Genomic DNA, 115,343 nt, shown 5'->3' with positions numbered 1-115,343 from the left:
GGCGTCAGGCGATTAAAGGCGGATGTCGGGTCGCCTCCCTGTTCTGCCAGCAGGCTGGTCAGGATGCGGCCAATAGCCAGCTTCAGATCGGGCAATGCAGGTGAGGGGGATTGCGACAGCCGGGATTCTGCAAACAGCCCGCTTTCCGCAATCCATTGTCGTACTTGTTGTACTGATGTATTTTGCGAGCCGGCACCTGGAGTCAGGTTGTTGCTGACGGGGAGTCGTGACAGAAGTGATTCGAGAGCCTGACGGGCTGCCGCCGGTAACGGTTGCAGGCTGCGGGAGCCAGGAAGCTGGCCGGGCGCAAGCTCAGCAGCCGTGCCCTGGTTCAGGGCGGTAATCAACCTGGCCAGGCCACTGTCCAGGCTCTGTTGCCAGGGCATGCGCTGGGCAAGGGCATTGCTGATGGCTGTGTGCGGCGTGTCTGCCAGTTTACCCATCAGTTGCAGTTCATTGCCTGAACGCATCAGCTTTACCCAATCCCCGGGGCTGAGCTTTGTAGAGCCTATGTCAGCGTTTACCTGAATAGCCCGGCCACGGATATCCAGGAGCAGCTCAGAGCTATTCTGACCCTGGCGATTAGTGACCTCAGCCACCCGGGCCAACAGCGTTTCCCGGTTCGCCAGCGGAATCTGATCCAGTTGTTGCCGGGCGGATAAAGCCGTGGTTTCCTGGCCGGACGTACCGGTGGGAGCGGGCCTTGGGGCAACCGATGCCTGAGGTGTAGGAGGGGGTTGGTTGTTCGGTAGTTTCATCGCGCTGATTTGATGCCGGACAAGAGTAATCTGTGAACGCTTTCGTTATAATGTCGCGCGCCGGCAACTCTTGTTGTGAATACACCCGATGCATATTGTGCATCGTCCTGAATACGGGGCCCTGATGTCCGAGCCGTTACTACAGGCTGTCAATCTGCACTGTGAGCGTGACACGCGAACACTTTTTCGCCAGTTATCTTTCTCCATATTGCCCGGTACGGTGACTCGTGTCGAGGGCCCGAACGGCTCAGGAAAAACAACCCTGTTGAGAATGCTGGCGGGTTTGAACGATGCCTGGGCCGGCGAGTTGAGGTGGTGCGGTGCTCCGATCGCGAGCCAACGGGAAGAGTTTCTGCGCAACATGCTGTATCTGGGGCATCGCCCGGGCATCAAGCCTTTGCTGACGCCACTGGAAAACCTGCGGGCCCTGATGGCCGGGCGTCGGCCATCGCCGGACGCTGTTCTGCGACAGGCATTGCAGGGCACCGGGCTGGCAGGCTTTGAAGATGTACCCTGTCGCAATCTCTCGGCCGGTCAGCAGCGCCGGGTAGCACTGGCGCGGCTGCTGATTGCCGATGAACCCCTGTGGTTGCTGGACGAAGTCTTTACCGCTATTGATGCCGAGGGTGTGAAAGCCCTTGAGGCGCTGTTGCAACAGCGGGCAGCTGAGGGCGGGGCTGTTATGGTGACAACCCATCATGACCTGGCTTTGCCTGACATGCACAGGCTGACACTGGGTGCGGGGGAGGCGAGCGATGAACGCTGAAACCCGTCCGACGGTGCGCCTGGTCAGAAGCAGCGTGGGGGCACTGGCGGCGATGAAAGGTGTTTTTGCGCGGGATATGAAAGTGGCTTTCAGGCAGCGCCAGGATCTGCTGAACCCGCTGTTGTTTTTTATTATGGTTGTTACCCTGTTCCCGCTGGGTGTCAGCCCCGAAGTTTCATTTTTGCAGGAAGCGGGCGCCGGTATACTCTGGGTGGCGGCGTTGCTCTCTGTATTGCTGTCGCTTGACCATCTGTTCCGCCACGACTTTGATGACGGAACACTTGAGCAGCTTGTACTTCAGCCGCAGCCGCTGTTTTTGCTGATTCTTGCAAAAACCATGGCGCACTGGATGCTGACCGGGCTGCCTCTGGTGCTGCTGACACCCATTCTTGGTGTCATGGTGCATCTCGACGGGAACTCTATTGCTGTTTTATGTCTAACGTTGCTGATTGGTACGCCGGTTCTGAGTTTTATCGGCGCAATCGGTGCTGCGTTAACCCTGGGATTGCGGTCGGCAGGCGTGCTCTTGTCATTGCTGATCATTCCGCTGTACATTCCGGTGCTGATTTTTGGCACCGGCACTGTTGCGGCCGCAGCAGAGGGGGCGCCGGTCGGGGCCTATCTGGCGCTGATGGGGGCATTTCTGGTTCTGGCGGCGACATTGGCACCGTTTGCAGCAGCGGCGGCTTTACGTATCAGTCTGTCAAACGGGTAAAACTGGATGAATGTTAGGGCGGTAACCATCTGATGTGGCGTATTTTTCACAAACTGGGTTCTCCCAAGTGGTTTTTCGGGATAGCGGCCCGGTTCATGCCCTGGTTGCTGGCAGGGGGCCTGCTGCTGTTAATGGCCGGTATTATCTGGGGCCTGGCGTTTGCGCCTGAGGACTACCTGCAGGGTAATAGCTACCGGATCATATTTATTCATGTACCCTCGGCGTTCATGGCCCAGTCGGTCTACATCATGATGGCCTGCGCGGCGGTGGTCACCCTGGTCTGGCGAATGAAGCTGGCTGATGTGTTCGTAAAAGCCGTTGCGCCGGTCGGGTTGGTGCTGACGTTCCTGGCACTGTTTACCGGGGCTGTCTGGGGTAAGCCAACCTGGGGCACCTGGTGGATCTGGGATGCAAGGCTGACGTCCATGCTGATTCTGCTGTTTCTGTATGGAGGCGTGATTGCCCTGGACCGGGCGATTAACGATGAAAAATCCGCTGCCCGTGCGGTTGCCGTTCTGGTGCTGGTGGGGGTAGTGAATATCCCCATTATCAAATACTCTGTTGAGTGGTGGAATACACTGCATCAGCCCGCGACATTCAAACTGACCGAAAAACCGTCCATGCCAGCGGAAATGTGGGTACCTCTGCTCTTGTCTGTACTGGGGCTGTATCTGATTTTTGGCTGGCTGGCCTGCGTACGCATGCAGGCTGAAATTCTTGTCCGGGAAAGGCGCACCCGCTGGGTGAAAACATTTGTAACGACTGGAAAGGTCTGATCCATGGCATTTGACTCCTTCTCTGCCTTTATCGCAATGGATGGCCACGGCCCCTACGTCTGGGCCTGTTATGGCGTTTTTTTCGTCGCTATGGTGGCCCTGATGGCCGGCTCGGTGCGAAGCAGGAACGCGATTATTGCCTCCTGTCGCCGTGGGTATGAAACCCAGGCAGACAAGAGCAGGGTGGCGTCACCAACGCCCTCCGCAACATTCACACGTGTAAATATTCCTCAAGACTGACAGGTATGTAAATGCACCCTATCCGTAAGAAGCGGCTGACCATTGTTCTGTTTTTGCTGGCGGGACTTTCCGTTGCTGTGGCGCTGACAACCTATGCGCTGCGACAGAATATCAACCTGTTTTACGATCCGAGCCAGATTGCTGCCGGCGAGGCACCAACGGATGCGCGCATCCGTGCGGGCGGCATGGTGGAAGAGGGCAGTGTAATCAGGGACCCGGACAGCCTGAAGGTCGAGTTCAAGGTAACCGACTACAGTGCGTCAGTGCCGGTTGAGTATATGGGTATTCTGCCGGACCTGTTTGCGGAAGGGCAGGGTATTGTTGCCATGGGCAGGCTGGGCACCGATGGTCGCTTCGTCGCGGATCAGGTTCTGGCCAAGCACGATGAGAACTATATGCCTCCGGAGGTTTCCGGTGCTCTGGAGAAGGCATCGAAAGCACAGACTGAAGCTGCGGCCGAGACTGCAACCTACTAAACACCCGACAACCAGCCTGATCCCAGGAGAGTTTTGATGTATCCCGAACTTGGACAGCTTGCACTTATACTCGCGCTGTTGCTGGCAGTACTTCTGACGGTTGTGCCTCTTGCCGGCTCGCTCACTGGCCGGGAAAGTCTTCAGGCGTTTGCGCGGCCTCTGACCACCGGAATGTTTGTGTTTGTAGCACTGGCATTTGCGGTGCTGACCCACGCGTTTATGACGGATGATTTTTCCGTGGCATATGTGGCCAACAACAGCAACAGCATGTTGCCCTGGTACTATAAGTTCAGTGCTGTGTGGGGGGGCCACGAAGGGTCGCTGCTGTTGTGGATACTGATGCTGACTGGCTGGACCATGGCTGTCGCTATTTTCAGTCGCCGTCTGCCCTCGGTGATGATTTCCCAGGTTCTGTCCGTTCTTGGCATGATCAGCGTTGGCTTCATGCTGTTTATTGTAGTGACATCCAACCCGTTCGACCGCCTGCTGCCCAATGTGCCCGCTGATGGCGCCGATCTGAACCCGCTGCTGCAGGACTTCGGCCTGATTGTTCATCCCCCTATGCTCTATATGGGGTATGTCGGTTTTGCCGTGGCGTTTGCCTTTGCCATCGCGGCGCTCATCAATGGGCGGCTGGATGCAGCCTGGGCCAGGTGGTCACGGCCCTGGACAACCGTCGCCTGGGCGTTTCTCTCCGGTGGCATTGCTCTGGGAAGCTGGTGGGCTTATTACGAGCTTGGCTGGGGCGGCTGGTGGTTCTGGGATCCGGTCGAGAACGCTTCCCTGTTGCCCTGGCTCTCGGGCACGGCTCTGATGCATTCGCTGGCTGTGACTGAAAAGCGCGGTGTTTTCAAAAGCTGGACGGTGCTGCTGGCCATCATCACGTTTGCCCTCAGCCTGCTGGGTACCTTCCTGGTGCGCTCCGGTGTACTGACATCGGTGCATGCGTTTGCGTCCGACCCGGACCGGGGCACCTTCCTCCTGGTGTTGCTGGCGCTTACCGTACTGGGCAGCCTTATGCTCTATGCCTTCCGCGCACCTGTGGTGCACGTGCGTTCCCGTTACGGGTCGCTGTCCCGGGAAATATTCCTGCTACTGAATAACGTATTGCTGGTTTCGGCAACGCTGCTGGTTGCTGTGGGAACCCTGTACCCGCTGATTCTCGACTTTTTCCAGCTGGGCAAGATTTCCATCGGCGAGCCGTTCTTCAACCTTACGTTTAGCCCCCTTGCGATAGCGGCCGGGCTGCTGTTGGGTGTGGGCACCTTCTCCCGCTGGAAGAAAACCGATGCCGGTTGGCTGGGGCGCAAGATTCTGTGGCCTTTGGCTGTGAGCATGCTGATCAGCACAGCCGCCATCGTAGCCTATGGTGGCTTCAAGCCCTGGGCATTCCTGGGCCTGTTTACGGCGTGCTGGATTGCGATGACAACTTTCTGGGATCTTTGGGACAAGTCCGGCTCCAGAAAGGGGCGGGTGCATGGCCTTAAGCGTCAGTCCCGCAGTTACTATGGCATGGTGCTGGGCCACCTCGGTGTGGCTATCACCATGGCGGGTGCTACGGTTGTCTCCAACTATGGTATCGAGCGCGATGTGCGTATGGTGCCCGGAGATACAGCACAGGTAGAGGATTATCAGTTCCGCTTCGTCGGTATCGGTGAACGTCGCGGACAGAACTTCACGGCCCAGTACGGGACCTTTGAAGTGAGCCATGAAGGCAAGTTTGTTGCCGAGCTGCATCCGGAGAAGCGTCAGTACGCAGTGGGAATGAGCGTAATGACAGAAGCGGATATAGATGCGGGTCTGTTCCGGGACATTTTTGTTGCCGTAGGTGAGCGCATTTCCGATGACGCCTGGGCTATCCGGCTTCAGTACAAGCCACTGATTCGCTGGCTCTGGCTCGGGGCCGTATTCATGGCCGTCGGTGGTTTCCTGGCCGTATCCGACCGCCGATACCGGATACGCGACCCTAAAACCAGTCGCAGCACTTCCTCGGCAGGCGCCGCCACAGGCAAAACAGACGCCCAGCCTGCGACAGGAGCTGCATCATGAAGAGGTTCCTGCTGTTCCTGCCTTTGCTGGTGGCGGTCACTGTGGGGTATTTCCTCTATGCAGGCATCGGAAAAGACCCCACAAAACTCGACTCTGCGCTGGTCGGGAAGCCGGTACCGGAATTTGAGCTCAAGGACCTTCAGTCCCCGGATACTGTGCGGAACGAGAGTCTCTTCCGGAAGGAAATCACACTGCTGAACGTCTGGGGTACCTGGTGCCCTGCCTGTCGTGATGAGCACGATGACCTGATGTGGCTGGCCCGGGACAAGAATGTTGCCATTATAGGACTGAACTACAAGGATAACCGGGACGATGCATTAAAGTGGCTGAACCAGCTCGGCGATCCGTACCAAACGGTGATCTACGACCCGAAAGGCACGCTGGGTTTTGATCTGGGTGTGTACGGCGCGCCGGAAACCTTTGTGATCGACGCCTCGGGAGTGGTTCGCTACCGCCACGTTGGCGTGGTTAACAAAGAGGTATGGGAACAGGTGTTGTTACCCGTGATTAATGACGCGCAGGAGAGCAGCTGATGTTGCGTATTGTGTGCTTTGTTCTGGCTATGGTGGCATCGGGCATGGCATTTGCGGAGGTTTCAGATGTTTACGATTTTGAAACCCGCACTGAGGAGCGGCGTTATCAGGATCTGATTTCGGAGCTGCGCTGCCCGAAATGTCAGAACCAGAACATTGCGGACTCGAACTCGCCGATTTCCAAGGACATGAGGGGTGCGGTTTATCAGATGATGCAGGACGGCGCCAGCAATGATGAAATTGTCAACTCACTGGTGAACCGTTTCGGGGAGTTTGTGAAATACAAACCGGACCTGGATAAGCGTACCTTTATTCTCTGGGCAACCCCTGTCATTGCCGTGTTCGGCGGCCTGATTGTGGTGGCGGGTATTGTGCTCCGCTCCCGCCGCTCCGGTAATTCAACGGAGGCTCTGAGCGCCGAAGAGCAGGCCCGGATTGACAGGATACTGGCCGAGCGGGAACGCAACGACAACGCCTGATTTGCACATCTATACATTCCTGAACCTGTAACGAGATTTTCATGACCCAATCTTTCTGGATTGCCGCAACGGTATTGATCATTCTTGCCCTGGCGTTTGTACTTTATCCGTTATTTTTTCATCGGCGTGAAGCTGTAAAACAGACAGACCTGAGAAACCAGAACCTGATGGCTTACCGCACACGCATGGCCGAACTGGAGCGAGAGCGTCAGTTGGGCACTATCGATGATGAAGCCTATCAGCAACTGTATGACGAACTTGCCGGTGCCATGCTCGATGATGTGCCGGAAGACCATACCCCCGAAAAGAAAGTCCCGGGGCGTAAAGCCGCAATGGCCGTCGCCCTGATATCTGTACTGGTTGTACCAGCCGCTGCGGTGTATCTGTACGATGAGTGGGGCGCCCTGGACGGTGTGGAGGCTTTGGCGACCATGCAGGAACTGGGCGATTCAGATGAGGCCAGAGTGGCTCAGATGAACAAGCTGACCGAGCAACTGCGTTCAAGGCTGGAGGCCAGCCCCGACAACCCCGACGGCTGGGCGATGCTGGGCCAGACCTATATGCGCCTCGAGCGCCACGAGGATGCAGCCTGGGCCTTCCGCAAACTGGCTGACAGTGTTGAGTCTGACGACCAGTCGCGGGCCGTGGCTCTGGGCTTGTCAGCGCAAGCATTGTTTTTCCAGAACCAGGGCGCCATGACCCGTGCGGTCACCCAGGCCATAGAGGATGCCAGGGCCCTGAACCCGGACGAGGTGAATTCTCTCGGGCTATTGGGCATTCACGCCTTCAGCCAGGAGAACTATCGCAAAGCCATCGAATACTGGGAGCGTATTCAGGAGGTGGCACCGGATCATCCGCAACTGACATCGATACAGGGGGGCATTAAAGAGGCCTATTCCCGTCTTGGTGAGCAGCCGCCGGAACCGGCTTCCCCGGCCCCGGACGCTAATGCAGAAGGTGTTACGGTTCGGGTAACACTTGATGATGCTTTCAGCGAGGATATTCCGGAAGATACAACCCTGTTCCTGTTTGCCCGTGCCGCTAACACCCAGAGCGGCCCGCCCCTGGCCGTTGTCAGGCTGACAGCCGGGGCTCTGCCGGTTGAGATGCGTCTGGATAATCGTCATGCCATGTCACCCCAGGCGGTTATTTCCAGCGCGGATGAAGTGGTTGTAACGGCCCGTCTGACGCGTTCCGGTAACATCAATGCCCAGCCAGGCGACTGGCAGGGCAGTACGGATACGCCGGTACCCGTCTCGGAAGAAGCAGGCGCACCGGTTGCCGTGGTGATTGACCAGCAGCTGACCGGTGGCTGATCCGATGCTCAGCACCGCTTTACCCCGTCACTGAAAGTTTGTCGGGGTAGAGCGGTGGCAAACCCTCCCGGGTGCGGGGATTATCCTCTTTACCCCGAAACGTTTTCAGTGCACTGACCAGACGTTTCCCATTCCATTGTTCACGCTTCTGTGCGCTGCCCGAGTGGGTGCGGCCAAACAAGTGTGCCTGCAGCTTGTCGAGTTCGGCCTCCAGGGCTGGCTCGGGGAGCGCCCGGAAAACCTCTGTAGCCGCGCGGAAGTTGTGACCAGGCCAGCGCAGGCAGGCCCATGTGACAAAGAGCCCGGGTGTCGCGGCCTTGCCGTTGCCTGCAGCTGTCAGCAACTGGTCAAATGCCTTGTGTTCATTCTGGCTTTCTGTGGCAACTGCGTCAGCTGGAGCTTCTGTACCCTTTCTGCCTGTGCGCCACCAGGCAAGCAGGGTCAGCGCCCACGCACCTGCCAGGGCGAGGCTGATCCATTGCCAGGTGCGGTTGTCGCTTGCTTTCTGTGTCTGCGTTGATGCTTCCGGACGGACAATTTCCGGTGGCGGGGTTTTGCTGTCTTCCGCGGTTTCAGCAGGTGTTTCAACTCCCTCGGCGGGCGCAACTGTGAGGGTTTTTGCGGGAATTACGGCGACTTTTTCGCTGTCAGATTCGGTATCCCACCAGGGAATGCGAATGGCGGGAAGTGTCAGCTCACCCGGCTCTACCGGAACCAGAGCCCGCGTGTGCGTCAGGGTTGAGGTAATACCGTCAGGGCCGATACTGGTGTCCCGTTTGGGTTGCTCAGGGTATATGCGCAGGCCGTCAGGGACAGCCTCCGGCAAGGGCGGTAGTGTCTCCGCCGGCAGCCCGCTGGCCTGCAGACTCAGGGTGCGGGTCAGGCTGTGGCCGGCTTGCAGGTCGAGGTTGTCGGGAATGCCTGTTTCCGCCAGGGACAGGCCGGTGGTGGGTAACCAGGTTGAGCCGCTGAACTCCGCCGGAATGTCCTTGACCGGCACCTCAAACAGGGTGGCACTGTCTCGCAGGAATTTCAGGGAGCCGTCCGCGTTTCTGGCCTGGCCTTCAAAACGGATGGCAGGCAGGTTCAATGGTCGGGGCTTTTGTGGGTACACGGCATAGCGCCGCTCTACAACCCGGTAACGTACACCGTCCCGATTCCGCGTGAACTCTCGCTGTTTCCCCAGGGGTTCAATGACGGCATCCGGATGTTGCGGCTCAGACAGCTCGCCCCGTATCAGGTTGCCCTGGAAGAATAGCCTGACGGTCAGTATCAGTTGCTCCTGAACATAAACCTCTGCTTTATCGGCTGTCAGTTCAATAAAACTGTCCCGGCTGCTGCCGGTATTTCCGGGCGGAGTGCCCTCCATGACGCTGACAGTGAGCGGCTGGGAGCGGGCGTCCTGAAAACTCAGAGCGGGAATGGTCAGTTCCCCGGTAGACCTGGGGGCAAGCTGATAGGTCCAGGTGACTTCCGCCACCATGTCGCCGTTGACTGTACGGATGTTGTAACGCTGGTTGCGGGCCAGTATCTCAAAGTCGGGCTGCACCTGCTCAATGTCCGGTGAGGGCAGGCTGGATATATCAAAGTCGAACAGATTACTCAGGCTGATATCCACCCCGGTGCTGCCGGTGACCGTGAGAGTCAGCACGTCGCCTTCGTACAGTTGCGTCTTATCAGCCTCGGCCGTAAGTTCTCCGGCGTGGACCGACTGCCAGCCCAGCATTGATACCATCAGCCAGAGTACTGGAATGATGAGCCGTTTTACCATGGTGTATCCCCCTCATCTGCTGGTGTCTGGCGCTCCTGATACTGCTGCAGGAATTTTCTCTGTAGCAGTCCGCCGGGGTTATCCGGCACCCGGCGCAAGGACTGCTCCTGGCTCTGGGTCAGCGGTGTTTCCATGCCCTGAGCGTTTGCTCCGCTGTCCTCCCCGGAGGTTTCTTCTGATGTCTCTGGCTCTGACGGCTTTTGTTCCTGAGTGGCGTCCTGTTCCTGACCGGAATCCGGCGCCTGCCCGGCGTTCTGGTCTTGTGTCGAATCACCATGCTCTCCACTGTCGGGTGTTTCTGACCCTTGATCCGGCTTTTGGGATGTGTCCTGATCCTGGCTCTGGCTCTGGCTCTGGCTCTGGCTCTGGCTCTGGCTCTGGCTCTGGCTCTGGCTCTGGTCCGAATCCTGATTTTGATCGTTGCTCTGCTCCTGTTGTTCCAGCAGATCTTCCACAATTTTCCGGTTGATCCGGGCATCCTCCAGATCCGGGTTGCTTTCCAGTGCCTGATTGTAAGCCTCGATGGCTTCCTCCAGCTTTCCTGCTTTTGCCAGCGCATTGCCACGATTGTAAGCCGCCAATGGGGTGTCGGAGCCTGACAGTATTCTGGCGGCTTCGTCATAGCGCCCGGCTTTGTACAGTGCGGACCCTCGCCACTCGGGTATTTCAAGCCGGTCGGCAGCTGCGTCCGGGTCTTTGCGGATCAGTTCTGCCGCCCTCTGGTCTTCCCGAAGCCACAGACTATCCCAGTCCATAGCCGCAGCTGGTTGAGGCACAGCCGGAAGCAGTGTGAGGGCCAGTGTGGTGAGGGCGCCCCGGCGCCAGCCCAGAAGGAGCAGTGGCGCTGCCAGCCAGAGTAACCAGTAGCCATCATCTTTCCAGCGGTTGATGGTGAGCTCGCTGTCTGTGTCCTGCCATTCGTCAGAGTTCCCGGGGTTCAGATTCAGGGCCGCAATATCGCTGTCATCCAGCGTCATCTCATGGCTGCTACCGCCGTTATTACGGGCAACTTCTGCCAGCGTGTCCGGTCTGGCCCGGGTGATCACAATCGTGTCGTTATCGCGGATAAAGCCACGCCGGGGCAGGGGAATAGGGCCGCCGTCCCGGGTGCCGACGGCAAGGGTGCTGAGGGAAATGCCGGTGCCGGACAGAGAGGTATGAATAGCCTCCTGGTAGCGATCCGATACATCATCGGCCAGCAGCAGAATTCGCCCCTGCCCCGGTGCTCCCTGTTCCAGGAGTGTGCGGGCCCTGCTGACGGCCAGGTCGGCACGGTTACCCTGAGCCGGCATAATGGCAGGATCCAGCACGTCGAGCATTCCGGTCAGGGTGTTGCTGTCATCGGTCAGGGGCGTGACAACATGCGCATCGCCGGAATACACCACAAGCCCGGTGAGGCTGCCTTCACGAACCGCAAGAATGTCGCGGATTTTACGTTTTGCCCGGGTCAGGCGGTCTGGCTCCACATCGGTAGCCAGCATGGATAAAGACAGATCGAGTGCAATCACCAGGCTGTCACCGGGTTTTTTCAGAGGTGTCGGGGCTTCACGCCAGGCCGGGCCGGCAAGGGCCAGGGAAAGAATAACCACGGCGCTGAGGGCCGGCCCCAGTCGGGCGCCGGTTTTTTGTCCGGCGCCGCCGAAGCGGCGGGTTACCGGTGCCAGGAAGGTTTGGGGAATGAGCCGGCTCCAGCCGCTGTCGCCGGAGCTTTTGTGCTTCAATGCCAGGTAAAGCAGGGGCACAGCCAGTAATAGCAGCAACCACAGGGGCCGCAGGAAGTGAAAGTCAGCCATGGTTCACGCTCCTGTCGGATTGTTGCCGGGCTTGTGCCCGTTTGCCGGGGTTACCAGAACTGTGTCGGAACAGGAAAACGCCAAGCCATACAAGCACAGCCATGCCTGCCGGCCAGAAAAACAGGTCGGTTACGGGACGGTAGAATTTACCCTCCAGCTCTATGGGTTCAAGCTGGTTGATGGTCTCGTAGATCTGTTCCAGTTCGGGAAGACTGCGGGCGCGAAAATATTCACCACCGGATTGTTGGGCCATGCGTGTCAGCAAATCCTCATCCAGGTCCCGGGACGGGTTTACCCGGCGTGAGCCAAGCAGGCCCCGCTGAATCATGGAGTCGGCGCCAATGCCGACGGTGTAAAGGCGAACCCCTGCCGCAGTAGCAATTTCCGTGGCTTTGTCCGGGGAGATATTGCCGGCGGTGTTGGCTCCGTCTGTCAGCAGCACGACCACCCGTTGCTGTTGGGGACGATTGCGCAGGCGTTTTGTGGCAAGACCCACCGCATCACCAATTGCGGTTGCGCGCCCGGCCATGCCAATGCCGGACTCCTGAAGCAGGGTTTCCAGAGTGGCAAGGTCAAAGGTCAGGGGTGCCTGCACATAAGGTTCGGTGCCAAACAGTATGAGGCCCAGCCTGTCACCTTCCCGGTGGGCAATGAAATCATTCAGCACCTGTTTGACGGCCTGTAAACGATTGATGCTGCGGCCCTGCAGGACCATGTCCTGCTCCTGCATACTGGGTGAAATATCCACTACGAGCATAAGATCGCGCCCGGTAACCGGCATCTGCACCTGTTCACCCACATACTGGGGGCGTGTCAGCGCCAGTACCAGTAAGGCCCAGGCCAGAAACAGCAGCACTGTCTGCCAGCGTGGCACGGTGTTGCCCTGGCGGGTGACACCGGGCAGATCTGAAAGCCAGTGACCAACGGGCAGAACCGGGGCATCGACGGCGTGCGCAGCCGGTTTTTTCCACTGTAAAACCAGTGGCACCGGAATCAGTAGCAGCAACCAGGGATAGGTCAGGCTCAGCATTTCTGCGCCTCCAGCCAGGCACGTGCAAACGCCAGGGCCTGTGCGGTGTCGGCTGCGGGTTTGGGTTGCCAGGTGCTGGTAACCAGAGCGTCTGCAACAGGTCTCTGGCTGTTGCTGTCCTCCGGTAAATGCCGCAACAGAAACGTTACCCATTCTTCGCCGGTGCGGGCCTCAGGGTGCTCGTTCGGATAACGCGCCCGGGCGGTGCGCTTGAGCAGTTCGTTCAGTTGCTTGAACCAGTGTGGGTCCTGCGATGCCGTGCGCTCAAGCGTCGCCAACTCGGCTCTGGCCAGCCGCAGCCAGCGATTCTTCCGCCGCTGGCGATACGCCAGCCATGCCAGCAGCAGAATTATGATCAGGAGTATAGCGGCAAGTATCCACCAGCCAGGAGCGGGCGGCCAGAAGCCGCCGGTCTCTGGCAGGTGGATATCCCGCAGTTGACTGAGAGGATCGTCAGGCATCATCCGATCCGCCCTCCGGGCCCGAGTATCAATTTCAGACTGTTGGCGGGTGTGTCCCGGGTTGACACTGTGGTGGCCTGTACGCCGGATAAACGGAAGTAATCCGCCAGTCTGGCTTCATGACGGTTGATTTTCTCCGCCCAGGCCTTTTGAAAGCTGTGACTGGACGCATCAAACCAGACAGGGCCTTCGGGACCGGCGACTGCAAACCGGCCGCTGTGTGGCAGCTCTTGTTCCAGCGGATCCACTACCCGCAGTGCGTTCACGCTGTTATGGCGCGCCAGAGCGCCGAGCAAGCCGGGGGTGTTGTCTGTAATATTCAGAAAGTCGCTGATAACAAATATCTGACTGCCGGTGTGGGCAACCCGGCGCGCTTCCCCAAGGGCGGAGTCCAGCGTTGTGTCGGTGGCGGTATTGTCCAGAGACGTGCGCTGCTGAGAGGCAAGGGTGTCCAGCAGTCGGAGAACGGATTTCTTGCGGCGCGCCGGGCGCTGAACGCTCAGCGTGCTGCCATTAAATACAATGCCGCCCACCTGGTCGCCTCCCGCCAGCGCGAGCCATGCAAGGATAGCGGCAAGCTGGGCGCAGCGTACCTGTTTAAAAGCGCCTGTGCTGGCAAAGAACAGAGTGGGCCCCAGGTCGCATAGCAACAGTACCGGACGCTCTCTTTCTTCCTCGTAAAGCTTGGTGTGGGGCGCCTGGCGTCTGGCGGTTACACGCCAGTCGATGCTGCGGATGTCATCTCCTGGCTGGTACCGGCGAACCTCCGCAAATGCCATACCACGACCGCGCTGGGCCGAGTGTCGTAATCCGGACTGCCGGGCGCGCGCCGGACGTGCGGAGGGCAGTTTCAGTGCCCGGGCATCCGCCTGCAGGCGAATGAGTTCCTGCAGGTTGATGCGGGTTATAGCGTTACTGGCGGTTACATCCATAGCCGGCGCCTCAGGCACTCACGGGCACACGATCAATCAGGCGTTGTATGACGGTATCGGCGGTGACACCTTCCGCTTCGGCCTCAAACGTCAGCAGGATTCTGTGCCGGAGCACATCGAAGGCAACGGCACGGGCATCGTCTGGCGTTACATAATCCCGGCCTTCCAGCCAGGCAATAGCACGGGCGCAGCGGTCAAGGGCAATGGTGCCACGGGGGCTGGCACCAAAGGCCACCCAGCGTGCCAGCTCCGGGTCGAGAGTGCCCGGGTCCCGAGTTGCCAGTACCAGAGCCAGAAGGTATTGTTCCACCGGCTCAGCCATGTAGATGTCTGCCGCCTCAGCCCGGGCGTCGAAAACCTGGTCGGCCGTCAGACGAACGTCAGCGGCTGGCGGGCCCTGGCGGTAATCATTTCTGGCCAGGTGAAGAATGGCCTGCTCCGCCTGTGCCGATGGGTAGTCGATGACCACGTGCATCAGGAAACGGTCCAGTTGAGCTTCCGGCAGCGGGTAAGTACCCTCCTGCTCAATGGGGTTCTGGGTGGCCATCACCATGAACAGGGGATCGAGCGGGAAGGTGCGCATGCCCACGCTCACCTGGCGCTCGCCCATGGCCTCAAGCAGGGCTGACTGTACTTTTGCCGGTGCCCGGTTGATTTCATCTGCCAGCACCAGGTTGTGAAAAATCGGCCCGCGCTGAAATTCGAATAAACCGGTTTCAGCCCGGTAAATTTCGCTGCCGGTAACATCTGAAGGCAGCAGATCCGGAGTGAACTGGATACGGTGAAAATCACCCGACAGGTGGTCTGACAATGCTTTTATGGCCGTGGTTTTGGCCAGTCCGGGCGCACCTTCAACCAGCAGGTGGCCATCGGCAAGGAGTGTAATAAGGAGGCGGTCAACCAGCTTTTCCTGACCGATTATCCGTTGGGCCAACCGGGTTCTCAGTTCACCAAAAGAACTCTGTAACGACATTTGGAATAATGACTCTTGTAACTAGGTAGTTGCCGCAGTTTTGGTGTCAGGCCAGCAAAAATCAAGGGCTTGACTATGCTATTGTGACAATACCCTGATTACGTTTACTTCACATTAACTGAGGTTGCCCATGAACGCGCTGACAGTCTCCAGTAAGGAACATTTTTTTGAAATTCTGGCTGAAGAGTTTGCCAGCAGAATGGATCCGGATGAGGCCCGGAAAATCAGCGAATTTGTACGGCAGCACTATGCGCATTCACCTCTGGAAGAGCTTCTGAGCCGTCGCATGTCAGACACCTATGGTCTGGTACTGGCAGCCTGGCAGTTTCTGCAGCGGCGCGATGCCGAGGAATCCCCGGTTGCAGTGTTTAATCCGGATCTGGAAAGCGATGGATGGCAATCCACGCATACCATCGCCTTTATTCTGCATCCGAACATACCGTTTCTGATTGATTCTCTGCGTATTGCGGTTATCCAGCAGGATATAGATACGCACTCTGTACAGCATTCCATCCTGCAAGCGGAACGGGATAACGCCGGCAACCTGGAAAAACTGCTGCCTTGCCATGGTGATGGAACAGCGTCTGCCTATGAAGCGTTCATCGTGATGGAAATTGACAGGCACAGCAATCCGGAGGAGCTGGAAAACCTGGAAGACATCCTGCAGAGCGTCCTGCATGAGGTGCGTACCGCGGTTTCAGACTATCCGGTGATCACCGACAGAGTCCGGCACATCGTTAAACAGCTGGATAGCCCTGTTACCGGGATCAGCAGCGAGCAAAAGGATGAAGCACAGGCTTTTCTGGACTGGTTGTTGCGGGATCACTTCACCTTCCTCGGGTACGATGAATACGATTTTGTGAAGGGCAAGTCGGGCACGGAAGTGCACCGTGTTGAGGGGTCTGAGCTGGGTATCCTGCGGATCAATAATGAGCGGCCAGGCCGGGTTCAGCTGGATGAGCTGCCCCAGCGCACACGTCATGAGATGACCCGGGCCGATGATATCTTTATCTTTGCCAAGTCTGCCCAGCGCTCAAGAGTGCATCGCCCGGCGTATCCCGATTATATTGCAGTGAAGAAATTCAACGAAAAGGGCGAGGTGGTCGGGGAGCGCCGCTTTCTCGGCCTGTATGCCTCCCGTGCCTATAACGAGCGGCCGGATGAGATTCCTCTGGTCAAGCGAAAGTTTGATTATGTGATGGAGCGCTCCGGGTTTCTGCGGGCAGACTACGCCGGCAAGGAGCTGGAACAGATCCTGACGTTGTACCCCCGGGACGAGCTGTTCGAGATTGCCGAGGATGAGCTTCTTGAAGTGGCAAAAAACATCCTCTACGTGCAGGAGCGGCGTCGCATCGGGCTGTTCATGCGCGAAGACGTTTACGCCCAGTTTGTCACCTGCCTTGCGTTCTTCCCCAGGGATATCTACAACACCGAGCTTCGTCAGAAGGTAGAGCAGGTGCTGCTTGAACAGCTGGAGGCTGAGGGCATCGAGTTTGTAACCCACTTGTCAGAGTCTGTGCTGGCGCGGGTACAGTTCACCGTTCGTGTCCCCCGTGTTGAAAACCGCGAACTGCCGGTTGCGGAAATCCGGGAGCGGGTTGTAGAAATTGCCCAGTCCTGGCGTACAGGGCTGACCGAGGCTCTGTATGAAACCTACGGCGAAGAGAAGGGCAATGAGCTGGACCGGCAGTGGGCGGCTGGCTTCCCGGCCAGCTACACAGAAATGTTCACGCCGCGCCGGGCGGCGGTTGATCTGGAGCGTATTTCGGAAGCGTCGACCCAGAAGGGTCTGACGATGAGCTTTTACCGGGCGCAGGAAGAAGATGAAAGTACACTTCATTTCAAACTGTTCCATTCGGAGCAACCGCTGCCGCTCTCAGACATAATGCCGGTTTTCGACAATCTCGGGTTCCGGGTGCTGGGGGAGCATCCGTTTGAAGTAACGGACCGTCATAAGAACACCGTCTGGATTCACGATTTCACGCTTTATACAGAAGCTGGCGATGCCGTGGATATTCATCGCATCCGTCCTATTTTTGAGGAGTTGTTCCAACGGGTCTGGTGGGGTGAGGCTGAAAATGACGCCTTCAACCGGCTGCTTGTTTCTTCGTACATGGGATGGCAGGAAATTGCGTTGCTGCGCATGTATGCCAGATACATGCGCCAGATGAGCTTTTCCAACAGCCAGGAGTTCATTTCCAGCACCCTGATCAATCATGTAGAGATCACCCGGCTTTTGCTGCAGTACTTCGAGGCCAGGTTCGATCCTGATCTTTACAGTAATGAACGTCAGTACCAGGAGACTCAGGAGCAACTGGAAGCCGACCTCGCTACAGCTCTGGAAGGGGTAGAGAATGGCAGTGAGGACAGGGTTCTGCGCCTGTATCTGGATCTGATCCGGGCAACATTGCGCACCAACTATTATCAGCTTGACGAGGCGGAAGCGCCGAAACCTTATATCAGTGTAAAGTTTGATCCTTCCGGTATACCGGGTCTGCCACTGCCGTTGCCCGCTTATGAAATCTTTGTGTATTCACCCCGTGTAGAAGGCGTTCATCTGCGGGGTGGCAAGGTGGCCCGGGGTGGGTTGCGCTGGTCAGATCGCTACGAGGATTACCGCACCGAAGTTCTGGGTCTGGTCAAGGCGCAGCAAGTCAAGAATGCGGTGATTGTGCCAGAGGGCGCAAAAGGAGGCTTTGTCGCCAAGCAGTTGCCGGATGCGTCCGATCGTGAGGCCTTTCAGGCGGAAGGGGTTGCCGCCTATAAAACGTTCATTTGCGGCCTGCTTGATATCACAGACAACCTGGTGGATGCAGAGATTCAGCCTCCGGAGCGGGTGGTGCGCCATGACTCAGATGACCATTACATGGTTGTGGCAGCGGATAAGGGGACAGCCACATTCTCTGATATAGCCAATGGCCTGGCGGCTGACTATGACTTCTGGATGGGCGATGCGTTTGCCTCTGGAGGCAGCAACGGTTACGACCACAAGAAGATGGGTATTACCGCAAGGGGCGCCTGGGTTTCGGTTGAACGTCACTTCCGGGAGCTGGGGATTAACCCGGCCAACGACGAATTCACCGCGGTCGGTATCGGCGATATGGGCGGGGACGTGTTCGGAAACGGCATGCTGAACTCGGATAAGACCCGCCTGGTGGCAGCCTTTAACCATATACACATTTTTGTGGATCCGGCGCCGGATGCCGCCAGCAGCTACGAAGAGCGCAAGCGGCTGTTTCAGGGGCCCCGCTCGGCCTGGACAGACTATGACTCCTCACTGATCTCCAAAGGCGGTGGCGTGTTCAGTCGTCATGCAAAGACGATCAACGTCAGCCCGGAAATGAAAGAACTGCTGGATATCGATTCCGACCAGGTGACTCCCAGTGAGCTGATCGGGCATATTCTGAAAGCCCGGGTTGATCTGCTTTGGGTAGGCGGGATCGGAACCTACATAAAAGGCAGTAGCGAATCCCACAGTGATGTCGGGGACAAGGCCAACGACAGTGTCCGGGTTAATGGCTCCGAGCTGCGCTGCAGAATCGTGGGCGAGGGTGGCAACCTGGGGATGACCCAGCAGGGCCGGATCAACTACGCTCTGGCAGGTGGCCGGCTGAATGCGGACTTCATTGATAACTCCGGCGGTGTCGACTGTTCGGACCACGAAGTTAACATGAAGATTCTGCTCAACCGCGCCGTGGCCATGGGAGATCTTACCCAGAAACAGCGCAACGTCATGCTGGAAGACATGACCGATGATGTGGCGGCACTGGTCCTGAAGAATAACTATCGCCAGACCCAGGCTATCAGTATTGCCAGCGAAGAGGCGGTTCCGCGTCTTGAAGAGTATCGCCGGCTGATTAATACCTTTGAAAACGAGGGTAAACTGAACCGGGAACTGGAGTTTTTGCCAGACGATGAAGCCCTGTCCGAGCGCAAGGTTCAGGGTAAGGGTCTGACCCGGCCAGAGCTGTCGATTCTGCTCGCCTATGTGAAAGGCGATCTGAAGAAAACACTCATAGACAGCAGTCTGCCGGACAACCCTGTGCTGGCCGGTGAGATGTACAAGATTTTCCCCAAAGATCTGACAGAATCCTTCCCCGAGGAGCTGGAAGCGCACCAGTTACGGCGGGAGATTATAGCCACACAGGTTGCCAACGACATGGTTAACCATATGGGCATTACCTTTCTTGAGCGGGTTAAGCACTCCACCGGCGCAGATGCCGCAACCATCGCACTGGCATGGCTTATTACCCGGGATCTGTTCAGCATCGACCGCTGGTGGAACAAGATTGAGGCCCTGGACTATCAGGTGCCCGCACAGCTGCAGCTGGATCTTATGCAGGAGCTGATGCGACTGATGCGCCGCTCTGTACGCTGGTTGTTACGTAACCGCCGCGCCGAGCTGAGCATCGGGAGTCACAAGGAGCGCTTTGCCGATGGTGTGCAGGCCATCATGTCGAGTCTGCCGGAATATCTGGGAGAGCAGGCGCTTGCAGACTGGGAACAGCGCCAGGAAGATCTGGTTGACGCTGGCCTGCCAACAGAGCTGGCGTCTGTGTTAGCCGGCGCCGGCTATTTGTACTCGTCGCTGGGTATCATTGAGGCTCAGGAAGACACCGGTATGCCATTGAAGACGGTCGCCAACCTTTATTACGAACTGGGTGACCGGCTGGATCTGAACTGGTTCTCCGGCGCGATTCTGAGGCTTACGCCTGGCTCCCATTGGCAGTCTCTGGCACGGGAGAGTTTCCGTGAAGACCTCGACTGGCAGCAACGGGCTCTGACGACGGGGGTGCTCAACCTCGCAGGCAAGCCGGAAGAGGTATCTGACTGTGTCGACAGCTGGCTGGAGCGGTATGAGCCTCTGGTGGAGCGCTGGAACAGTATGCTTCTTGAGATCAAAGGGGTCAGAGAGCCTGAGTACGCCATGTTCTCCGTTGCTTTGCGTGAGCTTCTGGATCTGGCGCAGGCAACGCTGCACCAGTCCCGGAGCGATGACTGACCGGCATCAGAGAGCCGGTCTCAACTAATCAGAAATCGAGAACAGGAGCTGTTTAATGGGTCAACTGGACCACCTGCTGGAAAAGAACCGGGCCTGGGCTGAAAGCATCAAGGCCGAGAATCCGGGTTTTTTCCAGAGCCTGTCGAATCAGCAGGCACCGGAATATCTGTGGATTGGCTGCGCTGATAGCCGGGTGCCTGCCAACCAGATCGTTGACCTGATGCCGGGCGAGCTTTTTGTGCACCGGAACGTCGCGAATGTGGTGGTCCATACTGACTTTAACTGCCTCTCTGTACTGCAATTTGCTATAGAAGTGCTGAAGGTAAAGCACATTCTTGTCGTAGGGCATTATGGCTGTGGTGGAGTGAAGGCAGCCTTGCGTAATGAGGGGGCCGGGTTGATCAGTAACTGGCTCAGGCACGTACAGGATGTGCGTGACCGCCATCAGTCGCTGATGGATGCCAGTACGACGGAGCTTGACCAGATAGACCGCTTGTGCGAGCTCAATGTGATTGAGCAGGTAGGGCATGTGTGTCAGAACACGATTGTTCAGGAAGCCTGGAAACGAGGTCAGCGACTTAACGTGCACGGCTTCGTTTACGATGTGGCAGACGGTATTCTCCGGGATATGGGGTTGTCGGTTTCCGGTGCCGGGTGCTGGGAGCAGGTCCGGCAAAACAGTCTGGATGAGCTGGCTCTGCGCCCGGTGCGCTCGGGTCGTCAAAACGTAATTTAAGCGGTTTACTTCCCATGCAGAACTTACCGAACTCGCACCAGGCGCTGCTTAGAAATCAGCGTCTTCTAACCGGCCGGCTGGCGTTACTGGGCGTTGGCTCTTCGCATCTGCTGCGCGAACTCTCCGGCAAGGGTCTTGCGATGAGTGAACACCTGGGCGTGTTTAACGCGCTAGAGCGTCATGACAGCTGGCAGGCCTGTTTTGGCTATGACGACACAGCGCCGGCTCAAGGCCAGTACGATACCGTTGTGGTGTTTTTACCAAAAGCCCGGGCCGAGCTGGACATGCGTTTGGCCCTGGCGCACTCACTGGCAGCCGATGGTGCCCAGCTGCTACTGATAGGGGAGAAAAAAGAAGGCATCGCTGGCGCGGTTAAGCAACTTAAGGCGGTTTTTCCACAGGCCGCCAAGGTCGATAGCGCCCGCCATTGCCAGGTCTGGTGTGCAGAAGCAGTTGCGCCGGGACCTGCTTTCCGGGTTCAGGACTGGCTGAGTTGGAACCGGGTGGAGTGCAATGAGGTTGCTATCACAGTTGCCGGACTGCCCGGGATATTCAGTCAGGGCGATCTGGACAAAGGCACACGGGTTCTGCTGGAAACACTGGCGGAACACCCGGTACGTAGCGACCGGGTGCTTGATTTTGCCTGCGGAGCCGGCATTGTCGGAGCCTGGGTTCAGGCTTTGCACGCAGCGGAATCAATCCCGGTTCCGGCAGTGGATGGAGTGGACGTTCAGTCACAGGCTGTTATCTGTGCAAGGCAGACCTACGAGTATAATAATGCTACCGGTAGCATCTTTGCCTCTGATGGTCTCGCCAGCGTTGACGGCCATTGGCCTGCAATCATCAGCAACCCTCCCTTTCATTCAGGTGTTAAAACCGACACCTCCATGACGGAGCAGTTTCTTCGGGACGTCAGACAGCATTTGCAGCCGGGTGGTGAGCTGCGTCTGGTGGCAAACAGCTTCCTGCCATATGAGCCTCTGATAAAGCAGTTTATCGGGCGTGTCGAGCGACTTCGCGACGATGGCCGGTTTACGGTTTACCGCGCTTTCCGGGATTAGTGTCATGTCGAATGTAACAACGGCGGTGCTGGAGCTTTCTTCGGGCAGCCTGACACTGAGCCGGCCCGGCACCAGCGACGCGAGTCTTCGCGCATGGAGTGCCGCCGATGAGCTGCTGTTGAAAGAAGCCTTCGCCCACCTGGACGCTGTGCCTGATGCGCGGGTTCTGGTGGTGGATGATCAGTATGGGGCACTAACCCTTGGGCTCTCAGCCTGGTGTCCGGATGTTGTAGCCGATAGTGCACAACTGCGCGCCGCACTGACGCTGAATGCGGAACTGAATCCTGGTTCGTCAGCGCCCGGACACGTGTACAGCTGGGGGCAGCCACCGCCTGGCCAGTATGACCTGATTCTGCTGCGTATTCCTCGCGAAGCTGATTATCTTGCCTGGCTGCTGCGCTGGATCAACGATGCGCTCACACCTGGGGGTAGGTTACTGGCGGCCGGCATGATCAAGCATCTGCCGGATCGAAGTGTGGATGTGTTCAACGCCGCGGTGGACGTCCGGAACGTAAGTCGGGCCTTAAAGAAAGCACGCCTGATAACCTGCGGCCGCGGTGATGCAACACTGGATGATTGGTCGGGCGTCTGGAAGGGATACGAGCTGGATGGGAGTGGCATTCGGGTTATCGCAATGCCGGCCGTGTTCGCCCGGGAAAAACTGGACCAGGGTACCCGGCTGATGCTGCCGCACCTGCAAGCTGCGCTTCAGGCGTGCGGCCCCGACGCCCGGGTGCTGGATCTGGCCTGTGGCAACGGTGTTCTGGGCCTGAGTGCCCTGATGGCAAAGCCGGAACTTGAAATAACCTTCAGTGATGTGTCCAGCCAGGCGGTGCTGAGCGCCCGCCATAACACGGCAGCCGCATTCCCCAGTGCCAGGGCGCTGTTTGTGCATGCAGATGGTGTTGCCAGTGATCTTGAGCCGTTTGACCTGATTCTGCTGAATCCTCCGTTCCATGAGGGCGGTGTGGTGGGGGATCATATCGCCCTGCGGTTGTTTGAACAGGCATCCCGAAGCCTGTCAGCACGGGGGCGTATGCTGATGGTTGGAAACCGGCACCTGGGCTACCATAAAAGCCTGCGGCGCTTTTTCCCGCATATTCGACAGCTAGACGCCAACCCCAGGTTTGTGGTTTTTGAAGCCTGGCGCCATTGAATCCCGGAGGTTTATGACCCTTCCGGGGCAGGGCGGTCGTAACCCAGGCGGGCCAGGGTGTCCACAATGGTCTGAGTCTGGCTATCGATTTCTATATTTACCTTCATGCCTTCTTCGATGGTACCAAACGTGGTGGCGCGCAGGGTTTCGGGAATCAGGTGGACATTGAACCGGTTACCTTCAACTTCGCCAATGGTCAGGCTGGCGCCATTAATGGCAATAAAGCCTTTTGGAAAAATATAGCGAACCCAGGGCTCCGGTACTTCAAACCAGAGAGTGACGTTGTTTTCCGGCCGCAGAATCTCCGTCACACTTGCCGTTGTGTGCACGTGCCCTGAGAGCAGGTGACCACCAATTTCATCGCCAATCCGTGCGGCCCGCTCAAAGTTAACAGCCTGCCCTGGTTTGAGGTCGCCGAGCGTTGTCAGCGTAAGGGTTTCCTGCATGGCATCGAAGTACAGGGTGTTGCCGCTCTGCCGGGTGACCGTCAGGCAGGTACCGTTAATCGCAACAGAAGCACCGATAGTAACGCCTTCGGCAGTGTTATCCGGTAAGCGGATCGCGAAGGTGCTTAATCCGGTTACAGCGGCAATATCTTCAACAACGGCAATACCCTGAACAATACCTGTGAACATAAACAGACCTCATGGGAGAAGCAAAGAGCGGCACAGACGCGAAGGATAACGGGCGGGATGGCTGTTGCCAAGTTTGTAGACAGGAGCACACTTACAGATGTGCGTGTTCAAGATATAGCCGCCAGTGTCGATACCCTTAATAGCAGGCCTGGCCTGACAAACGCTCTTGAACCCAGTGGATCCCATACTATGGCTGAGAATCAGGTTGTTAAAGAGGCGTCAACAGAAACGCCTCAAGGTGCCGTGTTGCGACCTGGTCGTGCCGCTGATCCAGGCCCTGTGCCTGAAGAGCAGGTGGTGCCTGAGCCGGATTCCAGTGAACCCGCGCAGGATCAGGAAGAAAACAGTGAGCACACGGAGGACACGGCGCTGTCCCGGGCCAGAGTCAGGCAGCGCGCGCTCAGACTGATGTTGCGCCAGTGTGATCGCGTGGTGCTAATGGACTTCGATTTGCTGGCTATGAACAACTGGCCGGATAATTTCAGCCTTGCAAAAGCACGCCGGAACCGGGATCTGTGGCTTTTCAGTGCACTGTTAGCGGCCGCTTTATTTCTCAGCGGTCTGACGGGCTTTGTGCCAGCCTGGATTGCGGGCGGTGGCTTTGGCGCGTTCGTGATCATTGTGCTGCTCGGTATTCCGACCATCCGGCGCGTTTACACATCTGAACCCTCGTATCTGGATTTGCTTCTCAAACGCCAACGGATGCTGCGTGATGCCAGAAAACACGTGGAGCACCTTGAAGGTAAGGAGGGCCTGATCTGGCAATGTGCCCGAATGGCAGATTTTAACCCCGCATTGAGGCACGCGCGGTTCAGTGACTTTCTGCAACTGTCTGAGCAAGGGGTATTGGCCTCTGCTTTATACAGGCGGGAGCATATCAGGTTATACCTGATTTACCTGCTTGAAGCTGAGAAAGCCTATGACCGTGTACAGGCGGCCTTCTTTGAAGGTAATCAGGAAGCAATAGACCAGGGATGGCAAACGGTCGTGGCAGAACCAGAGCGCAAAGCTTGACATAAATGTGCTTCAAACGTATGTTTCAAACAGACGTTTGTCAGAGGCACTGAAAACAAAATGGCCCAGTTGAACACAGTTGACCGGATTCTTGATGCTGCAGAAGAGCTGTTTGCTGAACGTGGGTTTTCAGAAACCTCGCTGCGTATGATTACCAGTAAGGCCAGGGTCAATCTGGCTGCCGTCAACTATCATTTCGGGTCCAAGAATGCGCTGATACACGCGGTCTTTGCCCGCTTTTTAACACCTTTTTCCGCAACTCTCCAGCACGCATTTGATGAGCTTGAAGCCCGGTGTGAAGTTGATCCCCCAACCCTGAATCAGATCCTGTGGGCATTGACTGAAAGTGCCGTGCGTATGCCCCAGCGTAATGAGCGGGGAATCTCCATCTTTATGCGCCTGCTCGGGCTTGCCTATACCCAGTCACAGGGGCATCTGCGAAAGTTTCTGGAACAGGAATACAGCGAGCCGTTTAGCCGGTTTATGAGCTTGTTAAAAGATGCCACGCCGCAACTCTCGGCCGTAGACCGTTACTGGCGTATTCAGTTTATGCTGGGCGCCACGGCCTTCACAATGTCCAGCAGCGAGGCTCTGCAGGATATTCTGCGCAATAAACTTGGGGTTGAAACCACCGTCCAGGAAATTGCGGCACGCCTTGTTCCTTTCCTGGCCGCAGGCATGCAGGCGCCTGACACGTTTCAGATCCCTTCCGCTCCTGACAATAGTCCGGTTGCCTGAGCTGTCCCTGCTCGGTTAGGCTTGCTCCTGAATCTATTGGGAGTCGAACATGTTGTGAGCCAGCACAGTCTTAATGCCAGTTCCATTGATATCTGCCTGAACAGCCAGACCCTTACCCTGCTTGATGAGAAAGGGCGGAGTATCGCCGGTTATCCCGTTTCCACGGGTTTGAATGGCGCCGGTGAGCAAAATGGCAGTGGTTGCACTCCCAGGGGGGCGCATTATCTGCGCGCCATGGTCGGTGCCGGCTTGCCCGCCAACACCGTGTTTCGCGCCCGTCGACCTACCGGAGAGATCTACACTCCGGAGCTTGCAGCCAGTCACCCGGGGCGTGACTGGATTCTCAGCCGCATTCTCTGGCTCTGCGGGCTGGAGCCTGGTAAGAACCGGGGTGGAAATGTAGATACCTTCCGTCGTTTTATCTATATACATGGCACTCCAGATACAGAGCCCATGGGGCAAGCGCGATCCCATGGCTGTATTCGCATGCGCAATGACGATGTGATTGAGCTGTTTGGCGCAGCCCGCACCGGTATGCCGGTCACCATTCGCTGAACCCCGTTTAACAAAAGTGAGTAGAGGATTCCGATGATCGGAGAAATGATGGTCACCCTGAATGGCTGGATCAAAAGCTTTGGTGTGCTTACGGAAGGCTGGCGGGCAGGCATTATCGTATTTGTATTGGTGCTGGGCACGGCTGCCACTGCGTATATTGCCAGCCACGTGATCGCGGCTTTAGAACGGAAATTCGCTAAAACCCAGAATCTCTGGGACGACACAGCACTGCATGCAGCGCGCGCCCCGCTGGTGGCGTTTATCTGGATGCAGGGCGTGTACTGGGCTGCGGAGGTGGCTCACCATTATTCTTCCGCCGAGATATTCCAGGCAAATGGAGTGCTCATGCGGATCGGCTTCATCATTGTCCTGGTCTGGGCGCTGATCCGGCTGATAAAACGGGGTGAGAATATTCTTGTCTCCCCAGTAAAAATGCAAAAGCCCATGGATTACACCACCGTAAACGCGATAAGCAAGCTGTTGCGTGCGGTGGTTATTGTGACCGCGGTGCTCATTGGGATGCAGTCACTGGGGTTCAGTATATCCGGGGTAATGGCTTTTGGGGGTGTTGGGGGGATTGCCGTTGGTTTCGCCGCCAAAGACCTGCTGGCGAACTTTTTCGGGGGCTTTATTATTCACCTGGACCGGCCGTTCAAGGTAGGCGACTGGGTACGTTCGCCGGATCGCAACATTGAAGGAACGGTGGAGCACATAGGCTGGCGGCTTACGACTATCCGGACGTTTGATAAACGCCCCCTCTATGTTCCCAACGCGGCCTTTACAACCATCGCAGTCGAGAACCCCTCACGAATGACGAATCGGCGAATCTCTGAGACCATCGGGATTCGTTATGCTGATGTCAGCCAGATGGCGGAGATTGTTGCAGACATCCGTACCATGCTGGAACAGCATGATGATATTGATAGTAAACAAACGTTGATTGTTAACTTTCTCGCTTTCAGTCAATCCTCACTGGAGATTATGATTTATGCCTTCACCAAAACCACCCAATGGGTTCGGTACCATGAGGTGAAGCAGGATGTGCTTCTGAAAATCAGTGATGTTATTGAAGGTCATGGTGGTCAGGTAGCTTTCCCGACGCAGACCATACATTTTGGTGACGAAAGCTGGCTGGCTGAGCATGAGAAGGAGTCTGTTGACGCGGAACCGGAGAATGAGGAAGGAGCAAACAAAGAAACAGCCGATACAAAACGCGCCTTCCGCAGCAGGAATAGTGGCAGGAAGCATGAACGCAGCTGTCGCCAGGATACCCGGGCGGGTGACGTTGGTGAACAATCCCTGGAAGGGGAAGATGGAGAAGGAGAGGGAGATTGAGCACAGAAACTGACAATCGTGTGGTTGGGATTATCGGGGGCACAGGTCTGACAAGCCTTGCAGAGTTAGAGGTGGTCGGCCGACAAGCCGCAGCCACCCCCTATGGGGTGCCTTCATCAGCACTGACCCGCGGATCGCTGCAAGGCCAGTCTGTTGTTTTTTTATCGCGACACGGGAATCCGCACCGGATACCACCCCATGAGGTTAACTACCGGGCGAATATCAAGGCCCTGTACGATGCCGGAGTGCGCACGGTTGTCGGGGTGAACGCGGTTGGCGGGATACATTCAGATATGGAGCCGGCCTGTGTCGTCATCCCCGACCAGATTATTGATTACACCTGGGGTCGGTCAGGGACTTTTTTTGAGGGCGATCTGGAAGACGTCACTCACATCGATTTTACCTGGCCATACGATCAGGCCGCGCGGGATATTCTGATACAGGCTGCAACGGCTCATAATGTGGCATTTTCCGGTTTTGGTGTTTATGGCGCCACCCAGGGTCCAAGGCTTGAAACCGCTGCAGAGGTACGACGCCTGGAGCGGGATGGTTGTGATCTGGTGGGCATGACTGGCATGCCCGAGGCCGCCCTGGCGGCGGAACTGGGGATGCGCTACGTGTGCCTGGGGCTGGTGGTGAACCGGGCGGCCGGGAAGTCAGATCAGGTGGTGTCCATGAAGGAAATCGAGGCCGCCATCGAGAAAGGTATGTCTGGTGTACACCGCATTCTTGAAGCCTCGGTAGCCGGACTGGCAGCCCTTACCGATTTACCTTCCTGAAAAATATCAGAACGCCAATGGTGGGGGAGTCCAGAAAATGGATTTCCTCACTGCGCATCCGGCGGGTTTCGCGGATCCAGGTCAACAGTTCCAGCGGCACTTCAGGTTCCAGGTTCTGTTCTGCACCCACGGCAGCTGAAGATTCTGGCGTAGCGTCTGGCTCACCGCTGGCGGTAACGGCAGAGGTGGCAACCTTGCCCTCCTGCCAGTGATTCAGGTGAACGTTAACGTGCAGATAGCGTTTCCGGTCGATTTTGATATGGCCTTCTATTTCTCTCTGGCCCGCCCGGGAAAGCCAGTCCCCGATTTCCACACGCAGGGGTTCGCCCTGGTAGTTTTGCGGGAAACTCTGGTACCAGCCGGTTGCCATCAGCACCCGGTACTTACCGCTGTTTTCCAGCCGGTTAGCCGCATTACCAAGGTACAGCTGGTTGCGCCCGGATAGCTTCAGAGACGAGTGAGTGCTGCCATCGCCAGCTACGCTGTACAGGGTTTTGCGGGTATTTACCGGGGGCTTCACCTGGTGGCTAGCCATGCGCTCATTCACCGCATCCGGCGCGATAATACGTTCAAGGATCACAAATTCCGCCCGGTAGAGGTTGTCAGACCCCTGTTGGGCGTGAGCGGCCACAGAAGTTATTGCCAATAAAACGGCCAGCAGGGTGTGTGCCAAGCGCTGGCACAGGCGGTTACTGTCTGTCTGCAAGAGAATGCTCCAGTTTTTTCAGGGCCCTGTTTTCAGGCGGTGGTCAGGCAGTGGCTGCGCTTTTTTCCGGCATGAGTTCGCTCAGCATTGCTGCAATACCGTCGAGTTTACCATTGGTTGAGGTGTCCTTCAGCCGAAAACGGAAACTGTTGGCGCCATCCAGGCGGTAAGTGTCCGGCGCGGATTGCATTTTGTTAACCAGAACCAGCGGGTCGACCGGGGTGGCGTTACCAAACTCAAGGCTGGCCCATTCCTTGCCAGCATCTACTTTGACAATGCCCAGGGCTTCGGCCTGAAGCCGTAGCTGGGTTTGCCGGATCAGATTTTTGGCCGGCTCAGGCAATAATCCGAAGCGGTCGATCATCTCAACCTGAAGTTCTTTTAATGCATTCCGGTCGCTTACACTGGCAATGCGTTTATAAAGCATCAGCCTGTTATGGACATCTGGCAGGTAATCCTCGGGAATCAGTGCCGGGATGCGCAGATTCATTTCCGTGCCGTGGCTCAGAGGTAGCTCTGCATTGGGGGTGCGGCCTTCACGAATGGCTTTTACGGCTTCGTCCAGAAGTTGCATGTACAAAGTAAAGCCAATGTTTTCGATCTGGCCGCTCTGCTCGTCGCCGAGCAGTTCGCCGGCGCCGCGAATTTCCAGGTCGTGGGTTGCCAGCATAAAGCCGGCGCCCAGGTCCTGAGCTTCGGAAATGGCTTCCAGGCGCTTTTTGGCATCTGCAGAGATGGCTTTTGGGGGAGGCGTCAGCAGATAGGCGTAAGCTTGATGATGGGAACGGCCAACCCGACCCCGGAGCTGATGCAGTTGCGCCAGGCCGAATTTATCAGCGCGCTCAATGATAATGGTGTTAGCACTGGGAATGTCTATGCCAGTTTCAATAATGGTAGTGCACACCAATACGTTGAAGCGCTTGTGATAAAAGTCTGACATGATCTGTTCCAGTTGTCGCTCACGCATTTGCCCGTGGGCGACACCCACGCGGGCTTCCGGAACCAGACGCCGGAGATCCTCGGCCGTTCGTTCGATACTCGCTACATCGTTGTGGAGCATGTATACCTGGCCACCCCGGAGGACCTCCCGCAGGATAGCTTCTTTTATCATGGCCTCCTCTCGCTGGCGTACAAAGGTTTTTACTGAAAGTCGCCGGGCCGGTGGTGTCGCGATGATGGACAAGTCCCGTAAGTGTCCCATGGCCATGTTCAGAGTTCTGGGAATAGGCGTGGCGGTGAGGTTCAGCATATCCACCTCGGCGCGCAGGGCTTTAAGCTTTTCTTTCTGGCCGACGCCGAACCTGTGTTCCTCATCAATAATAACCAGGCCAAGGTTCTTGAACCGAGTGGTGCCTTGCAGGAGTTTGTGAGTGCCGATCACAATATCGGCTTGGCCGCTTTCAAGTGCTTCCATGGCTTTGCTGGTTTCACGGCTGCTGCGGAAGCGGCTGAGCAATTCGATGCTGACCGGTGTGTCCGAGAAGCGGTCCCGGAATGAGTCATAGTGCTGCTGCGCTAGCAGAGTGGTGGGCACCAGCACTGCTACCTGCTTACCGGACCAGGTGGCCAGGAAGGCGGCACGCATGGCTACTTCGGTTTTGCCAAAACCAACATCACCGCACACCAGACGATCCATGGGTTTATCGCTGGTCATATCCTCAAACACCGCTTCAATCGCCATTTGCTGATCCGGTGTTTCTTCAAAGGGAAATCCGGCCGCAAATGCCTGGTAGGCTTCTTTGGGGTTTTCAAAGGCGTAGCCTTTGCGAGCTTCCCGGCGGGCGTAAACATCAAGAAGCTCAGCGGCCGTATCGCGGATTTTTTCCAGGGCTTTCTGTTTGGCGGTGTTCCAACGTTCCGTGCCCAGTTTGTGCAAAGGGGCATGCTCTGTGTCCGTGCCCGCGTATCGGGAAATCAGATGCAAGCTGGATACGGGAACATATAGTTTTGAGCCTCCAGCGTACTCAAGCATCAGAAACTCGCTGGCGTCGCCTTCTACCGTAATGGTTTCCAGACCCAGATAACGGCCGACTCCGTGGTCTATGTGAACAACAGGTGAGCCGGTACGAAGCTCGGAAAGGTCACGAAAGGCGTTGTCATCAACGTCTGTGGGTTTTTCCCGTCGGCGGCTTTGCAGGACGCGCTCGCCGAACAGGGCTGTTTCGGTTATCAGGGCGATTCGCTGCTCTGGAAGCACAAGGGCTTGATCAATCGGGGCTGTGGTAATTCCCAGAGGCGCGCTCTCATCCGCCAGGAAGTCCTGCCAGCAGTCAAACCCTTCCAGTGTGAATTTGTTCTCGGAGAGGGTGTCTATCAGGGCCTCTCGACGCCCGGACGATTCGGCGCAAATAAGTGCGCGACCCTCAAAGCCCTCCAGAAAGCCTCTGAGTTTACCTGCGGGGTCTGCGGCGCGGGCGTTCATGGCGATATCGGGCAGCGGTTGGGTGGTGCAATTAACGGCCCCGCCGCCCTTTGCTGTTTCTGTGGTGGTCGTTACCCGCGGGAAGGCTTTCAGGTGGCCAAACAGCTCATCCGGCAGCAAAAACAGAGTCGCAGGCGGCAGGATGGGCCGATGCAGGTCATGCCGGCGTTCCTCGTAGCGGCTGCGGGTTTCACTGTCAAACATATGGACGGCGTCATTCAGGCCCGCAGCGGTAAAAACATGCGTGTTGGCCGGCAGGTAGTCGAACAGAGTAGCCGTCTGATCGAAAAACAGCGGCAGGTAATACTCAATGCCCGGCGGCGTAATCCCGTTACTGACGTCCTGGTAAACAGGTGCACTCTTATCGGCGTGGGGAAATTGCTCGAACCAGCGGTTGCGAAAGCCGGACCTGGCTTCTTTGTGCCATGGAAATTCGTAGGCGGGTAACAGCTCAATGCGCTCAATGCGGTCGATGGATCTCTGGGTTTCCGGGTCGAACGTGCGCAGTGTTTCTATTTCGTTATCAAACAGGTCGATCCGGTAGGGCAGATCGGAGCCCATGGGGTAGATATCAATAATAGAACCGCGAACCGCATACTCCCCGTGTTCGTATACGTTTTCTGCATGACGGTAACCGGCAGTTGCCAGTTGCTGCCGCCAAGTGTCTGTGTTGAGGGACTGGCCGGTTTCCAGCAGGAGCGTGTTGCCCTGCAGGTAGTCTGCCGGCGGTAACCTGTGCATCAGGGTGCGGGCCGGAACCACAATAATGCCATGTTCAGTGGCAGGTAGTCGGTGCAAAGCGCGGATGCGTTGTGAAACTATGTCCTGGTGAGGAGAAAACAGATCATACGGCAGGGTTTCCCAGTCAGGAAGTGACAACAGCTCCAGCTCCTCTTCAGTCACAACTGCGCCGCCGTTCCCCGGGCTCAGACCGAGAAAAAAGCGCAGGGACTGTTCAAGGCGGATTGCTTCGGCTGTACTACGGGTAATTACTAAGGTAAGCCCCTTGTGTACCCGGGCACTTTCGCAAATAGCGAGGGCGTCCGCGCTGCCGTGCAGTTGTCCCCAGGTCCGGTGGTCGGCTGCTTTTACGGGGAAGGCCGGTGCAATCAATGTTTTCGGCGCGGCGGAAGTAGGGACACCTTGACTCATGAGCGGTTGTAATCTCCGACTGTTAGGTTTGGGGTCTGGCGCGGCGGCTATTCTACCGCCGGCGGATGCCCGTGTCATGGCAGTAGAGTTACGATGTATATGCCAGTTCCGATTTGCTGAAAGCAGGTTTAAGTTGGATAATACGCCACCTGAATTATTCCATGTGCTAAACAGGGGTTTTACCGTGAGCCACGAACAGATGAACCAGTGCCTGTCTAACTGGATGGACAGAGAAGCTACTGCGGAGGCAATGATTCCGCTGATTGGTCGCCTTTACCGGAAAAATAACATTGTTACTTCCGTTTATGGTCGTGCCATTATTAATCAGTCGGTTATCGACATTATCCGCGCCCATCGCTACGTACGTCAGGTAGAAAGTGGTGAGCTGTCCGTTAACGATACGCTGCCCATCCTGCAGGCCATGGATCAGATGGAGCTGGGCCGCGCCCACGTGGACATTGGGAAGTTGGCGGTAAAGTTCAGGCAGGTCGGTGGCGATCTGACAGAATTCCTGAAACAGGAAATCGGCCCGGTGGTGGGGCAGTATCCTGCACAGTCTGAAGAAGACGCCAGCAATGGCACCAAAGATGTCGTGCTGTATGGCTTTGGTCGTATCGGGAGGTTGCTGGCCCGTATTCTTATTGAAAAGGCCGGCGGTGGTAACAACCTTCGCCTGCGGGCTATTGTGGTTCGCCCGGGTGGTGCAGATAATGATTTGCAAAAGCGCGCCAGCCTGCTGCGCCGTGACTCAGTACACGGTCCTTTCAATGGCACAATTCGTGTGGATAAAGAAGACTCTGCCCTGATTGCCAACGGCAATTACATCAAGGTGATTTACTCGGATGGCCCGGACAAGGTGGATTACACCCAGTATGGCATCGACAATGCCATTGTCATCGATAACACTGGTAAGTGGCGGGATGAAGAGGGCCTGGGCCTGCACCTCAAGTCCAAAGGTGTAAGCCGCGTTATCCTGACAGCGCCTGGCAAGGGCGATATCAAGAACATTGTGTACGGCATCAACAACGACTGGATCACTGATGAAGACAAGATTCTGTCGGCTGCGTCCTGTACCACCAACGCCATTACTCCGGTTCTGAAAGCGATTCACGACGAGTATGGTATTGAAGACGGGCATGTTGAAACGGTTCACGCCTACACCAACGACCAGAACCTGATTGATAATTACCATAAAGGCAGTCGCCGCGGACGCAGTGCTGCCCTGAACATGGTAATTACCGAGACAGGTGCAGCAAAAGCGGTTTCCAAGGCGTTGCCGGAGTTGACCGGTAAGTTGACCGGGAACGCAATCCGGGTTCCGACGCCCAACGTGTCCATGGCCATTCTGAATCTGAATCTGGCAAAAGACGTGGACGTTGAAGGTGTAAACGACTACCTGCGCGACATGGCTTTGCACTCCGAACTGCAGAAGCAGATAGATTTTGTGAACTCGCCCGAAGTGGTTTCTACTGATTTTGTGGGCTCAAGGCACGCCGGGATTGTTGATGCTCAGGCCACTGTTGCCGGGGGCAAGCGCCTGATTCTGTACGTTTGGTACGACAACGAATTCGGTTATAGTGCTCAGGTGGTTCGTGTGGTGAATCAGATGGCGGGGGTTGATTACCCGATCTTTCCCAAGCGCTCGCGTGACTGAGTGAGTACGCCAGCTACGGTGTAGTCATCTCTCAGACCCGGTGCCGCAAGGTGCCGGGTTTTTTTTGAGTGAAGGCAAATTGCAAGTGGTTACGTATCCGCACAAACCGGTCTGCGTTTCCGGTGGAAATAGCGTGCCTTAAACTCTATAATTGTCGCGATTTTTGGTATGTCTGGCTTCCTGTTTCTCAAGTACTCTGGGCCGCTGGGGCCAGGCCATGCGAATTCATAACCAGTTTCTGATGATTGGATGAGGCTAATGATCAAGATCAAAAAAGGCCTGGATCTTCCCATCAGCGGCACTCCCGAACAGACCATTACAGATGGAAAGCCAGTGCGCCATGTGGCGTTGATTGGCTACGACTACAACGGCATGAAGCCGACAATGGCTGTTAAAGAGGGAGACCGTGTTAAGCGCGGTACGCTGCTGTTCACGGATAAGAAGACCGAGGGCGTTCGTTATACGTCACCCGCCGCGGGGGTGGTGAAAGAAATCAATCGCGGTGCGCGTCGGGTATTTCAGTCCATTGTTATCGAAGTTGATGGCGACGAAGCTGAAACATTTGCCCGTTACAATGACTCTGATCTTGCGGGTCTTGAGCGTCAGCAGGTTGTCGATAATCTGGTTGGGTCCGGTTTGTGGACCGCCCTGAAGACCCGGCCTTACAGTAAAACGCCGGAAATCGACAGTGCGCCGCACTCTATCTTTGTCTCTGTCATGGACACCAATCCGCTGGCGGCCGATCCCACAGTGATCATCGCTGAGCATGCGGCAGATTTTGAGAATGGACTGACGGTTCTCAGCCATCTGACCTCGGGCAAGGTATTCATAACCGGCCGTCCCGGTTCGGATGTGTCTGTACCCAAAACGGACAGATTCGAGATTCAGCAGTTTGACGGCGTACACCCGGCCGGAAACGTCGGTACGCATATCCATTATCTTGATCCGGTGTCCGCCTCCAAGACCGTCTGGACTGTCAATTATCAGGATGTGATCGATATCGGGCAGCTGTTCACCACAGGTGAGCTCAATGCTGGCCGCATCGTTGCGTTGGGTGGCCCCAGGGCCCGGAAGCCACGCCTGGTCCGTACCCGTGTGGGCGCCAGCCTTACAGAGCTTCTCGAGGGTGAGGTTACCCCGGGCGATGAGATTCGTGCTATTTCCGGGTCTGTGTTCGGTGGCCGTCGTGGTGAGGGTCCGGTTGCTTATCTTGGTCGCTTCGCTAACCAGGTCTCTATTCTGGAGGAAGGAACCAAGCGTTACTTTATGGGTTGGCTGACGCCAGGTGCAAACAAGTTCTCGGTGCTGAACATTTACTTGTCCAAACTTGCCAGTAACAAGCGGTTCAACTTCACCACAACTACAAACGGTAGTGAGCGGGCCATGGTACCGGTCGGTGCGTATGAGAAAGTGATGCCGCTGGATATCCTGCCTACCCAGTTGCTCAGGTCGCTGATTGTCGGGGATACCGAAATGGCGCAGAAGCTCGGCGCTCTGGAACTGGAAGAAGAAGATCTGGCACTGTGCACCTTTGTGTGTCCGGGTAAATATGAATACGGTCCGATTCTCCGTGAGAACCTGACCCGAATCGAGATCGAGGGCTAATACGATGTCTATCCGACAGTTTCTCGATGGAATCGAGCATCATTTTGAACAGGGTGGCAAATACGAGCGCTGGTACGCTCTGTATGAAGCTGCTGATACCATTTTTTACACACCGGGTTCGGTAACCTCCACAACCTCCCACGTGCGTGATGGCATTGACCTGAAGCGCATTATGATCACGGTATGGTTGTGTGCCTTTCCGGCGATGTTCTTTGGTATGTGGAATATCGGTTTCCAGGCCAACAACTTCCTGGCATCCAACCCGGATGCTCTGGTGGGTGATGGCGGTCTGCGCACAGCCTTTATTCAGGCGCTGGCGGTAACCGGAGCCGGTGCCGGTATCTGGGATAACTTTGTGTACGGAGTGGCGTACTTTGTTCCCATTTATGCGGTTACCTTTATTGTTGGCGGCATCTGGGAAGTTCTGTTTGCAACCGTGCGTCGTCATGAAGTCAACGAAGGCTTCTTTGTAACCTCGATCCTGTTTGCGCTGATTTGTCCGCCCACGATTCCCTTGTGGCAGGTGGCTCTGGGTATTACCTTTGGTGTTGTGATTGGTAAGGAAGTGTTCGGTGGTACCGGTAAAAACTTCCTTAACCCGGCATTAACCGGCAGGGCGTTTCTGTACTTTGCCTACCCGGCACAAATCTCCGGCGATACTGTGTGGACGGCGGTTGATGGCTTCAGTGGCGCAACCGCGCTCAGCTGGGCGGCCAGTGGCGGTCTTGAGGCTCTGGAAGCCAACATTGGCTGGATGAGCGCCTTCATGGGCACGGTTCAGGGCTCAGTGGGTGAAACCTCCACGCTGGCAGTGATGATCGGTGGCCTGATTCTTGTAGGAATGGGTATTGCCAGCTACCGGATAGTGGGTGGCGTGCTGATCGGCATGATCGCAACCGCTGTACTCATGAACGTAATCGGCTCAGCCACCAACCCGATGTTCACGGTTCCGGCACACTGGCACCTGGTAATGGGGGGCTTTGCCTTCGGCATGATGTTCATGGCAACCGATCCGGTTTCTGCCTCCATGACCAATACAGGCCGGTGGTGTTTCGGTATTCTGGTGGGTGTGATGACGGTACTGATCCGGGTTGTTAACCCGGCCTTCCCGGAAGGCATTATGCTGGCGATCCTGTTCGCCAACCTTTTTGCGCCGCTTATGGACCATTATGTGGTTCAGGCAAACGTTAAACGGAGGCTTGCTCGTGGCTAAAGCTAAAGAAACCGTCTCCAGAACGCTGCTGGTTGCTCTGGTACTGAGTATTGTGTTCTCCGTGGTGGTGTCCACTGCGGCGGTCGTTCTGCGGCCTCTGCAGGTACAGAACCAGAACCTGGATATCAAGACGAATATCCTGTCTGCCGCGGGCATGCTTAACGAAGGCGCCAGTGCCGAAGAAATCGAGCGCACGTTCGCTGAGTTTGACGTGCGACTGGTTGACCTTGATACCGGTGACTATGTTGAGCCGTCTGCTGTCGGGGTTGAAGACCCGATGAAGTACGATATGTACAAAGCCTCCTCCGACCCTGAAATGTCGACGAACATTTTGTCTTCGGCGGACAAAGCCGGCATCAAGCGTCGTCCCAACGTGGCCAAGATTTACACGTTGAGCGAAAACGGTGATATCAAACGTGTGGTGCTGCCTGTGCACGGATACGGCCTGTGGTCCACCCTGTATGGCTTTATGTCCCTGGAGGGTGATCTGAACACGATCGAAGGGCTGGGGTTCTATTCGCACGCAGAAACACCTGGCCTTGGTGGCGAAGTGGATAACCCACGCTGGAAGTCCCAGTGGGTTGGCAAGGAACTTTATGACGCGGATAAAACCGAGCCGAAGATTCGCCTGCTCAAAGGCGGGGTAGGCGCGGATACGCCGAACAAGCAACACAAGGTGGATGCCCTGTCCGGTGCGACGCTGACCAGCCGTGGCGTTGAGCAGCTGGTTAATTACTGGATGGGTGACCAGGGTTATGCCACCTTCCTCAAGAAACTTCGTGAAGGGGAGGTCTGACCATGGCTGAAGTAAACGCCAAGCAGGTTCTATTTGAGCCGATCTTCAGTAACAACCCGATCGGGCTACAGATCCTGGGTATCTGTTCAGCGCTTGCGGTAACCACAAGCATGAGCGTAACCATTGTTATGTGTCTGTCGGTTATTGCAGTAACTGCGTGTTCAAACCTGGCGGTCTCCCTGGCTCGTACCCAGATCCCGGCCAGTATCCGGATTATCGTTCAGATGACGATCATTGCCTCACTGGTTATTGTGGTGGATCAGGTCCTGAAAGCTTACGCCTACGAAATCAGTAAGCAGCTTTCCGTGTTTGTCGGACTGATCATTACCAACTGCATCGTGATGGGTCGGGCAGAGGGTTTTGCTATGCAAAACGGCCCTTGGCTGAGCTTCCTGGACGGTGTTGGTAACGGTGTAGGCTACTCGGTCATGCTGCTGTTTGTGGCATTTTTCCGGGAACTGCTCGGTGCCGGTTCGCTGTTCGGCGTCACTCTGCTGACTCCGGTTAACGAAGGTGGCTGGTACATTACCAACGGGCTGCTGTTACTTCCGCCCAGCGCCTTCTTCATTATCGGGCTTGCGATCTGGGGTCTGCGTACCTGGATGCCTGAGCAGGTTGAAGAACCGGACTTCAAGATGTCCCGCCACACTCATAAGGAGGCCTTCTGATGGAGCATTATATCAGCCTGCTTCTTAAGGCAATTTTCATTGAGAACATGGCGCTTGCGTTCTTCCTGGGTATGTGCACGTTCCTTGCCATCTCCAAGAAGGTTGAAGCTGCTACAGGCCTGGGCATTGCGGTTGTTGTCGTTCTGACCGTAACCGTGCCGGTGAACAACCTGATCTACAACAACATTCTGCGTGAAGGTGCGCTCTCATGGGCGGGGCTTCCGAATGTGGATCTGAGCTTCCTGGGGCTGATCACCTACATTGGTGTTATTGCAGCCATTGTCCAGATTATGGAAATGGTTCTGGATAAATATATTCCGGCACTCTACTCCGCACTGGGCGTGTTTCTGCCGTTGATCACCGTTAACTGCGCCATCCTGGGTGCAGCGTTGTTCATGGTAGAGCGTGACTACTCGTTCGGCGAGAGTGTGGTTTATGGCTTTGGCGCCGGTGTGGGCTGGGCTCTGGCTATTATTGCTCTGGCCGGTATCCGTGAAAAACTGAAGTACAGCGATGTTCCGGACGGTCTGCGTGGCCTGGGAATCACCTTCATAACCGTAGGTCTGATGTCCCTTGGCTTTATGTCCTTCTCGGGAATTTCCCTGTAATTCACCCGGTGATGCGGTTTAACGAAAAGGCGAGACCATGTATACAGAAATAATACTCGGCGTGGTCATGTTCACCGTTATCGTTCTGGCGCTTGTGGCGATCATCCTCGCCGCAAGATCCAAACTGGTAAGTACCGGTGATGTGACCATCGAAATCAACGACGACCCGGAGCACACCCTGAAGACGGAAGCCGGGGGCAAGCTCCTGGGTACCCTGGCCGGCAGCGGAATTTTCCTTTCCTCAGCCTGTGGCGGTGGCGGGACCTGCGCCCAGTGCAAGTGCAAGGTGTTTGAAGGTGGCGGTGCCATGCTGCCCACAGAAAAGACCCACTTCACTAACCGTGAAGAAAAGGAGGGCTGGCGGCTGTCGTGCCAGGTTCCTGTCAAACAGGACATGAAAATTGAGGTTCCTGAGGAGTTCTTCGGGGTCAAGAAGTGGGAGTGCGAGGTTGTGTCCAACCACAACGTTGCAACCTTTATTAAAGAGTTGGTTCTGAAACTGCCTGAAGGCGAAGAAGTGGACTTCCGCGCCGGTGGTTATGTTCAGCTTGAGTGTGGCCCCTTCGAGATCGATTTCAAGGATTTCGATATTGAAGAAGAGTTCCGCGAAGACTGGGACAAGCACGATATCTGGCGTTACAAAACCATCAACAAGGAAGAGACGGTTCGTGCCTACTCCATGGCGAACTACCCTGAAGAGAAAGGCGTTCTCAAGTTCAATATTCGTATTGCAACACCGCCTCCGGGTACTGATCACTCGCCGGGCATTATGTCCAGCTATGCGTTCAACCTGAAGCCGGGAGATAAGGTTACGGTCATGGGACCATTCGGTGAATTCTTTGCCAAGAAGACCGATGCCGAAATGATTTTTATCGGTGGTGGTGCCGGAATGGCACCCATGCGCTCCCATATCTTCGACCAGCTCAAGCGCCTGAAGACCGATCGCAAGATCAGCTTCTGGTACGGCGCCCGGAGTGTCCGCGAAATGTTCTACGTGGAAGACTTCGACACGCTTGAGAAAGAAAACGAAAACTTCGAATGGCATGTGGCGCTCTCAGACGCACTGCCTGATGATAACTGGGATGGCCCGACGGGCTTTATCCACAACGTGCTGTACGACAAGTATCTGAAGGACCATCCGGCGCCCGAAGATTGTGAGTACTACATGTGTGGGCCCCCGATCATGAACGCATCTGTGATCAAGATGCTGAAAGACCTGGGTGTAGAAGAAGAGAATATTATGCTGGATGACTTCGGAGGATAAGCCCTTAAAATGACATGCAGCATAGTCCAACCCGCCCGGGCGGCCGTGGCCAGCATCTTTATGATGCTGGCTGTGGCGGCCTTGGCGGGTTGCTCGTTTCAGCCAGAGGAAAAAGTCTGGGAAATCTCCGGCCAGATGTTTGGCACCCGCTATCACATCAGTGTGGTGTTGCCAGAGGATCAGGAGCGGATGGAAGCACTCGCCCAGGGCATTGAAGACGCGCTCGAAGGTGTGGATGCCTCTATGTCGACGTGGAGAGAAGACTCTGAACTGTCACAGTTCAATCGCCTGGAAGACCAGTCAGACTGGACATCCGTTTCAGACGCACTGTATGAGGTGTTGGCTCGCTCCCAGGAAATTTCCGCACTGACCGAAGGCGCGTTTGACATTACCATAGGGCCGGTCGTTAACCTTTGGGGGTTTGGTCCGGACGGTCGGCCGGTAGAGACACCGACAGAAGAAGAGCTTGCCCGGAAGCTGGCAGAAACCGGGTTTGAAAAACTGTCCTTGAGGGCTGATCCGCCGGCACTGAAAGCGTCTTCACACCAGTACATCGACTTGTCCGGCATTGCCAAGGGCTATGGGGTAGATGTCGTTGCACGCTATCTGGACCGCGAAGGGGTTGAGGCTTACCTGGTCGAAATTGGCGGTGAAATACGCACACAGGGCCAGAAGCCGGATGGCAGTGTGTGGCGGCTGGCGATCGAGCAGCCCGCTGAGAAGGGGAAGCAAACGGTTAACCGCATTGTTAACCTGCCTTCGATGGCAATGGCAACGTCCGGGGACTATCGTAACTATTACGAATCGGAAGGGCGTCGATTATCCCATACAATAGACCCGGAAACTGGACATCCGATTGAGCATCACTTGGCGTCTGTTACGGTTATCACCGACGACAGCATGACAGCGGATGCATTGGCAACCGGGTTTACAGTTATGGGTTACGAGCGTGCAAAAGCCGTTGCAACCCGGGAAAACATTCCCGCTTATTTTATTATCCGGACGGATAATGGTTTTGAGTCTCATCAGACTCCGGCCTTTTCGTCTTATGTTACTCAGTAAGAGGTGGCACTATGGGTACCTTTCTCCTGGTTTTTATGATTGTGGTTTTGCTGGTTACTGCCATGTCCGTGGGTGTGATCTTCGGCCGTAAGCCAATCAGTGGCACCTGTGGGGGTATTGGCGCACTGGGTCTCAGTGCATCCTGCGATATCTGCGGCGGCAATACCCAGAAATGTGAGGAAGAGAACCAGCGCGTCGCCTCGGAAGCGGCAGCGCCTGAAAGCCTGGCTTATGATGCAGCCAGCACAGAACGTACGCGCTAAGCCCCTGGGCAGGTTCGGATAACTACAAATTTTCAGACGTAGATAAGGAGTTACTGCGCGTATGGCGGAACATCATTATGATGTTGTCGTTATCGGTGCTGGACCTTCCGGAGAAGGTGCAGCAATGAATGCGACGAAGCATGGCAAGCGTGTTGCCATGGTAGACGATAAACCGACAGTGGGAGGAAACTGTACCCACTGGGGCACGATTCCTTCGAAAGCGTTGCGGCATTCAGTCAAGCAGATCATTACTTTTAACACCAATCAGATGTTCCGGGATATCGGCGAGCCTCGCTGGTTTTCATTCCCTCAGGTGTTGCAGAATGCCCAGAAAGTGATTGGCAAGCAGGTAAAGCTGAGAACCCAGTTCTACTCCCGTAACCGTGTCGATCGCATCAACGGCCGTGCCCAATTCATTGATGGGAACCGGCTGGAAGTGCGTGGCAATAACTCCCTGGAGACTCTGTACTTCAAGCAGGTAATCATTGCCACCGGCTCACGGCCTTATCTGCCGCCGGATGTCGATTTCCGCCATCACCGGATTTACAACTCGGACACCATCCTGAATCTGTCCCATACACCGCGCACGCTGATTATTTACGGCGCAGGTGTTATTGGCTCCGAGTATGCGTCTATTTTTGCCGGGCTCGGTGTAAAAGTTGACCTGATCAACCCGGGTAGCCGCCTGCTGTCGTTTCTTGATGACGAGATTTCCGATGCGCTGAGTTATCACCTGCGTAATAACGGTGTACTTGTTCGCCATAATGAACAGTACGAGTCGGTAGATGGTGATGACCACGGTGTGGTTCTGTCTCTGCAATCCGGCAAGAAGATCCGCGCCGATGCATTTTTGTGGTGCAACGGCCGTACGGGGAACACCGACAAGCTGGCGCTTGAGAATATCGGGCTGGTACCGAATAGCCGTGGGCAGCTGTCCGTTGATGAGCATTACCTCACGGAAGTTGAAAACATCTATGCGGTGGGGGATGTGATCGGCTGGCCCAGTCTGGCAAGTGCTGCCTATGACCAGGGCCGTTCGGCGTCTTCTGATATTGTAGAAGATGATTACTTCAGGTTTGTCACCGATGTGCCCACCGGCATTTATACGATTCCGGAAATCAGCTCCGTAGGCAAAACCGAAAGGGAACTGACAGAGGCCAAGGTGCCCTATGAAGTGGGGCAGGCGTTTTTCAAGGACCTTGCCCGGGCTCAGATTACCGGTGAAGCGGTGGGTATGCTGAAGATACTGTTCCATCGTGAAACACGGCAGATTCTGGGTATACACTGTTTTGGTGACCAGGCGGCCGAGATTGTTCACATCGGCCAGGCCATCATGAACCAGGAGGGTGAGGCCAACTCGCTCAACTACTTCATCAATACAACGTTTAATTACCCGACCATGGCGGAAGCGTATCGGGTTGCGGCGTTGAACGGGCTCAACCGGATTTTCTGATCCGGGCTGGCCCAGCTTCAGCTGGCGGGCAAGGAAGCGTTGCCCGCCACGATGTTTTCCTCCCGCTCAGGCAGCAGCAGACCAGAACGTGCACGGTTATCAAAGTACAAAAGAGTGCTTGTAGGATAATCTGTAATGACGCTGTCGACCCCCATGGTTTCCAGCTTGAGCATGTCCTGAATACCATTAACTGTCCAGCAGGACACATGGATACCTTTGCGCCTGGCGCTTTCCACAAGAGCCGGTGAGCACAACTTCCAGTTAATACAAAGGTAGTCACATCCGGAGCGCACAGCCAGTCCGAGAGGTTTGGGGAAGCGCCTTTCTGCAACCAGGCCCGTTCGGATGCGGGTGTTGCGCCTGCTTATTTCCCGCAGAAGCCAGGTGTCCGATGAGGTAACCGCTGTCGTCTGATAGAGGTTGCGACGCTGAATAATTTCGGTTAACCGGTTGCAGAGGATGTTCAGTCTGGCACGGCTGTCTTTTTTGACCTCAAGTTGCACATGCTCAAGGTCCTCAAACTCATCCAGAAACGCTTCCAGCGAGGGAATACCCGCCTTTACCGGCCATGCCCGTGTTTTCGGGCGGGTATCCATGGCTGCGAGCTCTGCAGCCGTATACTGGCTGACATTGCCTTTGCTTTCAGTAGTGCGATCGACTGTCAGGTCGTGCAGCAGTACCGGTACGCCATCTTTGGACAGCACCAGATCCAGCTCAAAATGCCGCACTCCCTGCCCGTAAGCAAAGCGAAAGCCGGGCAGGGTGTTCTCGGGGGCTTCACCTTTTGCCCCCCGGTGTCCGTAGACAATCATTCGGGTGTTTCACCTCTTAAACGTTGGTAAATAGCCTGGCGCTTTTTCCAGGTGTCGTGGCACAGCTGTATGTCTTCCAGGTACGCCGGCAATTCGTTCATCAAGAGTGCCTGAGGCCCGTCGACCAGCGCTTTTTCCGGCTTGGGGTGGAAGTCCACCAGCACCATGTTGGCGCCTGCAATCACGCCCTGGGCAGTTGCATGCATCACATCCAGAATGCCTTCCGGGGATTTTGCCCGGGTGCCCACAGAGTGCGAAGGATCGACGCAGACCGGCATGCGGGTAAGGCGCTTGACCGCTGGTACATGGGCGAAATCCACCATGTTCCGGTGGGGCTGGCCAGCCTCGGTTTTCATACCACGCAGGCAGAAAATAACATTGGCGTTGCCTTCACTGGCCAGGTATTCCGCCGCGTTGAGGGACTCATTCAGGGTAATGCCAAAGCCGCGCTTGAGCAGAACCGGGTAGGTTCTCTGCCGGCCAATGGCTTTCAGAAGCTCAAAGTTCTGAGTGTTGCGGGTGCCCACCTGCAGCATAACGCCGGTGGGTCGTCCCAGTTTTTCCAGACAGGTATCAATTTCTTCAATGTGGCTTTCATGGGTAATTTCCATAGCCACCACTTTAATGCCGTGTTTACCAGCTTTTTCAAACACCCAGGGCAGACATCCTTTGCCGTGCCCCTGGAAAGAATAAGGGTTGGTGCGGGGCTTGTAGGCCCCCATGCGGGTACATACCTGACCATTATCTTCCAGCGCCTGCAGCATTGCTTCCACATGCTCGGGCGTATCCACGGCGCAAAGCCCGGCAAACACATTGAGGCCGGACTGGTTGAAGTCCACACCATTGTAATGGAAACCGGTTTGCCGGTTGTCATCCCGGTGGCGGCCCAGAATGCGGTAATCTTCAGAGATACGTATGGCGCGCTCAACCGCAGGAAGGGCTTCAATCTCCTCCTTGTTGAGCGGTTTGGTGTCGCCCAGCAGGTATATTTCAGTCAGGCGCTGGCTAGCGCCCTGTATCTCGTGTACCCGTACAGATACCCCCGGCAGATGTTCCAGATAATGCATTGTCTGGCGGTAGGCGTCGCCGTCCAGAGGGGTATCCGGGTGAAGAATGGCTAGCATGGGTGCTCCTTTATTATATGTACCGGCTAAGCGCCCGCACTCTCTGCCCGGTGCCGGGCCTGGACGAACTCCCGGTGGTTAAGGTGTAGCAGGTCTGCAATACGGCGAATAAGATGTTCTTCGTACTTGTCCACGCGCTCATCCGCCAGGGCAACCATCCAGATACTTTCCAGCAGCGCCTGTTTGCGCTCCTGGTTCAGATGCTCATTGATTTGCCCGGTAAACTCGTACAAGGATGTGGCATCATCTGCGTGGGATAGTGCGTCTGCAAGGATATCTTCTGCTTCTTTTCGCGATACCCCGTGGGCCTTTATTGCTGCTTCTACAATCGCCTGAAGTTCACGCTCATCTTCGTCGTTATCAACCCGCGCAAGCTGAACCATCAATGCGGTTGCTGCAACCGCAAACTGATGGGGGCCAGGCTGGTTCGGCTCCGCTTCCGGAGCGCTGAACAGGTTTTTCAGACTTTCAATCATAATCCGATACGATCATTGGTGTGCATTAAAAGTGCATTAAATCGCACTCTGTGTATCAGGCCGCTCTGGCAGCCAGCTGACGGACCCGGGCTTCCAGCTCAATCTGGTCGGCCGTGAACCGGCGGATACCATCTGCAAGCTTCTCTGTGGTCATGGCGTCTTCATTGAGCTCCCAGCGAAAACGCTTTTCATCCATCACTCCGACGCCATTTTGTGAGGTGGCACTCGCCGCCGACAGTTGTTGTTGTAGCGTGCCCTGATCGTCCTGCAGTTCCTGCAGCAGCGCCGGGCTTATGGTGAGGCGGTCACAGCCTGCCAGCATTTCGATTTCTTGCTTGTTACGGAAGCTGGCTCCCATAACCACAGTGCTGAATCGATTGGCCTTGTAGTAATTATAGATCCGGGCAACCGAGAGTACACCCGGATCTTCGGCTGCCGGGAAGTGGTCCCGGCCGCTGTTGGCAAGGTGCCAGTCCAGTATACGGCCAACAAACGGCGACACCAGGTAGGCGCCTGCCTGAGCGCAGGCAACCGCCTGAGCAAACGAGAATAAAAGGGTGAGGTTACAGCGGATGCCTTCCTGCTCAAGAATCTCGGCCGCGCGAATGCCTTCCCAGGTGGAGGCAATCTTGATCAGAACCCGGCTGGTGTCCACACCTTGCTGGTCATAGAGTTCTATCAGACGGCGCGCCCGCTTGACCGTGGCGTCGGTATCAAATGACAAGCGCGCATCGACCTCAGTGGACACCACGCCCGGTATCAGACCGAGTATTTCCTGACCCGCCAGAACTGCCAGTATATCGGTTGCCCGGCTTAACTGTTCAGCATCCGAGCCACCCTGCCTGCGAGCCATGGTTACGGCACGTTCAAGCATGGGCCGATAGGCCTCAGATGCCGCCGCCTTGAGCAGCAGCGAGGGGTTGGTGGTGGCATCCTGGGGCCGCCATTGGGCAATGGCATCCAGGTCGCCTGTATCTGCCACCACAGTGGTCATGGTTTTCAGTTGCTCAAGCTTGTTGGTCATTTGCGATGTCATCCTGATTGATATTGTTGTCTGCACACCCAGTTCCCGGGTGCGGGCTGTGCTTCTACAATAACGGGCTGCAAAGGTCGGGACAAGACAGCAAAAGGTTAGAGGGCCGCAATTATGCGTTAATGTTGCATTCAGACGCTGGTGGCAGCCTCTGTTTGCGTCCGGGGTAGCCTGACTTTGTCCAGAGCTGTCTGAACCACTTCCAGGCCTGCTCCGGGCTTATGGGCGTTTTCGCTGATATGGCGCCGGAACTGGCGACCGCCGGGCATACCGTGAAAAAGGCCCAGCAGGTGTCGCGTTATATGGCCGAGAAAAACACCCCGGTCCAGTTCGCTCTGAATAAACGGGTACATCGCTTTCAGCGCTTCATGACGTGAAGTCACAGGTGTTTCCGAATTAAAGAACGCCGGGTCCACTCCGGCCAGCAGCCAGGGGTTATGATAGGCCTCACGCCCAAGCATCACACCATCTGTGTGTTGCAGGTGCTCATGACATTCACTGAAGGTTTTGATACCGCCGTTGATAATAATCTCAAGATGCGGGTACTTCTGCTTCAGCTGGTATACCCAGTTGTATTTCAGGGGCGGAATGTCCCGGTTTTCCTTCGGGCTCAGACCTTCCAGAACCGCAATGCGCGCATGCACAATGAACGTGCGACAGCCGGCTGCACTGACTTTATCTACAAACTCGCACAGGTCTTCCCAGGACTCCCGGCCATTAATACCAATACGGTGCTTAACCGTTACCGGCAGGTGCGTGGCTTCGATCATGGCCCGTACACCTTCTGCCACTTTATCCGGGTGCTCCATCAGGCAGGCGCCGATCATATTGTTCTGGACCCGGTCACTGGGGCAGCCAATGTTCAGGTTTACCTCACTGAAACCGTACTGCTCAGCCAGACGCGCGCAATGAGCGAGCTCCCCGGGATCACTGCCACCAAGCTGAAGAGCCAGTGGGTATTCAGCCGCATTATGGCGCAGTAAGCGCTCGGTATCACCGTGAATCAGCGCCCCTGTGGTGACCATTTCTGTATAGAGCAGCGTGTGCCTGCTGAGCAAACGGGCAAAATAACGGTAATGTGGGGTGGTCCAGTCCATCATTGGCGCAACGCAGAAGCGTCTGGACGGTTGTGCGCCAGGCTGCCCGGTCGTTGAAAGGCTGCTTTCAGGGGAATCTAACGGTGGTTGTTTGCTCATTTTCTGGTCGTTTATTGCTTAATAAGACGCGAATAGAGGAGCGATTCTATCAGGAAAGCACACCCCTTTGGATTATCGGATTATTCTGATGGTTATTTGGTTTGTAAGTCACCGTAGGCAGTGTCCTCGCTATAGGATTCCGGGGACAGGTTGCAAAGCTCTGCCAACGTGAAGCGAAGCTCCAGCAGGTCAATCGGTTTTGGCAGACAGGCGTTAAAGCGCTCTGAAGCACTTGCACCAAGCCCGGGATGATTATTTTGTGTCGCAGAAAGCAGGATAACAGGCACATCCGGCCATTGGGCTTGCGCAATGCGAAGTACATCGGAGCCGGAGCCGTCTGGCAGATAGTAGTCTGTAATAATCACCCCGGGTGCTTTACGGGTGCTGTTTACAGTTGCCGCAAACGCTTCTGCGGTTGCAAAAAGCCTGGTTTCATAGCCTATGTCCGTGAGCTCCCTGTCCAATAGCTCTCTCACTTGTGATGAGTCTTCAACAATCAGGGCTTTTTGGCCGTGAGCATCAAACACAGGCAGTAAATCCTGTGTCGCCGGCAGGCACGTTGGGGCAAGCTGCTCGTCTCCGGCCACGTAGGGAATTGTGCAAGTGGCTATTGTTCCTTTGCCGGGCTCGCTTTCCAGCTCCAGGCTTCCGGCCATGTTGTCGACCAGCTCAAAGCAGATTGCCAGCCCCAGCCCGGCTCCTGGGTTACTGCCAGAGCCCTGATAAAACGGCGTGTAAATTTTTTCTAGCTGTTCGGCAGGAATACCCTGACCTGTATCACTTACACGAAAGACAAGCGATTGCTTCTGGTTGGTGTTGCCGGTGACAGCAACGGATAAAGAAAAGCGGCCATTCGTTGTGTACTTGGCAGCATTGTCCAGGAGGTTGAGCAAAATGCGCTGCAATTGTTTGCTACTGCAGCGAATAACCGTAGGAAGGTCGGTTTCGATTTTAAGCTGAAAGCGGTTGTTTTGCTTGCTGGCAATGATATGGGCGTGATTGACCAGATTGTCAATAAAGGCGATCAGGTAAATATCCTGTAGCTCATCGTTCTCTGTCAGGTCGCGGGCATAATCGACCAGACCGTCGATCAGGTCTTTCATATACAGCGCCCGGTCCTGAATCACCTGCGTTGCTTTTTGGGCACTTACTGAGTTTGCGGCCTGAAGTTGCGCGTAACCCAGAATGGACGTTAACGGTGACCTTAAGTCATGGGTCACCTGTCCCAGGAAGTTTACTTTTGCCTGGCTGGCTTTACGGGCCGTTTCGAGGGCACTGTTCAGGTCTTCGGTACGATCTTTGACGGCCTGCTCCAGAGCCTGCCGGCTTTTGGCTCTCTGAATATTCAGTGCCTGCGTGGCTCTTTTGATAAGGTATTTCTGTTGCCAGCTATAGGTAAGTATCAGGGCCAGCGCCACTGCAATCTCGATATAAATCCTGGCCGCCGTGAAGGCGGAGGTGTAATAAAAATTGAACGTATAACCGACCAGAAGAAAAACCGAAATGGCCCAGTAAATTGACAGCAGAAGCAGTATGGCGAGTTGCCCGGTATATCGGGTGCGAAGGGCGGGCCTGATCATAAACAACCAGCTGGATGCATACAGGCCGGTGAGCAGAATTCCCAGGTTCCGGATACTGACACCATCAAGTACGAAGGTGAGGCCAGCCATGATGAATGCCGGAATTGCTGTCAGTACGAGAAAAATTCGCCAGCCTCGGCTCTTGTTCAGCCCCAGCAAGAAAACGGAGGTGACCAGGAACAGCTGTTCGGTGAATATCCACGCAAAAGTTCTCAGGTTGAAAGAGTAATTTTCAAGAAAGCTCAGTAGATAGTTACTGAAAAAACCATTCTTTTCTGCCTCCAAAACAAAAGCCATCAACAGCCATGTGCCAGTCACCATCAGGCTTACGTTGAACTGTAGAACCAGGATCACCAGTAGCATGATTATGCCGGCAAACAGAGCGACCTGGAATATTCGGTTGGCATTGATGTGTTGGGAATAGGAGACAGGGTCCCAGTTTTTTACGCTGATAAAAGGCAGGCTGTCGCTGTAAATTTTCATGAACAGCTGTTGAGTTTCACCGGCATTGAGCTGCACCGGGATGACGGTTTTACCATTGCTGACGGAACGTTCCTGAAGCGGGACTGCCAGCCCTGTGGTTTTCTGCCGGAGGACTTCGCCGGTCTCCGGATTGAGAAAAAAAGCATCTACCTGATTTAACCGCCAGGGCTCCAGAACCAGCCAGCGAATCAGCGGCTGATCACTGCTGTTATGCAATACAGCTTTTAACCAGGTTGTCGTGTGCTGGCGGGGCGCATCCAGAGTGTCTTTGCCTGGCTGTATCCACCCTGTTGCTTCACGTGCATCACTCAGTGTTTGAATGCTTTTGTTACCGGAAACTGCGAGCATAGCGCCGGTCAGTTCACTGCTGTCAGGAACTTCAGCCAGATCGATAGATGCGTTTGAACCGAGGCTGTCGGCCAGAGCAATTGATGACAGGAAAAGGCAAAGCGTTGTGATAACTGCGGCAAGTGCTGCCGTCCAATTGCTGTAGCTCAAAAACATGGTTCCTGAAATCAGTTGTGCTGTTGACGAAAATCTCTGGGAGTGAGCCCAAACCGCTCTTTGAATGCGGTGGCAAAATTTGCGCTGTCTCTGAACCCAACCTGAAGCGCAATGTCCTGCACGGCAAGCTGTGTTTGCTGGAGTAAACTTCTGGCTTCTTTCATTCGCTCCTCCCGAAGGTACTGATAAACAGTAACGCCGGCGCAAGCCCTGAACGCACTGTTCAGATGTTTGCTGTTTGTGCCTGTCAGCTTTTCCAGTTCTTGCATTGGTGGTGTCACAGACAGTGATTTCAGAAGGTGGGTGCGTGCGGAGTGAAACACTATAAAATGCCGGTTTTTGACTGAAGGTGCTGCGTGAGCCTGGCCTTCGTCACGTTCCGGCATGGCTGTCCGGTTTCTGAGGTGTATAGCCAGACGCAATTTAACTTCATCAAAGTCAAAAGGCTTGTTGATGTAATCAACGGCACCTGCAAGCAGGCCTCGAATACGTTGCTCCGGCCAGGTAAGACCCGAAATAAATACGACCGGGGTATTGCTGGTGTTCGGATCCTGAGTGATGATTCTGCAGGCATCTACACCGCTGCAGCGGGGCATGTCCGAGTCCATCAGGATCAGGTCCGGATTGAGTGCACGCGCTTTTTCAATACCTTCCAGGCCGTCTACTGCATAAAATAATCGGCAGTTATAACGCTGAAGGTAAGCGGACAGCAGCATGCGATCGGCTTCTTCATCGTCAACAATCAAAATGCGTCTATGCGTTAACGTCCTCATCCTTTTCCTTATGTTCTTGCAGCCCGACTCTGCGGCATCCCTGGGCTTGTCGGCATAAGCTTATAGCTTAACAGTATGTAGCGTTCTGCGATTGTGCTCAATCAACAAAAAGTCGCGGGGTGTCTGCAAAGGCCGGCAGGTTTCGAAGCTGTAAGTAAAAATACTGCCGGCGGGCACAGGTTTTTGCGCGCAATCAAAGGTTCTCTGTCGCCAAAGACGTTACGCTTAATTAATCCAATTATTTTCAGGATGTTGCATTCGTCTTCCATTTAACAAAACCCGCGTACTGACTGTGTCCGTGTCAGGCAGATTGCCTGTGCCGGATTGCCCAGAGGATATTATGGCCAGAATACCGACCGTTGCCAAACTTGCCCTGACATTTACATTTGGCTTTAGCACAGCTGTTGCAGCAGCCCCAGCCTCGCAGGATGACTTGCTGGGCGTTGTGCAGGAAACACTGGAGAATAACCCGGAACTGCAAATGCGTCTGCATGCGTTTCAGGCATCGACTCACGATCAGCGGGAAGCCTTTGGTGGCTACCTGCCGTCCCTGGATCTCAGTGCTTCCGGAGGCATGGGCGATCGTGATTTTGACGGGCGTGGCAGTTACAACCGCAATTATGCCGAGGTTTCGCTGACGCAAGTGCTGTTTGACGGCTTTCGGGTGAGAAATGCAGTTGCCAAAGCAGAGCACACCAGTCGTGCGCGTTATTATGAGCTTCTGGACGAGGCAGAAACCAAGGCGCTGGAAGCCAGTGAGGCTTATCTGAGCGTACTCAGGCACCGGGAGCTGGTTACTCTGGCTCAGGAAAACGTGGCTAACCACCAGCGGGTGCAGCGCCATGTGAGCGAGCGCTTTAACCAGGGTGTGAGTAATCGGGCCGACCTGCAGCAAATTGATGGCCGCCTGTCTCTTGCCCGGTCTAATCTAATGACCGAAATCGCTAACCTGCAGAGCGTAACGGCACGCTTTCAGCGCCTGGTCGGGCGTTTTCCGGCGGAGCATCTGACCCCGTTTGACGTGCAGGATCAGGCCGTACCCGACAACCTATGGCAGGTACTTGAAACAGTGTATGCCAATAACCCGGCCCTGTTTGCAGCATTTGAAGAAATTCAGGCGTCCGAAGCGTCCTACGGAGAAGCAAAGGCCGGGCGTTATCCCACCATTGAGTTTGGTGCCCGTCATGGCGCCTACAAAAACAACAACAGCTTTGATAAGCGAACAGATCCGGATACCTATGGTGAAGATACGGTGATTGAGCTGCGTATGCGTTACAACCTGTATCGCGGCGGCAGTGACCGTGCTGCGGAGAGGGCAGCCGATCGCCGCATCAGCCAGGCAGAGAGCATGCGTGACAGAACCTGTGTTGATTTACGCCAGACCGCGACCATTGCCCATAGCGACGTGCGTAACCTGGAGGTCAAGCTCGACTCTCTTGCCGCCCATCGTGAGGAGGCTGAGAATGTGCTGGCTGCGTATCGCGAACAGTTTGATATCGGGCGCCGTTCCTTGCTGGATGTCCTCGATTCCGAAAACGAGTTTTTCCAGGCTGAGCGGGCCTATATCAACGGTACTTATGATGTAGAGATAAACCGTTTGCAAACTCTTCACAGCATGGGGCGCTTGCTGGAGACACTGGCTGTTGACAGTGAAACACTGCCGGATCTGGGTGAAATCAACAAGTCGGTTAACCCGGCAAACAGCCGCTACTGCACACTTCCGGATGACGGTGACACAAGTTTTGACCGCTATCTGGAGACAAAAGAATCTGAAGAGATGCTGAGCCTTGGCAGTGACACCCTGTTTAATGTTGGCAGTGCTGAACTGAAGCCAGAAGCGGTAAGCCGTATTCAGCAGTTTGCTCAGCGCCTGCTCGAGCGGGGCACGCTTAAGTCGGTCAGTGTTGTTGGCCACACGGACAACACCGGTTCCGATGCGCTGAACCGCGAGTTGTCTCTGGCCAGAGCCACAGCCGTGCGCGATGCACTGATTAACAGCGGTGTTGATGACACCGTGATACTGGTCTCCGGCGCGGGGGCGTATCAGCCCAATGCCAGCAATGACACGGCCGAGGGCCGGGCACTGAATCGTCGTGTTGAGGTGCGCGTAACTCATGCCAGAAACTAAGCGTGAATGGCTGTTATGGACCTGACCTATGACCATCTGAGCGCTTGCCTGTTATGGCTTGCTGCTGAGAACGGCACCACGACCAGCCATGATGCGCTGGTCGCCGGCCTGCCTCTGGTTGACGGCCGCTTGTCGCCGTCGGTCTTTGCCCGCGCAGCTGAGCGGGTCGATATGAAAGTGAAACTGGTGCGCCAGCCTTTGGTGCGCCTGAACAGCTTGTTGTTTCCGTGTGTTGTTTTACTTGAAGGGAACCGTGCCTGCCTGCTACAGAGCATAGACGCCGAGCGGCAGACAGTGCAGGTGCTGCTGCCGGAACTGGATATGCAGACCGAAGAGCTGGAGCTTGCCAGTTTCAAAGAGAGCTACACCGGAATTGCATTGTATTGCCGTCCGGAGTTCCGTCTGGACCGGAAACGAACCGGCGCCCGGTCAACCGTTGAGCAGGGCCATTGGTTCTGGAGCGTGATCAGGGCTAACAGGCCTGTCTACAGGGACATCCTGATCGCCGCCTTCTTTATTAACCTGTTCGCCCTGACCATGCCCCTGTTCGTAATGAATGTTTACGATCGGGTGGTGCCCAACCATGCCACGGAAACCCTCTGGGTTCTGGCCATCGGGGCGCTGTTCATTATCTGCGCTGACCTGGCGCTGCGCCTGTTGCGGAGCTGGTTTGTGGAGCTGGCGGCGAACCGGGCTGATATTACCCTGTCGGCCCGCATTATGGAGCGCATACTGGGCACCCGCCTGGAACAGGCACCCGCATCCATAGGGTCATACGCTGCGAACGTTCAGGCCTTTGAGTCCGTACGCTCGTTTATCGGTTCCATGACCGTCACAGCGCTGATCGACCTTCCGTTCTTCCTGTTGTTTGTAGTCATAATCGGGCTGATTTCGCCGGTCATGATTATTCCGGTACTGGTGGGTACAACACTGATCATTCTGTATGCCTTGTCGGTTCAGGCGACAATGCACCAGCTCTCGGACACCATGAGCGAGGCCAGTGCGCAGCGCAACTCCGGCCTGATTGAAAGCCTGGTCGCGGCTCCCACCCTGAAAAGCTTTAACGCCACAAGCCGCATGCAGACGGCGTGGGAGCAGTCAACCCGGTTTCTGTCGGGGTGCTCCGGTAAACAGCGAATGCTGGGGATGTCTGTGGGTGCAGGGGCTTCCTGGATACAGCAGGTTGTATCAGTGGCAATGATCATTACCGGCGTGTATCTGGTTATAAACGGTGATATGACCCAGGGCGGCCTGATCGCCGCTTATATGCTTTCATCAAGGGCCATGGCGCCGGTTTCACAAACCGCCTCATTGCTCACCCAGTATCATCAGGCGGCAACGGCATTGACGTCCGTGGAACAGATGATGGATGCGGAACAGGACCGCGAGCCAGGCAAACAACTGATCAGCCGCGGCAGACTCCGTGGTGAAATTGAAATGCGTAACGTGTCGTTTCAGTACCCTGATGAAGAGCAGAATGCGCTTTCAGATGTGTCGCTGCATATTCGTGCCGGCGAGCGGGTGGGTATTCTCGGGCGTGTGGGGTCAGGCAAAAGTACTCTGGAAAAACTGATTCTGGGGCTATACCGTCCAACCTCGGGCAGCCTGCTGATAGATGGTCTGAATATCGGCCAGATTGCCCCCACTGAGCTGCGTCGCAACATTGGTTACATTCCTCAAGACGTTCAGCTACTCAGCGGTACCGTATACGACAACATCACACTGGGCACTGAGCATCCTGAAAGCGAGCGTCTGATGCAGGCTATCAACGTGTCTGGCCTGAAAACCATGGTTGGAGAGCATGCAGACGGCCTGTCGATGCAGGTAGGTGAGGGGGGTAATCGCTTGTCGGGTGGTCAGCGTCAGACGATTGCCGTAGCCCGGGCGGTGATGGCAGACAGCAGCATTATGTTACTGGATGAACCCACCAGCGCCATGGACAGCATGCTTGAAAATCATGTGAGCAAAGGGCTTGGCCAGCTCAGCCAGGGGAAAACGCTATTGTTAGTGACTCACCGGACCAGTTTGCTGGACATGGTTGATCGTCTGATCGTGATGGATGCCGGGAAAATCGTTGCCGATGGCCCTAAACAAGAGGTGCTGAAGGCGCTTCAAGAGGGGCGTGTGCAGCGGGGGGGGCAATGAGCAAAGACCTGAACATAGCCGAAAAGGCGGAGCAGAAACAGGCAGAGCGAAAGGCCTTTGAGCAGTTGAGCATGGCGGACTCTGTCGGTGCCAGAGGCAAGCGGTTTATTGACCGGCTTTTTCGGCCATTTTTCTCCGCGTTCGGGAATAACTCACGGCAATGGCCGGCTGATGCCGAACAGGCCATAGAGCAGCAAAGCACGCTTCGTGCCCGCAGTCTTTTATACGGCATCGCGATTGTGGTTATCGGACTTATTACCTGGGCGGGTTTTGCCAAAGTGGATGAGGTAACCCGGGGCGAAGGCAAGGTGATCCCCTCGCGCCAGTTGCAGGTGATTCAGTCTGCCGATGGAGGTGTGATCGAAAACCTGTATGTGGAAGAAGGCGACACCGTAGAGAAAGGCGACCTGCTGGTGCGCATAGACCCTACACGCTTTGTTGCCAGTTTCCAGGAAGGCAGTGTTCGGGTTTTTGCCCTGGCGGCCAAGGTCAAACGACTGCGCGCGCAGATTAATAACGAACCCTTGCAGCTGAATATCAGTAACACCAAAACACCGGAGCAAACGGAAGTACTGCGCCAGGAGCAAAGTTACTACCAGTCCAGCCTGGAGGGCCTGCAAGACAGGCTTTCCGTGGCCAAAGAACAGCTGGCTCAACGTGAGCAGGAACTGAGTGAGGCTCAGGCGGGCTTGAGTGCCGCGCGCAATTCCTACCGGATGTCTACCGAGGAACTACAGGCGACCAAACCCCTGCTGGCTTCTGGTGCCGTTTCTGAAATAGAAATCCTGCGGCTGGAGCGGGACCAGGCGGCCGCCGATGGCGAGCGACTTCAGGCGCAGGCCCGCGTCCGGCAGGTAAAAGCCAGTGTTCAGGAGGCAAAATCAAAAATTCGTGAGGTGGAATCGGCGGCTCGCAACCAGTGGCGTGAGGAGCTGAGCGAAGCAAGCTCCCAGCTGAACAGCCTGGAGAAAAGCGTTGCCGGCCTGGAAGATAAAGTACGGCTTTCAGAAATTCGCTCACCGGTAGACGGCACGGTTCAGCGCGTACTGCTCAATACCATGGGTGGCGTGGTGCAACCCGGAAACGCGGTTGTGGAAATTGTCCCCAGTGATGACCGCCTTCTGATAGAGGCGAAAGTCGCACCCAAAGACATTGCCTTTTTGCGCCCGGGACTGCCCGCCACCATAAAGCTGCACGCTTATGACTTTGCAGTGTACGGCGGCCTTGATGCAACGCTTGAGCACATCAGTGCCGATACGATTACCGACGACCGGGACAACACATTTTATCTGGTACGTGCGGTTACCGACGACAAAAAAGCAGCGCAAAAATTTTCCGTAATTCCGGGCATGACGGCACAGCTGGATATCATGACCGGCAAGAAAACTATTTTATCGTATCTGTTGAAACCATTACTGCGCGCTAAAGGCAATGCCTTGAGTGAGCGCTGAAATTGATTTGTTCCGTATGCACCCATGTGCGTGCGTAATTACTATGTGAGGTTATTATGGCTACGCTGGCAATTGTTGTATCACTGGTTGGGAAAGCCTGGGCTGAAAACGCTGATGGTGAACGTCGCGCACTGGAGGTGGGAGACCGCCTGGGGGCTGAAGAAACCCTGATAATGGCCGAAGGCGCCCGTATAGACCTGGATTTTGGCGACAGTCAGCAGCTGACCTTCCTTGGCGAGCAGCAAGTGACAGCGCAGGCAAGGGAAGACCTGGCCGAGGAGGCTGACAGCCTGGCGCCACTGGAGCAAAGACCGGAACCCGAGACAGAAGCGCCCAGGGTGGCTGATGAAGGAGTTTCCGCGCAAGGCCATAGCTTTGTTCAGCTGGTGCGTATCGGAGAAATTATCGAGGCTGATGGCATCACGCCGGTTACGGTTGCGCGCATTCAGGAAGTGCTGCGCCCGATGGGACTGAGTCTGCCCCAGGCTGAGTTTGTGCGCGATGAGCCGCGTGAAACCTGGTCTTCTGCTGGCCGACACGAGGCAAACGACAGCTTTCCTGAGACCGGCTCCAAACTTCCGGAACTGAGCATATCCATTGACGTAATTGCCGGTGATGACATTGTTGATGCCACTGAAGCACAGCAGACCATTACGCTGACCGGGACCGTGGGCGGTGGCGTATCGGCTGGAGATACGGTCACCGCAACCGTGAATGGCCAGCTTTATAGCACCATTGTCAATGCCGACGGCAAAACCTGGCAAGTAGATGTGCCCGGTAGTGAGCTGGCGCAAGATAGCAACGTTCACGCAACTGTAGAAAGTGTTGAACCAAACGGCACCCCTGTGTCTGCAGAAACACAGCGGCCTTACGAGGTTGATAACGCAACCCCGGATGCCAGCGTCGAGTTAAAAGGTGCTGGCCCGGATGGTATCTACAATGAATCTGAAATTGTAGACGGCAAAGTGCCCGGCGAGGTTACTTTAGGCACGAACACCGAACCTGGCGACACCATTGTTGTTACCGATGGCAAGGGTAATGAGCTGATTAACCGTCCGGTTACGCAGGATGATATCGATAACGGCATTATTGTCGATGTGCCCGTCGAGCACGACCAGTCTGACGTTGAGGTAAATGTTGAACTGACGGATCCAACGGGGAATACCAGCAGTGCCACCGACAGCAAGCCGGTCGATGCAGTGACACCAAAACTGACCGCCGAACTGGAAGGCGCAGGTACTGATGGCGTTTATAGCGTTGATGAAATCACCGATGGCAAAGTCACCGGTAACGTAACGCTGGACTCAAGTACCGTTGAGGTTGGCGATCGCCTGGTCATCGAAGACGCATCCGGCACGATCCTGATCGACCGCCCGGTAACACAAGACGACATTAATGATGGCGTTCGCGTCGAACTTTCTGTTGCGCCTGGCGATACGTCGGTTGAGTTCAGTGCCACCATTACCGACCCGGCGGGCAACTCCAGTGATGATGCCGATAATAAAGCCGTAGATAACGTTACGCCAACCTTAGATGTAACACTTGAACCGGGCAGTGGCCCGAACGGTGAATACAACGACAGCGATACCAACGATGGCAAGGTCGAAGGCACGATTGAGCTAGATCCCAATAATACCAGGCCTGGCGATACTATTGTAGTTACTGATGGGAACGACAATGAGGTGATCAGTCGTGAGATTACTCAAGCCGATATCGATAACGGCATTACCGTAGAGTTACCGGTAAGCGACGGCCAAACCAACGTTGAACTGAACGCCACCGTGACTGACCCGGCGGGTAACTCCAGCGACGGTAAAGACAACAACCTCGTCGATAACGTTACCCCGAGCGTATCTGTTGAGTTGGAGCCGGGTTCCGGTCCCAATGGCGACTTTAACGACACTGACATCAAAGACGGAAAAGTAACCGGCAAGGTCACCTTTGATCCCAAAACCACCGAGCCAGGCGACACGGTGAGCATCACCGATAAAGACGGCAAGGTGATTATTGAACGTCCTATTACACAGAACGATATCGACAACGGTATTTCCGTGGATGTGCCCGTCACAGACGGTCAAACCAATGTTGAACTAAACGCCAAAGTCACGGATCCCGCAGGCAACAGCAGCACCGGTTCAGACGATAATCCGGTTGATGGCGTGGTTCCCGGCGTCAACGTTGAGCTAGAGCCAGGCTCCGGTCCCAATGGTGAGTACAACGACGACGACACCAACGATGGCAAAGTGACGGGTGAAATCACCTTCGGTCCAGAAACCGAAGTGGGCGATAAAATCACGGTAACCGATAAAGACGGCGACCCAATTCTGGATAGCAATGGCGATCCGATTACTGATTATGAAGTTACCCAAGATGATATCGACAACGGCGTTACCGTGGATGTACCGGTATCTGATGGCGATATCGACGTTGGGTTGAAAGTTGAAGCGTCGGACTCAGCGGGAAATACCAGCACCGGCTCCGACCGCAACGATGTGGACAACACCATCCCGGGTGCCACCGCCACCCTTGAGCCCGGCAATGGTCCGAATGGCGAATACAACGACGATGACACCAGTGATGGCAAAGTTGAAGGCACGGTCACGTTTGACCCAGATACCACCGAGCCTGGCGATACAGTAAAAGTGACCGATAAAGGCGGTAATGTGATTATCGAACGCTCGGTTACGCAAGACGATATTGATAACGGCATTGTTGTGGATGTGCCGGTCGCTGATGGCCAAACGAATGTTGAACTGAACGTGGATGTCACCGACCCGGCGGGCAATACCAGTAGCACTGGCGACAGCAATCCGGTTGATAACGTCACGCCGACGGTTGATGTAGAATTAGAAGCCGGCTCTGGCCCGAATGGCACGTACAATGACAGTGACGCCAGCCAAGGTATAGTGAAAGGCACCATCACATTCGACCAGGCAAACACGCAGCCGGGCGATAAAGTCACTGCTACCGACAAAGACGACAACCCGGCTGTTGATACCAATGGCAACCCGGTTACTGATTACGAACTCACCCAAAGCGATATCGATAACGGCCTCACCGTTGAAGTACCAATCACCGGTAGTGATACCGAGTTAGAACTGAACGCCGATGTAACCGATGCGGCGGGCAACAGCAGCAGTGCCACTGACAGCAAACCCGTCGATGCAGTGACACCAACGCTGACCGCCGAACTCGAAGGCGCGGGTGGTGATGACGTTTATAGCGTTGATGAAATCATCGATGGCAAAGTCACCGGTAAAGTAACGCTGGATGCGGATACCGTTGAAGAGGGTGACCGTCTTGTTATTGAAGACGCATCCGGAACCGTATTAATCGATCGTCCTGTGACACAGGATGATATTAATGACGGCGTTAGTGTGGAAGTTTCCGTCGCGTCTGGCGATACCTCAGTAGATATCAAAGCCACAATCACCGATCCATCGGGTAACTCCAGTGACGATACTGATAATAAAGGCGTAGATAATATTACGCCAACCGTTGGCGTAGAACTGGAAGACGGCTCTGGTCCGAATGGCAGTTTCAACGAAGATGATACAGAGAGTGGTTTTGTTGAAGGCACCATCACACTGGATTCCAGCAATACCAAGCCTGGCGATACTGTTGTAGTTACTGATGGAAACGGCGATGAGCTGATCAATCGTGAGGTTACTCAAGATGACATCGATAACGGCATTGCCGTGGATGTACCAGTAAGCGATGGCCAAACCGACGTTGAACTGAAGGCCACCGTGACCGACCCGGCAGGTAACTCCAGCGATGGCAAAGACGATAATGCTGTCGATAACGTTGGCCCGGGCGCCACTGTCGAGTTAGAAGATGGCACTGGCCCAGGTGGTAGCTACAACGAAGGTGACATCACTGACGGCAGGGTTGAAGGCGAGATAGTACTAACGCCAGAAACCGAAGTTGGCGATACCATTGTCGTCACCGATGGCAAGGGCAATGAACTGATTAATCGCCCGGTTACAAAGGATGATATCGATAATGGCGGCAAAATCAGTGTCGAGGTGCCGGTTGAGCCCGGCCAGCCGGATGTTGTAATCAACGTGGAACTGACTGACCCTGCGGGTAACGAAAGCGGCCCGATAACCGACAGCAAAGATGTTGATAACGTAACGCCGACCGTTGAAGTTGAGCTGGAAGCCGGTTCAGGCACCAACGGTAAATACAACGACGATGACATCAAAGATGGTAAAGTTGAGGGCGCTATCACCTTCGATCCAAATACCACATCCCCCGGCGATAAAATTACCGTCACCGATAAAGACAGCAATCCAATCCTAGACGTCAATGGCGAACCTATTACCGATTACGAACTCACCCCAGATGATATTGTTAATGGTATTAAGGTTGATATGCCCGTTGATCCGACTGATACGGAAGTTGAACTAAACGTTAAAGTTGAAGACACGGCTGGCAATAGTAGTACAGGGTCGGATAGCAATCTGGCCGATGGCGTTGTTGTTACCGCAGAGTTGACGGTTAGCGAAGCGGATGTTTTTGAAGGTTCAAATGACCTTGAATATACAGTAACCCTCAAAGACCCTAATGGCGATCCGGCCATTGCAGCCAATGAGATCATCGTTACCACCGAGCTTGGCAGTATTGTCATAGCGAAAGGCGAGAGCTCCGGCACGCTTGAAGTGCCAGTGCAAGGCGACGATGTTTATAAAGATCCAGAGACTGTTACCAATAAAATCACTGGCATTACAGAAGATGCGCTTGGCGGCGACACAATATTTGAAAATTTAATCTTTGATAATGCGGTGGTAAGCACAGAGGTTAAGGACACGGTTGATACCACCACCATCAGCCTGAACAGCCCGACGGTGGTTGAGGGTGAAGACATTACCCTGACGGCGACGGTGGATCATGCGCCTGAAACTGATCTGAAAATCACCCTGAGCAATGATGAAACAATCACCATTGCAGCGGGTCAGACTGCGGGCAGTGTGACCTTCACCAACCCCAACGGTGAAGACGTCTACCAGGACGGAGAAACCCTGGAGTACAGCATCACGGACACGGCGGGCGGTAATTACGAGGATCTGGATAGCTCCGCCACTTCCACGGTTACGGTCGTCGATTCCATCGACACCACAACAGTCACCCTGAGTGACGTCACCGTTAACGAAGGTGATGGCATCACTATTACTGCCTCGGTTGACCATGCGCCGCAGGATTCTGGTCTGATTCTGACACTGAGTAATGGCCAGACCATTACGATTCCAGTAGGCGACACCACAGGTAGCGTAACTTTCAGCAACCCGAATATTGATACGCCCTATATGGATGGCGAGGTGCTGGAATACAGCATCACTGGCACCACCGGTGGCAATTACGAAAACCTGGATATCTCCGACAAAGCGGTGGTTACCGTTAACGATACGGTTGATACCACGACCGTTACCTTGAACAACAGCACCGTGAGCGAAGGCGCTGATATCACCATCAATGCCTCGGTCGATAACGCACCGCAGGGTAGTGACTTGGTGCTGACGTTGAGCAATGGTGAGCAAATCACCATCGCCGCGGGAGCCACAAACGGCAGCGTGACCTTCGCCAATCCGAACGATGAAGACGTATACCGGGATGGCGAGACCCTGGAGTATGGCATTACGGCCAGCAGTGGTGGGAATTACGAAGATTTAGATACCACTGCCAAATCGACCATCACGGTTGAAGACACCGCAGACACAGTTACTGCCAAGCTGACTGTTAGCGAGGATACTGTAAGCGAAGGCGAAGCAGCCGATTTGGTCTATACCGTTACGCTTGAAGATGCGGCTGGCAACCCAGTTACCACAAATAACACCATCACGGTTAACACAACACTGGGCGACATTGTTATTGGCGCTGGCAACACTCACGGCGCTATCAATGTGCCAGTTCAAGCAGATGATGCGTACAACAATGAAGAACCGGTAGTTAATGAAATAACCGGCATCACAGAAGCCAATGCGGGACAGCCAGGCAGCTTTGAGAACCTGGCGGCAGATACCACAGCCGTCACTACTAAGGTTAATCAGAGCACTACACCGACCACCATCACGTTAAGTGACATCACCGGTTTTGAAGGTGAAAGCCACACTATCACTGCAACGGTTGACCATGCGGTTACTGAAAATGATTTAGTGATTGCACTGGATAATGGCCAGACCATAACTATTGCAGTGGGTGACACTACCGGTACGTCTAATCCGTTCGAAATTCAGAGCGAAGACGTGTATTTGGATGCTGGAAGCTATGATGTGGCTATAACCGGGGTTACTGGCGGTAACTTCGAACAAGTTATCGATACGGCTACTTCCACAGTATCGGTTAACGACACCATAGACTCGGTTTACGCCATTATTGAAGCTGATGTTGGTGCAGTCCTCGAAGGCGGCAGTGTTAAGTATTCAGTTAAGCTGGTTGATGAGAATGGCGATCCTGTTGAGGTGCCAGCAGGCAACTCTATTGACGTTGCTTTGAAGTGGGAAGGCACTGCCGACGCAAGTGATGTGAACAGCTTGCCAAGTTCGATCACTCTAAGTGGTGGTCAGTCAGAATCCCAATTTACAGTAGAAACAAATGCTGACAGCTTGCCGGAGCTGAGCGAGCAGCTAACAGCGATTATCGAAGGTGTTACCGACACAGACCAGCAGTTCGAAGACCTGCAAATTGGTCATGTAAAGAACAACACTACTGTTACTATTTTTGACAAACCAAGCATCAGCGCCAGCAATATCACTGTTTACGAAAAAGGCTTAACGGATGATAGTAGCGAGGGCGACGGCTCAGTAACGGCCACAGGCACTTTGTTGGTTAGTGCACCAACAGGTCTCGAGAATATTACTATCGATGGTAAGACTATAACGCTTGGCCAGTTAGGAGCCACACCGCATACCATTTCTGTGGAAGGCGGCGACCTGACCATCACCAGCTTCACTCCAACCGCGCAAAGCAATGGCAACGATGCACAGTGGGAAATAGAGTACAGCTATACCTTAAATGGTACACAGCCCCATACAGCCCAAGGCATTGATAATGCAGGGCTTGATTTGGCCTTAGATGTGGTTGCTACAGACCCGGCCGATAGTAATCTAACGATTACTGAATCCGGTAATGACTTGGTTGTTACCGTCGTTGACGACGTACCCGAAATTGTCTCTTCTGGTGTTGATCTCGACGAGGCAGAAGTGACAGAAGCTGACCTGGGTGCAACAGTTACGGTTGATTTTTCCGGCGCTTTTGACGCCAGCTTTGGTGCCGATGGTGCAGCAACAAGCAATAGCCTTATCTATGAGCTTGTCGTAAAAGATACTGATTCTGGCCTAACAGATACCGCAACAGAGAAAACCATTAATCTGGTGTTAGATGGCGATGTAATTAAAGGTGTGGTTGATGATTCTACAGACGTAGCTTTCACCATCACCCTTGATCCAGCAACAGGCAAGGTAACCCTTGAGCAAAGTCGCGCGCTTGAACATAACGACCCCCTCACGCCCAATGACTTCGTTAAAATCACCAATGGTGCGATTAACATAAAAGCGACCGCTAAAGATGGCGATGGTGATGAAGCAAGTGCAGAGGTCAACATCGGCGACCGTTTTGTGTTCCAGGATGACGGCCCAGCGCTGAAAAACGGCAAAGTAGACCAAGATGGATTCGTTATTGGCAATGAAATTGTCGATGAAAAATACTTACCGTCTGGGAGCGACTCAAGTCCCAATAGCCTGACTTTTACTAAAGATTTGCCGGTCGGCTTCGGAGCCGATGGAGTGGCTGGAACAGCCGGGCTTAAATTTGCCAATACGGATGTATTGGAAGCAATGGGCCTGAAATCTGGCACTAAGCCCCTAGCATATGAAATTAATACAGATGGCAACAACATCTTTGCTAAAGCAGATGGCAAAGACATCTTCACCATCATCCTAAGTGTCGATGGCGATGGTACACCAAGCTACGAGTTCACTTTGAAAGGCCCGCTTGACCACACCTTGAACGCTGATGGCGAAACAGCCGACAATATCGTTCTGCCTTTTGAAATCACCGCGACTGATGGTGACGGCGACTCGATTGACCTGAAGTTTAAGGTGGAAGTGAAGGATGATACGCCCGCTTCAGGTGATCGTGACCTGAAGGTCAATGAAGACGGCGCCGTCAGCTTTAGTAACGCGGATATTAATACCAGTACAGTTAAAATACAGGCTGCAAATCAACTGGCAGATGATCCTGACGGCAATGCAGTCTGGGATCTTACTGGTGGACATGGACAAGTCCTGGTGAGCAATGATGGCACCATTACCTACAAGCCGAACGAAGATTACCGTGGAGAAGACAGCTATACCTATACCGTCACTACAGACGGTGGAACCTACGACCGTACAGTGAATATTACCGTTAAACCGGTGGCAGATAAGCCGTTATTTGCTGATGAAAATGGAAACTATCCAGGCGATTCCACGATAGATCCCGATGGTTCGCTAAACACTGGCACCTACGACTATAGCGTGCAAACAGATGAGGATGTATCGGTAGGCTTGCAGCTGCATGTGCCAAAGGTGAAAGATGGTGGCAGTGCTGCAACATCAGACCCTGCCGAGCTATTAGGCGCTATTACTCTTGGCTTCAAAGATCTGGCCGCAGATTACACGCCTGAGCTACAACTGGCGGATGGCACAGTTTTATCACCTGACGCCAGCGGCGAATTCCAGTTTGTTATTGTCGATAATGAAACCGATAAAAACCCACTGGACTTGCATCTGGATATTGGCCTGCCTGCAGAAGGCACTTCGAGCGGTGTCCACTACTTGACTGAAACGCAGTACAAAGGGTTACAGGTGCGACCACCCGCTGAGCGCCATGAAAACTTCAAAACTGAAGTGTCGGTTGATAGTTATGAAGTGGATGAGCACGGTGAAAAGCTAGCCGGCGTTAATGGCGCAACAAGCACGCAAACCATCGACGTTAAGGTGCAAGCTGTTACCGACCCAATCGAACTGAAAATTGAAACGGACCAAGATAGCCATAGCTATGAAATGGATGAAGACACCGCATTCAACCTTAATGACAAGCTGACGGTTAACTATCCAGATGATTATGTGAATGACCATGATGATCGAGTTAACAATGACGGCGACGGTGTAGCGGGCGGGGATATTGATGGCAGTGAAACGCGCTGGTTTGAAATTACCGGCTTGCCAGAAGGTACTAAAGTAAATGGTGTTGAGGTAACGCCAGGTGAGGCTTTTCGTATTGAAGCGCCGAACTTAAGCACTTCAGCTGATGGGTTACCTGATATCAATATCGCCCCACCGAAAGACTTCAGTGGCGATCTCAAAGATATTATCGTAACTCTAAAAGCGCAGGATAAAGACTCTGATGACGGAAATGCTGACGGTCTAATTGAAGAAGACAGCATCACACTTGATCTGCAAGTAAATCCAGTTGCAGGCGACGTAGCGATAGAAGGCACAGAAGGCCTTGAAGATGAGCCGATTGCGTTCCTTGAAAAGATAAAGGTCACTGATGAAAGCACAGCATCAGGCACTCTGGGTGAAGTGATTACGGAAGTGTCTTTCACTGTGCCAACAGGCTGGTCACATGATGCCGGGCAAAACACATGGTCGAACACCGGCGGCCAGACATGGACCATGGCACCATCAACAAGTGCTGGATGGACAGGTAGCTGGAATGGTGATGAGTACACAATCACCTTCACGGACTCTACCCTCACCACTTCAGAGCGTGAGGACATCCTCAAAGAATTTACCGTCACACCCCCTGCGCACAGCAGTAAAGACATTGACCTAGAGGTTGAGGTCACCAGTGTTGATCACAGTATTAGTTCCGCTGGTTCATCAAGTGCCCCAGCAAGCCAGACAGGAACGCTAACTGTTGTGGTTAAGCCTGTTGCCGAAGACGTGGATACAAACTCGGACGGTGCTGATGGCAATGACGTCACCATGGGCAGCAATCATATTTACCAAACCCCGGGTGAGGAAGATGACTGGTTTGTTCTGGGTACAGAAAGCGGTGCAGGCATTACCGATTTCCAGCTCAGCAATGGCTGGTCTAACGAAGACGGCAAATGGGTGAACGATGGCTCGGGTAACTGGTCTGAAGACACCAGCAACGGCCGCAGTGAAGACACTTTTGCCTTATTAACGCCTTATTCCACGGCCGATAACGATGCCCGTCATGACGGGGACAACCCGACAAACAACCTGGGCAGAGCACTGGAAGGCAGTGTCTTTACTTACAGTGACGGCACAACAACCTTTACCCTTCCTTTCGCCGGCGAACCCGTAAAAATCCCCATGCAGTACCTGGACAGCGTTCAGTTCAAGGGGCCGGCAGACTGGGCGGGTGTGGTTAAAATCAAAGTTGAAGCCCATACCGTAGACTATGACGAAGATGATTCAGACATCACTGCTGAAGCGACGTCTGGCGAATCCTGGCTAACTAACCTGATCATCGAGCCTCGTGCCGATGAGGTTACCCTGCAGGTGGATACACCGGTGAAAACTCTGGAGGACGAGCCTGTTACCCTTAACATTTTGCCAACCAGCAGTGATGATGAGGAAACCTTTGATGTCACCATCAGCAAGATACCCAAAGGTGCGAAAATCACTTATAACAGTGTTGAATACGATACGTTGGCAAGCACTCTGCCAACCGAATTAACTGATAATGGTGATGGCACTTATACCTTAGAAATTGAAGGCTTCGACAAGACTGAGCAGCCCGAGCTAACACCACCAAAAGACAGCAATGAAGACATCGAACTGACGGTTAAAGCCGAGTCGGTGGATACGCTGACCTATATTAACGACCAAGGAGATAAGGTCGTTATTCAACATAAGGGCAACACCAAAACAACAACCGTTTATGACGGCGACTCTGATACGGTAAAGACTCCGGCTCAAGATGAGACTGTAGGCTCTAACACTCCCAAGCCACTGCCTATTAAAGTCGACGTACAAGGTGTACCTGATGAGCCGAATGTAACCATTGACAATGCCAAGGAGTATTGGGAAGACGGTGTTGAGGACCCCCTTGGACAAAATGTTGATCTGGCTCCGAGTTTAGAGGTTGACCTCAAAGACTTGGTTACCGACATAGAATCGGGTGAGATTGAAAACACGGATGACGGTAGCGGTGGGATGACTGACGATGGCTCTGAAACCGTCACCCTGCGCATCAGTGACCTGCCTGAAGGCTTCACCCTTACGGGAGCTGGCCCACAATTAGGCGCTGGCAGTGGCACGGATCGTCTCTGGGTGATTTCCAAGGAAGATCTGAAAAACGTAAAAATAGGCGTTCCAGAGCACTACAGTGGTACGGCCAAGTTTACTGTTCAGCCAGTAGTGACTGAAAACGACAACCCATCTCATACCTTCTTTGACAAGAAAAACGTCAGTTTCAAGGTGAAGCCGGTCGCAGAAGCCTCGCTGAGCATCAGCTCGGATCTGACAGAAGACACGGTTGGAAAGCTGGATTTGCACGCAGATCTAAAAGGCGATACTGACGAGTTTATTAGCCAAGTAAGGATTAAGGTCAGTGATGTTACAGATAAGAACCTAACACTTTCTGCTAATAGTGATGGTACTGGAACACCAACTACAGAAACTATTGAGGGTGTTGACTACTACGTTTTCAATACAGCTGGAGGCAGCAAAGAGCCCGAGGTTTATGTCAAAGGCCCCGCCAACCACAGTGGCGACATCAAGCTGAATATTGGCTACACAGTAACCGACCCAGTTGGTGACCCTAGCGCTGATATTGCAGAAGGCACTAAAACCGGTACTGTTGATCACACCCTCAGATTTGAAGCAGTAACCGATGAGATTGGTGCTGCAATTGATGACATCACGGATAACAATACCGGCGAAAACTTTACTTATGATGACGTTACGAACACTGCCTCCATCAAAGGTTCAGGGAAAGTCACCGTTAAGGTAGATGTTAGCCAGCAAACAGACGCGAATGCGAATTATGAAACAGACACAGATGGCAGTGAGCAGTTAACCCATATCCAGATAGAAGGCGTACCTCAGGGCGTCACCGTTGAGGGAGCTGTAAATACCGGTGAAGGTCAGTGGTTAATTGAAACCACTGACAGCTTTAATAGTGACACGCTCACCAAAGACATAGTATTCAATGTAACCGGCCATGCCGAAAACGCCACGAGTCCCATCACTATCACCAGCTACAGCAAGGATAATGGACCGACGGAACATCAAAAGGCACAGGTTGATTGGGATTTGGTCGTCAATCAAAGCGGTGAAGGTGAGGGTGAATTGCCTAGCGTCACACTAACCGATAAAGCAACAGAACAAACCGAAGACAATGAGTTTGCCTTATCGGATCAGATAGAGACTAAACTGACAGGTGGTGATCTGGATGAGTACGACATTACTGTCACTTTGCGCACCTCACCAGGCGATGACACAGAGTATAAAGATGCCAGTGGCAACCTACTCACCCGTACCGAAGTGACCGAAAATGGTGACCCGGTGGTTCTGTGGACTAAAACTGAAAGCGTGGGACAAGGTGATGATGCTAAAGCTAAGCTAGATGCTCTATTAGAAAGCATCAAGGTGCACACCCCAGAGCATGCGAACACCAACAACTTGCCAGGGAATGGTAATTTACCGTTGGATGTCACCGTGTCGGTACATGCTAATGGTGTCAGCAAAAAAGGTGAGCTAAAGCCTGAGGTTGAGCTAACACCGGTTACCGATGAAACCACCGTTACCATTACCGCGGAGCCGGTGGAAGAAGGCAAAGATATCACTATTAATATTGAGCTGAAAAATACCGCTGACGATGAGTTCTCTAATATCCAAGGTAATAAAATCACCATCACCTTGGGCGATACTGGGTTAAAGGGGGAGTTGTTAGATGCTAATGGCGATGCGCTGCCCTCAACGGGCCTTAATACCTATGAAATAACGTTGGTGGATGGCAAGCCGCCACAGCTGATTTTCAGACCAGATGTCACTAATCATCCGCACCAAACAGGTAGTCTTGATATCACCGCCTCTGTGACCGCTACAGAAGATGACGCGAGTAACTCCGTTAAGTCAGAAGGTAGTGGCAGTCTAATAATAGAAGAGAGCAACAGCGGCTATAAAGCGGGTATTACCGCCGAAGGCAGCGAACTGAATGATGCGAATGCTGACCATATTGAACTGAGCTTTGCCAACGATGGCCTGGTTGATGACGGCGAGCAAATCGATTCCGCCTTTATCAGCGATCTACCTGACGGCTTTACGGTTTGGGTGGGCGGCGATATGGCCAACAACGCCGGTAGCGGTACTTGGGCTATTCCACTGACCGGAAACGACTTGCCAGCTAACATTAGTATCAAGCCGCCTAAAAACTGGGCGGGCACTTTGGATGATCTTAAGTTCACCGTGATGAGCGGTCATGACGGGTTGGAGTCATCCGCTTCGGATATCAACTTTGACTTGGTCGTCAACCCGACACCAGATGGTGTGGACTTTACGCCAACGCTGAGTTTTGGGGATGCCGGCGACAAAATATCTCTTAACCTAAACGCCAGCATGAAAGACCCATCGGCTGCTACTGGAGCTGCTGGTGACGAATACACTGAAGTGACTGAACTAAGCCTGACGGGCTTCCCAGATGGTGAGAAAGTGCTGTTCTTCATTGGTGACTCTGAAGATCCGCTGGATGAGTCGCGGGCTACATTTGATAGCACTACGTCTACATGGACTATCGATGGCCTAAGCCAAAGCGACCTGCAAAACCTTAAGTTTTTACACGCTGAGGGAGACGGCAACCTTACCGTGAAAGGCAGAACCTACGAGGTGGACTCTGGCGGCAATCCATACCAGGAAGGTGGCAACACCAAATATTCTGACTGGTCTGCCGATAAAACGGCAGAAATCAATGTCTCACAAACTGTGCCCACCTCGGGTGACGACCATTTCTTGTGGGATGGCAGTGCCATTAACGGCTTTGGCGGTAATGACACGGTTCAGTTGCGCTTTGGTGATGACTTGAAGACTGCTGATTTTAAAGAGCTGGAGAATATCGAAATCATCGATATGCAAGGTTCTGGTGAAAACACCATCGGTACTGAAACAACAGGCTTAAGCATCCAAGATGTATTGAATATGACCGATAGCGAAAATGAGCTGACCATCGATGGTGATGGCGAAGATTCGGTATTCTTAAGCCAGGAGTGGGGAGAAGATAAAGAGGCTGCTAATGATAGCTATGTGGCTTATACCAACATGACCAGTGACGCGACGATAAATATTGCAAAGGAGATGTCAATCAGTTATGACGTCCCAATTGTTGATTAAGTAAAAAACCGGTCAGGGAAGGCCCGTATTGTTTGTCGCAAACCAGGAAAAATCTCCAGTTTCCTGCGCCCCAAATTCTGGCTGTCTTTGGGGCGTGGGTTAAATTGGGCGTGCGCGTTTCAGGCCAGAACCCCTCACCGTTTCTCTGCCAGATTCGCCACCCCGAACGGAACATGCACCATGGGAATATCCCCGGCCTCGGATTCCAGATGCGAGCGCTGGTCATCAAAGAACATGTGGGGTTTGAGCACGTTTAGAATGCGGTCTTTCTTCATTCCGCCCAGGAAGAAAACCTCATTGGCATCCACGCCCCAGTGTTCCAGGGTGGTAATCACCCGCTCGTGGGAAGGTGCATTGCGGGCCGTCACAATGGCGGTTCGCAAGACCCGCTGATACTCAGGGTCGTCGGTGACGGCCTGGTCTTCCAGTGTTTGCAGGTGTGAAAGCTTGCGGAATAAATCCGCCAGCGGCCCCGGGCTGTGGGGGATCTGGGAGTGGGATGTTTCGTACGCCTGGAAATCTTCCAGAGAGCCGGCTTTATATACCTGCTCCGAGTCGTCGTCGGCAATCACGCCATCAAAGTCGAAGGCAATGCGCAGTTCCGTGTCACCTTCATCATCCACAACCTTGCTTGGTAGAACTCTGCCGGCGGCATAGCCATAATCAATTGCCTGGGAAACATCCCCCGGGTTTGCTGACAGAAACAGCGAAGCGTTGAAGGCAGGAATGTAGGCATAAGGTGACCGGCCTTCCAGAAACGCCGCACGGGTAATATCCAGGCCGTGATGGTGTATGGAGTGAAAGATCCGTTTGCCGGTGATCACCGAGTTACGCGACAGCAGAACCACCTCCACCGGGCATTGCTCGGGAAACTTCTGGTTGACACTCAGAAACCGTTTTACGAACGGAAAAGCCACGCCCTTGCGCAACGGCTTGTTGAGATGCGCTTCCTGATAATGCCGATACGCTTTTTCACCTTCTTTGCGGAACACCCGGTCTGATCTGGACAGATCAAACAGAGCGCTGGACGCCACGGCGATCACGAGCTTGTCTTCAATAGGGTAGGCCATCCGGCGAGTGTTCCTGTTACGGTAAAAACGATAGGTTCAGCAATGTATCAAATACAACTATGGCCGAACATAACCCCCAGGTACCCCCTCTTTGGAAAACACCCACTGATATAGCTGCAGTTCCCGGGCACGGAAAGCGCCGGCGCAGGAGAGCAGGTAATACCGCCACATACGGTAGAAACGGTCGCCCAGTTTGTCACGGAAGTCTGGCCAGGCGGCCTCAAAGTTGGCGTGCCAGGCCATCAGTGTTTTGTCGTAATCGGCGCCGAAGTTTTCTACGTCTTCCGCAACGAACAGGCCGTCTGAGGCATGGGCAATCTGGCTTGCTGACGGCAGGTCTCCGTTCGGGAAAATGTATTTTTCTGTCCAGGGGTCGGACACGGTGGTGGTTTTCTTGTTGCCAATGGTATGCAAAAGGAAAAGCCCGTCACCGGCAAGAACCCGGTTTGCCACGCCCATGAATTCACGATGGTTTTTGCGTCCGACATGTTCAAACATGCCAACGCTGGCGATGCGGTCAAAAGTGCCCTCTACTTCCCGGTAGTCCTGCAGTTTTACCTCAACGGGCAGGCCGGGGTAGTGGCTTCGTATCCAGTCGGCCTGGGCCTGGGAAACGGTGAATCCTACGCACTCCACGCCATAATGTTCGGCAGCGTAACCCATAAAACTGCCCCAGCCACAGCCAATATCCAGCACCCGCATCCCTGGCTGCAGTCCGAGTTTTTGGCAGATCAGGTCGAGTTTGGCTTCCTGGGCCTCCGCCAGGTTCTCGGCGTTTTTCCAGTAGCCGCAGCTGTAGTTCATGCGTGGGTCGAGCATTGTCTGGTAGAAGTCGTTGCCCAGATCGTAATGAAACTGTCCGACTTCCCAGGCGCGTTTACCACGTTGCAGGTTGAGCAGGGAGGCAGTAAGAAAGTAAATCAGATGCCGGCGCGATTTGAAGTGCTGGTCTAGCTGGCTGTTCAGCAGGCGATAGAAGAACTGGTCAAGTTGTTCCACGTCCCAGTGCCCATCCATATAGGCTTCGCCAAAGCCCAGGTTGCCTTTACTGATGGCCCGGTCAATAACATCCGGCGTATGCAGCTGAATATCCCAGGGTCGCGAGCCTCCGATCTGTATGTCGGCGCGTTCAAGCAACCCGGCAACGGTGCGATGGAGTTTCGAGTCTGAGATGCCGGAAGCAGACGTAACCTGAACATTGTTGTTTTTTGTCATACTGGATATTCCCCTCCCTGTGGCGGACTTACACTGTGTATCTGAGTATAGTCACCATTTAGTCAGATTGTGGAGCCTTGGTCAAAAAGCCAGAGGAGTACCTTTATGGAGCGTAAGCGAACAACACCGTTACGGGACACCCGGGTCAGCCCGCACGGCTGCTCCGCTGACTTGCGCGCCAGAATCCTTGGCAATGCCCCGTACTTTCGTGGATTGCCAGAGCCAGCAATTGCGGCGGTTAACCGTTTGTTTCGCAGTGTAGACTATCCCTCGGGTGCAACGCTTTATCACGAGGGGGCACTGGCTGAAGCACTGTTTCTGGTTGCCCATGGCAGGGTCAAACTGCTTCGGTACAGCACCTCCGGACATGAGGTGGTGCTGGATTTGCTGGGGCAGGGCGACCCTTTTGGCGGGCTCTCCGTACTCGGCCGGCGTCGTTACCCACAGAGTGCGGTCGCGCAGACGGATTGCTGTGTGCTGATGATTACCACAGCCGATTTCCGGCACTTGCTGCACACCTACCCCGAAGTGGCGGTGAGCGCACTTGACGGGGTGGCCAGGGATCTGGAGGCGGCGCACGATATTATTCGGTCGCTCAGCACCCTGCCAGTAGAGGCAAGAATCGCCAGGGTGCTGCTCGATCTGGCTGACCGGTTGGGTGAGACAGATAATGCCGGCACTCTGATCCAGTCGCCACTCTGATCCAGTCGCCACTCTCCCAGCAGGACCTGGCGGCAATGGTCGCATCTACCGCAGAAACCGTGAGCCGCACCATCTCCAGCCTTCGTCGCCGGGGCTTTGTTGAAACCGGGAGGCAATGGATACGTGTCTCCGATCGTGCCGGTCTGGAGCAACTGGCTGAGGGCTCAGACAGCGATTAAATTTCCCGGAATTTGTCCAGGTCATTATTCAGGCTGGACTTTTTCCGGCTTGGGGCTACCCTGTAATAGTAAGACTCGCACTCAAAATAACAGGACAGTATTATGCGGCTTCGACTATTTCGGGTGGCAGCGTGTGTGCTGATCGGAGGTTTATCAGGCACCGCCGCTACAGCTGAAACCAATGAATCGCTGATCGAGCGGGGTGAGTACATTGCCAGGGCGACCGACTGCCTTGCCTGTCATGTCGGCCCCGATGGCACCCCGTATGCCGGTGGCAATGCCAACATCACACCTTTAGGCAGCATCGTTGCCCCCAACATTTCTTCATCGAAGGAATACGGGATAGGTGATTATTCCCTTGAGGATCTCAAACGGGTGTTGCGGGATGGTAAAGCTCCCGGAGGGAAGTACCTGTATCCCGCGATGCCGTACCCCGCGTATCGCGGTATGACGGATGAGGATATCGAAGCACTGTATGCATATCTGCAGAGTATCCCCGCGGTGGACTATGCCCCTGAAGCGAGCACAGACCTGGGTTTTCCGTTTAATATCCGCTTTTCAATGATTGTCTGGAACGCCATGAATCTGGGCGAGTATGAGGCGCCGGAAGGGTTTGATGAGCAGGAAGCCCGTGGCCAGTACCTTGTCGACCACATGGCTCACTGCAGTACCTGCCATACACCCCGCGACGACATGATGGCCAGTGAGTTCGACCAGTATCTCGGTGGTGCTCAGCTGGGCAGCTGGTTTGCACCCAATATTACCAGTGACGAAAAGGCGGGCATTGGTGCCTGGAGCAATCAGGAGCTGGCAGATTATTTCCGGCAGGGGCAGGTGAGCTACCTCGCTCAGGCCACTGGCCCGATGGGCGAAGCTGTGCATTACGGCCTTCAATATCTGACAGAAGAAGATCGTCTGGCAATGGCGGCGTACCTTAAAACCGTACCAGCCATAGCGGATGACACTCAGCAGCACGCTGTGTTTGATCCTGAGCTGAGCAAACCCATCCTGGACATGGAGCCGGTGGTTATCAAAGCCACGGATTACGCGCCGGATGAGCTTGCACAGCATGGGCTGAAACCGGATGACATCAAAAATCCCGATTCTCCTGAGGGCTTATACGCTCAGCATTGTGCAGCCTGTCACCGTGACGATGGTCTGGGGCAGCCGTTTTCTCAATACGCAAGTCTGCAGGGAAATACCTCCGTGCGCAGTGCCAACCCAAGAAACCTGGTGGCTGTTGTCCTCAGGGGGGTAGCGTTCAGTGGCTCAACGCCAAGGCCACTCATGCCCGGGTTCGAGGGCAAGCTTGAGGACCAGCAGATAGCAGACATTGCCAACTATGTGCGTACAGAGTTTGGTGGTCACTCAACCAGTAACATCAATGCGGACGATGTCGCTTATATAGCATCGGGCCAGCAGCCTGTCTCGGGTTTGATTCGGTATGCGCCCACGCTGGCGTGGATTGGCATCCTGATTCTTGTGGTACTGATTGCGGGTGGGGTTTGGCTCTGGCTGCGTCGGCGTAACCGTCGAGCCAATGCCGTTCGCCACCAAAATGTTCACTCTGATCAATAAGGTCCGTCACATGACTACAAGCCCTTTTTTAACACGGCGTGATCTGCTGACGATGATTGGCAAAACTGCAGGCGCCAGCGCAATGTATTCCGCGATGATGTCTATGGGCTTTGCTAAAGCCTCAACGTTTACCAGCGAACTGGAGCTGTCTGACGCGCCGGATGGCGACAGTGTGTTGATCCTGGGCGCCGGCCTTGCAGGAATGACAGCGGCCTATGAAATGCGCAAGGCAGGCTACGATGTCACCATTCTTGAATATAACCAGCGCCCCGGTGGTCGGTGTTACACCATTCACAGCGGGGATACAGTCACCGATCTCTCGGGTGAAACCCAGCACTGTGAGTTTGCGCCGGGCAACTATATCAACCCCGGCCCCTGGCGGATTCCCTATCATCATTATGGTGTGCTGCACTATTGCAAAAAGTTCGGGGTAAAACTCGAACCTTTTATCCAGCTGAATTACAACGCTTACGTACATTCATCCAAAGCGTTTGGCGGGAAGCCCAAGCGTGTGCGTGAAGTGCTGACAGATGTGCACGGTTATACGTCGGAGTTGTTGGCAAAAGCCACCAATCAGCAGGCCCTTGATGATGTGTTAACGAAAGAAGACACCGAGGCTTTGCTGGCACAGCTGGATGACTGGGGCCACCTCACTGACGACTATAAATATCAGAAAAGCCTGAAAGCCAGTGAATACCGCGGCTATGACGACTGGCCAGCCGCCGGGCTGATGCCCAAGCCTTCTCCCAGTGAACCCCTGGACTTCAAGGAACTGCTGCACTCGGGTTTGTGGGGCATGCTGCTGGACTATTTCAATACCTCCTACCAGCACACCATGTTTGAGCCCGCAGGGGGCATGGAGGAGATCGCCCGGGGCTTTGCCGGTGAGGTGGGTGACCTGATTGAATATGGCCGGAAAGTCGTGCGCATAGAGCAGTCTGATAATGAAGTAACCGTGCATTATATCGATCCGGAGCGCCCGGATGATGTCATGACCCGCAAGGCTGACTGGTGTGTCTGCACAATTCCATTGTCTGTTCTTAGCCAGATTCCGGTTGAGGTATCGCCCGCCATGCGCGAGGCAATCGCCGCTGTGCCTTACGCCAGCTCTGTGAAAACCGGGCTTGAGTTCAAGCGGCGCTTCTGGGAGCAGGATGAGAGCATTTTTGGTGGTGTGTCCTATACCGACCTGCCAATCAAGGCCATTTCCTATCCCATGTACGATTACTTCAGTGATGGCCCGGCGGTGTTGCTGGGTGCCTACACAATTGATGATGCAACCAGCTTTACCATGTCGTCCATGACGGCAAGGGAGCGGGTGGCGCTGGCGGTGTCCTACGGTAAACAGATACACCCACAGTATGAGGAAGAGTTTATTTCCGGTGTTTCCTGGTCGTGGCACCTTTCCCCCTGGTCTCTGGGCTGCTATGGCCTGTGGACCGAAGAGCTCCGGGAGGCGCATTACGACACGTTATGTGAGATTGATAACCGCCTGGTGCTCGCCGGCGAGCATTGCTCTTATATTCCTGCGTGGCTGGAGGGCGCTATTCTCTCCGGAATGGATGCCAGCAAACGGCTCCATGAAAAAGCGACCGCGACTGCGAGGGCCTGAGGTGACTATGAAACACATCACATTTACGCTGCTTTTTCTCGGCGCCAGTGCGTTACCTGTGACGGCAGGTGCCGCAGAAAACATGTCCTCCGGTCCGAACACAGCAGAGTCTTATTCTTCGGAAGACTTTACTGTGAAGCCGGAATGGGAAAAGCTGTTTGCGGATCACAACCATTTTTCAACCACAAGCGGTGAAGAGTTGTACCAGACCCTGTGTCAGGCCTGCCATCTGAGTGACGGGCAGGGTGCGCAAGGGGCCGGGCATTATCCTTCCTTCGTTGGCGACGAGCGATTGCGTACTCCCTTTTATGCGATCGATGTCATTCTCAATGGCTTTCGTGGCATGCCCGGGTTCAGTGACAAGCTCAGCGATCAACAGATTGCAGACGTGGTCAACTACCTGCGCACGAGTTTCGGTAACCAGCTCGAAGCTGACGCAACCGCCGAAGACGTTGCCCGGGTTCGTCACTGACGCAGACGGTATGTGAACTGCCTGAAGTCCGGCTGCCTGAGTGAGCGGCCGGGCGTCCCTCCTTTAATTACTCCTCTGTTTATACGCCCTTTTCGGGGGGGTGGCTACTGAATTTCAGCTTATTTAACAAATAGTTGGAGTAACATGTTCCAGCTCATGTTAAAGCCTGCCTGATTCATTCATCCTGTATACATCAAACGTCAAGAGACAGGAGAATGACGATGAAAACCCTATTACGTAGTGATGAACTGAACTGCCCTTCCTGCGTTCCCAAGATCGAGAATGCCCTTGGGCAGATTAAAGGCGTAACCCATTCAAAGGTGCATTTTGCAACCGGACGTATCGAGGTGGAATACGACGCCGAGCAGGTAAAAACCGACCAGCTGGTTTCAGCTGTACGAGATGTCGGTTACGAGGCCCGCGTCAGCGCATTCTAAGGTTTACTGGCCGGGGCGGCTTTCCGCTGCCCCGGCTCACTGAAGAAGTGAAGAGGTAAAAAACATGTTAAGCAAAATAATATCCAAATGGCGCCGCCTGTGGAACTCTCCCGCAAACCGGCGCGGTATGGTTGTACTGGTGTCAGGCGTTGCAGGCCTGGCCGGTGTTATCAGTAACTTTTCCGGTGGTCCTGCAGGACTCACCAGTGCGCTTTGGTTGTTTGCTGCGCTTGTGGCAGGCACAGAAATAGCACAGAGAGCCTTCGCCGCGTTGCGGGCGCGCTCCATCAGTATTGAACTGCTGGTGACCATTGCGGCCGTTGGCGCATTGTTTATCGGAGAGTATTGGGAGTCGGCGGCGGTCACCTTCCTGTTTGTGCTGGGTGGTTACCTGGAAGCGCGAACATTGTCGCGGACCCGCTCGGCACTCAGCGACTTGCTGGCACTGGCACCGACAGAGGTAACGGTTCGTCGTGACGGTGAGGAAATAACCCTGGCGCCCCATGAAGTGATTGCAGGCGACACGGTTGTGGTTCGCCCCGGTGGCCGGCTGGGTGTCGACGGTGAGATTCTCAATGGTCAGGCTGCTATTGATGAAAGTGCCATTACCGGTGAGCCGATTCCTGCCGAGAAGCAGAAGGGCGATACGGTATTTGCCGGAACGGTCAGCCATGATGGCTACCTTGAAGTCCGGGCGCAAAGTGTGGGCGCAGATACTACTTTAGCACGGATCATTCAGCGTGTTGAGCAGGCACAGGAGGCGAAGGCGCCTACCCAGCGCATGATTGAACGCTTTGCCAGCTGGTATACACCGGCAATCATTGTGATGGCCATTGTTACCTACACATTCACTCAGAACATCGCCCTGGCACTGACTCTGCTTGTAATTGCCTGTCCGGGCGCTCTGGTTATTTCGACACCAATCTCTGTAATTGCAGGTATTGGCCGGGCAGCACGCGGAGGCATTCTGATCAAAGGTGGTGAATATCTGGAAACTGCCGGTCGTATCCGTGCAGTGGCTTTCGATAAAACAGGTACGCTCACCGAAGGCCGCCCTGAAGTATTAACGGTTACGCCGTTACCGGGTGTTCCGGCACTGCCGACCAATACGGATGAGGCATCACCCCGTGAACGGTTGTTGCAGTGGGCTGCGCTGGCAGAAAGTGGTTCCGAGCATCCATTGGGCAGGGCAGTTGAGCGTGCGTTGCCAGAAGCGTATGTCGGCCCCCGGGTCGATCAGTTTGAAACTGCACCGGGTGGCGGTATAAGTGCTCAGTGGCAGGATCAGCGTGTTGAAATCGGTAGTCCGGTCTGGCTGGAAGAACGGGTCAACGAATGGCCTGAGACAGCGAAAGTCGCACTGGATGAGATCCGCGAACGTGGTGAAACCGTTGCAGCTGTTTCCGTTAACGGAGCTTTAGTAGGGCTTCTCGGGTTCGCTGACCGCCTGCGCCCTGAAGCGGCGGCAGCATTGCAGAGCCTGCGTGACAGTGGAGTGAAGCGCCTGGTGATGCTGACCGGTGACCACCATGCCAGTGCACAGCGGATTGCCCGTGAAATCGGCATTGATGAAGTTCACGCCGGACTGTTGCCTGAGCAGAAGTTGGAAGCCATTGAAAGAATTCAGCGCGAGACTGGCCCCACAGCCATGGTTGGTGACGGAATCAACGACGCGCCTGCGCTGGCTACAGCCGATATTGGTATCGCCATGGGCGTTGCCGGAACCGATGTGGCCATCGAGAGTGCTGATATTGCGTTGATGGCTGACGATCTGGGCAAGATCTCAGAGGCGGTAGGGCTGGCAAGGGCTACCCTGAACAACATCCGCCAGAACGTTGTTATTGCCTTGCTGACCGTGTTCGGATTGTTGGCGGGTGTTTTCGCCAACGAGGTACACATGGCAGGCGGAATGTTTATCCACCAGATTTCAGTATTGGTGGTGGTGGTCAACGGCATGCGCCTGATGCGTGCCCGTCCCGCCAGGAAGCAGGATTCCGCCCTCGCTACGCAACAGCGTACCCGGACAGCGTAATCCACAAGCCTGGCCGGGGAAGGTCTGACCTTCCCCGGTTTTTTGCCTTTATCAGCCAGAAAGTTTAATGAATAACCAGCCGTTTCAGCCAATCCAGAAGCGCAGTCGGCAACAGTTCCGGACGCGGTAACAGTGCGTATTGATTGGCGCCGAAGATGCGCGGCAGGTAGCCGGGGGCCTGGCGGTCAATGGTCAGGCAGAAGGCGGAGATTCCCTGCAGCGTAGCTTCGGTTACGGCCTGGCGCATATCCTCCACGCCATATTGACCTTCATATTCGTCTTTGTCGTTAGGTTTGCCATCCGAAAGAAATAACAGCAGGCGGTGAGCCGCGGGCTGTTGCATCAGAGCCTGTGTGGAGTGGCGGATCGCGGCCCCGGCACGGGTATAGCGCTCGGGTTCCAGTGCGCTGATACGCAAAGCAATATCATTGCTGTACGGCTCATCAAAGCGTTTCAGTTCACGAACAATAACGGTATCCGGTCCCTCGCCGGAAAAGGCCTGAACCGCATAGGGTTCACCCATACCCTCAAGAGCGATACACACCAGCAACAGCGCTTCGCGCTCCACATCAATAATCCGTCGGTTCGCGGCAACCCAGCTATCCGTTGAGCCGCTGACATCTATGAGCAGGGTAATTGCAAGATCCCGTTCAGCTGTGCGGCGGGTCTGGTAAAGAGCTTCCGATAGGGTTCCGCCGGCGTGAAAGTCGGCGTAGCTTTCAATCCAGGCGTTGAGGTCTATTTCGTCCCCATCCAGTTGTTTGCGCCGGGTAACACGTCGGGCGCTGAGCATTTCAAAGTTCCGGCGGATCTGGTTCAGCAATGAGCGGTGTTCATCCAGGGTATTGTCTACCCAGGATTGGGTGCCGGGCAGATTGGGCAGCACCCGTACTGTCGCGCCAGGGTCCCGGTAGGCCTGAGAGCGGTAATCCCATTCGGGGTACCGAATACCCCGCTCTTCTTTTACTGCCCTGCGTAATTGCATGGCGGTATTGGTATCGGGTGGGTCATCGGTGATCAGGACTTCTTTCGGCGACCCCGGGGTTGAGATCAGGCGCGCTTCCGGCAGGTCCGACAGCATGTCGCCAAATTCATCTGCGCTGGTGTCTTCGTCCCGGTCAATCGGCCGGTTCAGGCCCAGAGGGTCCTCAGCCTGCTGATGAGGTTCGTCGGGCTGAACCATGAAGATACCCGGGTCGTCATTGTCATTGTCTTCATCCTCGGTAGCTTCCCGAACTTCAGGGCGGCGGGGCAGGCGGCTGCTGCCGGGAGGAGACGTTGTCGGGTCGTCGGGTGGTTCTTCGGTTTCAGTTGTCTCGACCGCGCTGGTGACCTCCGGGGAGCGTAGCTCTCCGGTCCACCAGTCTTTCAGCAAAGGCGCATCCCCAGGTGTGTGTTTGCGCGTCTGTGGGTTGCCGGGTAACAGTTTCTGGCTGTGTATCAACTCCTCAGCCAGCCAATACGACTGTGCCGGGCTGTCGCTCAGGGGGACGGTACGGGCAGTAACCTGGCTTTCCAGTAACCGGCGTAGCCAGCGTTCCAGAGGGCGACGGGGCAGGGAGAATGTCTCCAGGGGAGGGCGCTTTTGGAGTGCAAACCGTCGCAATTGGTGTATCGATTCCTGCATGCCCGGGAGTTGGTGCAGCAGTGCGGCATCAGCGGCCCAGGCTTCGAGCAACAGATAGACATCTGCGTGCGTGGGTGAGGTAAAGGGCCGTGGGGGTTCCGCGCTGCCGCGTTCGGCGCGCATTGCCTGTTGCAGGGCCATTACCCGGTAGAGTTCGTTGCCGTAGCTGATGTCTTCTATGCCAGAATCAGCTGGCAGCCACAGGTGCCTGCCATTCGTTGCCGGCACAGGTTGTGTCAGCCAGGGCGCCTGGACACGTCGGAATACCCGCGAGAGAAACGTGGGATGGGCGGGATGCTGTGCTACACGCAGGTTGTAGCTTTGCCCGGTGATGGCAATAATCAGCAGGTCCAGGCGCGATGCTATATCAGCGAGCAATGCCGTAGGCGGCCCGGCCGGAAGTGGCCGATACCGGCGCCACAGCTTTTGGGTGTATATGGTTGCGTGGCGCGCGGCATCGCTGAGAAGGTCTTCGGGTTCGGCCATTTCAGACAAACGTGCCGTTGACCAGGTCGCGCAGCGCACTGGTCATCGACGGCTCATCGGTCAGCGGTGAAACAATGCCTGCGTAGCAGGCTTCCCGTGGCGGGATACCGTTGGCAATCAGAATGGCCGCGGATATCAGCAGGCGCGTGCTGGGCACTTCGGCCAGACCGCGGTCACGCAGTTTCCGTATGCGTTCGGCCAGGCTGACCAGGCCACGGGCGGTTGCCAGATCAACGTTGCTTTCATGGTGCACAATCCGGGCTTCGTTCTCGGCGCTCGGGAAATCCAGGTCCATGGCGACAAAGCGCTGGCGTGTACTGGGTTTCAGATCTTTGAGCATACGTTGATAGCCGGGGTTGTAGGATACAACCAGCTGAAAACCGGGGGCGGCTTCCAGGTTCTCCCCGGTCTTGTCGATAGGAAGCATACGCCGATGGTCAGACAGGGCGTGGAGTACCACCACTGTGTCCTGGCGAGCTTCCACTACCTCATCGAGATAACAAATGGCGCCCTGGCGCACAGCCCGGGTTAATGGACCGTCCTGCCAGACGGTCCCGTTATGCTGAATCAGGTAGCGCCCGATCAGGTCACTGGCGGCCAGATCATCATGGCAGGCAATGGTGATCAGAGGCCGCTGCAAGCGCCAGGCCATATGCTCAACAAAGCGTGTTTTACCACACCCTGTAGGCCCCTTCAGCATAACGGCCATACGGCGTTCATGGCACTGTTCAAACAGCGCAACTTCGTTGCCAGTGGGCTGGTACCAGGGCTCTGTGGACGGCATTGATGCCAGCTCATGCATACTTTGATTAACTCCCTGACTCTTCAACTTCAAAGCGCGGCCGGCGGCGGAAGAAGTCGAAAATAAACAGGCCGACACCGGCGGTGAACAGCGTGGCAGACGCGATCAGCATAATAAAGTGAATCTGGATTTTCAGCTGCGCATCCAGGTACCCCATACCCATGATGCGTTCCAGATACACCTGGCCGATCCCGGCGGTGGCAAAGGACAGAGTCATGCCAAACATACCCGCCAGCTGCAACCAGAATGACCAGTAACCAATAACGTTGCTGTCATTCTCGCGAGGGTGGGTAAGCGACGGTAAGGCGTAGGTGATCATCGCCAGAACGATCATGGCATAGGCACCATAAAAGGCGGCATGGCCGTGCATGGCGGTAATCAACGTGCCGTGAGTCCACTTGTTTATGCTCGGCCAGGTGTGCGCCAGGCCCAGCAGGCCGGCACCAAACAGCGTGAAGATGGCACAGCCCAGCGTCCAGTGCAGGGCCAGCACGTTGGGGTGGGACAACCCCGAGCGGCGCATGGCGCCATAGGCGTACATTGCCATACCCACGATGGCCAGCGGCTCAAGCGCGCTGAAGAAGCCGCCAATCGGCAACCAGTAATAAGGTACGCCAACCCAGTAGTAGTGGTGGGCTGTGCCGATAATACCGGCCAGAAACACCAGGCCGACGATGACGTACAGCCATTTTTCCATAACTTCCCGGTCCGCGCCTGACAGGCGGATCAGCAAATAGGCAAGGAAGCCGCCCAGGATCATCATCCACACGCCTTCTACCCAGAGGTGAATGGTCCACCAGCGGTAGAAAATAGAAACGGTGTAGTTGCCATACTCCAGCAGTGCTGGGAAAAACAGCACCGCCGAACTGACCAGCCCGAGTACCAGGACCCCTTCGGTGGTGGTGAAGCGGCCGGCTTTTTTTATAGTCATGCCAATGTTGTACAGGAAGATCAGCATGCAGATAACAATCACGATCTTGCTGGGCAGTGGCTGCTCCAGCAGCTTGTTGCCGGTACCGTAGCGGAAGAAATAGCCGAAAATGGTGGCAACACCCATCAGTGTCCAGAGTACCAGCTGAACATACGCCAGCTTGACACTGTGCAGCTCCGTGCGTGATTCGTCGGGGATCAGCCAGTAAGTGGCACCCATAAAGCCGGTGAGCACCCAGACGATCAGAAGATTGGTGTGAATCATCTTGGTGACATCAAAGGGCAGAATATACAGCAAGGGGTCCGGGCCTAGATATTTAGCCGCCGACAGCAGGCCGAACACCAACTGTAAGCCGAACAGCACCATGGCTACGGCAAAATACCAATAAGCGACTGACTGGGACTTATAGCGCATTGTCGTTCTCCGTCTGTTTACTGCCGCACAGGGGCGGCAGACGCCAGGTGTTATTTCAGGGTGGCGAGAAACGCAACCAACTGGTCTATTTCTTTCTCACTCAGGCTATCGGCATAACTGGCGGGCATGAAGGAAGTGCTGCCAGCCGAATACATATCGCCGGGCACCACGTGGGCAGAGGGGCTGACGATAGACTCGTGCAAGTAGCTTTCCACATCGGTTGCCTCACCTTGATAGTCGCCACTTTCCAGGAGTTTTTTGGTACGGGTGACCAGGCCTCCCAGGCTCGGACCCGCGCCATCGGCGCCCGGGGTCAGAGAGTGGCAGGCTTTACAGGTGGGGACAGCCGTAGAAAATAACTGTTCGCCCAAAGCCCGGGGGTCGCTGCCACTGTCCACAGGGGTAACGCTGGCTGCGTCTGCATCGGTGATTTCGCCTTCACCACCCATGGTTGTCGGGGTAGTCATGCCGCCGGTAACCAGTATCGGCCGGGGTGGCCAGCCCTGGTTATCCACCTCACTGACCCAGCCCAGAAACGTCACCAGGTCCTTGATTTCCTTTTCGCTGAGATCCTGTTTGGGCATCAGCCGCCGGTGTTTCTGCTCATTGTAGAATTTCGACGGATCGCGCATGTACGCGTGCAGGTAAGGATCACCGCGGTGTTTGGCGATTTTGGTCAGGTCCGGCGCATAATAAGCACCTTCGCCAAAGAGTGTGTGGCAGTTAATACAGTTGTATTTATGCCATACATCCTTGCCATGAGTGACTTCCGGGGTGATGTTTTCTGCGTTGGTGAGCTCGGGAAATTGTCGATGGCTATCCAGAGTCATAACCAGAAATAAAATGGCCGCCACAGCCGTGGAGCCAATTGCGAAGAGTCTGCCTTGTCTGTTAGTCATCGCTGTGCACCCTCCTCAGACTGCGATTCCGGTCCAGTGCAGAATAGCCATGGTGAAGGCATAAAGTACCGCTAGCAGCATCAGGCCCAACACTACAAAACTTACGATGCGCATGGGTGCGTAGAGTTTTTTCAGTGACATTCTGCTCTCTCCCAACGATTCGGTTTAACAGGGTTTGACGTTTGCTCAGTGCTATTAAACGTAGCAGGCTTTTGCAGAATTTCAGGTTCTGGGAGGTTTTTTCGGTGGCAGTTTTAAGTTTTACTGCTACGCTGACTGTTATCGGGAGTTTAGCCACCCTGTGGAGGGCGTCCCCATGACATCTGACAGCTTCAGTACCCGCGATCAGCTCACCGTTGATGACAAAACCTATATTATTCATCGGCTTGACCGTGTCGAGGGTACGGCCCGGTTACCCTTTAGCCTGAAGGTTCTGCTTGAAAACCTGCTGCGCAATGAAGACGGCAAGCGGATTACCGCCCGGCAGATTGAGGCACTTGCCAAGTGGCAGCCAAAGCATGTTGAGGAACAGGAGATACAATACACGCCGGCACGTGTGCTGATGCAGGATTTTACCGGCGTGCCCTGTGTTGTGGATCTTGTGGCCATGCGTGATGCAATGGGCAGCCTGGGCGGTGATGCCCGGCGCATCAATCCGCTGATCCCCACCGAACTGGTGATTGACCACTCAGTGATCGTTGACGTGTTTGGTCAGCCTGATGCGTATCTGACCAACGCGGCCCTGGAATTTGAACGCAACGCTGAACGTTATCAGCTTCTGCGCTGGGGAGCGCAGACTCTGGATGATTTCAGCGTGGTGCCACCGGATACTGGTATTTGTCATCAGGTTAACCTGGAATACCTCTCCCGCGTGGTCTTCACTCGCGATACTCCTGAAGGGACTCTGGCCTATCCGGATACCCTCGTCGGAACAGACTCTCACACCCCCATGGTTAATGGCCTGGGCGTGCTCGGGTGGGGTGTCGGGGGCATAGAAGCCGAAGCGGCGATGCTCGGCCAACCGGTGAGCATGCTTATGCCCGAGGTTCTCGGGTTCAAGCTTACCGGCGAATTACAGCCAGGCACCACGGCCACCGATCTGGTACTGACCGTTGCCGAGCTGCTGCGCCGTACAGGGGTAGTGGGTAAGTTCGTAGAATTTTATGGCCCGGGTGTTGCGAACGTTCCGCTGGCCAACCGTGCCACCATCGGTAACATGAGCCCGGAATACGGCTCTACCTGCGCGATGTTCCCGATTGATGAGGAAACACTCGCTTACCTTCGTTTGACGGGCCGGCCTGAACACCAGATTCGTCTGGTTGAAGCCTATGCCAGGGAACAGGGGCTGTGGCATGATCCGGAACGGGAAGCTGAATATTCGCAAACGGTAGAGCTTGATCTGGCAACGGTAGAACCGTCGCTTGCCGGGCCGAAACGGCCGCAGGATCGTGTGCCCTTGCGGATTGCCCCCAATGCAGTGTGTGCATTGCTGGCCGGCCAGTCTCAGGCTGAAGCCCTCAAGGTAGGGCTGGATGCCGCGTCTGATGGCTCGTTTCCCGCCAGTGACCCGATTTCCCTCGCCCATGATGACCCCACTGATGCGCCACACTCACTGGCGGACGACAGTTGCGAGGTGGCACCCTGGAAACCGGACCCTGTGCCGGTAACGCTTGCAGATGGCACCCGTTTCGATATTGATCATGGCTCAGTGGTTATCGCTGCAATCACCTCGTGTACCAACACATCCAACCCATCGGTGATGATCGGTGCGGCCTTGCTGGCTAAAAACGCCGTCGAGAAAGGGCTGGTCACCAAGCCCTGGGTCAAGACTTCTCTGGCGCCCGGTTCACGGGTGGTCACGGATTACATCGAGCGCGCAGGGCTTACCCCTTATCTGGAGGCATTGGGTTTTCACCTGGTCGGTTATGGTTGCACCACTTGCATCGGGAACTCCGGACCGCTGATTCCTGAGGTCAGCGCTGCGATTAACGACAACGACCTGACGGTGTGCTCAATGCTCTCGGGCAACCGAAACTTTGAAGGCCGGATTCACCCTGAAGTCCGGATGAATTTCCTGGCTTCACCGCCGCTGGTGGTTGCATATGCATTAGTGGGGAGTTTACACGTTAACCTCACAACAGAGCCGCTGGGGACCGGATTTGATGGCGAGCCGGTTTACCTGCACGACATCTGGCCCTCTCCGAAAACCATCGAGAGCACGATTGCAGAAAACCTGCATGCGGAGATGTTCACCGAGGGCTACGCAGACGTCTACGCCGGCGATGAGCGCTGGCAGGGCATGGATGTGCCGGAAGGCGACACCTTTGAGTGGCAGCCAGACTCCACTTATGTACGCAAACCTCCTTTCTTCGACAATATGAAGTCTGACCCGGAACCCCTGACGGACATTACCGATGCGCGCGTGCTGGCGCTGCTGGGCGATTCGGTGACCACCGACCACATCAGTCCCGCCGGGGCAATTGCGCCAGAGTCGCCGGCAGGGCGTTATCTCAGGGAGCAGGGCGTCGAGCGCAAAGACTTTAACTCCTACGGTGCCCGCCGCGGCAATCACGAGGTAATGATTCGCGGAACCTTTGCTAACGTGCGTTTGCGCAATCTGCTGGCACCTGACACGGAGGGTGGTTTTACCCGTGATTTCACTCGTAGTGATGGCCCTGTCTCCACTATCTACGAGGCGTCTGAGAACTACGCTGAGGCTGGTACACCGTTAGTGATTCTCGCTGGTAAAGAGTATGGCTCCGGCTCATCCCGCGACTGGGCAGCCAAAGGTACCGCGTTGCTGGGCGTACGCGCGGTGATTGCTGAGTCCTACGAGCGTATTCACCGTTCTAACCTGATAGGAATGGGGGTAATGCCATTGCAATTCCCGAAAGGGGAGAGTGCCAAATCCCTCGGTTTAACCGGTGAAGAGACCTTCAGCATTACCGGCCTGGCAGGAACCGACGTGCCAACGCAGGCGGTGCAGGTAACAGCAACCAGCCCGGAGGGTCAGACTCAAACGTTCGACGCTGTTGTGCGCATCGACACTCCGGCCGAAGCTGACTACTACCTTCACGGGGGGATTTTGCCGTACGTGTTGCGGCAGTTGCTGTAACTTGTTGCAGGTCCTAAGTTTTTAGGGTGGGCTCTTTGACAACTCCCGGATATCCACTAAGTTTAAGGGAGTTGGTCATTGTCAGCGGATTACTCCGAAGCGATGTTCAGGAGGCCTATGCAACCGGATACAACAGCGTTGATTGCGGAATACTGGGCCATTGGGCTATTTGTCGTAGCCGTCATCGGCCTGTGCGTGTTCATGCTGGGTGCATCTGCGCTGCTTGGTGGACGCAGTAAAGGGCCCAGCAAAGGGCTTCCCTTTGAGAGTGGTATTGTCGGCACGGGCAGCGCCCGCCAGCGTTTTTCCATCCAGTTTTATCTCGTTGCCATGCTCTTCGTTATTTTTGATATAGAAGCCATGTTTCTGTTTGCGTGGGCAATATCTGTACGTGAGGTGGGCTGGAGCGGCTTTTGGGGAGCCGCGGTCTTTATCTTCATTTTGCTGGCGGGGCTGGTTTATGACCGCCGTGTCGGTGCCCTGGACTGGGCTCCGAAACCCAAGTAATACACCCACAGCCAGCCTTGTTGTTTTTCCGTCCGGAGGCATTTCATGACCTATACCCTGACTCGGGTCGAAGATGCATTAGCTGCAGAGAATGAACGCTATCCACTGGAAAAGCGTGAACGTGTTGACGATCCGATGCAGCAGCAGGTTCATCGGAGCGTATTCACCGGCAAACTTGATGAGGTACTGAACTCAACGGTGAACTGGGGCCGCAAGCATTCCCTGTGGCCTTATAACTTCGGACTGTCCTGTTGCTATGTGGAAATGACCACAGCGTTTACAGCGCCCCATGACGTTGCGCGTTTCGGGGCAGAGGTTATCCGGGCATCCCCGCGCCAGGCGGATTTCATGGTTATTGCCGGCACCTGTTTTGTGAAAATGGCGCCGGTTATCCAGCAACTCTACGATCAGATGCTGGAGCCCAAATGGGTGATCTCCATGGGTTCCTGCGCCAATTCCGGCGGTATGTACGACATTTATTCGGTGGTGCAAGGCGTCGACAAGTTTTTGCCGGTGGATGTGTATGTACCCGGTTGCCCGCCACGCCCGGAGGCGTTCCTGCAGGGGCTGCAATTATTGCAGGATTCGATTCAGGAAGAGCGGCGCCCCCTGTCCTGGGTGGTGGGAGATCAGGGCGTATACCGTGCGGAAATGCCTTCTCAGCGGGAAAAACATCGCGATCGGCGTATTCAGGTAACGGAGTTACGCACGCCAGACAGCATCTGACAGGTTATATACGGTTTCAGCATTTCAGGAAGGAGGGGTTCCGCCAGAATGAGCGTTGATACAGCCGATAACAGCACAGTACGGGCAGATGGTCAGCACAACAGCCTGCTGGTGGCGCAACTGCGGGAGCAGTTTGGTGGCCAGCTATTACATGAGCAGGGCACGTTGACCGGCATGCCTGTGTTGTGGGTGAGTCGGGGCGCTCTGGTGGATGTGCTGACAACCCTGCGCCAGCTGCCTGAGCATCCTTTTGAGATGCTGTTTGATCTGTCGGCTATCGATGAGCGCCTGCGCAGCCGCCGCCACGGTTTACCCGAGTCGGACTTTACGGTTTTCTACCAACTGCTGTCAGTGTCCGGCAACCGCGATATTCTGCTTAAGGTAGCGCTTTCCGAGCGCGACCTGTCACTGCCTACTGTTACCCCGGTTTATCGCAATGCCAACTGGTATGAGCGCGAAGTCTGGGATATGTACGGCGTTCGTTTTGAGGGTCACCCCAACCTGTCCCGTATTCTGATGCCGCCTACCTGGAACGGGCATCCGCTGCGCAAGGATCACCACGCCCGGGCAACGGAAGTCGACCCCTACGAAATGACGGTGGAAAGCCAGGAGCGTGAGCAGGAGGCCATGCAGTTCCAGCCTGAAGACTGGGGCATGCAGCGCCAGAGCGAAAGCACTGAGTTCATGTTTCTCAACCTGGGCCCCAACCACCCCTCGGCCCACGGTGCCTTCCGAATTGTCCTACAGCTTGATGGTGAAGAGATTATCGACTGCGTGCCGGATATTGGCTATCACCATCGCGGTGCGGAGAAAATGGCCGAGCGCCAGTCCTGGCACAGCTTCATTCCTTACACTGACCGCATCGATTACGTGGGCGGCGTGATGAACAACCTTCCTTATGTAATGGCGGTGGAGAAACTGGCTGGTATAGAAGTAACCGCACGTATCCAGACAGTGCGGGTGATGATGTCGGAGCTGTTTCGCATTACCAGCCATTTGCTGTTTCTGGGCACTTATTTGCAGGACCTGGGCGCCATGTCGCCGGTGTTTTATACCTTCACCGATCGCCAGAAGGGCTATGAGGTGATTGAGGCCATCACCGGTTTCCGGATGCACCCGGCCTGGTTTCGCATTGGCGGGCTGATGCAGGACCTGCCCAAGGGTTGGGACAAGCTGGTGCAGGGTTTTGTTGACTGGATGCCAGCCCGGCTCAACGAGTACGAAAAAGTGATGATGGAAAACTCCATGGTCCGGGACCGGACCCGGCACATTGCCGCGTTTGATACCGCCAATGCTCTGGACTGGGGCGTAACCGGGCCTAACCTGCGGGCCACCGGCTGTGACTTCGACCTGCGTAAGCAACGCCCGTATTCCGGTTACGAGAATTTCGATTTCGAGGTACCCCTGGGCAGCAACGGCGATGCGTTTGATCGCGGCCAGCTGCGTATCGAAGAAATGCGCCAGAGTGTGAAAATCCTGCAGCAGTGTGTGAACAACATGCCCGAAGGTGATTATAAAGCGGACCACCCGCTCACCACGCCGCCACCGCGGGAGCGCATGCTTGAACACATAGAAACCCTGATCACCCACTTTTTACAGGTGTCCTGGGGGCCGGTGCTGCCCGCCAATGAGTCCTTGCAGATGGTTGAGGCTACCAAGGGTATCAACAGTTATTACCTGACCAGTGATGGCAGCACCATGAGCTACCGCACGCGCATTCGTACGCCGAGCTTTCCGCACCTGCAACAGATACCGGATCTGATGCGCGGCGGGTTTGTGCCGGATCTGATTGCGCACCTGGGCAGTCTCGATTTTGTAATGGCGGATGTGGATCGTTAATTATGGCGGATACAAGTCTGGCTCGTCGTATCGCCACTGACGGCGATGGTTTTGAACTGCATGCAGAGGACAGGCAGGCGATGCTCACCGAACGTGCACATTATGAGCAACCCCAGGCCGCGTGCATCGAGGCACTTAAAATTGTACAGCGCCGCCACGGCTGGGTGCCCGACGGGGCGATTGTTGCCATTGCTGAGACACTCGGGGTAGGGGCCGGAGACGTGGAAGGCGTGGCGACGTTCTACAGCCTGATTTTTCGTCAGCCGGTGGGGCGCCATGTCATTTTGCTGTGTGACAGCAGTTCCTGTTTTCTGACGGGCTACGAGGCGTTGAGCGAAGCGCTCCGGGAGCGGCTGGGGATTGGCTATGGGCAGACCACAGAGGATGGTCGTTTTACCCTGCTGCCGGTGTGTTGTCTGGGGGCCTGCGACCGGGGCCCGGCGATGATGATTAACGACGATACCTTTGGCCCGATTGCGGCAGAGGATCTGGATGAACTTCTGGAGGCGTATCCATGAGTGCGATACCGGATACATCGCGTTTGCGTTATCACTGTCAGTTGCGCCAGAGCGCTGATGAGCGCCGCGCCGAAACGCACCCGCTGACCTGGCGGCTGCGGGACGATGGAACGTGTATCCAGCTTGACGAGTATCGTGACAAGCAGGGGTATGAGGCCGCCCTTCGTACCCTTGAGCAGCGTTCGCCGGATGATGTGATAAGCGCCATGAAAGAGGCAAATGTACGAGGCCGGGGCGGTGGCGGCTTTTCTGCAGGCCTGAAATGGAGCCTGACTCAGGTGGGGGACCACCTGCCCCGTGGCTATCTTGTCTGCAACGCCGATGAAATGGAGCCGGGCACGTTCAAAGACCGGTTATTGCTGGAGCAGCAGCCACACCTGTTGATTGAAGGCATGATTATCGCCGGCTATGCCAACCGCTCCTGTTACGGCTATATCTTTCTGCGTGGCGAGTATAAAGAGGCTGCCCGCTCACTTGCACAGGCCATTGAGGAAGCTCAGCAGGCAGGGCTGCTGGGGCGCAATATTGCCGGTAGTGGTTTTGATTTTGATATTGCGTTGCATACGGGTGCCGGGCGCTACATCTGTGGTGAAGAAACCGCGCTGATCAACTCGTTGGAAGGCAAACGGGCCAACCCCAGAGCCAAGCCGCCATTTCCAGGCCAGGCGGGTGCCTGGGGCAAACCTACCGTTGTGAATAACGTTGAAACCCTGTGTAACGCGCCGGGTGTTATGCAGCATGGCGTTGACTGGTACCAGGGGCTTTCCGGTGGTTTAAGCAACGATGGCGGCACCAAGCTTTATGGCGTATCCGGACTGGTGAATCGTCCCGGGCTCTGGGAGCTGCCTATTGGTACCCCGGGCCGGGAAATTCTTGACCGGGCCGGTGGCATGCGCGATGGCCATACCCTGAAAGCCTGGCTGCCCGGTGGCGGCAGTACCGGCTTTCTGTTGCCGGAACATCTTGATCTGCCCCTAGACTTCGACACCATTGGTCAGTACGGCAGCCGTCTGGGTACAGGGCTGCTTGCGGTGGTGAGCGACCGCCAGAGCATAGTGTCTTTGCTGCGCAATCTGGAGCAGTTCTTTGCCCGGGAATCCTGTGGCTGGTGTACGCCCTGCCGTGATGGCCTTCCGTGGACCGCCAAGCTTTTGCAGGCGCTTGAGCGCGGAGAAGGCAAGCCGGAGTATATTGACATACTTGAGCAGCACACCCTGGGGCTGAATCCGCCGCGCACCTTCTGCGCCCATGCACCCGGGGCGATGATGCCGCTGGAGTCCGGACTCCGGCATTTTCGTCCCGAGCTTGAAGCCGGTATTGCCCAGGCATCAATGGAAGGGGTGAGCTGATGGCGACGATTTATGTGGACGGTAGAGACTACGAAGTAGACGGGGCTGACAACCTGCTGCACGCCTGCCTGTCGCTGGGGCTGGATATTCCGTATTTCTGCTGGCACCCGGCCATGGACAGTATTGGTGCCTGCCGGCAATGTGCTGTTAAACAGTACCGGGATGAGAACGACACTCAGGGCAAGATTGTGATGTCCTGCATGACCCCCGCGACAGACAACAGCTGGATTTCCATCGACGACGAAGAGGCCAGAACCTTCCGGGCCGCCGTGGTGGAGTGGCTGATGACATACCATCCCCATGACTGCCCTGTGTGTGAGGAAGGGGGGCACTGCCATCTTCAGGACATGACGGTGATGACCGGCCACGACCGGCGCCGTTACGATTTTCGTAAACGCACGCATCGTAACCAGTACCTGGGGCCGTTCCTGGCCCATGAGATGAACCGCTGCATCAACTGTTACCGCTGTGTCCGGTTTTATAACGATTACGCCGGCGGCGAGGATCTGGGGGTATTCGGAGCCAATAATAATCTGTATTTCGGGCGCCACCAGGAAGGCGTTCTGGAAAGCCCGTTTTCCGGGAACCTCAGTGAAGTCTGCCCCACCGGGGTATTTACCGATCAAACTCATTCCGAACGCTATGTGCGTAAGTGGGACATGCTGTTTGCGCCCAGTGTCTGCCACCAGTGCGCGGTGGGCTGCAACATCAGCCCGGGGGAGCGTTATGGGGAAATCCGCCGTATCGAGAACCGCTATAACGGTGAGGTGAACCGCTATTTTCTCTGTGATCGTGGACGTTTTGGCTATGGCTATGTGAACCGCACCGACCGGCCGCGCCAGCCGGAATGGCGCAATGACGGACGGGACGGGCAAGCGGATGAGCGTGTACTGCTTGAAGTGGACCCGGCACTGGACCGGGGTGCCGATTTTCTGCGCAGCGCCAGGCGGGTCATCGGTATTGGGTCGCCCCGGGCCAGTCTGGAGAGCAACCATCAGCTGATGGAGCTGGTGGGCCGGAATAACTTTGTCAGTGGTATCAATGCGGCCGAACAGGCCTGCCTTGAGCGCATGGCTGAACTGGAAGCCACCTGCGGGTTGCCCGTGCCCACACCGCGTGAGGTGGAGTCCCACGACGCCGTACTGGTGCTGGGGGAAGACCTGTTACACAGCGCAGCGCGTCTGGCACTGTCAGTACGCCAGGCGGCGCTGGCCCGGCGCAACGATCTTGCAGAGGAACGGGGCATTCCGGTGTGGAACGCGGAAGCGGTGAAAACCCTCGCCCAGGACAGCCGGCACCCATTGTACATCGCCTGGCCGACGGCCACCGGCCTTGATGACATCAGTGCCGGTCACTGGCAACTGGCTCCTGCTGACATTGCCCGCCTGGGCTTTGCCATTGCCCACGCCATCGACGCCAACGCACCGCCGGTGCCAGACCTTGAGGCACCTCTGGCTGAAGCAGCGAAGGCGGTGGCAAGTCAGTTACTGGCGGCCGACAAGCCGCTGGTGATCAGCGGTGGCTCGTTGCAGTCAACCGCGGTACTGGATGCTGCGGGCAGCATTGCCCGGGCATTGTCGCGGCGTAGCAGCCGGGCCGGCCTTATGTTGATACGTAGGGAAGCCAACAGCACCGGCCTCGCCATGCTGGGTGGCCAGCCACTGGAGTGGGCCATGGCGGAGATAGAAGAGGGCCGTGCCGACGCCTTGGTCGTATTGGAAAATGATCTTTATTCCCGCTTGCCAGAGGCGCGGGTTGATGCGGCGTTACAGCGGCTGTCCGGGATGGTGGTGCTGGATCACCAGCGCACCCGTACCTGGGAGCAGGGTGTACTGGGGTTGCCCGCGGCCAGCTTTGCGGAGGCCGATGGTACTCTGGTTAATCTGGAAGGCCGTGCTCAGCGGTTTTTCCAGGTTTACGACCCCCGCTATCTGCGCCCCGAGTCCCGCATCCATGAAAGCTGGCGTTGGCTGCATGCATTGCGCATCAGCCTGGTCCGCGGCGAGAGCAGCCCCATCACACTGGATGAAGCGACGGAGGCCTGTGCCCGGAATCATCCGCAGTTGGCTGACATTATTGCCGCAGCCCCGGGGGCGGATTATCGCGTTGAGGGTGTCAAGCTGGCCCGGGCACCACATCGCTACAGCGGGCGCACGTCTCAGCGGGCAAATCTTTCGGTAAGCGAACCGCGCACACCCCCGGACCCGGACACCCCTCTGAGCTTTTCAATGGAAGGCTACAGCGGGTTCAGTCCACCCCGTATGGAGGTGCCGTTTGCCTGGGCGCCCGGCTGGAACTCCCATCAGGCCTGGAACAAATACACGGATCAGGTGGGCGGACACTTACAGGGCGGTGATCCGGGTGTACGCCTGGTTGCGCCCCGTCCCGGGAATTTTGACTACGTTCAGAATATTCCATCGGCGTTTGAGCCGATCCCTGACCGCTGGCAGTTGTGGGTGTTGCCGAGACTGTTCGGCGGTGAAGAAACCTCTGCCCGCGCCGGGCCGATTGTGGAGCGTGCGTCCGCACCGGGCGAGATACCGAGTGTGGGATTGTGCGCAGACGATGCCGCCCGGCTTGGCGTAGAGCAGGGCGCAACACTGACGCTGGAGTCGGAGCATGCCCGTCTGACCTTGCCGTTGCGTTGTGATCTGCAGTTGCCCAGGGGTGTTGTGACCCTGCCCGCCGGACTGACCTGCGAGTTCAGCAGTGGCGACTGGGTAAGACTTCAGAGCGATGAGCTTCATCAGGAGGTGCGCGGATGAGCCAGATGTTAGCGAATCTGCGCCCGGAGTGGCTGACCCCGGCGGTGATGGACATTTTTGTCGCCATGCTGCAGGCATTGGTGATTCTGCTGGCGGCGGTGTTGGTGGGCGCAATACTGACGGTAATCGAGCGTCGCCTGCTGGGCTGGTGGCAGGATCGTTATGGTCCGAACCGGGTGGGCCCCTTCGGCTCGCTCCAGCTGATTGCCGACATGATCAAGATATTTTTCAAGGAAGACTGGATTCCGCCCTTTGCCGATAAAACGCTGTTCGTGCTGGCGCCGGCGATTGCCATGGCCTCGTTGCTGTTGTCGTTCATGATTATTCCCATTACCCCGGGCTGGGGCGTCGCCGACTGGAACATCGGGTTGCTGTTTTTTCTCGCCATGGGGGGCATCAACGTTTATTCCGTGCTCCTGGGTGGCTGGGCCAGCGCCAATAAGTATGCCCTGATCGGGGCCATGCGCTCGTCGGCACAAACCATTTCCTATGAGGTGTTCATGGGCCTGTCGCTGATGGGCGTTGTTGCCATGGCTGGCTCATTCAACCTGCGCGACATTGTCAATGCCCAGCAGGGGCTGTGGTTTATCGTGCCCCAGTTTCTGGGCTTCTGTAACTTCCTGATTGCCGGTTTCGCCGTGGTACACCGGCATCCTTTTGATCAGCCAGAAGCCGAACAGGAGCTGGCCGATGGCTACCACATTGAATATTCATCGATGAAGTTCGGCATGTTTTTTATCGGTGAATACGTGGGCATGCTGCTGATTTCGGCGCTGGTCGCCACGCTGTTTTTGGGTGGCTGGCACGGGCCCTGGTTGCCACCTATCGTCTGGTTTGCCATCAAAACCGGTGTGTTCCTGGCGCTGTTTATTCTGGTGCGGGCAGCCTTGCCAAGGCCCCGTTATGACCGGGTGATGACCTTTGGTTGGGTGGTGTGTCTGCCACTCACGCTGATCAACCTGTTGGTCACCGGCGCTGTGATTCTGCTGGTCGCGCCTGGCTGAGAGCATTCGCAACGATCCTGAACAAGGAGCTACGGCTATGTACAAAGGGCTTTTGAAAGGTACCTGGTCGCAATTACGTACTCTGGGCATGGTTTTCATGCACGGTTTCCGTAAGCGGGAAACCCTGAATTATCCGGAAGAGGAGGTATACCTGTCGCCCCGTTACCGGGGGCGCATTGTGCTCACCCGGGACCCGGACGGCGAAGAGCGCTGTGTGGCCTGCAACCTGTGTGCTGTGGCGTGCCCTGTGGACTGCATCTCGCTGCAGAAGGGGGAACAGGAGGATGGCCGCTGGTATCCGGAGTTTTTCCGCATCAATTTTTCCCGCTGCATCTTTTGCGGCATGTGTGAAGAAGCCTGCCCGACGTCGGCCATTCAGCTGACGCCGGACTTCGAGATGGGGGAGTACGATCGCCAGGAACTGGTGTACGAAAAGGAAGACTTGCTGATTAATGGCCCCGGCAAGGATCACAACTACAATTTTTACAAGGTGGCGGGGCTTGCCATCGCCGGTAAAGACAAGGGTAAGGCAGAGGCTGAGGAAGAGCCGATCAATGTTACTTCGCTGCTTCCCTGACGTTACTTTTGCGCCGAAGGGACGTAAAGGAGACAAGTATGGAGTTCGCGTTTTATCTGAGTGGACTGGTGGCGGTGCTGGCAACGCTGGGTGTTATCAGTAACCCCAATCCTGTGCATGGGGTTCTGTATCTGGTGGTGTCGCTGGTCGCCGTAGCCATGGTGTTTTTTGCTCTGGGCGCGCCGTTTGCGGGGGCTCTGGAAATTATTGTCTACGCCGGGGCAATCATGGTGCTGTTTGTATTCGTGGTGATGATGCTGAACCTGGGCCAGGCAGCGGTTGCGCAGGAGCGGGCCTGGTTGCGGCCGCGCACCTGGCTGGGGCCATCGCTGCTGGCAGCCGTATTATTACTGACTTTGATCGGCACGTTGTGGCTGGGCGACGGCGGGATGCTGGTGCAGGGAGAAATACTGCGGGCCCGGCAGGTGGGCATCATTTTGTTCGGCCCCTGGCTGCTGGTGGTGGAGCTGAGTGCACTGTTGTTGCTGGCGGCCCTGGTCACTGCGTCTCACGTCGGGCGGCAACGCCAGCAGAGTCCGGATTCAACAGCGAACCGGGAGGTGTCATGAGCGGTATACCCATGGAGCACGGCCTGGTGCTTGCAGCTATATTGTTTGCGCTGGGGCTGACGGGCCTGATGATCCGGCGCAACATGATTTTTGTGCTGATGAGCCTTGAGATCATGCTCAACGCCGCCGGTCTGGCGTTTATTGTCGCCGGCACCGGCTGGCAGCAGCCGGAGGGTCAGGCTATGTATCTGCTGGTGATCATGCTGGCCGCGGCAGAGGCGAGTGTGGGGCTGGCGCTGTTGATTCAGCTGCATCGGCGCTTCCGGTCTCTGGACATTGATGCAGTCAGCAGGATGCGGGGGTGATGCCTTGTTGTTACCACTAACCTTTATGCTTCCCCTGGCCGGAACCCTGATTCTGGCGTTTTCCCGGGGCACTCTTGGTTACCGGGCCAGCGCTGTGGTGGGGGTTGGCAGTGTGGGCCTGGCGGCACTGGTCACTGCCCTGCTGGTGTCGGGTTTTGACGCCAACAGCCCGGCGCAGGTGGTGACGTTATGGACCTGGATATCCGTAGGGGACTTTCAGCCTGAAATCGGGCTGGCTCTGGACGGGCTGTCTCTGACCATGCTCGGCATTATTACCGGCGTGGGCTTTCTGATTCATTTATTTGCTGCCTGGTATATGCGCGGTGAACAGGGAATTACGCGCTTTTACACCTATATGAACCTGTTTGTGTTCAGCATGGTGCTACTGGTGCTGGGCGACAATCTGTTGCTGCTGTTTCTCGGGTGGGAAGGCGTCGGCATGTGCAGTTACCTGCTGATAGGTTACTACTATCAGAACAGTGCCAACGGCTGGGCCGGTTTCAAGGCGTTTATTATTACTCGCATCGGTGATGTGTTCCTGGCCGTGGGGATGTTTTTGCTGTTCGCTCGTCTTGGTACTTTGAATATTATCGAGATTCTGTCTGTGGCGCCGCAGGTGTGGCGTGCCGGAGATCCTGTAGCAGAGCTGGCCGCATTGCTGTTGCTGGGCGGCGCTGTGGGCAAGTCGGCCCAGCTGCCACTGCACACCTGGCTTGCCGATGCCATGGCGGGCCCGACGCCGGTATCTGCCCTGATTCATGCGGCAACCATGGTCACCGCCGGTGTGTACCTCATTGCCCGTATGCACGGGGTATTTGAACTGGCGCCCACGGCTTTGTACCTCACCGGACTGATTGGGGCGATAACGCTATTGATGGCGGGCTTCGCAGCTCTGGCGCAGACGGACATCAAGCGGGTGCTGGCCTATTCCACCATGAGTCAGATCGGCTATATGTTTCTGGCCCTGGGTGTGGGCGCCTTCGATGCCGCCGTTTTTCACCTCATGACCCATGCGTTCTTCAAGGCGTTGCTGTTCCTGTCTGCCGGAGCGGTGATTGTCAGCTGTCATCACGAGCAGGATATGCGTCGTCTGGGCGGTCTCTGGCGCAAACTGCCTCTGGCCTATCTCGGGTTTGTTGTGGGGGGTGCGGCGCTGGTGGCTCTGCCATTAGTGACCGCGGGCTTCTACAGCAAGGATGAAATACTCTGGCAGGCACTGGCGGCGGATCAAAGCGGACTGCTGGTGGCCGGTCTGGTGGGCGCTTTTCTGACCTCCCTGTATACCCTCAGGTTGATTGTCGGCACATTCCACGGCGATATGCAGAGTGACGGCGCTCGCCAGGCCAAAGCAGGGCAAGGTCTGGCCCACGGGCTGCCGCTGGTGGTTCTGGCGTTACTCTCCACCTTTCTGGGTGCCTGGATTACACCGCCTCTGTCCGGGGTATTGCCTGCCAGCCCCGGTGAAGGCGTGGAAGCAGGGCACACGGCCCTGGAACTGGTGGCATCCGCGACGGCGCTGATCGGCCTTGGGCTGGGGGGCTGGTTGTTTGTGTTCAAACGCGACTGGCTTGCACAGATTACCCGGCAGGGCCTGGGGGCCGGGTTGTGGGCCTGGTGGCGCCTGGCCTGGGGCTTTGACATAGCCTTCGACTGGTTGTTTGTGCGGCCCTGGCGTGGCCTGGTGCACGTGCTGCGGGGGGATATGTTTGATGCCTGCTTTCGTTCCATTGCCCAGGCTCTGCGGCTGGTCCATATCGGGCTGTCCCGGGCGCAGACCGGCAGGTTGCGAAGCTATGCGGCCACCATGGTATTTGGCGCCACATTGATTTTGTTGAGCCTGGTGCTGGTGCTCTAGACGTATACAAGGAGATGCAACGCTTATGATACTGGTGTGGCTGATCGTGATCCCGTTTGTCGGGGGACTTTTATGCTGGCAGATGGAGCGGCTTGGCGACAGGCTAACCCGGGTTGTGGCACTGGTTACCATGCTGGTCGAGTTGTTGATTTCGTTGTGGCTGTGGTTTCGCCTGGAGTTTCAGTTGCCCTCTCTGGATGGTACCGCAGCCCGGTGGGCGCTCGAATTCCGGGTATCCTGGATCGAGCGTTTCGGCATTGATTTTCACCTGGCACTGGATGGCTTATCGCTGGTACTGATTGCACTCACGGCGTTTCTTGGTGTGCTGGCGGTGTTGTGTTCGTGGAACGAAATCGTGCGGCGCATCGGTTTCTTTCACCTTAATCTGCTGTGGATACTGGCCGGTGTTATCGGGGTGTTTCTGGCCATTGACCTCTTCCTGTTCTTCTTCTTCTGGGAACTGATGCTGGTGCCCATGTATTTCCTGATTGCTCTGTGGGGGCACAGTGGCTCCAGGGGCAAGACCCGCATCGGCGCAGCCACCAAGTTCTTTATTTACACCCAGGCCAGCGGGCTGTTGATGCTGACCTCTATTCTGGGGCTGGTGCTTGCGCACCATGCCAGCACAGGAGAGTACTCATTCAGCTATCAGGTGCTGCTGGAGACAACCCTGCCTCCCGCACTTTCCCGCTGGCTGATGCTGGGCTTTTTTATTGCCTTCGCGGTCAAGCTACCGGTGGTGCCGCTGCACGGCTGGCTGCCGGATGCCCACGCCCAGGCGCCCACAGCTGGCAGTGTTGATCTGGCGGGCATTCTGCTTAAAACCGCTGCTTACGGCATGATGCGGTTTGCCTTGCCGCTGTTTCCTGAAGCTTCGCAGGCGTTTGCACCCATGGCCATGGGCCTGGGGCTGCTGGGCATCTATTACGGCGCCGTGCTGGCCTGCAGTCAGCAAAACGTCAAGCGCTTTATTGCCTACACCAGTATTGCGCACATGGGATTTGTACTGATCGGCATTTACTCCGGTTCGACACTGGCGTTGCAGGGGGTGGTGGTGTTGATGCTGGCCCACGCCTTCTCGGCAGCGGGGCTGTTTATTCTCAGTGGGCAACTGTACGAGCGCCTGCATACCCGGGAGCTGAGCGAAATGGGCGGTTTATGGGGGCGCCTGGGCAGTCTGCCCGGATTCTGGCTGTTTTTTATCGCGGCCTCGCTGGGCATACCGGTCACGGCAAATTTTGTGGGCGAGTTCATGGTGCTGTTCGGCACGTTCCCCACGGCGCCCTGGGTGGTGGTTATTGCCAGCGTGGGTCTGGTGCTGGCAGCCATTTATTCACTGATCCTGATGCAGCGAGTGCACTATGGCCCGCCACGCAGTGAAACGCCCCTGAAAGGCCTTGATGTCCGCGAGTTTGTCATGATGCTGAGCATTGTTTTACTGCTGATATGGCTCGGCCTCTACCCGCAGCCACTGCTGGATACAACAGAAGCTGCCATGGGTGGCGTGCAGCAGTTGTTTGAAACCTGATTCCGGAGGCCCGTTGATGTCGTTTGACCTTGTTATCGCATACTCGCCAATGGTTCTGGTGGCCGCAACGGCGGTCACCGCAATGCTTGGTATTGCCTGGCGTCGCGAGCATACGGTGACAGTCGCTGTAAGCGTGCTGGGGCTGATATTGGCACTGATTGCCCAGGTGGTGGCCTGGGGGGTTATTCCGGTTGGTACAGCGCTGCTGGATTTTGACGGACTGGCATTACTGGCGGGGCTTCTGATTCTGGCATCAACCCTGGCGTGCGCCATTTTGTCCCACCGCTACCTCGAAGCGTTTCAGGGAGCGCGCGAGGAGTTTTACGTGCTGTTGCTGTGTGCGGCCGTCGGGGGGCTGGCATTGGCTGCGAGCCGGCATCTGGCCGGATTGTTTATTGGCCTGGAGCTATTGTCCATGCCTCTTTACGGCATGCTGGCCTACGCGTTTAATCAGGAGCGTTCCCTGGAAGCCGGTATCAAGTACCTGATTCTGTCTGCCGCTGCCAGTGCATTTCTTTTATTCGGGATGGCCTTGCTTTATGCCCAGACGGGGGAGATGCAGCTGTCGCTTCTGATGGCCAGCCTCAATGAAGGGTTGGGGCTCTGGGGGCTGGCAGGCATTGGCCTGATGATAGTGGGGCTGGGCTTCAAGCTCTCAGTGGTACCATTTCATTTGTGGACGCCGGATGTGTATGAGGGCGGTCCGGGACCGGCGACGACCTTTCTGGCCACAGCCAGCAAGGTGGCTGTGTTCGCACTGTTATTAAGGATGATGCTTTCAGCACCGTTGGCTCAGGCTGACTGGCTACCTGCTTTGCTGACTGTACTGGCGCTGGCCAGCATGCTGGTGGGTAATCTGCTGGCGCTGACCCAGTCTAACCTGAAGCGCATTCTCGGGTATTCCTCCATCGCACACTTCGGTTACCTGATGATTGTGCTGGTGGTGGCAGAGGGGTTGGCCGCGGAAACAACCGGTGTTTACCTGGTGACTTATGTGCTTAGTACCCTGGCGGCGTTTGGGGTGGTTATCCTGATCTCCGGCAATACCCGTGGTCAGGATGCAGCCGCACTGTATTACTACCGTGGGCTGTTCTGGCGGCGGCCCTATCTGACCGCAGTACTGACGGTTGCCATGCTGTCGCTGGCGGGCATTCCTGCCACCGTCGGTTTCATCGGCAAGTTCTATCTCATCGCCCTCGGCGTGGAAGCCCAGCGCTGGTGGCTGGTAGGTGGCCTTATTCTTGGCAGTGCCATCGGCCTTTACTATTATCTGAGGGTGACGGTTACATTATATCTGGTGGCGCCGGGGGCCAGCCGTCGCGATGCACCGGATGACTGGGGTATGCGCGCCGGGGGACTGGTGGTGGTTATTGTGGCCGGTCTGGTCATTCTGCTTGGAGTGTACCCCGCGCCTATGATCGGGCTGGCCAGAATACTGGCATTCTGATATCAGACGGGCCAATATGGTACCGGCAAGGATGTTTATTTCACGGTGCTCCATCAGGGGAGGTTTAACTATGGCTACACTTAACAAGGTACGTCGCGATCACGCCAACATGGCGCGGCTGCTGTATATTTTGGTGTTGAGGCATCAATCCTTGGCGGATGGTGAGCGTCCGGACTTTCACCTGATGCGTGACATAGTGGACTATATTCTTGACTACATGAATGGCTTTATTAAACCTCTGGAGCGCCTTTACAGTGAACACCAGACAGCCAGGGAGTTCAGGGCTGGTAAAGAAGGCCAGCAGCTGGCCGAGTATTACCAGCATTTGCGGGAACGCCTGAACCTGTTGTCTGAGAATATTGATATGATTCTGAAGGATGTGGTGGTCCCGATGGACCGTTTTGCAGACGACCTGAAAGCCTATCTTGATGCCCACCAGGAGTACCTGCGTGCAGAAAGGGAACTGCTGTTTCCATTCTTCCGGGAGCATCTGACTGAGGAGGAACAGCAGGATCTGCTGAAGTTGTTGCCTGACGGTGCGCAGGAGAACCTGGCACGGCTCAGGGAAGATTACCCTCAATTATACCGTGAGTTCAAAGAAGCACCGTCTCCGTTTGTCTGAACGTATCTTGCGGCCACTCGCTTTGCTTCGGGCCACCTTTATTCTTGCGTTGACAAGTGGGTTTTGATCAATTCTGCTAACTGCTTTGCCGGTTCTGATGGCCGCCCTGCAGGGCGGTGCAGAGCAATTTCCACTGATTGCAGCGCCGGCATACCACTGCGTTCGTCCAGTACTCGTAACTGTGGAGTGATCATGTTTCGGGTAATAACGACGACAGCAAGGCCCGCGGCAACAACCGGCATGAGACCGGTCATGGACTGGCTGGAGTACGCCAGACGCCACTCACGGCCCGCATTTTCCAGTGCCTGTTCGGCGACGTCCCGGAACACATCAGCGCCCGGGGAATACAACGCAAGGGGGATCGGGTCGGTAAGTGATGGCTGGGCGTTAGCGCCGGCCGCCCACATCAATGGCTCCCGCCGTATGACCTCGCCTCCCGGAGAGCGCTCCTGCCGGGTGACCACTGCCAGGTCCATGTCGCCTGCCTTTACATGTTCGATTAACTCGACACTGGAACGGCAAGTCACTTGCAGCTGTACTTCCGGAAATTGCCGGTTGAAATCAGACAGTACCGAAGTCAGAAGAAACGCGTAATCTTCCGGTATGCCCAGGTTCAGCTCGCCTGATATCTGGCTTTGCTGTACATCATTGATTGCTTCGCGGTTAAGCTCAAGCATCTTCCTGGCATGACCCACCAGTTTTTTCCCCTCCGCGGTAAACCGTATGCGTCGGCCAGCTCGCTCGTGCAATGGTACTCCCAGGGCGGTTTCCAGCCGGTTCAGCTGCATGCTCACTGTAGACTGTGTATACGCCAAACGCTCGGCTGCCTCCGTTACTGTGCCCGTATCCGCAATGGTCACCAGCGTGAGGAGCAGGTTCAGATCCAGTACTTGCTTCCTCATATATCAATTCCTGTGATGGTATCTATCAAAACTAATTGATTTTGTGATGAGTGGTTATTGTATAACCTATATGTGTCGAGTCCAATCCACCCACAGAACAGAGGAGTTACAACGATGCATATAATCACTAAACCCGCACGCCCGCTGTATGTCACCATTGTTGCTGCCCTGTTTGCCGTTGTGCTCTGGGCCGGCGCCCCTTTGTTGGTGGATCTGGCGAGTACGGCACCGCCGTTTCAGCTCACCACCATTGCCTTGCTCAGCGGTGTGGTTGCGGCGCTGCCTGCAAGTCTGCGTAAGCGTAGAGGCCGGGCAGAAGAAGCAGACCAGCAGCCGCTTTCCCTGAAGTGGAAACTGGTCATCAATGGCCTGATTCCGCTTTTGATTCTGGGCGCTATTGGTGCTTATCTGACCGGTGTCGGCATGGCACCCACAGCGGAAGCGGCGTTGATTACGTATACCTGGCCGGTCATGTTTATTGTCATGAGTCAGTGGCTTTTCCATGGCCGTTTATCGTTCACCGTATTGTGCGGTGCGCTCACTGCATTTTCCGGCGCGGCGCTGTTGCTGTCACCGGGAACGGGTACCGAGGGGTTTTCCCAGTACGTGATCGGATATGGGCTGGCCTTGCTGGCTGCCTGCTGCTGGGCCCTGTATTCCTGGGTTTGCCAGGCAGCTCCGATAGCCGTTGCACCGATTATGCCCAGGCTGTTTCTTTTAGCAGCGATGGGTTCGGCCATGGCGCACCTGTTAACCGGTAACAGCCTTGGCCTTCCCTCCGGACTTGCGCTCATTGCGGGTATCGGGCTGGGAATGGGCCCCTACGGGCTGGCCATGGTGGCCTGGGATATGGCACTGCGCAGTGGCCCGGCTGCACTGGTGGGCAGTCTGGCCTACGGGGTTCCGGTACTGGCGGCGGCTTTTCTGGTACTGGCCGGGGTTGCGGCTCCGGACTGGCGGATACCTCTTGCCGCGACACTGGTTGTGATTGGCTCTCTTATCGCCTCCCGCAGAACAGGGGCCAGCCACACGAACACTCAGGAGGTTACGGTCGGCTGAAAACGCGGCCACAGGCAAGGTGGCATGGCAGCCCTTGCCTGTGGACCGTATTGGGTCAGCGCTGCATCCGGCGAATGTTGAGCAGCACAGGGCTGCCGGAGGCAGGATCCTGCATGAGGTCGCAGGTGATGCCGTATAATGTTTCAATCAGTTCCGTGGTAATAACATCTGCAGGCGCGCCCGCGCCAATGATCTCACCCCCGCACATAGCGACAACGTTATCCGCGTACCGACAGGCGCTGGGCAGGTCGTGAACCACCATGGCGATGGTTTTGCCCCGGCCGGCAAGGGTTCGGATCAGTTCGAATACTTCTACCTGATGCCCCAGGTCCAGTGCCGATGTGGGTTCATCCAGCAAGAGCAGGGGCGTCTCCTGGGCGATGCTCATGGCGACCCAGGCTCTCTGCCTCTGGCCTCCGGACAGCGTATCCAGTGCGCGGTCAGCCAGCGCCTCAATATCCGCTGCTGCAAGCGCTTGCTCTACGGCACGCTGATCGTCATCGGACCATTGGCTTAGCCAACCCTGGTGCGGGTGCCGGCCAAAGCGGATCAGATCGGTCACTGTAAGTCCTTCCGGGGCGCTGTTGTCCTGGGGCAACAGGGCAAGTTTTTGTGCCACCTGCCGGGCAGGCAGCGTTTGAATATCAGCACCGTTCAGCACCACAGAGCCGTGGCGCGGTTTGTGAATCCGGGCCAGCCCGTTTAACAACGTAGATTTGCCGCAGCCATTAGGGCCGACGATTGCGGTCACACGGCCCGCTGGCAATGCGATGTCCAGTTCTGACAATACCGTGTGATGGCCATGGGCCATTGTAAGATTGCAGGCTGAAAGCGGGGCGTCCAGCCTGAGCGTAGAGGGTACTGTGACGAATTGGTTCATTGGTTAATATCCGACGATTTACGCAGTAAAATCCAGAGCAGGTACGGGCTGCCTGCCAGGGCTGTCACTATACCGACAGGAATCTCAAGCGGTGCCAGTATCAGGCGGCCTGCCAGATCGGATATCACCATGAGTATCGCCCCGGTCAAAGCGGCAGCTGTGAGAGGAACGGTTCCCGGACGGCTGAGCGTACGTGCCATTTCCGGGGCAAGCAGGGCTACCAGACCGATGGGGCCGGCAACAGCCACTGCCAGTCCGGTCAGCAGAATCGAAAGTACCAGGCCTGCCAGCCTGACCCGGCCGGGATGGATGCCGAGACTGATCGTGACGGGCTCAGGTAGTTGCAGGGTAACCAGGGCCCGCTTAAGAGCCAGAGCCAGAGGATAACCAAGGGCAAGCCCGGCTGCGAGTGCCTGAACCGAGCCATCTGTGCGGGCATTCAGGCTGCCGACCGTCCACGGGTAGGCAGCATTGGCATCGTCCAGCGCTACGCTGCTGAGCATAACCTGGGTTATTGCACCGGAAATGGCCCCGATGGCCAGGCCGGCGATAATAAAGCGATAGCCCCGGGTACCGGTGGCGCCCGAGAGCCCGAAGGCCAGTGCGGTTGCAATCGCGGCTCCGGTTAATGCCATAGCCGGCGGCGCAATGCTGATGCCGGTGCCCACTACCGAAGCCACTGCAAACGCTGTCGCCGCATTGTCGATGCCGATGATTCCCGGCGTTGCCAGCCGGTTGCGTGCCAGTGTCTGCATCAGGCAGCCGGCCAGAGCCAGTGCGGCTCCGGTAAGCCCGCCTGCCAGTAACCGTGGCCAGCGTAGTTCTGTCACGACAAAATCATGCATACCTGAGCCATTACCCAACAGCGTTTGCATCAACCCGGATAATGGAATGGTGAGAGTACCGAACGCCAGAGAGGCCAGACTGCAAAAAACCAGCAGGGCTGCCAGGAGAAGATTGACGATAAGTGCCCGCTTTTCTATCAGCAGGCTGAATTGCCGCTGCTGTGCCTGAAGGTGCCAATAGGTACGGGCCGGAGTTGTGCTCATAGGGTCGGAATCCTCCGGGTGCGGATAATTACCAACAGAACAGGTGCGCCCAACAGCGCTGTTATTACGCCCAGAGGCATTTCTGATGGCGCCACCAGTAACCGGGACAGAGTATCCGCTGCAATAATCATGGCCGGGCCTAAAGGAAGGCATAGCCACAGGGTTTTGCGGATGTCTGCGCCACCCAGCGCCCGGGCCACAAACGGCACGACCAGTCCGACAAACATAAGGGGACCGGCCAGAGCGGTGGCGCTGCCGGTCAGTAAGGCCACGGCAATAACCACCCCCAGCTGAACCAGTCCCGGCCTGTGCCCAAGCCCCCGGGCTACCCGTTCACCCAGAGCCAGAGATGCCAGAGGTTTGGCGACAGCAATTACGATAAAGCCGCTGATGACCAGGGTGGGGAGTGTGGTCGTCAGTTGTTCCCAGTTTTTACCTGCAATGCTGCCGGTAATCCAGAAACGGATTTCATCAGCAGCCCGCTGGTCGATAAGCATTATCAGCGATGTCAGTGACATCAGTAACGCGCTTAGCGTAGCGCCCGCCAGAACCAGTCGCACCGGATCCTGCCCCACACCCTGAATGCGGGTTGCCAGAATAACCAGTCCACAGCCGGCCAGTGCACCTGCCTGTGATACCAGTGTTGTAAGTGTGGCTGTACTGGCACCGGCGAGAATCGCCAGCGATACAGCAAAGGCACTACCGGCGCTGACGCCCAGCAGCCCGGGTTCGGCCAGAGGGTTGCGGGTCAGGGTTTGCAGCAGAGCGCCGGCAACACCGAGTGCCAGACCGGTCACCAGACCAATGGCCAGCCGTGGCAGGCGGAGTTCCAGCACAATAAAGCGGGCCTCCTCTGTTCCCTGGCCGGCCAGAACTGCAAACGCCTGTCTGAGCTCCAGAGTACCGGCACCGAACAAGAGGGAGGTCAGACCCACCAAACCCAGAAGTATCCAGGCAGGCCAATAGTAGGGGGTGGATTTCATAGGGTTACTGAGTGGCTGATGACCGGCTCTTCATGGCATCTGCAATGTCATCAAGAATCTGCAGGGCGGCAAGGGGGCCGCTGGCGCTGCTCCAGAGTTGTCCGTTTACCGTGATAATCCGATCGTTGCGGTTTGCCTGTAGCCGCTGAAAAGCATGAGACTTGCGGGCAGCTGCCAGTGCTTCGTCTCCATCGGCATTAAGAGTGGCCAGAAAAATCCAGGGGTGATCAATCATGCCCAGGTTTTCCTGAGACAGTGGGTGGCTATGGGGCCGGCCCTCCTTGACGATATCTGCGGCGTTCACCTCAAAACCTGTAGCGGCCAGTAAGCCGGAAGAGAACAGGTCTTCAGACATCACAACCGGGCCCTGTGGCATCCAGCGGATCACGGCGGTGTTCGTTGAGGTATCGCCAAGGTGCTTTTCTACCAGAGCAGCGACTTCCAGGGTGCGCTCTTCTACGGTATCAATGATGTTTGTCCCGGCCTCTTCCCGGCCAAGAGCCAGGGAAAACAACCGGGTTTCCTTTTTCCAGGTTTCCGGGCTGAGTGTCGGGAAGTCCGGGACAATGGTGGGCGCGATACGCGATAGCAGTGCGTACTGTTCTTCGGTCAGCCGGGAGGAGGCGAGAATCAGGTCCGGGTTCTGACCCACAACGGCCTCAATATTGATTTCTCCCGGTGCGCCGACAATTTCCACGTTTCCGGCTTTTTCCTGAATGTACTCAGCTACACCTGTGCCGCCCCGGGTTATAACAGCCCCCACAGGCTTAACGCCCGTCGCAATAGCCGCGTCCAGCGCGCCTTCATACAGGGTGACAACCCGTTCGGGCGTCCCGTTAATGCTGACCGGGCCATACGCGGTTGCAATCTCGCGTGTATCTGCGTGTGCCAGAGAGGCTGTCATGGCAACCATAAATGCAAGGCTGCCCAACAGGTGCCGGAATGAAAAATCAGTCTGCAAAATGCGCATGGGGATGCTCCTGTGTGGCTGCCCGGTACGGTAAAAGAGTTAACAGGCCAAAATTGTGAGCCAGCTAATCAGTTAATGATAATTGTTCGTATTATCTTTTGTAAGGTGATAAATTGGCACAAATTGTTGCAAAAACTGGAACGCTGCCAAGATGTACGACCTGAAAGAGCTGGAAGTCTTTGTTTCTGTAGTAAATACCGGAAGCCTGACTGCCTGTGCGCGGGAGCTTGATCTGCCCAAGTCCACCCTGAGCCGGAAAGTCCGCCATCTGGAAGAGGTGGTTGGGCAGCCGCTGTTACGGCGGGAGTCCCGTCGCATTATTCCGAATGAGGCCGGGCGTCTGTTTTATCGGTATAGCCGTGACATGCTTGAGCTTGCCTCCCAGAGCCGGGAAGCGCTGGATGAGCTGAGGGAAGCGGTCAGTGGCGAACTGATTTTATGTTGCCACGAATCCTTGGTACGCGGCTGGTTTTCCCGGGTGGTTGAGTCGTTTATGGCCCGCTATGAGGGGTTGAGTGTGTCTGTGCAAACCCGCAGGGAGATACCGGATACCATGACTGACGGCGTATGTATCTGGATTGGCCCGCTGGACAGAACCACTCTGCGCCAGAAATCGTTGGGTCACCTTGCTCAGGGCGTTTATGGCAGCCCGGAATATTTTGCCCGTCATGGCTACCCAAAGACCCCCGGGGAACTGAAGCGCCATGCATGGGTGGATATGCTGGGGTGGGACAGGGCCGGGTTAATGCTTCAGCATCCAAGAGAGGGTGTTTACCCGCTGAGTCCGCCAACGCGAGCTTTCACGGTAGACCAGTTTTGTGTGCAAGGGGATGCCATTGCTGACGCTCGAGGGCTGGGGCTGATGCCGCACTGGCTGGTAGAGGGTCGGTTAAATGCTCACCCGGGTACGCTGACACCTTGCCTGACCCAGTGGCAAGGCCCGCTTCTGCAGGTGTCATTGCTTTATCCTCACGGCGTCCTGCCCCGGCGGGTGCGCGCCTTTATCAACCACGTAACAGAGGCCGTACCAGAAAGCTGGTGGGTGCCTGAAGAGACCCCTCATTTTTCTGCTATTCCGAAAAACGGAACAGATCGTACCAACATTTGATGGGTGGGTCTGTGCTAGTGTTCGGCGCAAATGAGTTCCATTCGCATTTCAGAGTAAAAGGAGTCTTTTGTGCGCCGTCTGTCTTTTCTTGCATCCTCGCTTGTTCTTGCCGGATCCACCGGCTATGCCGTGGCCCAGCCTGAACCGGTGGAGCTGGGTGAAATCGTTGTAACCGCTGCCGGGTTTGAACAGAATATTTCCGATGCTCCAGCGAGCATCTCGGCCATTTCCGGTGAGGAGTTGAACAAGCGATCGTATGACGACATCAGTGATGCGGTAAAGAATATACCGGGCGCCTATGTGAGCGGGGGCGGCAAATCCAAGGACATTACCATTCGCGGTATGAGTGGCGATTACACACTGTATCTGATCGATGGTCGTCCGGTTTCATCAGCCCGGAACATTAATACCCGTGGTACAGGTGGCGGCAAGCAGATTGCCTTGCCACCCGCTTCCATGATCGAGCGGGTAGAAGTGATTCGGGGCCCTATGTCGTCACTGTATGGTTCGGAAGCCATGGGTGGTGTAATCAATATCATCACCAAGAAAACGGCAGACACCTGGTCCGGAACCGTTTCTACCGAGTACACCAAATCCTTCACAGATCTTAACGAAGATGAGCAGCAAGCGAGCGTATTTACCGGCGGGCCCATCGTCCCCGGGTTGCTTTCTGCACAGGTGAATGGTTCCTGGAAAGCGTCAGAAGAATCTCACTTCAAAAGCCGGGGTGGTGGTAAAAGCTCGGAAAGCATCCCGGAGAGAACGGATAAGCAGGGGGGTGCCAAACTGATCCTGACACCCGACGATGCCAACGAAGTTGCCCTGAGCTACAACGCCTCCACGCTCGATTCCCGCCACACCCCGGGAGTGAGTATTGCAGAGGATGGGCGGCCGTACAGTGCGGATTACAAGAAAGATGTCTATGCACTGACGCATCAGGGGAATTTCGGAAACCTGATGCTGAACTCGTATGTGCAGCATGATGTGTCCGAACTGGTGCAGACGGAACAGAAAAAAGAGGAAATTTCTACGTTCAATACCCAGGGTACTCTGTTTCTCGGGGACCATATGCTGACCGTGGGTGGCCAGTACAAGTATGAGGATCTGGTTGATGAGACGAACGGCGAGGATTCAAAAGCCTCTGAGATTGATCGCTGGATTGCGGCCGTATTTGCAGAAGTAGAGTGGGCGGTTACCGATGATCTCAACGTGACCACGGGTCTGCGTTATAACGATGATGAGTTATTTGGCAGCCACCTCAGTCCCCGCATTTACTCTAATTACCACCTGACGCCTGAGTGGACATTCAAAGGGGGTGTATCAACCGGCTACAAGCAGCCCAGCCTTCCCAATGCTACAGAAGGCTTCGCTCTGAGAACCGGAGGGCCTATCAGTGGCGACGGCCTGCCGCACATCACAGCGCTGGTAGTTGGTAACGAAGACCTGGATCCGGAAGTCAGTACCAGCTATGAGCTGGGCTTCGTGTTCGATGATCGTATAGAGGACATGAACGCCAGCGTGATGCTGTTCTATACCGACTTCAAGGATAAAATTGAAGAAGATCGCTTCTGTGACAGTGGCAGCCGCAATGACCCCAGTCAGTGGCAGTGCTCCTTCGGTGGGCGTGACTACAATTACCTGAGCACCCGAAAAAATATTGATAAAGCCATGATGCGGGGCGTTGAGCTAACGTTTGACTATGGCATTACCGATACGGTCGGCTTCAGCTCGAGCTATACCTTTACCGACTCAGAGCAAAAGTCGGGCGAGTTCAAAGGTGAGCCATTGAACAAAATCCCGAAACACATGCTGAATGCGGGACTGGACTGGCAAACCACGGCAATGCTGAACCTATGGGTAGATGCAAACATTCGTGGCGAAACCAGTGATTACCTTGGCCGTGACAGTATGGATGATGGCACACCGGGGTACGGCTTTGTGGACGCCGGGCTGGTATACCAGCTTAATGAGAGCGCCCGGGTGAAGGCCGGACTCTATAACATTGGCGATAAACAGGTTACCAATGACACCTACGGAGTGGTGCTGGATGGCCGGCGCCTGAACCTTGGGCTTGCTGTAGACTTCTGATTTAGCCACAAGCATCGGACAGCGCAGCGGGGATTCAGTGTGAGCGAGTCTGCAATTTTGCAGGAGAACATATTAGAATGCTCGTCTCTGAATTCCTGCTGCTACCCGGTGACCTATCAATAAACCTACCCTGAAAAAGCTGCTGCAACGACCGGCGGATGAAGCCGGCCAGAATTTTCTGGCGGTTTGTGTGTCTCTCACATTCTGCTTTGTAGTGTACTCAATGCTGCTGGTAACAGTGCCGGTATACGGTCTGGAGCTTGGCGCCTCCCCACTGATGCTGGGGGTTATTCTCAGCTCACAATATCTTCTGCCATTTTTGCTGGCCATTCCTCTGGGCGGTGTTGTGACACGCCATGGCGGTCGGGTAACGCTGGTAGTGGGCGCTCTTGTTATGGTGGTGGGCCTGCTATTGATGCAGTTTCTGCCAGGCTATTACGGGCTGATTGCGGGTCAGTTACTGATCGGCCTTGCGCACTTGCAAATGGTGCTGTCGGCGCAAACCATTATTTCATCACTGGCCACCGGGCCCAGACTGGAAGGTTATTTTGGTTGGTATTCCACCTGGTTATCCGGTGGCCAGGTGGTGGGTCCTCTGCTGGCCGGGGCCTGGATTGACTGGGCGGGCGGCGTTGGCAATCTGTTTCTGGTCATGGCTGCCCTGGCGTTGGTGAGCGGCCTTGTAGGGATTGGGCTAATGGGAGATGCTGCCCGGGGTCTTCGGGTTTCCGGAAAGCAAACCGGGTTTCGTGCCCAGGCGTCTCTGGTCAGGCGTAATACCGGGGTTCAGGTGTCCATTGCCATCACTGTGGCCGGCATGTTTGCTCTGGGTGTGTATAGCAGCTATCTGCCTGTCTACCTTGATAGCCTTGAAATGAGTGCCATGGTGATCGGCGTCCTTGTCAGCCTCAGAGCCGGCACCTCCATGGTAATACGGCCGTTTATTCCGCGCATTATCCGGTTTTCAGGAGGACGTGAGCGGGCCACCATCCTGGCATTGTTTACCCTGTGTGCAGGCCTGGCCTGTATGGGTATTGCAACAAAAGCGCCCTTTATTGCTGCGTTATCCATTCTTGTGGGTCTTGGTGGTGGTCTGACTCAGCCGTTGTCGATGGTGGTTCTGGCCGAGAGTGTCGGACGGGAACAAAGATCGGGGGCGTTGGGTATGCGTCTGATGGCTAATCGTGCAGTGCATTTTGTGGCACCTCTTCTTTTTGGTGCAGTACTTGCCGCGGGTGGCTTTGCTGTATCGTTCGGGCTTTCCGGTATTGTTATCGCCTTAGTCGCAGCTGTATTGTTGCGCCTTCATTCCTTCACCCAACCTGGTACTACAGCACACGGAGAATCCGATGAGTGAGCCGGCGCCCCCTCACCAGCAGGCCAATAACCTCTGGACATCCAGAATGGCCTTTATTCTTGCGGCTGTCGGCTCAGCCGTCGGGCTTGGGAATATCTGGAAGTTTCCCTATATCACCGGCGAAAACGGTGGTGGTGCTTTTGTACTGGTTTACCTTGCCTGTATTTTTCTGATTGGTTTGCCGGTACTTATTGCGGAAACCCTGATCGGCCGCCGGGGCGGGCAAAGTCCGGTGGCAACGATGCGCACGCTTACCCGTACAGAAGGCGCCTCCAAAGGCTGGCGTATTATCGGCTGGAATGGTGTGTTTGCCGCCTCTCTGGTGCTTTCGTTTTATGCGGTGATTGGTGGCTGGGCGCTCGTTTATATGGGTAAGGCAGCATTCGGGCTGTTTGTAGGGGCGGATGCAGAAGCCGTAGGGGCGCAGTTCGACACCTTGCTGAGCAACCCCTGGGAGTTGCTGCTCTGGCACACGGCCTTCATGGCGATTGTGGTGTTTATTGTTGCCCGGGGTATTCGAGCGGGTCTGGAAAAAGCCGTTAAAATGCTGATGCCCCTGTTGTTTGTGCTGCTTATTGTCATGGTACTGTATGCCATGACCAGCGGCAGCTTTGGGCGTGCTGTCGACTTTATGTTTTCGCCGGATTTCAGTCGTCTCACAACGGAGGGCGTTCTGGTTGCCCTTGGGCATGCAGCGTTTACCCTCAGTGTCGGCATTGGGACCCTGATGGCCTACGGTTCCTATCTGCCTAAACACGTCAATATCGCAC

General features: G+C 55.6%; 88 protein-coding genes (2 of these 88 only partly in view). 59 read left to right on the top strand and 29 right to left on the bottom strand.

Annotation, left to right across the window (positions count from 1 at the left end):
* Window positions 1-758 carry the 5' portion of a flagellar hook-length control protein FliK gene (gene fliK, locus FFI95_RS09850; RefSeq protein WP_144822230.1) on the bottom strand. The gene continues 601 nt to the left of window position 1, outside the view, so 758 of the gene's 1,359 nt are visible here — the first part of the coding sequence; it begins with the start codon at window positions 756-758; the stop codon falls past the left edge of the window.
* A gap of 124 nt (window positions 759-882) precedes the next feature.
* On the opposite strand from fliK, the gene ccmA reads away from it, so the two are divergent.
* From ccmA to ccmI, 9 genes are read left to right on the top strand one after another with little or no spacing between them, the layout of a single operon-like run.
* Complete coding sequence (gene ccmA / locus FFI95_RS09845) at window positions 883-1,524, top strand: cytochrome c biogenesis heme-transporting ATPase CcmA (RefSeq protein ID WP_144822229.1); 642 nt, start codon at window positions 883-885, stop codon at window positions 1,522-1,524.
* Complete coding sequence (gene ccmB / locus FFI95_RS09840; protein ID WP_144822228.1) at window positions 1,514-2,239, top strand: heme exporter protein CcmB; 726 nt, start codon at window positions 1,514-1,516, stop codon at window positions 2,237-2,239. Before ccmA ends, ccmB begins: the two co-directional genes overlap by 11 nt.
* A gap of 32 nt (window positions 2,240-2,271) precedes the next feature.
* Window positions 2,272-3,015: a heme ABC transporter permease CcmC gene (gene ccmC / locus FFI95_RS09835; RefSeq protein ID WP_144822227.1), complete on the top strand. Its 744-nt coding sequence runs from the start codon at window positions 2,272-2,274 to the stop codon at window positions 3,013-3,015.
* Window positions 3,016-3,018: 3 nt separating this feature from the next.
* Entirely contained in the window at window positions 3,019-3,255 is a 237-nt protein-coding gene (gene ccmD / locus FFI95_RS09830) for a heme exporter protein CcmD (RefSeq protein WP_144822226.1), read from the top strand.
* Window positions 3,256-3,266: 11 nt separating this feature from the next.
* On the top strand, window positions 3,267-3,731 hold the full coding sequence (gene ccmE, locus FFI95_RS09825; protein WP_144822225.1) for a cytochrome c maturation protein CcmE: 465 nt from the start codon (window positions 3,267-3,269) through the stop codon (window positions 3,729-3,731).
* Between the two features lie 36 nt (window positions 3,732-3,767).
* Entirely contained in the window at window positions 3,768-5,780 is a 2,013-nt protein-coding gene (locus tag FFI95_RS09820; protein ID WP_144822224.1) for a heme lyase CcmF/NrfE family subunit, read from the top strand.
* Window positions 5,777-6,313 (top strand): DsbE family thiol:disulfide interchange protein, encoded by a 537-nt coding sequence (locus FFI95_RS09815; protein WP_144822223.1) that lies wholly within the window; start codon window positions 5,777-5,779, stop codon window positions 6,311-6,313. Before FFI95_RS09820 ends, FFI95_RS09815 begins: the two co-directional genes overlap by 4 nt.
* Window positions 6,313-6,792 (top strand): cytochrome c-type biogenesis protein, encoded by a 480-nt coding sequence (locus tag FFI95_RS09810; protein WP_144822222.1) that lies wholly within the window; start codon window positions 6,313-6,315, stop codon window positions 6,790-6,792. Before FFI95_RS09815 ends, FFI95_RS09810 begins: the two co-directional genes overlap by 1 nt.
* Window positions 6,793-6,833: 41 nt before the next feature.
* On the top strand, window positions 6,834-8,108 hold the full coding sequence (gene ccmI / locus FFI95_RS09805; RefSeq protein WP_144822221.1) for a c-type cytochrome biogenesis protein CcmI: 1,275 nt from the start codon (window positions 6,834-6,836) through the stop codon (window positions 8,106-8,108).
* 19 nt (window positions 8,109-8,127) lie between these two features.
* Here the strand turns inward: ccmI and FFI95_RS09800 are convergent, their stop codons facing one another.
* The 6 genes from FFI95_RS09800 to FFI95_RS09775 are packed head-to-tail and all read right to left on the bottom strand — an operon-like array spanning window position 8,128 to window position 15,068.
* Window positions 8,128-9,879 carry a BatD family protein gene (locus FFI95_RS09800; protein WP_144822220.1) on the bottom strand — a complete coding sequence of 584 codons (1,752 nt, stop codon included), beginning with the start codon at window positions 9,877-9,879 and terminating at the stop codon, window positions 8,128-8,130.
* Complete coding sequence (locus tag FFI95_RS09795; protein WP_144822219.1) at window positions 9,873-11,672, bottom strand: VWA domain-containing protein; 1,800 nt, start codon at window positions 11,670-11,672, stop codon at window positions 9,873-9,875. Before FFI95_RS09795 ends, FFI95_RS09800 begins: the two co-directional genes overlap by 7 nt.
* Entirely contained in the window at window positions 11,665-12,702 is a 1,038-nt protein-coding gene (locus tag FFI95_RS09790) for a vWA domain-containing protein (protein ID WP_144822218.1), read from the bottom strand. The genes FFI95_RS09795 and FFI95_RS09790 overlap by 8 nt, the downstream gene beginning before the upstream one ends.
* Window positions 12,696-13,166: a DUF4381 domain-containing protein gene (locus FFI95_RS09785; protein WP_144822217.1), complete on the bottom strand. Its 471-nt coding sequence runs from the start codon at window positions 13,164-13,166 to the stop codon at window positions 12,696-12,698. Before FFI95_RS09785 ends, FFI95_RS09790 begins: the two co-directional genes overlap by 7 nt.
* Window positions 13,163-14,095, bottom strand: a complete 933-nt coding sequence (locus tag FFI95_RS09780) for a DUF58 domain-containing protein (protein WP_144822216.1) — start codon at window positions 14,093-14,095, stop codon at window positions 13,163-13,165. Before FFI95_RS09780 ends, FFI95_RS09785 begins: the two co-directional genes overlap by 4 nt.
* A 10-nt stretch (window positions 14,096-14,105) precedes the next feature.
* Window positions 14,106-15,068 carry an AAA family ATPase gene (locus tag FFI95_RS09775; RefSeq protein ID WP_144822215.1) on the bottom strand — a complete coding sequence of 321 codons (963 nt, stop codon included), beginning with the start codon at window positions 15,066-15,068 and terminating at the stop codon, window positions 14,106-14,108.
* Window positions 15,069-15,198: 130 nt separating this feature from the next.
* On the opposite strand from FFI95_RS09775, the gene FFI95_RS09770 reads away from it, so the two are divergent.
* From FFI95_RS09770 to FFI95_RS09755, 4 genes are read left to right on the top strand one after another with little or no spacing between them, the layout of a single operon-like run.
* Window positions 15,199-20,070 carry an NAD-glutamate dehydrogenase gene (locus FFI95_RS09770; protein WP_144822214.1) on the top strand — a complete coding sequence of 1,624 codons (4,872 nt, stop codon included), beginning with the start codon at window positions 15,199-15,201 and terminating at the stop codon, window positions 20,068-20,070.
* A 55-nt stretch (window positions 20,071-20,125) separates the two neighbouring features.
* Window positions 20,126-20,806, top strand: a complete 681-nt coding sequence (gene can, locus FFI95_RS09765) for a carbonate dehydratase (protein WP_144822213.1) — start codon at window positions 20,126-20,128, stop codon at window positions 20,804-20,806.
* 14 nt (window positions 20,807-20,820) lie between these two features.
* Window positions 20,821-21,867, top strand: coding sequence for a methyltransferase (locus FFI95_RS09760; RefSeq protein WP_144822212.1), 1,047 nt, complete (start codon window positions 20,821-20,823; stop codon window positions 21,865-21,867).
* 4 nt (window positions 21,868-21,871) lie between these two features.
* Window positions 21,872-23,023 (top strand): class I SAM-dependent methyltransferase, encoded by a 1,152-nt coding sequence (locus FFI95_RS09755; protein WP_144822211.1) that lies wholly within the window; start codon window positions 21,872-21,874, stop codon window positions 23,021-23,023.
* 11 nt (window positions 23,024-23,034) lie between these two features.
* Here FFI95_RS09755 and FFI95_RS09750 read toward each other — a convergent pair whose 3' ends face one another.
* Entirely contained in the window at window positions 23,035-23,658 is a 624-nt protein-coding gene (locus FFI95_RS09750) for a riboflavin synthase subunit alpha (RefSeq protein ID WP_144822210.1), read from the bottom strand.
* A gap of 189 nt (window positions 23,659-23,847) precedes the next feature.
* Here FFI95_RS09750 and FFI95_RS09745 point away from each other — a divergent pair, with 189 nt between their 5' ends.
* The 5 genes from FFI95_RS09745 to FFI95_RS09725 all read left to right on the top strand — a co-directional run bounded on the left by FFI95_RS09745 (window position 23,848) and on the right by FFI95_RS09725 (window position 28,079).
* Window positions 23,848-24,672: a hypothetical protein gene (locus tag FFI95_RS09745; RefSeq protein ID WP_144822209.1), complete on the top strand. Its 825-nt coding sequence runs from the start codon at window positions 23,848-23,850 to the stop codon at window positions 24,670-24,672.
* Window positions 24,673-24,732: 60 nt separating this feature from the next.
* The gene (locus FFI95_RS09740) at window positions 24,733-25,410 is read left to right on the top strand and encodes a TetR/AcrR family transcriptional regulator (protein WP_144822208.1); all 678 of its coding nucleotides are present in this window, start codon (window positions 24,733-24,735) and stop codon (window positions 25,408-25,410) included.
* A 90-nt stretch (window positions 25,411-25,500) separates the two neighbouring features.
* Window positions 25,501-25,965, top strand: a complete 465-nt coding sequence (locus tag FFI95_RS09735; RefSeq protein WP_425463061.1) for a L,D-transpeptidase family protein — start codon at window positions 25,501-25,503, stop codon at window positions 25,963-25,965.
* 33 nt (window positions 25,966-25,998) lie between these two features.
* Window positions 25,999-27,300 (top strand): mechanosensitive ion channel family protein, encoded by a 1,302-nt coding sequence (locus FFI95_RS09730; RefSeq protein ID WP_144822206.1) that lies wholly within the window; start codon window positions 25,999-26,001, stop codon window positions 27,298-27,300.
* Window positions 27,297-28,079 carry an S-methyl-5'-thioinosine phosphorylase gene (locus FFI95_RS09725; RefSeq protein WP_144822205.1) on the top strand — a complete coding sequence of 261 codons (783 nt, stop codon included), beginning with the start codon at window positions 27,297-27,299 and terminating at the stop codon, window positions 28,077-28,079. Before FFI95_RS09730 ends, FFI95_RS09725 begins: the two co-directional genes overlap by 4 nt.
* On the opposite strand, the gene FFI95_RS09720 is transcribed toward FFI95_RS09725, so the two are convergent.
* Both FFI95_RS09720 and mfd read right to left on the bottom strand, forming a co-directional pair.
* Window positions 28,060-28,785, bottom strand: a complete 726-nt coding sequence (locus FFI95_RS09720; RefSeq protein ID WP_246069470.1) for a CsiV family protein — start codon at window positions 28,783-28,785, stop codon at window positions 28,060-28,062. The genes FFI95_RS09725 and FFI95_RS09720 overlap by 20 nt on opposite strands.
* Window positions 28,786-28,828: 43 nt before the next feature.
* Window positions 28,829-32,359, bottom strand: a complete 3,531-nt coding sequence (gene mfd / locus FFI95_RS09715) for a transcription-repair coupling factor (protein ID WP_144822203.1) — start codon at window positions 32,357-32,359, stop codon at window positions 28,829-28,831.
* 199 nt (window positions 32,360-32,558) lie between these two features.
* On the opposite strand from mfd, the gene FFI95_RS09710 reads away from it, so the two are divergent.
* From FFI95_RS09710 to sthA, 10 genes are all read left to right on the top strand, one after another.
* The gene (locus FFI95_RS09710; RefSeq protein ID WP_246069498.1) at window positions 32,559-34,013 is read left to right on the top strand and encodes a glyceraldehyde-3-phosphate dehydrogenase; all 1,455 of its coding nucleotides are present in this window, start codon (window positions 32,559-32,561) and stop codon (window positions 34,011-34,013) included.
* Window positions 34,014-34,271: 258 nt separating this feature from the next.
* The gene (locus FFI95_RS09705; protein WP_144822201.1) at window positions 34,272-35,618 is read left to right on the top strand and encodes a Na(+)-translocating NADH-quinone reductase subunit A; all 1,347 of its coding nucleotides are present in this window, start codon (window positions 34,272-34,274) and stop codon (window positions 35,616-35,618) included.
* 4 nt (window positions 35,619-35,622) lie between these two features.
* The gene (locus tag FFI95_RS09700) at window positions 35,623-36,831 is read left to right on the top strand and encodes an NADH:ubiquinone reductase (Na(+)-transporting) subunit B (RefSeq protein ID WP_144822200.1); all 1,209 of its coding nucleotides are present in this window, start codon (window positions 35,623-35,625) and stop codon (window positions 36,829-36,831) included.
* Complete coding sequence (locus FFI95_RS09695; protein ID WP_144822199.1) at window positions 36,824-37,627, top strand: Na(+)-translocating NADH-quinone reductase subunit C; 804 nt, start codon at window positions 36,824-36,826, stop codon at window positions 37,625-37,627. The genes FFI95_RS09700 and FFI95_RS09695 overlap by 8 nt, the downstream gene beginning before the upstream one ends.
* 2 nt (window positions 37,628-37,629) lie before the next feature.
* Window positions 37,630-38,295 (top strand): NADH:ubiquinone reductase (Na(+)-transporting) subunit D, encoded by a 666-nt coding sequence (locus FFI95_RS09690; RefSeq protein ID WP_144822198.1) that lies wholly within the window; start codon window positions 37,630-37,632, stop codon window positions 38,293-38,295.
* Entirely contained in the window at window positions 38,295-38,903 is a 609-nt protein-coding gene (gene nqrE / locus FFI95_RS09685; RefSeq protein WP_144822197.1) for an NADH:ubiquinone reductase (Na(+)-transporting) subunit E, read from the top strand. Before FFI95_RS09690 ends, nqrE begins: the two co-directional genes overlap by 1 nt.
* 37 nt (window positions 38,904-38,940) lie before the next feature.
* Window positions 38,941-40,167 (top strand): NADH:ubiquinone reductase (Na(+)-transporting) subunit F, encoded by a 1,227-nt coding sequence (gene nqrF, locus FFI95_RS09680; protein ID WP_144822196.1) that lies wholly within the window; start codon window positions 38,941-38,943, stop codon window positions 40,165-40,167.
* A 9-nt stretch (window positions 40,168-40,176) separates the two neighbouring features.
* Complete coding sequence (locus FFI95_RS09675; protein WP_144822195.1) at window positions 40,177-41,229, top strand: FAD:protein FMN transferase; 1,053 nt, start codon at window positions 40,177-40,179, stop codon at window positions 41,227-41,229.
* Between the two features lie 11 nt (window positions 41,230-41,240).
* On the top strand, window positions 41,241-41,492 hold the full coding sequence (gene nqrM, locus FFI95_RS09670; RefSeq protein ID WP_144822194.1) for a (Na+)-NQR maturation NqrM: 252 nt from the start codon (window positions 41,241-41,243) through the stop codon (window positions 41,490-41,492).
* A gap of 61 nt (window positions 41,493-41,553) precedes the next feature.
* Window positions 41,554-42,945, top strand: coding sequence for a Si-specific NAD(P)(+) transhydrogenase (gene sthA, locus FFI95_RS09665; RefSeq protein ID WP_144822193.1), 1,392 nt, complete (start codon window positions 41,554-41,556; stop codon window positions 42,943-42,945).
* Between the two features lie 17 nt (window positions 42,946-42,962).
* On the opposite strand, the gene FFI95_RS09660 is transcribed toward sthA, so the two are convergent.
* From FFI95_RS09660 to FFI95_RS09630, 7 genes are all read right to left on the bottom strand, one after another.
* On the bottom strand, window positions 42,963-43,757 hold the full coding sequence (locus FFI95_RS09660) for a glycerophosphodiester phosphodiesterase (protein WP_144822192.1): 795 nt from the start codon (window positions 43,755-43,757) through the stop codon (window positions 42,963-42,965).
* Window positions 43,754-44,881: a 3-deoxy-7-phosphoheptulonate synthase gene (locus FFI95_RS09655; protein ID WP_144822191.1), complete on the bottom strand. Its 1,128-nt coding sequence runs from the start codon at window positions 44,879-44,881 to the stop codon at window positions 43,754-43,756. Before FFI95_RS09655 ends, FFI95_RS09660 begins: the two co-directional genes overlap by 4 nt.
* 26 nt (window positions 44,882-44,907) lie before the next feature.
* On the bottom strand, window positions 44,908-45,357 hold the full coding sequence (locus FFI95_RS09650) for a tellurite resistance TerB family protein (protein WP_144822190.1): 450 nt from the start codon (window positions 45,355-45,357) through the stop codon (window positions 44,908-44,910).
* Window positions 45,358-45,412: 55 nt separating this feature from the next.
* On the bottom strand, window positions 45,413-46,381 hold the full coding sequence (tal, locus tag FFI95_RS09645) for a transaldolase (protein WP_144822189.1): 969 nt from the start codon (window positions 46,379-46,381) through the stop codon (window positions 45,413-45,415).
* A 140-nt stretch (window positions 46,382-46,521) separates the two neighbouring features.
* A complete protein-coding gene (dusA, locus tag FFI95_RS09640; protein ID WP_144822188.1) occupies window positions 46,522-47,586 on the bottom strand; it encodes a tRNA dihydrouridine(20/20a) synthase DusA in 1,065 nt (354 codons plus the stop codon).
* Window positions 47,587-47,678: 92 nt separating this feature from the next.
* The gene (locus tag FFI95_RS09635) at window positions 47,679-50,147 is read right to left on the bottom strand and encodes an ATP-binding protein (protein WP_186311992.1); all 2,469 of its coding nucleotides are present in this window, start codon (window positions 50,145-50,147) and stop codon (window positions 47,679-47,681) included.
* Window positions 50,148-50,164: 17 nt separating this feature from the next.
* Window positions 50,165-50,926: a response regulator transcription factor gene (locus FFI95_RS09630; RefSeq protein WP_144822186.1), complete on the bottom strand. Its 762-nt coding sequence runs from the start codon at window positions 50,924-50,926 to the stop codon at window positions 50,165-50,167.
* 340 nt (window positions 50,927-51,266) lie between these two features.
* On the opposite strand from FFI95_RS09630, the gene FFI95_RS09625 reads away from it, so the two are divergent.
* Genes FFI95_RS09625 through FFI95_RS09610 form a run of 4 tightly spaced genes read left to right on the top strand, consistent with a single transcriptional unit; the run spans window position 51,267 to window position 70,995 of the window.
* Complete coding sequence (locus FFI95_RS09625; protein WP_144822185.1) at window positions 51,267-53,054, top strand: TolC family outer membrane protein; 1,788 nt, start codon at window positions 51,267-51,269, stop codon at window positions 53,052-53,054.
* Between the two features lie 6 nt (window positions 53,055-53,060).
* A complete protein-coding gene (locus tag FFI95_RS09620; protein ID WP_186311991.1) occupies window positions 53,061-55,199 on the top strand; it encodes a type I secretion system permease/ATPase in 2,139 nt (712 codons plus the stop codon).
* Window positions 55,196-56,650 carry an HlyD family type I secretion periplasmic adaptor subunit gene (locus FFI95_RS09615; RefSeq protein WP_144822184.1) on the top strand — a complete coding sequence of 485 codons (1,455 nt, stop codon included), beginning with the start codon at window positions 55,196-55,198 and terminating at the stop codon, window positions 56,648-56,650. Before FFI95_RS09620 ends, FFI95_RS09615 begins: the two co-directional genes overlap by 4 nt.
* A gap of 56 nt (window positions 56,651-56,706) precedes the next feature.
* Window positions 56,707-70,995, top strand: coding sequence for an immunoglobulin-like domain-containing protein (locus FFI95_RS09610; RefSeq protein ID WP_144822183.1), 14,289 nt, complete (start codon window positions 56,707-56,709; stop codon window positions 70,993-70,995).
* Window positions 70,996-71,129: 134 nt separating this feature from the next.
* On the opposite strand, the gene FFI95_RS09605 is transcribed toward FFI95_RS09610, so the two are convergent.
* Both FFI95_RS09605 and cfa read right to left on the bottom strand, forming a co-directional pair.
* Window positions 71,130-72,065 carry a 5'-nucleotidase gene (locus FFI95_RS09605; protein ID WP_144822182.1) on the bottom strand — a complete coding sequence of 312 codons (936 nt, stop codon included), beginning with the start codon at window positions 72,063-72,065 and terminating at the stop codon, window positions 71,130-71,132.
* A 57-nt stretch (window positions 72,066-72,122) separates the two neighbouring features.
* Window positions 72,123-73,280, bottom strand: a complete 1,158-nt coding sequence (gene cfa / locus FFI95_RS09600) for a cyclopropane fatty acyl phospholipid synthase (protein WP_144822181.1) — start codon at window positions 73,278-73,280, stop codon at window positions 72,123-72,125.
* Between the two features lie 105 nt (window positions 73,281-73,385).
* Here cfa and FFI95_RS09595 point away from each other — a divergent pair, with 105 nt between their 5' ends.
* The 7 genes from FFI95_RS09595 (at window position 73,386) to FFI95_RS09565 (ending at window position 80,292) form a co-directional block, all read left to right on the top strand.
* Complete coding sequence (locus tag FFI95_RS09595) at window positions 73,386-73,982, top strand: Crp/Fnr family transcriptional regulator (protein ID WP_144822180.1); 597 nt, start codon at window positions 73,386-73,388, stop codon at window positions 73,980-73,982.
* Window positions 73,979-74,161 carry a Crp/Fnr family transcriptional regulator gene (locus tag FFI95_RS09590; RefSeq protein ID WP_342778855.1) on the top strand — a complete coding sequence of 61 codons (183 nt, stop codon included), beginning with the start codon at window positions 73,979-73,981 and terminating at the stop codon, window positions 74,159-74,161. The genes FFI95_RS09595 and FFI95_RS09590 overlap by 4 nt, the downstream gene beginning before the upstream one ends.
* A 102-nt stretch (window positions 74,162-74,263) precedes the next feature.
* Window positions 74,264-75,739, top strand: coding sequence for a cytochrome c (locus tag FFI95_RS09585; RefSeq protein ID WP_144822178.1), 1,476 nt, complete (start codon window positions 74,264-74,266; stop codon window positions 75,737-75,739).
* 10 nt (window positions 75,740-75,749) lie between these two features.
* Window positions 75,750-77,351: a flavin monoamine oxidase family protein gene (locus FFI95_RS09580; RefSeq protein WP_144822177.1), complete on the top strand. Its 1,602-nt coding sequence runs from the start codon at window positions 75,750-75,752 to the stop codon at window positions 77,349-77,351.
* Window positions 77,352-77,358: 7 nt separating this feature from the next.
* Complete coding sequence (locus tag FFI95_RS09575; RefSeq protein ID WP_186311990.1) at window positions 77,359-77,823, top strand: c-type cytochrome; 465 nt, start codon at window positions 77,359-77,361, stop codon at window positions 77,821-77,823.
* Between the two features lie 221 nt (window positions 77,824-78,044).
* Window positions 78,045-78,260, top strand: a complete 216-nt coding sequence (locus FFI95_RS09570; RefSeq protein ID WP_144822175.1) for a heavy-metal-associated domain-containing protein — start codon at window positions 78,045-78,047, stop codon at window positions 78,258-78,260.
* A gap of 64 nt (window positions 78,261-78,324) precedes the next feature.
* Window positions 78,325-80,292, top strand: a complete 1,968-nt coding sequence (locus FFI95_RS09565; RefSeq protein ID WP_186311989.1) for a heavy metal translocating P-type ATPase — start codon at window positions 78,325-78,327, stop codon at window positions 80,290-80,292.
* A gap of 64 nt (window positions 80,293-80,356) precedes the next feature.
* Here the strand turns inward: FFI95_RS09565 and FFI95_RS09560 are convergent, their stop codons facing one another.
* Genes FFI95_RS09560 through FFI95_RS15540 form a run of 5 tightly spaced genes read right to left on the bottom strand, consistent with a single transcriptional unit; the run spans window position 80,357 to window position 85,592 of the window.
* The gene (locus FFI95_RS09560) at window positions 80,357-82,405 is read right to left on the bottom strand and encodes a nitric oxide reductase activation protein NorD (protein ID WP_144822174.1); all 2,049 of its coding nucleotides are present in this window, start codon (window positions 82,403-82,405) and stop codon (window positions 80,357-80,359) included.
* A 1-nt stretch (window position 82,406) separates the two neighbouring features.
* The gene (locus FFI95_RS09555; protein WP_144822173.1) at window positions 82,407-83,207 is read right to left on the bottom strand and encodes a CbbQ/NirQ/NorQ/GpvN family protein; all 801 of its coding nucleotides are present in this window, start codon (window positions 83,205-83,207) and stop codon (window positions 82,407-82,409) included.
* A gap of 7 nt (window positions 83,208-83,214) precedes the next feature.
* Window positions 83,215-84,552 carry a cbb3-type cytochrome c oxidase subunit I gene (locus tag FFI95_RS09550; protein WP_144822172.1) on the bottom strand — a complete coding sequence of 446 codons (1,338 nt, stop codon included), beginning with the start codon at window positions 84,550-84,552 and terminating at the stop codon, window positions 83,215-83,217.
* Between the two features lie 50 nt (window positions 84,553-84,602).
* Complete coding sequence (locus tag FFI95_RS09545; RefSeq protein WP_144822171.1) at window positions 84,603-85,451, bottom strand: c-type cytochrome; 849 nt, start codon at window positions 85,449-85,451, stop codon at window positions 84,603-84,605.
* A gap of 15 nt (window positions 85,452-85,466) precedes the next feature.
* Entirely contained in the window at window positions 85,467-85,592 is a 126-nt protein-coding gene (locus FFI95_RS15540) for a hypothetical protein (protein WP_257535407.1), read from the bottom strand.
* A gap of 175 nt (window positions 85,593-85,767) precedes the next feature.
* Here FFI95_RS15540 and acnA point away from each other — a divergent pair, with 175 nt between their 5' ends.
* The 15 genes from acnA to FFI95_RS09470 all read left to right on the top strand — a co-directional run bounded on the left by acnA (window position 85,768) and on the right by FFI95_RS09470 (window position 104,177).
* A complete protein-coding gene (acnA, locus tag FFI95_RS09540) occupies window positions 85,768-88,566 on the top strand; it encodes an aconitate hydratase (protein WP_144822170.1) in 2,799 nt (932 codons plus the stop codon).
* 117 nt (window positions 88,567-88,683) lie between these two features.
* On the top strand, window positions 88,684-89,073 hold the full coding sequence (ndhC, locus tag FFI95_RS09535; RefSeq protein WP_144822169.1) for an NADH-quinone oxidoreductase subunit A: 390 nt from the start codon (window positions 88,684-88,686) through the stop codon (window positions 89,071-89,073).
* 45 nt (window positions 89,074-89,118) lie between these two features.
* On the top strand, window positions 89,119-89,799 hold the full coding sequence (locus FFI95_RS09530) for a NuoB/complex I 20 kDa subunit family protein (protein WP_144822168.1): 681 nt from the start codon (window positions 89,119-89,121) through the stop codon (window positions 89,797-89,799).
* Between the two features lie 48 nt (window positions 89,800-89,847).
* On the top strand, window positions 89,848-91,638 hold the full coding sequence (gene nuoC, locus FFI95_RS09525) for an NADH-quinone oxidoreductase subunit C/D (RefSeq protein WP_144822167.1): 1,791 nt from the start codon (window positions 89,848-89,850) through the stop codon (window positions 91,636-91,638).
* A gap of 2 nt (window positions 91,639-91,640) precedes the next feature.
* Window positions 91,641-92,156, top strand: a complete 516-nt coding sequence (gene nuoE / locus FFI95_RS09520) for an NADH-quinone oxidoreductase subunit NuoE (protein WP_144822166.1) — start codon at window positions 91,641-91,643, stop codon at window positions 92,154-92,156.
* On the top strand, window positions 92,153-93,505 hold the full coding sequence (nuoF, locus tag FFI95_RS09515; RefSeq protein ID WP_144822165.1) for an NADH-quinone oxidoreductase subunit NuoF: 1,353 nt from the start codon (window positions 92,153-92,155) through the stop codon (window positions 93,503-93,505). The genes nuoE and nuoF overlap by 4 nt, the downstream gene beginning before the upstream one ends.
* Window positions 93,505-96,270, top strand: a complete 2,766-nt coding sequence (nuoG, locus tag FFI95_RS09510; RefSeq protein ID WP_144822164.1) for an NADH-quinone oxidoreductase subunit NuoG — start codon at window positions 93,505-93,507, stop codon at window positions 96,268-96,270. Before nuoF ends, nuoG begins: the two co-directional genes overlap by 1 nt.
* Before the next feature lie 5 nt (window positions 96,271-96,275).
* On the top strand, window positions 96,276-97,274 hold the full coding sequence (gene nuoH / locus FFI95_RS09505) for an NADH-quinone oxidoreductase subunit NuoH (protein WP_144822453.1): 999 nt from the start codon (window positions 96,276-96,278) through the stop codon (window positions 97,272-97,274).
* 37 nt (window positions 97,275-97,311) lie between these two features.
* Window positions 97,312-97,851 (top strand): NADH-quinone oxidoreductase subunit NuoI, encoded by a 540-nt coding sequence (gene nuoI, locus FFI95_RS09500; protein WP_144822163.1) that lies wholly within the window; start codon window positions 97,312-97,314, stop codon window positions 97,849-97,851.
* A gap of 38 nt (window positions 97,852-97,889) precedes the next feature.
* A complete protein-coding gene (nuoJ, locus tag FFI95_RS09495; protein ID WP_144822162.1) occupies window positions 97,890-98,420 on the top strand; it encodes an NADH-quinone oxidoreductase subunit J in 531 nt (176 codons plus the stop codon).
* A complete protein-coding gene (nuoK, locus tag FFI95_RS09490; RefSeq protein WP_144822161.1) occupies window positions 98,417-98,725 on the top strand; it encodes an NADH-quinone oxidoreductase subunit NuoK in 309 nt (102 codons plus the stop codon). The genes nuoJ and nuoK overlap by 4 nt, the downstream gene beginning before the upstream one ends.
* Window positions 98,700-100,580 (top strand): NADH-quinone oxidoreductase subunit L, encoded by a 1,881-nt coding sequence (gene nuoL / locus FFI95_RS09485; protein WP_144822160.1) that lies wholly within the window; start codon window positions 98,700-98,702, stop codon window positions 100,578-100,580. Before nuoK ends, nuoL begins: the two co-directional genes overlap by 26 nt.
* 25 nt (window positions 100,581-100,605) lie before the next feature.
* Window positions 100,606-102,108, top strand: a complete 1,503-nt coding sequence (nuoM, locus tag FFI95_RS09480) for an NADH-quinone oxidoreductase subunit M (RefSeq protein WP_144822159.1) — start codon at window positions 100,606-100,608, stop codon at window positions 102,106-102,108.
* Window positions 102,109-102,124: 16 nt separating this feature from the next.
* Entirely contained in the window at window positions 102,125-103,555 is a 1,431-nt protein-coding gene (gene nuoN, locus FFI95_RS09475; RefSeq protein ID WP_144822158.1) for an NADH-quinone oxidoreductase subunit NuoN, read from the top strand.
* A 70-nt stretch (window positions 103,556-103,625) separates the two neighbouring features.
* The gene (locus FFI95_RS09470; protein WP_144822157.1) at window positions 103,626-104,177 is read left to right on the top strand and encodes a hemerythrin domain-containing protein; all 552 of its coding nucleotides are present in this window, start codon (window positions 103,626-103,628) and stop codon (window positions 104,175-104,177) included.
* Window positions 104,178-104,215: 38 nt separating this feature from the next.
* Here FFI95_RS09470 and FFI95_RS09465 read toward each other — a convergent pair whose 3' ends face one another.
* On the bottom strand, window positions 104,216-105,079 hold the full coding sequence (locus tag FFI95_RS09465; RefSeq protein WP_144822156.1) for a LysR substrate-binding domain-containing protein: 864 nt from the start codon (window positions 105,077-105,079) through the stop codon (window positions 104,216-104,218).
* 114 nt (window positions 105,080-105,193) lie between these two features.
* Here FFI95_RS09465 and FFI95_RS09460 point away from each other — a divergent pair, with 114 nt between their 5' ends.
* The gene (locus FFI95_RS09460; protein ID WP_144822155.1) at window positions 105,194-106,138 is read left to right on the top strand and encodes a DMT family transporter; all 945 of its coding nucleotides are present in this window, start codon (window positions 105,194-105,196) and stop codon (window positions 106,136-106,138) included.
* Between the two features lie 55 nt (window positions 106,139-106,193).
* Here FFI95_RS09460 and FFI95_RS09455 read toward each other — a convergent pair whose 3' ends face one another.
* The 4 genes from FFI95_RS09455 to FFI95_RS09440 are packed head-to-tail and all read right to left on the bottom strand — an operon-like array spanning window position 106,194 to window position 110,020.
* Window positions 106,194-107,018, bottom strand: a complete 825-nt coding sequence (locus FFI95_RS09455) for an ABC transporter ATP-binding protein (RefSeq protein WP_144822154.1) — start codon at window positions 107,016-107,018, stop codon at window positions 106,194-106,196.
* The gene (locus FFI95_RS09450; RefSeq protein ID WP_186311988.1) at window positions 107,015-108,067 is read right to left on the bottom strand and encodes a FecCD family ABC transporter permease; all 1,053 of its coding nucleotides are present in this window, start codon (window positions 108,065-108,067) and stop codon (window positions 107,015-107,017) included. The genes FFI95_RS09455 and FFI95_RS09450 overlap by 4 nt, the downstream gene beginning before the upstream one ends.
* Entirely contained in the window at window positions 108,064-109,050 is a 987-nt protein-coding gene (locus tag FFI95_RS09445) for a FecCD family ABC transporter permease (protein WP_144822153.1), read from the bottom strand. The genes FFI95_RS09450 and FFI95_RS09445 overlap by 4 nt, the downstream gene beginning before the upstream one ends.
* Before the next feature lie 4 nt (window positions 109,051-109,054).
* Window positions 109,055-110,020, bottom strand: coding sequence for an ABC transporter substrate-binding protein (locus FFI95_RS09440; protein ID WP_246069468.1), 966 nt, complete (start codon window positions 110,018-110,020; stop codon window positions 109,055-109,057).
* A gap of 151 nt (window positions 110,021-110,171) precedes the next feature.
* Here FFI95_RS09440 and FFI95_RS09435 point away from each other — a divergent pair, with 151 nt between their 5' ends.
* The 4 genes from FFI95_RS09435 to FFI95_RS09420 form a co-directional block, all read left to right on the top strand.
* A complete protein-coding gene (locus FFI95_RS09435) occupies window positions 110,172-111,128 on the top strand; it encodes a LysR family transcriptional regulator (RefSeq protein ID WP_144822152.1) in 957 nt (318 codons plus the stop codon).
* A 69-nt stretch (window positions 111,129-111,197) separates the two neighbouring features.
* A complete protein-coding gene (locus tag FFI95_RS09430) occupies window positions 111,198-113,216 on the top strand; it encodes a TonB-dependent receptor domain-containing protein (protein ID WP_144822151.1) in 2,019 nt (672 codons plus the stop codon).
* 190 nt (window positions 113,217-113,406) lie between these two features.
* Complete coding sequence (locus FFI95_RS09425) at window positions 113,407-114,573, top strand: MFS transporter (RefSeq protein ID WP_246069467.1); 1,167 nt, start codon at window positions 113,407-113,409, stop codon at window positions 114,571-114,573.
* Window positions 114,566-115,343, top strand: partial view of a sodium-dependent transporter gene (locus tag FFI95_RS09420; RefSeq protein WP_144822150.1) — the 5' portion only. The gene runs 605 nt beyond the window's last position; 778 of the gene's 1,383 nt are visible here — the first part of the coding sequence; its start codon is at window positions 114,566-114,568; its stop codon lies beyond the right edge, outside the window. The genes FFI95_RS09425 and FFI95_RS09420 overlap by 8 nt, the downstream gene beginning before the upstream one ends.

The sequence above is a fragment of the Marinobacter piscis genome (assembly GCF_007671655.1).
In the GTDB taxonomy this organism is placed as follows: Bacteria; Pseudomonadota; Gammaproteobacteria; order Pseudomonadales; family Oleiphilaceae; genus Marinobacter; species Marinobacter piscensis.
This window is presented reverse-complemented; position numbering and strand designations above follow the sequence as displayed.

Coding starts and splice junctions, on each gene's coding strand:
- ccmA (WP_144822229.1), top strand. CDS start 883: ATGTCCGAGCCGTTACTACAGGCTGTCAATCTGCACTGTGAGCGTGAC.
- ccmB (WP_144822228.1), top strand. CDS start 1,514: ATGAACGCTGAAACCCGTCCGACGGTGCGCCTGGTCAGAAGCAGCGTG.
- ccmC (WP_144822227.1), top strand. CDS start 2,272: ATGTGGCGTATTTTTCACAAACTGGGTTCTCCCAAGTGGTTTTTCGGG.
- ccmD (WP_144822226.1), top strand. CDS start 3,019: ATGGCATTTGACTCCTTCTCTGCCTTTATCGCAATGGATGGCCACGGC.
- ccmE (WP_144822225.1), top strand. CDS start 3,267: ATGCACCCTATCCGTAAGAAGCGGCTGACCATTGTTCTGTTTTTGCTG.
- FFI95_RS09820 (WP_144822224.1), top strand. CDS start 3,768: ATGTATCCCGAACTTGGACAGCTTGCACTTATACTCGCGCTGTTGCTG.
- FFI95_RS09815 (WP_144822223.1), top strand. CDS start 5,777: ATGAAGAGGTTCCTGCTGTTCCTGCCTTTGCTGGTGGCGGTCACTGTG.
- FFI95_RS09810 (WP_144822222.1), top strand. CDS start 6,313: ATGTTGCGTATTGTGTGCTTTGTTCTGGCTATGGTGGCATCGGGCATG.
- ccmI (WP_144822221.1), top strand. CDS start 6,834: ATGACCCAATCTTTCTGGATTGCCGCAACGGTATTGATCATTCTTGCC.
- FFI95_RS09800 (WP_144822220.1), bottom strand. CDS start 9,879: ATGGTAAAACGGCTCATCATTCCAGTACTCTGGCTGATGGTATCAATG.
- FFI95_RS09795 (WP_144822219.1), bottom strand. CDS start 11,672: ATGGCTGACTTTCACTTCCTGCGGCCCCTGTGGTTGCTGCTATTACTG.
- FFI95_RS09790 (WP_144822218.1), bottom strand. CDS start 12,702: ATGCTGAGCCTGACCTATCCCTGGTTGCTGCTACTGATTCCGGTGCCA.
- FFI95_RS09785 (WP_144822217.1), bottom strand. CDS start 13,166: ATGATGCCTGACGATCCTCTCAGTCAACTGCGGGATATCCACCTGCCA.
- FFI95_RS09780 (WP_144822216.1), bottom strand. CDS start 14,095: ATGGATGTAACCGCCAGTAACGCTATAACCCGCATCAACCTGCAGGAA.
- FFI95_RS09775 (WP_144822215.1), bottom strand. CDS start 15,068: ATGTCGTTACAGAGTTCTTTTGGTGAACTGAGAACCCGGTTGGCCCAA.
- FFI95_RS09770 (WP_144822214.1), top strand. CDS start 15,199: ATGAACGCGCTGACAGTCTCCAGTAAGGAACATTTTTTTGAAATTCTG.
- can (WP_144822213.1), top strand. CDS start 20,126: ATGGGTCAACTGGACCACCTGCTGGAAAAGAACCGGGCCTGGGCTGAA.
- FFI95_RS09760 (WP_144822212.1), top strand. CDS start 20,821: ATGCAGAACTTACCGAACTCGCACCAGGCGCTGCTTAGAAATCAGCGT.
- FFI95_RS09755 (WP_144822211.1), top strand. CDS start 21,872: ATGTCGAATGTAACAACGGCGGTGCTGGAGCTTTCTTCGGGCAGCCTG.
- FFI95_RS09750 (WP_144822210.1), bottom strand. CDS start 23,658: ATGTTCACAGGTATTGTTCAGGGTATTGCCGTTGTTGAAGATATTGCC.
- FFI95_RS09745 (WP_144822209.1), top strand. CDS start 23,848: ATGGCTGAGAATCAGGTTGTTAAAGAGGCGTCAACAGAAACGCCTCAA.
- FFI95_RS09740 (WP_144822208.1), top strand. CDS start 24,733: ATGGCCCAGTTGAACACAGTTGACCGGATTCTTGATGCTGCAGAAGAG.
- FFI95_RS09730 (WP_144822206.1), top strand. CDS start 25,999: ATGATCGGAGAAATGATGGTCACCCTGAATGGCTGGATCAAAAGCTTT.
- mfd (WP_144822203.1), bottom strand. CDS start 32,359: ATGAGTCAAGGTGTCCCTACTTCCGCCGCGCCGAAAACATTGATTGCA.
- FFI95_RS09710 (WP_246069498.1), top strand. CDS start 32,559: ATGAACCAGTGCCTGTCTAACTGGATGGACAGAGAAGCTACTGCGGAG.
- FFI95_RS09705 (WP_144822201.1), top strand. CDS start 34,272: ATGATCAAGATCAAAAAAGGCCTGGATCTTCCCATCAGCGGCACTCCC.
- FFI95_RS09700 (WP_144822200.1), top strand. CDS start 35,623: ATGTCTATCCGACAGTTTCTCGATGGAATCGAGCATCATTTTGAACAG.
- FFI95_RS09690 (WP_144822198.1), top strand. CDS start 37,630: ATGGCTGAAGTAAACGCCAAGCAGGTTCTATTTGAGCCGATCTTCAGT.
- nqrE (WP_144822197.1), top strand. CDS start 38,295: ATGGAGCATTATATCAGCCTGCTTCTTAAGGCAATTTTCATTGAGAAC.
- nqrF (WP_144822196.1), top strand. CDS start 38,941: ATGTATACAGAAATAATACTCGGCGTGGTCATGTTCACCGTTATCGTT.
- FFI95_RS09675 (WP_144822195.1), top strand. CDS start 40,177: ATGACATGCAGCATAGTCCAACCCGCCCGGGCGGCCGTGGCCAGCATC.
- nqrM (WP_144822194.1), top strand. CDS start 41,241: ATGGGTACCTTTCTCCTGGTTTTTATGATTGTGGTTTTGCTGGTTACT.
- sthA (WP_144822193.1), top strand. CDS start 41,554: ATGGCGGAACATCATTATGATGTTGTCGTTATCGGTGCTGGACCTTCC.
- FFI95_RS09660 (WP_144822192.1), bottom strand. CDS start 43,757: ATGATTGTCTACGGACACCGGGGGGCAAAAGGTGAAGCCCCCGAGAAC.
- FFI95_RS09655 (WP_144822191.1), bottom strand. CDS start 44,881: ATGCTAGCCATTCTTCACCCGGATACCCCTCTGGACGGCGACGCCTAC.
- FFI95_RS09650 (WP_144822190.1), bottom strand. CDS start 45,357: ATGATTGAAAGTCTGAAAAACCTGTTCAGCGCTCCGGAAGCGGAGCCG.
- tal (WP_144822189.1), bottom strand. CDS start 46,381: ATGACCAACAAGCTTGAGCAACTGAAAACCATGACCACTGTGGTGGCA.
- dusA (WP_144822188.1), bottom strand. CDS start 47,586: ATGAGCAAACAACCACCGTTAGATTCCCCTGAAAGCAGCCTTTCAACG.
- FFI95_RS09630 (WP_144822186.1), bottom strand. CDS start 50,926: ATGAGGACGTTAACGCATAGACGCATTTTGATTGTTGACGATGAAGAA.
- FFI95_RS09625 (WP_144822185.1), top strand. CDS start 51,267: ATGGCCAGAATACCGACCGTTGCCAAACTTGCCCTGACATTTACATTT.
- FFI95_RS09620 (WP_186311991.1), top strand. CDS start 53,061: ATGGCTGTTATGGACCTGACCTATGACCATCTGAGCGCTTGCCTGTTA.
- FFI95_RS09615 (WP_144822184.1), top strand. CDS start 55,196: ATGAGCAAAGACCTGAACATAGCCGAAAAGGCGGAGCAGAAACAGGCA.
- FFI95_RS09610 (WP_144822183.1), top strand. CDS start 56,707: ATGGCTACGCTGGCAATTGTTGTATCACTGGTTGGGAAAGCCTGGGCT.
- FFI95_RS09605 (WP_144822182.1), bottom strand. CDS start 72,065: ATGGCCTACCCTATTGAAGACAAGCTCGTGATCGCCGTGGCGTCCAGC.
- cfa (WP_144822181.1), bottom strand. CDS start 73,280: ATGACAAAAAACAACAATGTTCAGGTTACGTCTGCTTCCGGCATCTCA.
- FFI95_RS09595 (WP_144822180.1), top strand. CDS start 73,386: ATGGAGCGTAAGCGAACAACACCGTTACGGGACACCCGGGTCAGCCCG.
- FFI95_RS09585 (WP_144822178.1), top strand. CDS start 74,264: ATGCGGCTTCGACTATTTCGGGTGGCAGCGTGTGTGCTGATCGGAGGT.
- FFI95_RS09580 (WP_144822177.1), top strand. CDS start 75,750: ATGACTACAAGCCCTTTTTTAACACGGCGTGATCTGCTGACGATGATT.
- FFI95_RS09575 (WP_186311990.1), top strand. CDS start 77,359: ATGAAACACATCACATTTACGCTGCTTTTTCTCGGCGCCAGTGCGTTA.
- FFI95_RS09570 (WP_144822175.1), top strand. CDS start 78,045: ATGAAAACCCTATTACGTAGTGATGAACTGAACTGCCCTTCCTGCGTT.
- FFI95_RS09565 (WP_186311989.1), top strand. CDS start 78,325: ATGTTAAGCAAAATAATATCCAAATGGCGCCGCCTGTGGAACTCTCCC.
- FFI95_RS09560 (WP_144822174.1), bottom strand. CDS start 82,405: ATGGCCGAACCCGAAGACCTTCTCAGCGATGCCGCGCGCCACGCAACC.
- FFI95_RS09555 (WP_144822173.1), bottom strand. CDS start 83,207: ATGCATGAGCTGGCATCAATGCCGTCCACAGAGCCCTGGTACCAGCCC.
- FFI95_RS09550 (WP_144822172.1), bottom strand. CDS start 84,552: ATGCGCTATAAGTCCCAGTCAGTCGCTTATTGGTATTTTGCCGTAGCC.
- FFI95_RS09545 (WP_144822171.1), bottom strand. CDS start 85,451: ATGACTAACAGACAAGGCAGACTCTTCGCAATTGGCTCCACGGCTGTG.
- FFI95_RS15540 (WP_257535407.1), bottom strand. CDS start 85,592: ATGTCACTGAAAAAACTCTACGCACCCATGCGCATCGTAAGTTTTGTA.
- acnA (WP_144822170.1), top strand. CDS start 85,768: ATGACATCTGACAGCTTCAGTACCCGCGATCAGCTCACCGTTGATGAC.
- ndhC (WP_144822169.1), top strand. CDS start 88,684: ATGCAACCGGATACAACAGCGTTGATTGCGGAATACTGGGCCATTGGG.
- FFI95_RS09530 (WP_144822168.1), top strand. CDS start 89,119: ATGACCTATACCCTGACTCGGGTCGAAGATGCATTAGCTGCAGAGAAT.
- nuoC (WP_144822167.1), top strand. CDS start 89,848: ATGAGCGTTGATACAGCCGATAACAGCACAGTACGGGCAGATGGTCAG.
- nuoE (WP_144822166.1), top strand. CDS start 91,641: ATGGCGGATACAAGTCTGGCTCGTCGTATCGCCACTGACGGCGATGGT.
- nuoF (WP_144822165.1), top strand. CDS start 92,153: ATGAGTGCGATACCGGATACATCGCGTTTGCGTTATCACTGTCAGTTG.
- nuoG (WP_144822164.1), top strand. CDS start 93,505: ATGGCGACGATTTATGTGGACGGTAGAGACTACGAAGTAGACGGGGCT.
- nuoH (WP_144822453.1), top strand. CDS start 96,276: ATGTTAGCGAATCTGCGCCCGGAGTGGCTGACCCCGGCGGTGATGGAC.
- nuoI (WP_144822163.1), top strand. CDS start 97,312: ATGTACAAAGGGCTTTTGAAAGGTACCTGGTCGCAATTACGTACTCTG.
- nuoJ (WP_144822162.1), top strand. CDS start 97,890: ATGGAGTTCGCGTTTTATCTGAGTGGACTGGTGGCGGTGCTGGCAACG.
- nuoK (WP_144822161.1), top strand. CDS start 98,417: ATGAGCGGTATACCCATGGAGCACGGCCTGGTGCTTGCAGCTATATTG.
- nuoL (WP_144822160.1), top strand. CDS start 98,700: ATGCAGTCAGCAGGATGCGGGGGTGATGCCTTGTTGTTACCACTAACC.
- nuoM (WP_144822159.1), top strand. CDS start 100,606: ATGATACTGGTGTGGCTGATCGTGATCCCGTTTGTCGGGGGACTTTTA.
- nuoN (WP_144822158.1), top strand. CDS start 102,125: ATGTCGTTTGACCTTGTTATCGCATACTCGCCAATGGTTCTGGTGGCC.
- FFI95_RS09470 (WP_144822157.1), top strand. CDS start 103,626: ATGGCTACACTTAACAAGGTACGTCGCGATCACGCCAACATGGCGCGG.
- FFI95_RS09465 (WP_144822156.1), bottom strand. CDS start 105,079: ATGAGGAAGCAAGTACTGGATCTGAACCTGCTCCTCACGCTGGTGACC.
- FFI95_RS09460 (WP_144822155.1), top strand. CDS start 105,194: ATGCATATAATCACTAAACCCGCACGCCCGCTGTATGTCACCATTGTT.
- FFI95_RS09455 (WP_144822154.1), bottom strand. CDS start 107,018: ATGAACCAATTCGTCACAGTACCCTCTACGCTCAGGCTGGACGCCCCG.
- FFI95_RS09450 (WP_186311988.1), bottom strand. CDS start 108,067: ATGAGCACAACTCCGGCCCGTACCTATTGGCACCTTCAGGCACAGCAG.
- FFI95_RS09445 (WP_144822153.1), bottom strand. CDS start 109,050: ATGAAATCCACCCCCTACTATTGGCCTGCCTGGATACTTCTGGGTTTG.
- FFI95_RS09440 (WP_246069468.1), bottom strand. CDS start 110,020: ATGCGCATTTTGCAGACTGATTTTTCATTCCGGCACCTGTTGGGCAGC.
- FFI95_RS09435 (WP_144822152.1), top strand. CDS start 110,172: ATGTACGACCTGAAAGAGCTGGAAGTCTTTGTTTCTGTAGTAAATACC.